At 36.9% G+C, this 103,447-nt stretch carries 97 protein-coding genes and 5 tRNA genes; 58 read left to right on the top strand and 44 right to left on the bottom strand.

Annotated features, from left to right (window positions below; translation table 11 throughout):
• A partial coding sequence (locus Q0874_RS17110) for a beta strand repeat-containing protein (RefSeq protein WP_367275462.1) occupies positions 1-2,306 on the bottom strand: 2,306 nt, incomplete at its 3' end.
• 378 nt (positions 2,307-2,684) lie between these two features.
• On the opposite strand from Q0874_RS17110, the gene Q0874_RS17105 reads away from it, so the two are divergent.
• The 4 genes from Q0874_RS17105 (at position 2,685) to Q0874_RS17090 (ending at position 7,136) form a co-directional block, all read left to right on the top strand.
• Complete coding sequence (locus Q0874_RS17105; protein ID WP_299164768.1) at positions 2,685-3,437, top strand: carboxypeptidase-like regulatory domain-containing protein; 753 nt, start codon at positions 2,685-2,687, stop codon at positions 3,435-3,437.
• A complete protein-coding gene (locus Q0874_RS17100) occupies positions 3,424-4,206 on the top strand; it encodes a carboxypeptidase-like regulatory domain-containing protein (protein WP_299164767.1) in 783 nt (260 codons plus the stop codon). The genes Q0874_RS17105 and Q0874_RS17100 overlap by 14 nt, the downstream gene beginning before the upstream one ends.
• 35 nt (positions 4,207-4,241) lie before the next feature.
• A complete protein-coding gene (locus Q0874_RS17095; RefSeq protein ID WP_299164766.1) occupies positions 4,242-4,763 on the top strand; it encodes a DUF6702 family protein in 522 nt (173 codons plus the stop codon).
• A 63-nt stretch (positions 4,764-4,826) separates the two neighbouring features.
• Entirely contained in the window at positions 4,827-7,136 is a 2,310-nt protein-coding gene (locus tag Q0874_RS17090; RefSeq protein ID WP_299164765.1) for a M1 family metallopeptidase, read from the top strand.
• Between the two features lie 179 nt (positions 7,137-7,315).
• Here Q0874_RS17090 and Q0874_RS17085 read toward each other — a convergent pair whose 3' ends face one another.
• Positions 7,316-8,059, bottom strand: a complete 744-nt coding sequence (locus Q0874_RS17085; protein WP_299164763.1) for a hypothetical protein — start codon at positions 8,057-8,059, stop codon at positions 7,316-7,318.
• A gap of 422 nt (positions 8,060-8,481) precedes the next feature.
• Here Q0874_RS17085 and Q0874_RS17080 point away from each other — a divergent pair, with 422 nt between their 5' ends.
• Together Q0874_RS17080 and Q0874_RS17075 are read left to right on the top strand one after the other, a co-directional pair.
• Positions 8,482-8,763 carry a twin-arginine translocase TatA/TatE family subunit gene (locus Q0874_RS17080; protein ID WP_299164761.1) on the top strand — a complete coding sequence of 94 codons (282 nt, stop codon included), beginning with the start codon at positions 8,482-8,484 and terminating at the stop codon, positions 8,761-8,763.
• 8 nt (positions 8,764-8,771) lie between these two features.
• The gene (locus Q0874_RS17075; protein ID WP_299164760.1) at positions 8,772-9,332 is read left to right on the top strand and encodes a phosphatase PAP2 family protein; all 561 of its coding nucleotides are present in this window, start codon (positions 8,772-8,774) and stop codon (positions 9,330-9,332) included.
• Here Q0874_RS17075 and Q0874_RS17070 read toward each other — a convergent pair.
• Positions 9,310-9,951, bottom strand: a complete 642-nt coding sequence (locus Q0874_RS17070; RefSeq protein ID WP_299164759.1) for an O-methyltransferase — start codon at positions 9,949-9,951, stop codon at positions 9,310-9,312. The two genes, Q0874_RS17075 and Q0874_RS17070, sit on opposite strands and share 23 nt — an antisense overlap.
• Before the next feature lie 20 nt (positions 9,952-9,971).
• Between Q0874_RS17070 and Q0874_RS17065 the strand changes: the two genes are divergently transcribed.
• The 4 genes from Q0874_RS17065 to Q0874_RS17050 are packed head-to-tail and all read left to right on the top strand — an operon-like array spanning position 9,972 to position 13,427.
• A complete protein-coding gene (locus Q0874_RS17065; RefSeq protein ID WP_299164758.1) occupies positions 9,972-10,496 on the top strand; it encodes a GNAT family N-acetyltransferase in 525 nt (174 codons plus the stop codon).
• Positions 10,497-10,550: 54 nt separating this feature from the next.
• Positions 10,551-11,840 carry a kynureninase gene (gene kynU / locus Q0874_RS17060; RefSeq protein ID WP_299164757.1) on the top strand — a complete coding sequence of 430 codons (1,290 nt, stop codon included), beginning with the start codon at positions 10,551-10,553 and terminating at the stop codon, positions 11,838-11,840.
• Entirely contained in the window at positions 11,837-12,241 is a 405-nt protein-coding gene (locus Q0874_RS17055) for a VOC family protein (protein WP_299164756.1), read from the top strand. The genes kynU and Q0874_RS17055 overlap by 4 nt, the downstream gene beginning before the upstream one ends.
• 34 nt (positions 12,242-12,275) lie before the next feature.
• Entirely contained in the window at positions 12,276-13,427 is a 1,152-nt protein-coding gene (locus tag Q0874_RS17050) for an MFS transporter (RefSeq protein ID WP_299164755.1), read from the top strand.
• A gap of 13 nt (positions 13,428-13,440) precedes the next feature.
• On the opposite strand, the gene Q0874_RS17045 is transcribed toward Q0874_RS17050, so the two are convergent.
• The gene (locus Q0874_RS17045; protein WP_299164754.1) at positions 13,441-14,115 is read right to left on the bottom strand and encodes a hypothetical protein; all 675 of its coding nucleotides are present in this window, start codon (positions 14,113-14,115) and stop codon (positions 13,441-13,443) included.
• Between the two features lie 119 nt (positions 14,116-14,234).
• Between Q0874_RS17045 and Q0874_RS17040 the strand changes: the two genes are divergently transcribed.
• Positions 14,235-14,783 (top strand): ClpP family protease, encoded by a 549-nt coding sequence (locus Q0874_RS17040; RefSeq protein WP_299164753.1) that lies wholly within the window; start codon positions 14,235-14,237, stop codon positions 14,781-14,783.
• A gap of 312 nt (positions 14,784-15,095) precedes the next feature.
• Positions 15,096-16,445, top strand: coding sequence for an NAD(P)/FAD-dependent oxidoreductase (locus Q0874_RS17035; RefSeq protein ID WP_299164752.1), 1,350 nt, complete (start codon positions 15,096-15,098; stop codon positions 16,443-16,445).
• 13 nt (positions 16,446-16,458) lie between these two features.
• Here Q0874_RS17035 and Q0874_RS17030 read toward each other — a convergent pair whose 3' ends face one another.
• From Q0874_RS17030 to Q0874_RS17020, 3 genes are all read right to left on the bottom strand, one after another.
• Positions 16,459-16,818: a DUF4174 domain-containing protein gene (locus Q0874_RS17030; protein WP_299164751.1), complete on the bottom strand. Its 360-nt coding sequence runs from the start codon at positions 16,816-16,818 to the stop codon at positions 16,459-16,461.
• 127 nt (positions 16,819-16,945) lie between these two features.
• The gene (locus tag Q0874_RS17025) at positions 16,946-17,725 is read right to left on the bottom strand and encodes a C4-type zinc ribbon domain-containing protein (RefSeq protein WP_299164750.1); all 780 of its coding nucleotides are present in this window, start codon (positions 17,723-17,725) and stop codon (positions 16,946-16,948) included.
• A gap of 2 nt (positions 17,726-17,727) precedes the next feature.
• Positions 17,728-18,822 (bottom strand): Nif3-like dinuclear metal center hexameric protein, encoded by a 1,095-nt coding sequence (locus tag Q0874_RS17020; protein WP_299164749.1) that lies wholly within the window; start codon positions 18,820-18,822, stop codon positions 17,728-17,730.
• A 216-nt stretch (positions 18,823-19,038) separates the two neighbouring features.
• Between Q0874_RS17020 and lpxK the strand changes: the two genes are divergently transcribed.
• The gene (gene lpxK / locus Q0874_RS17015; RefSeq protein WP_299164748.1) at positions 19,039-20,037 is read left to right on the top strand and encodes a tetraacyldisaccharide 4'-kinase; all 999 of its coding nucleotides are present in this window, start codon (positions 19,039-19,041) and stop codon (positions 20,035-20,037) included.
• Here the strand turns inward: lpxK and Q0874_RS17010 are convergent.
• The 8 genes from Q0874_RS17010 to Q0874_RS16975 form a co-directional block, all read right to left on the bottom strand.
• Entirely contained in the window at positions 20,026-22,191 is a 2,166-nt protein-coding gene (locus Q0874_RS17010) for a response regulator (RefSeq protein WP_299164747.1), read from the bottom strand. The two genes, lpxK and Q0874_RS17010, sit on opposite strands and share 12 nt — an antisense overlap.
• Positions 22,192-22,608: 417 nt before the next feature.
• Positions 22,609-23,484, bottom strand: a complete 876-nt coding sequence (gene lipA, locus Q0874_RS17005) for a lipoyl synthase (RefSeq protein WP_299164746.1) — start codon at positions 23,482-23,484, stop codon at positions 22,609-22,611.
• Between the two features lie 93 nt (positions 23,485-23,577).
• Positions 23,578-24,144 (bottom strand): sigma-70 family RNA polymerase sigma factor, encoded by a 567-nt coding sequence (locus Q0874_RS17000; RefSeq protein WP_299164745.1) that lies wholly within the window; start codon positions 24,142-24,144, stop codon positions 23,578-23,580.
• 37 nt (positions 24,145-24,181) lie between these two features.
• Positions 24,182-24,391, bottom strand: a complete 210-nt coding sequence (locus Q0874_RS16995) for a membrane or secreted protein (protein WP_299164744.1) — start codon at positions 24,389-24,391, stop codon at positions 24,182-24,184.
• A gap of 73 nt (positions 24,392-24,464) precedes the next feature.
• On the bottom strand, positions 24,465-25,223 hold the full coding sequence (locus Q0874_RS16990) for an anti-sigma factor (protein ID WP_299164743.1): 759 nt from the start codon (positions 25,221-25,223) through the stop codon (positions 24,465-24,467).
• The gene (locus Q0874_RS16985; RefSeq protein ID WP_299164741.1) at positions 25,220-25,786 is read right to left on the bottom strand and encodes an RNA polymerase sigma factor; all 567 of its coding nucleotides are present in this window, start codon (positions 25,784-25,786) and stop codon (positions 25,220-25,222) included. The genes Q0874_RS16990 and Q0874_RS16985 overlap by 4 nt, the downstream gene beginning before the upstream one ends.
• Before the next feature lie 233 nt (positions 25,787-26,019).
• Positions 26,020-27,036 (bottom strand): UDP-N-acetylmuramate dehydrogenase, encoded by a 1,017-nt coding sequence (murB, locus tag Q0874_RS16980; protein WP_299164740.1) that lies wholly within the window; start codon positions 27,034-27,036, stop codon positions 26,020-26,022.
• Positions 27,033-28,226 (bottom strand): pyridoxal phosphate-dependent aminotransferase, encoded by a 1,194-nt coding sequence (locus Q0874_RS16975; protein ID WP_299164739.1) that lies wholly within the window; start codon positions 28,224-28,226, stop codon positions 27,033-27,035. The genes murB and Q0874_RS16975 overlap by 4 nt, the downstream gene beginning before the upstream one ends.
• Before the next feature lie 179 nt (positions 28,227-28,405).
• Here Q0874_RS16975 and Q0874_RS16970 point away from each other — a divergent pair, with 179 nt between their 5' ends.
• Positions 28,406-29,713 (top strand): aspartyl protease family protein, encoded by a 1,308-nt coding sequence (locus Q0874_RS16970; RefSeq protein ID WP_299164738.1) that lies wholly within the window; start codon positions 28,406-28,408, stop codon positions 29,711-29,713.
• A gap of 54 nt (positions 29,714-29,767) precedes the next feature.
• Here Q0874_RS16970 and Q0874_RS16965 read toward each other — a convergent pair whose 3' ends face one another.
• The gene (locus Q0874_RS16965) at positions 29,768-30,154 is read right to left on the bottom strand and encodes a DUF1573 domain-containing protein (protein WP_299164736.1); all 387 of its coding nucleotides are present in this window, start codon (positions 30,152-30,154) and stop codon (positions 29,768-29,770) included.
• 202 nt (positions 30,155-30,356) lie between these two features.
• On the opposite strand from Q0874_RS16965, the gene Q0874_RS16960 reads away from it, so the two are divergent.
• From Q0874_RS16960 to Q0874_RS16945, 4 genes are all read left to right on the top strand, one after another.
• Positions 30,357-32,987, top strand: a complete 2,631-nt coding sequence (locus tag Q0874_RS16960; RefSeq protein WP_299164734.1) for a valine--tRNA ligase — start codon at positions 30,357-30,359, stop codon at positions 32,985-32,987.
• Between the two features lie 83 nt (positions 32,988-33,070).
• Positions 33,071-33,664, top strand: a complete 594-nt coding sequence (locus Q0874_RS16955; protein WP_299164732.1) for a hypothetical protein — start codon at positions 33,071-33,073, stop codon at positions 33,662-33,664.
• A gap of 94 nt (positions 33,665-33,758) precedes the next feature.
• Positions 33,759-35,033: a sterol desaturase family protein gene (locus Q0874_RS16950; protein WP_299164730.1), complete on the top strand. Its 1,275-nt coding sequence runs from the start codon at positions 33,759-33,761 to the stop codon at positions 35,031-35,033.
• 3 nt (positions 35,034-35,036) lie between these two features.
• Positions 35,037-35,804 carry a creatininase family protein gene (locus tag Q0874_RS16945; protein ID WP_299164728.1) on the top strand — a complete coding sequence of 256 codons (768 nt, stop codon included), beginning with the start codon at positions 35,037-35,039 and terminating at the stop codon, positions 35,802-35,804.
• Positions 35,805-35,810: 6 nt separating this feature from the next.
• On the opposite strand, the gene Q0874_RS16940 is transcribed toward Q0874_RS16945, so the two are convergent.
• Genes Q0874_RS16940 through rsfS form a run of 6 tightly spaced genes read right to left on the bottom strand, consistent with a single transcriptional unit; the run spans position 35,811 to position 40,579 of the window.
• Entirely contained in the window at positions 35,811-36,077 is a 267-nt protein-coding gene (locus Q0874_RS16940) for an acyl-CoA-binding protein (protein ID WP_299164726.1), read from the bottom strand.
• A complete protein-coding gene (locus tag Q0874_RS16935) occupies positions 36,067-36,735 on the bottom strand; it encodes a phosphatidylserine decarboxylase family protein (RefSeq protein ID WP_299164724.1) in 669 nt (222 codons plus the stop codon). Before Q0874_RS16935 ends, Q0874_RS16940 begins: the two co-directional genes overlap by 11 nt.
• Positions 36,725-37,528 (bottom strand): phosphatidate cytidylyltransferase, encoded by an 804-nt coding sequence (locus Q0874_RS16930; protein WP_299164723.1) that lies wholly within the window; start codon positions 37,526-37,528, stop codon positions 36,725-36,727. The genes Q0874_RS16935 and Q0874_RS16930 overlap by 11 nt, the downstream gene beginning before the upstream one ends.
• Before the next feature lies 1 nt (position 37,529).
• Positions 37,530-38,141, bottom strand: coding sequence for an LUD domain-containing protein (locus tag Q0874_RS16925; RefSeq protein ID WP_299164722.1), 612 nt, complete (start codon positions 38,139-38,141; stop codon positions 37,530-37,532).
• Positions 38,142-38,197: 56 nt separating this feature from the next.
• The gene (gene ftsH / locus Q0874_RS16920) at positions 38,198-40,192 is read right to left on the bottom strand and encodes an ATP-dependent zinc metalloprotease FtsH (protein ID WP_299164721.1); all 1,995 of its coding nucleotides are present in this window, start codon (positions 40,190-40,192) and stop codon (positions 38,198-38,200) included.
• Between the two features lie 9 nt (positions 40,193-40,201).
• Positions 40,202-40,579 carry a ribosome silencing factor gene (gene rsfS, locus Q0874_RS16915; RefSeq protein ID WP_299164720.1) on the bottom strand — a complete coding sequence of 126 codons (378 nt, stop codon included), beginning with the start codon at positions 40,577-40,579 and terminating at the stop codon, positions 40,202-40,204.
• Between the two features lie 94 nt (positions 40,580-40,673).
• Here rsfS and Q0874_RS16910 point away from each other — a divergent pair, with 94 nt between their 5' ends.
• Entirely contained in the window at positions 40,674-41,405 is a 732-nt protein-coding gene (locus Q0874_RS16910) for a biotin--[acetyl-CoA-carboxylase] ligase (protein ID WP_299164718.1), read from the top strand.
• A gap of 30 nt (positions 41,406-41,435) precedes the next feature.
• Here the strand turns inward: Q0874_RS16910 and Q0874_RS16905 are convergent, their stop codons facing one another.
• The gene (locus tag Q0874_RS16905) at positions 41,436-41,828 is read right to left on the bottom strand and encodes an SRPBCC family protein (protein ID WP_299164716.1); all 393 of its coding nucleotides are present in this window, start codon (positions 41,826-41,828) and stop codon (positions 41,436-41,438) included.
• 4 nt (positions 41,829-41,832) lie between these two features.
• Positions 41,833-42,474 (bottom strand): orotate phosphoribosyltransferase, encoded by a 642-nt coding sequence (pyrE, locus tag Q0874_RS16900; protein ID WP_299164715.1) that lies wholly within the window; start codon positions 42,472-42,474, stop codon positions 41,833-41,835.
• Positions 42,475-42,481: 7 nt separating this feature from the next.
• Here pyrE and Q0874_RS16895 point away from each other — a divergent pair, with 7 nt between their 5' ends.
• Positions 42,482-43,069: an NUDIX hydrolase gene (locus tag Q0874_RS16895; protein WP_299164714.1), complete on the top strand. Its 588-nt coding sequence runs from the start codon at positions 42,482-42,484 to the stop codon at positions 43,067-43,069.
• A gap of 95 nt (positions 43,070-43,164) precedes the next feature.
• On the opposite strand, the gene Q0874_RS16890 is transcribed toward Q0874_RS16895, so the two are convergent.
• The 5 genes from Q0874_RS16890 to Q0874_RS16870 form a co-directional block, all read right to left on the bottom strand.
• On the bottom strand, positions 43,165-43,452 hold the full coding sequence (locus Q0874_RS16890; RefSeq protein WP_299164713.1) for a hypothetical protein: 288 nt from the start codon (positions 43,450-43,452) through the stop codon (positions 43,165-43,167).
• Positions 43,453-43,468: 16 nt separating this feature from the next.
• Positions 43,469-43,873: a response regulator gene (locus tag Q0874_RS16885; RefSeq protein ID WP_299164712.1), complete on the bottom strand. Its 405-nt coding sequence runs from the start codon at positions 43,871-43,873 to the stop codon at positions 43,469-43,471.
• Positions 43,860-46,514 carry a PAS domain S-box protein gene (locus Q0874_RS16880; RefSeq protein ID WP_299164711.1) on the bottom strand — a complete coding sequence of 885 codons (2,655 nt, stop codon included), beginning with the start codon at positions 46,512-46,514 and terminating at the stop codon, positions 43,860-43,862. Before Q0874_RS16880 ends, Q0874_RS16885 begins: the two co-directional genes overlap by 14 nt.
• Before the next feature lie 193 nt (positions 46,515-46,707).
• The gene (coaD, locus tag Q0874_RS16875) at positions 46,708-47,163 is read right to left on the bottom strand and encodes a pantetheine-phosphate adenylyltransferase (protein WP_299164709.1); all 456 of its coding nucleotides are present in this window, start codon (positions 47,161-47,163) and stop codon (positions 46,708-46,710) included.
• Positions 47,164-47,198: 35 nt separating this feature from the next.
• Positions 47,199-48,173, bottom strand: a complete 975-nt coding sequence (locus tag Q0874_RS16870; protein WP_299164706.1) for a D-alanine--D-alanine ligase — start codon at positions 48,171-48,173, stop codon at positions 47,199-47,201.
• Between the two features lie 108 nt (positions 48,174-48,281).
• On the opposite strand from Q0874_RS16870, the gene Q0874_RS16865 reads away from it, so the two are divergent.
• The 4 genes from Q0874_RS16865 (at position 48,282) to Q0874_RS16850 (ending at position 51,179) form a co-directional block, all read left to right on the top strand.
• Positions 48,282-48,869, top strand: a complete 588-nt coding sequence (locus tag Q0874_RS16865; RefSeq protein WP_299164705.1) for a PASTA domain-containing protein — start codon at positions 48,282-48,284, stop codon at positions 48,867-48,869.
• Positions 48,870-48,872: 3 nt separating this feature from the next.
• Positions 48,873-49,898 (top strand): RluA family pseudouridine synthase, encoded by a 1,026-nt coding sequence (locus Q0874_RS16860; RefSeq protein WP_299164703.1) that lies wholly within the window; start codon positions 48,873-48,875, stop codon positions 49,896-49,898.
• A 96-nt stretch (positions 49,899-49,994) separates the two neighbouring features.
• Positions 49,995-50,756 carry a peroxide stress protein YaaA gene (gene yaaA / locus Q0874_RS16855; protein ID WP_299164702.1) on the top strand — a complete coding sequence of 254 codons (762 nt, stop codon included), beginning with the start codon at positions 49,995-49,997 and terminating at the stop codon, positions 50,754-50,756.
• 57 nt (positions 50,757-50,813) lie between these two features.
• Positions 50,814-51,179, top strand: a complete 366-nt coding sequence (locus tag Q0874_RS16850) for a hypothetical protein (protein ID WP_299164701.1) — start codon at positions 50,814-50,816, stop codon at positions 51,177-51,179.
• On the opposite strand, the gene Q0874_RS16845 is transcribed toward Q0874_RS16850, so the two are convergent.
• Entirely contained in the window at positions 51,176-51,304 is a 129-nt protein-coding gene (locus Q0874_RS16845) for a 30S ribosomal protein THX (RefSeq protein WP_299164771.1), read from the bottom strand. The two genes, Q0874_RS16850 and Q0874_RS16845, sit on opposite strands and share 4 nt — an antisense overlap.
• A gap of 131 nt (positions 51,305-51,435) precedes the next feature.
• Here Q0874_RS16845 and Q0874_RS16840 point away from each other — a divergent pair, with 131 nt between their 5' ends.
• Together Q0874_RS16840 and Q0874_RS16835 are read left to right on the top strand one after the other, a co-directional pair.
• Positions 51,436-52,104: a uracil-DNA glycosylase family protein gene (locus Q0874_RS16840; RefSeq protein ID WP_299164699.1), complete on the top strand. Its 669-nt coding sequence runs from the start codon at positions 51,436-51,438 to the stop codon at positions 52,102-52,104.
• Positions 52,105-52,371: 267 nt separating this feature from the next.
• Positions 52,372-54,918 carry a phosphoenolpyruvate carboxylase gene (locus Q0874_RS16835; protein ID WP_299164698.1) on the top strand — a complete coding sequence of 849 codons (2,547 nt, stop codon included), beginning with the start codon at positions 52,372-52,374 and terminating at the stop codon, positions 54,916-54,918.
• 76 nt (positions 54,919-54,994) lie between these two features.
• Here the strand turns inward: Q0874_RS16835 and Q0874_RS16830 are convergent, their stop codons facing one another.
• From Q0874_RS16830 to Q0874_RS16770, 13 genes are all read right to left on the bottom strand, one after another.
• Positions 54,995-56,488: a M20/M25/M40 family metallo-hydrolase gene (locus tag Q0874_RS16830; protein WP_299164697.1), complete on the bottom strand. Its 1,494-nt coding sequence runs from the start codon at positions 56,486-56,488 to the stop codon at positions 54,995-54,997.
• A gap of 40 nt (positions 56,489-56,528) precedes the next feature.
• On the bottom strand, positions 56,529-56,753 hold the full coding sequence (locus Q0874_RS16825; protein ID WP_299164696.1) for a hypothetical protein: 225 nt from the start codon (positions 56,751-56,753) through the stop codon (positions 56,529-56,531).
• Positions 56,750-57,523 carry a tryptophan synthase subunit alpha gene (gene trpA, locus Q0874_RS16820; RefSeq protein WP_299164694.1) on the bottom strand — a complete coding sequence of 258 codons (774 nt, stop codon included), beginning with the start codon at positions 57,521-57,523 and terminating at the stop codon, positions 56,750-56,752. The genes Q0874_RS16825 and trpA overlap by 4 nt, the downstream gene beginning before the upstream one ends.
• 14 nt (positions 57,524-57,537) lie before the next feature.
• The gene (trpB, locus tag Q0874_RS16815; protein WP_299164693.1) at positions 57,538-58,719 is read right to left on the bottom strand and encodes a tryptophan synthase subunit beta; all 1,182 of its coding nucleotides are present in this window, start codon (positions 58,717-58,719) and stop codon (positions 57,538-57,540) included.
• Between the two features lie 11 nt (positions 58,720-58,730).
• Complete coding sequence (locus tag Q0874_RS16810) at positions 58,731-59,372, bottom strand: phosphoribosylanthranilate isomerase (protein ID WP_299164692.1); 642 nt, start codon at positions 59,370-59,372, stop codon at positions 58,731-58,733.
• A complete protein-coding gene (trpC, locus tag Q0874_RS16805) occupies positions 59,369-60,154 on the bottom strand; it encodes an indole-3-glycerol phosphate synthase TrpC (RefSeq protein WP_299164770.1) in 786 nt (261 codons plus the stop codon). The genes Q0874_RS16810 and trpC overlap by 4 nt, the downstream gene beginning before the upstream one ends.
• Positions 60,154-61,146 carry an anthranilate phosphoribosyltransferase gene (trpD, locus tag Q0874_RS16800; protein WP_299164691.1) on the bottom strand — a complete coding sequence of 331 codons (993 nt, stop codon included), beginning with the start codon at positions 61,144-61,146 and terminating at the stop codon, positions 60,154-60,156. Before trpD ends, trpC begins: the two co-directional genes overlap by 1 nt.
• 37 nt (positions 61,147-61,183) lie before the next feature.
• The gene (locus Q0874_RS16795) at positions 61,184-61,747 is read right to left on the bottom strand and encodes an aminodeoxychorismate/anthranilate synthase component II (RefSeq protein ID WP_299164690.1); all 564 of its coding nucleotides are present in this window, start codon (positions 61,745-61,747) and stop codon (positions 61,184-61,186) included.
• Between the two features lie 20 nt (positions 61,748-61,767).
• Positions 61,768-63,165: an anthranilate synthase component I family protein gene (locus tag Q0874_RS16790; protein ID WP_299164689.1), complete on the bottom strand. Its 1,398-nt coding sequence runs from the start codon at positions 63,163-63,165 to the stop codon at positions 61,768-61,770.
• Between the two features lie 268 nt (positions 63,166-63,433).
• On the bottom strand, positions 63,434-64,975 hold the full coding sequence (locus Q0874_RS16785) for an aryl-sulfate sulfotransferase (RefSeq protein WP_299164688.1): 1,542 nt from the start codon (positions 64,973-64,975) through the stop codon (positions 63,434-63,436).
• A gap of 234 nt (positions 64,976-65,209) precedes the next feature.
• The gene (locus Q0874_RS16780) at positions 65,210-65,788 is read right to left on the bottom strand and encodes a YceI family protein (RefSeq protein ID WP_299164687.1); all 579 of its coding nucleotides are present in this window, start codon (positions 65,786-65,788) and stop codon (positions 65,210-65,212) included.
• 46 nt (positions 65,789-65,834) lie between these two features.
• Entirely contained in the window at positions 65,835-66,467 is a 633-nt protein-coding gene (locus Q0874_RS16775; RefSeq protein ID WP_299164685.1) for an NAD(P)H-dependent oxidoreductase, read from the bottom strand.
• Between the two features lie 7 nt (positions 66,468-66,474).
• Positions 66,475-66,921 carry a MarR family winged helix-turn-helix transcriptional regulator gene (locus tag Q0874_RS16770; RefSeq protein ID WP_299164684.1) on the bottom strand — a complete coding sequence of 149 codons (447 nt, stop codon included), beginning with the start codon at positions 66,919-66,921 and terminating at the stop codon, positions 66,475-66,477.
• Between the two features lie 134 nt (positions 66,922-67,055).
• Between Q0874_RS16770 and Q0874_RS16765 the strand changes: the two genes are divergently transcribed.
• The 27 genes from Q0874_RS16765 to Q0874_RS16635 all read left to right on the top strand — a co-directional run bounded on the left by Q0874_RS16765 (position 67,056) and on the right by Q0874_RS16635 (position 90,278).
• Positions 67,056-67,595, top strand: a complete 540-nt coding sequence (locus Q0874_RS16765; protein WP_299164683.1) for a TlpA disulfide reductase family protein — start codon at positions 67,056-67,058, stop codon at positions 67,593-67,595.
• Positions 67,596-67,605: 10 nt separating this feature from the next.
• Complete coding sequence (locus tag Q0874_RS16760; RefSeq protein ID WP_299164682.1) at positions 67,606-68,220, top strand: thioredoxin family protein; 615 nt, start codon at positions 67,606-67,608, stop codon at positions 68,218-68,220.
• Positions 68,221-68,278: 58 nt separating this feature from the next.
• Positions 68,279-68,587 carry a rhodanese-like domain-containing protein gene (locus tag Q0874_RS16755; protein ID WP_299164681.1) on the top strand — a complete coding sequence of 103 codons (309 nt, stop codon included), beginning with the start codon at positions 68,279-68,281 and terminating at the stop codon, positions 68,585-68,587.
• 59 nt (positions 68,588-68,646) lie between these two features.
• Positions 68,647-69,927: a DUF2851 family protein gene (locus tag Q0874_RS16750; protein WP_299164680.1), complete on the top strand. Its 1,281-nt coding sequence runs from the start codon at positions 68,647-68,649 to the stop codon at positions 69,925-69,927.
• Between the two features lie 12 nt (positions 69,928-69,939).
• Positions 69,940-70,167 carry a PspC domain-containing protein gene (locus Q0874_RS16745; RefSeq protein WP_299164679.1) on the top strand — a complete coding sequence of 76 codons (228 nt, stop codon included), beginning with the start codon at positions 69,940-69,942 and terminating at the stop codon, positions 70,165-70,167.
• A gap of 2 nt (positions 70,168-70,169) precedes the next feature.
• Positions 70,170-71,177: a TrkA family potassium uptake protein gene (locus tag Q0874_RS16740; RefSeq protein WP_299164678.1), complete on the top strand. Its 1,008-nt coding sequence runs from the start codon at positions 70,170-70,172 to the stop codon at positions 71,175-71,177.
• A gap of 89 nt (positions 71,178-71,266) precedes the next feature.
• On the top strand, positions 71,267-72,877 hold the full coding sequence (locus tag Q0874_RS16735; protein ID WP_299164677.1) for a sodium:alanine symporter family protein: 1,611 nt from the start codon (positions 71,267-71,269) through the stop codon (positions 72,875-72,877).
• An 8-nt stretch (positions 72,878-72,885) separates the two neighbouring features.
• Positions 72,886-73,755 (top strand): helix-hairpin-helix domain-containing protein, encoded by an 870-nt coding sequence (locus Q0874_RS16730; RefSeq protein WP_299164676.1) that lies wholly within the window; start codon positions 72,886-72,888, stop codon positions 73,753-73,755.
• A 36-nt stretch (positions 73,756-73,791) separates the two neighbouring features.
• Positions 73,792-74,931, top strand: a complete 1,140-nt coding sequence (locus Q0874_RS16725; RefSeq protein ID WP_299164769.1) for an acyl-CoA dehydrogenase family protein — start codon at positions 73,792-73,794, stop codon at positions 74,929-74,931.
• A gap of 71 nt (positions 74,932-75,002) precedes the next feature.
• Positions 75,003-75,197 carry a 30S ribosomal protein S21 gene (gene rpsU / locus Q0874_RS16720; protein WP_019671394.1) on the top strand — a complete coding sequence of 65 codons (195 nt, stop codon included), beginning with the start codon at positions 75,003-75,005 and terminating at the stop codon, positions 75,195-75,197.
• Between the two features lie 88 nt (positions 75,198-75,285).
• Positions 75,286-76,176: a tyrosine-type recombinase/integrase gene (locus Q0874_RS16715; RefSeq protein WP_299164675.1), complete on the top strand. Its 891-nt coding sequence runs from the start codon at positions 75,286-75,288 to the stop codon at positions 76,174-76,176.
• A 42-nt stretch (positions 76,177-76,218) separates the two neighbouring features.
• Complete coding sequence (raiA, locus tag Q0874_RS16710; RefSeq protein WP_299164674.1) at positions 76,219-76,536, top strand: ribosome-associated translation inhibitor RaiA; 318 nt, start codon at positions 76,219-76,221, stop codon at positions 76,534-76,536.
• 85 nt (positions 76,537-76,621) lie between these two features.
• A tRNA-Thr gene (locus Q0874_RS16705) sits at positions 76,622-76,695 on the top strand.
• A gap of 25 nt (positions 76,696-76,720) precedes the next feature.
• Positions 76,721-76,802, top strand: a tRNA-Tyr gene (locus Q0874_RS16700).
• Positions 76,803-76,939: 137 nt separating this feature from the next.
• Positions 76,940-77,012, top strand: a tRNA-Gly gene (locus Q0874_RS16695).
• 85 nt (positions 77,013-77,097) lie between these two features.
• A tRNA-Thr gene (locus Q0874_RS16690) sits at positions 77,098-77,169 on the top strand.
• A 60-nt stretch (positions 77,170-77,229) separates the two neighbouring features.
• Positions 77,230-78,417: an elongation factor Tu gene (gene tuf, locus Q0874_RS16685; RefSeq protein ID WP_299164673.1), complete on the top strand. Its 1,188-nt coding sequence runs from the start codon at positions 77,230-77,232 to the stop codon at positions 78,415-78,417.
• A gap of 65 nt (positions 78,418-78,482) precedes the next feature.
• A tRNA-Trp gene (locus tag Q0874_RS16680) sits at positions 78,483-78,555 on the top strand.
• Positions 78,556-78,669: 114 nt separating this feature from the next.
• Positions 78,670-78,858 carry a preprotein translocase subunit SecE gene (gene secE, locus Q0874_RS16675; protein ID WP_299164672.1) on the top strand — a complete coding sequence of 63 codons (189 nt, stop codon included), beginning with the start codon at positions 78,670-78,672 and terminating at the stop codon, positions 78,856-78,858.
• Positions 78,859-78,869: 11 nt separating this feature from the next.
• Positions 78,870-79,421 (top strand): transcription termination/antitermination protein NusG, encoded by a 552-nt coding sequence (nusG, locus tag Q0874_RS16670; protein WP_299164671.1) that lies wholly within the window; start codon positions 78,870-78,872, stop codon positions 79,419-79,421.
• 71 nt (positions 79,422-79,492) lie between these two features.
• Positions 79,493-79,930, top strand: a complete 438-nt coding sequence (rplK, locus tag Q0874_RS16665; protein WP_299164669.1) for a 50S ribosomal protein L11 — start codon at positions 79,493-79,495, stop codon at positions 79,928-79,930.
• A 22-nt stretch (positions 79,931-79,952) separates the two neighbouring features.
• The gene (gene rplA, locus Q0874_RS16660) at positions 79,953-80,642 is read left to right on the top strand and encodes a 50S ribosomal protein L1 (RefSeq protein ID WP_299164668.1); all 690 of its coding nucleotides are present in this window, start codon (positions 79,953-79,955) and stop codon (positions 80,640-80,642) included.
• Between the two features lie 19 nt (positions 80,643-80,661).
• Positions 80,662-81,177, top strand: coding sequence for a 50S ribosomal protein L10 (gene rplJ, locus Q0874_RS16655; protein ID WP_299164667.1), 516 nt, complete (start codon positions 80,662-80,664; stop codon positions 81,175-81,177).
• 33 nt (positions 81,178-81,210) lie between these two features.
• Positions 81,211-81,612 carry a 50S ribosomal protein L7/L12 gene (rplL, locus tag Q0874_RS16650; RefSeq protein ID WP_367275463.1) on the top strand — a complete coding sequence of 134 codons (402 nt, stop codon included), beginning with the start codon at positions 81,211-81,213 and terminating at the stop codon, positions 81,610-81,612.
• 132 nt (positions 81,613-81,744) lie between these two features.
• The gene (gene rpoB / locus Q0874_RS16645) at positions 81,745-85,554 is read left to right on the top strand and encodes a DNA-directed RNA polymerase subunit beta (RefSeq protein ID WP_299164665.1); all 3,810 of its coding nucleotides are present in this window, start codon (positions 81,745-81,747) and stop codon (positions 85,552-85,554) included.
• 43 nt (positions 85,555-85,597) lie between these two features.
• Positions 85,598-89,896, top strand: coding sequence for a DNA-directed RNA polymerase subunit beta' (gene rpoC / locus Q0874_RS16640; RefSeq protein WP_299164664.1), 4,299 nt, complete (start codon positions 85,598-85,600; stop codon positions 89,894-89,896).
• A 70-nt stretch (positions 89,897-89,966) separates the two neighbouring features.
• Positions 89,967-90,278 (top strand): DUF3467 domain-containing protein, encoded by a 312-nt coding sequence (locus Q0874_RS16635; RefSeq protein WP_299164663.1) that lies wholly within the window; start codon positions 89,967-89,969, stop codon positions 90,276-90,278.
• 59 nt (positions 90,279-90,337) lie between these two features.
• Here the strand turns inward: Q0874_RS16635 and Q0874_RS16630 are convergent, their stop codons facing one another.
• Entirely contained in the window at positions 90,338-91,927 is a 1,590-nt protein-coding gene (locus Q0874_RS16630; protein ID WP_299164661.1) for a peptide chain release factor 3, read from the bottom strand.
• Positions 91,928-92,338: 411 nt separating this feature from the next.
• Here Q0874_RS16630 and Q0874_RS16625 point away from each other — a divergent pair, with 411 nt between their 5' ends.
• From Q0874_RS16625 to Q0874_RS16605, 5 genes are all read left to right on the top strand, one after another.
• Positions 92,339-96,592, top strand: a complete 4,254-nt coding sequence (locus tag Q0874_RS16625) for a gliding motility-associated C-terminal domain-containing protein (RefSeq protein ID WP_299164659.1) — start codon at positions 92,339-92,341, stop codon at positions 96,590-96,592.
• Between the two features lie 3 nt (positions 96,593-96,595).
• The gene (locus tag Q0874_RS16620) at positions 96,596-97,561 is read left to right on the top strand and encodes a type IX secretion system membrane protein PorP/SprF (RefSeq protein WP_299164658.1); all 966 of its coding nucleotides are present in this window, start codon (positions 96,596-96,598) and stop codon (positions 97,559-97,561) included.
• Between the two features lie 11 nt (positions 97,562-97,572).
• Entirely contained in the window at positions 97,573-99,507 is a 1,935-nt protein-coding gene (locus Q0874_RS16615) for an OmpA family protein (RefSeq protein ID WP_299164657.1), read from the top strand.
• A 258-nt stretch (positions 99,508-99,765) separates the two neighbouring features.
• On the top strand, positions 99,766-101,517 hold the full coding sequence (locus Q0874_RS16610; RefSeq protein WP_299164655.1) for an Ig-like domain-containing protein: 1,752 nt from the start codon (positions 99,766-99,768) through the stop codon (positions 101,515-101,517).
• Between the two features lie 524 nt (positions 101,518-102,041).
• Positions 102,042-103,447: beta strand repeat-containing protein (locus Q0874_RS16605; RefSeq protein ID WP_367275459.1), on the top strand; the 1,406-nt coding region annotated here is incomplete at its 3' end.

Here is a 103,447-nt window from a genome sequence, read left to right as displayed (position 1 = left end):
TGACCGTCTGTGGCAGATGGGTTTATTTTGTTCTCGGTCACGTTAGCATCGGCTATGTCTGCCGTCTGTACTTGTCCGTCCAAAATCTTTGCTGTTGTTACTGCATTGTCAGCGAGATCCAAAGGTGTACCGATTAGTCCATCACCGTCTATTGCCGCAGTGGTTTGTGCCGCTAGGGCTGATGGTGCGGCCCATTGCGCATTGCCTGCTACGGTAGTAAGAACCTGACCGTCTGTGGCTGATGGGTTTATTTTGTTCTCGGTCACGTTAGCATCGGCTATGTCTGCCGTCTGTACTTGTCCGTCCAAAATCTTTGCTGTTGTTACTGCATTGTCAGCGAGATCCAAAGGTGTGCCGATTAGTCCATCACCGTCTATTGCCGCAGTGGTTTGTGCCGCTAGGGCTGATGGTGCGGCCCATTGCGCATTGCCTGCTACGGTAGTAAGAACCTGACCGTCTGTGGCTGATGGGTTTATTTTGTTCTCCGTCACGTTAGCATCGGCTATGTCGTTTGTTCCCACAGTACCGTCTAGAATCTGCACAGTTGTAATTCCACCTAATGGTACTTGCAAGTTTGAACTAAGACCATCACCAACAATAGTTGAATTATCTACAATCACTGTTCCACCTGTACCAGTGGGCAAGTTATCCCAGACTACTAAACCTGTGGCTAAATCAGTTCTAAGATATTGCCCTAAAATTTGGGAAGGTTCAATCTTAAATGGATCGAGATTTGTTCCAAGGCCAGTAATAGTTATCCCATCTGCTTCTTCAACACTACCACCACCAGTTAATACATATGGGCTAGCTGTGGTTCCTATACCTGTAACCCCAATAGTAGAGAGTGTAGCATCAATTATTGTTTCTGAACCATCGGCAACTTGACTGTCAACGTAGCCCCTTGTGGTCGCGGAAGTTGGATCGGCGCTGTCAAGCAGATTAATAATACTATTTGTGCCTGCATCATTTCCTAAGGTTAAGACTTCCGATAGAGTCTGATTTCCTCCGGTAGGAGGTAAAATCGTCCATGCAATATTACCACCTGCATCCGTACTTAAAAATTGTCCACTTGTACCTGGCTCAATTTCAAGTGCTCCTGAAATTGCATTCTGCAATATTCCTGCTCCAACCACATCAGCATTAAGCATTGCAGCGTTAATAGCATCATCAGGAATATCGATCGTTACATTCCCAAACAATGCGTTAACACCACCAGTTACGTTAAGGTTATTTGAGGTAATAGTACCATTGGAAACCTGGCTATCAACATAGACCTTTACAGCATTTTGACTGGGATATAAGTCATTAGAAGTACCTAAATTTATGTCGGTTGACTTATTTGCAAGATCTTCTTTTAATAATAATCCGGCCGCATTAGCATCAATACCAGTCTGCAAGGGGGTAGCGTCAAAGAGAGCCCCACCATCCGTCCCTGTAGTAATAGAATTGGGGAAATCCCCACTAACAATTGTTTGCGTTGAACCTGAAACGGCATTGTCTACATAGATTTTGGTAGCCGCATCTTGTGGATCTGTAGGATTTGTTAGATTAATGATTTTGTCATTTGCAGAATTACCCTCAACTAAAACCTGGTTCAAATTCTGTATTTCATTCCCGGAATCCGTATCCCCATCCGCAGCTATAGCAGCGGCATTGGCCGCGATATCATTTTGCAATGGGGAATCGTCATAAAAGGCACCAGTATTGTCGCTAATGGAATTATTGGGAGCCGGACTTACAATTTGTGCGCCCGTAATAAAACCGGCATCATTGTTAAAAGTATTGAGGGTTACCTGGTTGAGATCTATTTCGGCATCGGTTACCGTATTATCCTGCAATTCTTCGCTCCCCACAGAATCTGGTGCCAGCTTATCTGAAGTGATAGAATTATTCTGTATGTCACTGCCGCTAATGCTGAAATCCACAATGTTTGCACCGGTTATTTGGCCAACTTCAAAATTGCGATTATCCCCGTTTTCGGTAATCACAATGGTGCTGGTAGGATTTACGATGGGGTCCGCTGTAAATGTGAGCCCAAAGGTTTCGCACATATTCAGCCAGGAGGCGCCGTCGTAAAAGTATAAGCATTGTTCGTCGGTGTTATACACTATGGCACCCTGCGAAGGAACGATGCTGTTCATTTGCGAGGTATTAATCCTGGTGATTACCAGTACCCTGTTTGAACTTTCCAATTCCAAAACCGAAGAGGCATCAATATTTTGAGGATTATCACCAATTTTAATCTGACCTGAAAGAAGGTTGCAAACTGAAAAACTTACCAGGGCTATCAGCAATTTCATTTTCATTTTGAGAGGTTTTAGGTTACCTGAAATATTTTGTTCTGACCATTTTATTATACTTTTTAATACAATAAAAGTGTTAAGGCACATTAACTATAAATCTCTTTAATATTCTCGTACATTGGGGACTAACAAAAATAGAATTATATCCACATTTAGCTAACTTTATACCCCAAAATACTTGATTATGGGGTAAAAGGATTAGTTGTATGGTTAAACAACCCAATTTATCTGATATGACTGCATATCTTGTGCATGACAGGCCCGGATTTTTGGCTGCACCTTCAGAAATTAACAAAAGTTTAATGGCGTCAAATTTTTTTATGACAAGAACATACATTTTCTTTATAAATTAGAGCATTCTTTTAATAAGCACAGTTGCCTATGAATACCAAACTACTTTTTGTTTTATCATTATTTTGTATTTCCATAGGTACTTCTCAGGGCGATGAACGGGTTATTATGCGCGGTCAGGTCCTGTACAGAAATTCATTCGTACCCAACGAAAATGTTATCAATAGTACTTCACAAAGAGCGACGATTACCAATGATAAAGGTGAATTTAGTATCAGGGTAAAACTAAATGACGAAATCGTTTTTACCTCTGTAAACTATCAGATTGAAGTGGTTAAAATAACACAGCAGATTTTGGATAATAACCGGCTGGTGGTTGAGGTTAATGAGAAGGTAACTCAACTGGATGAAGTAGTGGTGAGCCCGGAAAATCAAAGTAAATTCCTCGAACTGCAAAATGAAGAATTTAAAAAGTTTGAATACGAGACCGACCAGACTACGGAAATTGTAAATATTGCGGAGGACAAAATAACACGGGGTATAATGAAAGATGGGATTAATTTTGTAAACATTTTTAAGGCCCTTGTGAATACCAAAAAAGATGAATCAGATGAAAATAAAGAGCCTTTAAAGGTTAGCGAAGTCTTGCGACTTGTTTATGATGATGAATTTTTTGTTTTAGATCTAAAGATACCACAGGATCAAATAGACGCTTTTTTAATCTATTGTGATGAAAAAATACCACCTCGCGCCTTATTGAAAAAAGACAATGAATTTGAACTCATTGAATTTTTGGTAACCCAAAGCAATATATTCTTAAAACAGATGAATGCTAAGGAATAAGAAATTTTTCTTGTTTTTTTTTCTGATTGTTACAGGAGCTTCAGCACAATCCGTTTTTTTTTCCAAATTAGAGGGAAAAGTCACCAATTTAAATAAGGGTATTGCAGATGTTCATGTTATGAATACCACTTCTAACAGAGCGACTATTACAGATAAAGATGGGCGGTTTTCAATTGCTACTAAACTTAATGACACTATATTGTTCTCTGCGGTTCAGTATAAACGTATGACACTGGTAGTATCCAGAGCAATGCTGGAAAGCCGATCTATTATAGTACCCCTGGAGGAATTTATTAATGAATTGGATGAAGTGGTCGTGCGGCCCTATGACCTATCCGGAGACCTTAGCAGGGACATGAATAGTTTAAATAAAGAAAAAGTCTATGTAGCAGCCACATTAGGGCTTCCAAATGCATATGTAAAGCCAATCACCCAGGCAGAACGCAAGCTTAATGAAGCAACAACCGGAGGTGGATTGGTACCCTTAAACCCAATTATTAATGCCATTTCGGGCAGGACAAAATACCTTAAAAAAGTATTGGCCTCACAAGAAAAATATGCCCGCACAGTCAGGGTGAGGGAGTATTATGCCGATTCTTTGTTCGTAAAGCATCTAAAAATACCCGAGAATAAAATAGAGGACTTCATGTATTTTTGTGAAGTGGATAACGCTTTCAGTGCTGTGGTAGACAGTCACGATAAACTTAAAATCTGGGAATACCTTAAATTACGAAGTAATGCCTATTTAAAGGAGGCTGATGAAGAGTAATTTTGCCCATAGCACGAATCTTGCAAAACCAAATTATGTATATTTTTAAAAGACTTCTTTTGCGATATAGTTTCATAGTGATACTACTCCCTCTTTTTGCATTTACACTAATGCATAAGTTCTATGTAAGTGTAACCAATATTCAATATTCAGAAGAGGATAACTCTCTTCAAATTACCAGCCGAATATTTATTGATGACCTGGAAAATGTGCTGGAAGAACGCTATGGTGTTATAATGAATCTCGCAACGGAGAAGGAATCTGAAGAGTCAAACTTTTATATTGAAAAATATATGAGGTCTAAGTTGGTTTTAAGGGCAGACGGCAAAGAAAGGGCTTTTGTGTTTTTGGGAAAGAAATACGACAACGACTTAATTATTTGTTATTTGGAAATCGAGGATATTGATCTGCCTCAACGCAAGACTATCGAAGTTGAAAATGATATACTTACGGATATGTTTGAAGAACAACAGAATATAGTCCATTTTAGAATAAACGGTAAAAAGAATAGTTTTGTGTTGGTAAAGGGAAATAATAAAGGAATGTTAAACTTGTAACATTTTGAACAGCAATTAGTTGAAAAAATTTAAATTCGCCAATTCTAATAAGATTTCAACTACATGAAGAAACTAAATTTTCCCCTCACATTTATATTGTGTTTGACTGTTACTTTGGGTTTTGCGCAACAGGAAATTAAAAAAGAAAGAGAATCTGGTCATTCTAATCAAAGTAAATTTAAACAACTCTACGAAGAATTTGCAACTCCAAATACGTACAGATCTGCATCCGGAACTCCGGGTCCCGATTATTATCAGCAGCAGGCAGATTATAAGATAGATATTGAATTAGATGATAAGGAAGCAAAAATTTATGGCGAAGAAACCATTACTTATTTCAACAATTCTCCGGATGATTTAGAATATCTCTGGCTTCAATTAGATCAGAATGTAAGGGCTAAAGATTCAAAATCTCCGCTGAGAGATGAAAGTGAATTATCAATCGCCTACAGTTCGGAGAAATTTGTAGAAACTCTAATGCAAAAACCTTTTGAGGGAGGTTTTAATATTGAATTTATCAAAGATGCCAATGGTAAAAGTTTACCATATACTATAAATCAAACTATGATGAGAATTGACCTTCCACAGGTGCTTAAAAGTGGAAGTCAGGTTTCATTTTCAATAAAGTGGTGGTACAATATTCCTGATCATACCATAGACCGGGCCAGATCTGGGTACGAATATTTTGCCAAAGACGGAAACAGGTCCTATGTGATAGCTCAGTTTTTTCCGAGGATGGCTGTTTATAGCGATGTGGAGGGTTGGCAAAATTATCAGTTCTGGGGTAGGGGAGAGTTTGCCCTTCCTTTTGGAAATTATGAGGTAAATATTACCGTACCGGCAGATCATATCTTAGATGCTACAGGGGAATTGACAAATAGGAAGGAAGTATTTTCAAAGGAAATGATGCAGCGATATGAGCAGGCCAAAAAGTCCTATGACAAGCCGGTTCTTATTGTGACCCAGCAGGAGGCAGCGAATGCCGAAAAGGGATTTTCCGAAGATAAAAAGACCTGGAAATTTAAGGCAGAGAATGTCAGGGATTTTGGATTTGCCACTTCCAGAAAATTTATTTGGGACATGCAAGCCGTTAAAATTGGTAACAAAGATGTAATGGCTGTTTCCTTATACCCCAAGGAAGGTAATCCGCTATGGGAAGAATTATCGACCAGGGCTGTGGCCAGTACCTTAAAATCATATTCAGCACATACTTTTGATTATCCATACCATAAGGCAATTTCTGTACACGCCAAAAATCAGGGAATGGAATACCCAATGATTTGTTGGAACCATGGAAGACCTGCAGAGGATGGAAGCTATTCAGACCGTGTCAAATTCGGGATGATAAGCGTTATTATTCATGAGGTTGGACATAATTTTTTCCCCATGATCGTCAATTCAGATGAGCGTCAGTGGGGTTGGATGGATGAAGGCCTTGATACCTTTATGCAGTATATAGCTGAACAGGAATTTGGTGAAGAATTTCCCCAAGTTATTGCACCAAATAAAGCATATCCTTCGAGAAGGGGAGCTCCTTCAAAGATAGTACCTTATATGAGTGGTGATCAATCTACAATATCACCTATAATGTCGAATCCGGAAAATGTATTTCAGTTGGGGCCAAATGCCTACGGTAAACCTGCTACGGCTTTAAATATTTTGCGTGAAACCATAATGGGTAAAGAATTATTCGATCATGCCTTCAAGACCTATGCACAAAGATGGAAATTTAAACACCCTACTCCCGAGGATTTCTTTAGGACCATGGAAGACGCTTCAGCGGTAGATCTCGACTGGTATTGGAGAAGCTGGTTTTATACGACCGATTATGTGGACATTGGAGTTAAAGGAGTTAAAAAGTACTACGTAAGCGATAAGCCAACAAAAAAAATGAAAGATTATATGGTTTCAAGGGGTCTCACAGAAGCTAATTTTCCGCCATTGGTATACCTTGTGGATGAAGAGAGTGAAGATTTTGAAGAAAGCCTAAAGGGTAAGGCACCTTCAGAAACTTCACAAACCTTAAAGGAATATATGATGGATAATATGACGACTGAAGAACGTTCTCAGGTTGAAGAACCAAAGTACTTTTATGAGATAGTTTTTAATAAACCCGGAGGGATACCAATGCCAATAATAGTTGAATACAAATATGCTGATGGTTCTACCGAGAATGTCACTTATCCACCGCAAATTTGGAGGAAGAATGACCAGGAGTTTAAACGAGTTATTTCTTCTAAAAAAGAACTTGTTGGAATCGTAGTAGACCCAAAATCCGAGACTGCAGATATTGATGCAAGTAACAACTCCTGGCCCAAAAAGGAACAGAGATCTGAATTTGAACAGTTTAAACAAGATATAAAAGGAAAATAACTTCGCTCCTCTCAGGGTAAAAATCCAAGGGAGTATTATAATAAGAACAGATGTCTTGGCTTAAATATTATTTTTAAGTCAAGGCATTTTCTTTTTACCGCAGTTCCATATTATTGTGATAAATAAGGTGTGAATAACGAATTACCCAAGGTGGCATTTATACTTTATTGAAAAATTCGTTAGAGGTCCGTATTGAGGTATTCAATAAGCTTTATAAGGTCTACCTTATTCGTTGATTTAATTTTTTGTTGCTTTACAAAGTCTTTTATGTCCGCGGCCTTTTCCTGGCCAAAAAGTTCGGTTAGTTCCTTTTTAGAATATTTAAAATAGACCGGGAATTCATTTTCCATTGCAAGAAAATAATCATGCTTATCTTCAAATTTTGGCGGATAGCTAGGGTGCATTGAAGTGGCTGCTTTTCTTCCTTCTTTGTAGATTTTAGATTTTTTCTGATATAGGGTATATTTTTGTTGTGGATTCAATCTAATCAGGTATCCCTCCTGTATTACTCCTTTCTGATTGAAGTATTTGGTATATACATATTTTTCATTATCAATATCGCAGCTAAGTGACATGCTTTTATAGACAGATTCCATCTTATTACTTCCGGTTCTTTGAATTTCTATCTCATCGCTGAAAGCATTGTAACGCATTGGATAGTTGCCGTATACTTTGTCTAAATAATACACGTTGCCCGCGATGAAATTTTCATTGTAATACACGGACCCTTCAATACCTGAAAGATCCAGGTTTTGATTGCTTTTTAATGCTTGAGAGTTATTTGCATCATTTAGCCATTTTACAACTCCGTCACGGTCAAGTGGGCTTCCGGAAACACGGATAGTACCAGGAGAGTTTTTTTGACCAAAAAGGCTCATGGTCGAAAGAATGACGCTCAAGGAAAGTATTAGAGTATTTTTCATTGATATAATATTTTATCGCCGTGCAAATTACAAAGAAGCTTTTTGCCATTAAAATATTTAACTTTTTATGAAGGTAAAATTTATCCTAAATCAATAATGCGATTGGTATATAAATTATTTTCAAGAATTTATTCCTTGAGAACATACAATAAAATCTTAATCCAAGGGTTACAATGGTTTATTAAGGATTTTCAAATGCGAACATAATTTCCCTGGAAATACTAGCTATATGGTCTTTTAATAGAATTATAAAGATTTTATTGGATAAGTATCAGACATTTATTTGTTTAGGTCAGCTAAAAAGATTGACTAACTTATCTGTGTTATATTTTAATTAGTCAAAATAAGTTTTTGATGGTTTTTATGAAATAGATAGATTATACTTTTATAAAAAGGACCCAAAACTTAACTATATTTGTGGTATGCAAGCAATGGTTTTTTTATTTATTAGCGGAGCTGAAATATTTTTTATCATGTTTATTGTGGTAATGGTATTTGGGGCAGATAAAATTCCGGGAATTGCCAAAGGACTTGGTAAAGGAATGCGGCAATTAAGAGATGCCACAGATGATATTAAGAAGGAAATTCAAAAAAGCGCCGAAAAACAAGGAATTGACACCAGCTTTACAGACGACATAAAAAATGAAATTGAGAAAGTAAAGAAAAATGTTGACGATGTTACCGGTACAATTAAGCGTAAATAAGTGGGTTTATGCTCAGGCACCTTCTGGAATGGGATAGAAATACTTTTATATATCTAAATAATCTGGGTACAGAAGATTATGATTTGTTTTGGGTGATAGTTACCAATATCACTTCTTGGATTCCACTTTATATTTTACTTTTAGCACTTATCTTTCTTAAATACCCAAAAAAGGAAGCATTATTCATTTCCTGTACAATAGTCCTGCTCTTAATTTGCATTTTGGGTCTTACTGATATAGTTAAGACCTATTTTGAACGGCTCCGGCCTAATAATGATATTGAAATCAATTCCATAATCAGAATTTTAAAAAATCCGGCCGGCTATAGTTTTTTTTCAGGTCATGCCTCCTCTTCCTTCTCATTGACCACCATATCTTTTTTATTTCTCAGGAAAAAGGTTTCAATTATTTGGCTACTTTTTATCTGGCCTTTTTTATTTGCCTATAGCAGAATATATGTAGGGGTCCATTATCCTTTGGATCTTATAACGGGGGCATTAATTGGCATGCTTTTGGGCTTTCTGTTTTACCTGTTTTATCGCAGGTTTATAGAACCCTACATAATGTAAGTCCATCTCTAATGGACAATATAACAGTCTCCACTCTTGAATCGTTTTTTAGCTTTTCATTGTAAGCCAGTAGATTGCGGGTTACCATATCTTTTTTGTCCAGCGGTTCAACTACTTTACCAGACCATAGGACATTGTCGGTTAATATGATACTTCCCGGTCTTGTCTTTTTAATCACAGCTTCGAAGTAGGCATCATACATTTTCTTTTCGGCGTCAATAAAGATGAGATCAAAGACCTGGTCCAATTCAGGAATAATTTTTAATGCATCACCGGTATGTTGTATTATTTTATCCCCAAATCCACTTCGATCAAAAAATTTACGCTGCATTTCCGAAAGTTCTTCATTGATGTCAATAGTGTGCAACAACCCATCATTGCTCAACCCTTCTGCCAGGCAAATTGCTGAATATCCTGTATATGTGCCAATTTCCAAAATACTACTGGGTTGAATCAACTTAGAAAGCATGCTAAGTACCCTACCCTGATAATGCCCTGTAATCATTCGGGGTTGAACTACCTTTAAATGTGTTTCACGGGTTAATTCACGCAAAATGTCGGGCTCATTTTCAGAATGAAGTGTGATATAGTTTTCTAAAGATTCCGGTAGAAAATGCATAAATCCTTTTTAGTAAAAATATGGATTTATATGCTATCTTAGGCTTAAAAATAAGCGTGATAAGTATGGGTGAAATAACCATTAGGACGGCTGCATTATCCGATTTGGAGGTTCTTTTAACTTTTGAACAACAGTTGATAAAGGCAGAAAGGCCATTTGATAAAACCATACGAGAAGCCCCGGTGTGTTACTATGATTTAAAAGGGATGATTTTAGACAATGAAGTGGCTGTTATTGTAGCAGAGATAAATAACACTATAGTTAGCTGCGGTACAGCGGTTGTAAAAAGGGCAAGATCTTACTTAAATCATAAGGAGTATGTCAATTTTGGTTTTATGTATACCCTTCCTGAATATAGGGGAATGCGAATTAATAAAATGATTTTGGATTCACTTAGGATATGGGCACTGTCTAAAGGATATAAAGAAATGCGCCTTACCGTTTACTCTGATAATATTCCTGCTATAAAAGCCTATGAGAAAGCGGGATTTGTAAGTCATATCATTGAAATGAGAATACCAGAGGACCAATCAGGGAATAGATAGTTTAATCAGGACCATCTTTTATCCGGATATTGTATTTTTGGTTAAAAATTAGCCATGCCATTTCAAAATACATTGTCCTACGCCAGGGAATTGGATAACAATGATCCTCTTAAAAAATACAGGGATAAATTTTACTTTCCGCAATTAAATGGCAAAAATGTAATTTATTTTACGGGGAATTCTTTGGGGCTTCAACCTAAAAATTCACAAGAGTTTGTGGATGAGGTAATGGAAGATTGGAAGAATTTAGGGGTAGAAGGTCACTTTCATGCAAAGAAACCCTGGTGGGATTACCACGAAAGACTGGCCAAACCCTTAGCTAAGATAATAGGAGCTAAACCTGAGGAGGTATCTGTTATGAATACCCTTACGGTAAACCTGCATCTTTTAATGGTTTCTTTTTACTCGCCTACTAAAGAGCGTTATAAAATAATATGTGAAGAGAAAGCTTTTCCATCAGATCAGTATATGCTGCAAAGTCAGGTGCGTTTTCACGGTTTTGATCCAAAAGATACTATAGTTGAAGTAAGTAAACGCCCTGGTGAACATCACTGGAATACTGAGGATATTGTTGAAAAAATCAATGAAACAGGAGATCAGTTGGCACTGGTACTGCTTGGAGGTGTAAATTATTACAATGGTCAGGTCTTTGATATGAAAACCATAACCAGTGCCGGTAAATCTGTTGGTGCCAACGTGGGATGGGATCTTGCTCATGCCGCTGGGAATATAGAATTGAAACTACATGATTGGGGCTGTGATTTTGCAGCATGGTGTAGTTATAAATATATGAACAGCGGACCGGGAAATGCCTCAGGAATCTTTATTCACGAAAGGCATCTGGATCAGGAAAAAATTACAAGATTTGAGGGTTGGTGGGGTACCAAAAAGGAAACACGTTTTTTAATGAAACAAAAATTTGAACCTATTGCTACTGCAGATGCATGGCAGTTGAGCAATCCTCCCGTATTGGCACTGGCACCTTACCTCGCTTCTTTAACCCTCTTTGAAGAAGTAGGAATGGACGCTTTGATAGCGAAGCGCAATAAAATAGTCTCATATCTAGAATTTATCCTGCATGAAATTGATAGTGAAGTGGATAGTAGTTTTGAAATTATTACACCTGCTGAAAGAGGATGCCAATTATCCGTATTGCTCCATGGCGAGGGTAGATCTTTGTTTGATTATTTGATGGCAAACGGGGTGATTACAGATTGGCGGGAGCCTAATGTTATACGACTTGCTCCGGCACCATTTTATTGCAGTTTTGAAGATATGTACAATTTTGGACAAATTTTAAGAACCGGGATACTTACAGGGGCCGGAAACCGGGAAACTCGATGAAAATAGATCATGTGGCTATCTGGACAAGTAAACTTGAATTACTAAAGGATTATTATGTCAAATATTTTGGTGGAACAGCCAATGCTAAATATATGAATCCTGCAAAAAGATTTCAGAGCTACTTTATCACTTTTAATACCGGGGCAAGGCTAGAGCTGATGCAGAGACCGGATATACCCGAGAACACCAATGATACGGTTGGTAAACAGCATTTAGGAATTATTCATCTGGCATTTGAAGTTACCAGTATGTCTGAGGTTGATAAAAAAGCCATTGAATTGCAAAAACAGGGTTTCAAAATTCTTAGTGGACCCAGAAAAACAGGTGATGGATACTATGAATTTGAGACACTTGATCCCGATAATAATCGTTTGGAGGTGACTACATTGTTTATTGAATGATTGTATATTTGTTGGCTTTGTTAAAAGGCGGCTTATGAGATCTCTTAGACTAATCCTTTCAAATCCCAGATATTTTGGTCCCGCCTGGGTTTTTGCCAGTCTGAATATTTTATTTGGCACATGGGCTATTTATATCCCATCGGTTAAAGAAGATCTTGGAATAAACAAGGCCACTCTGGGAATTGCCATATTTTTTCTTTCACTGGGTGTATTTACAATTTTTCCGGTCGCATCTAAAATCATTAATAAAATTGGAGTAGGTAGGGCAACATCAGTAGGGATTGTCCTTTGTTGTATTGCTGCTTTGTTTCCTTTAATTGCGCCTGGATTTATTGGCCTGGCTATTGCGCTTTTTGTATTCGGGGCTACCAACGGTTTTACCGATATTTCAATGAACACCCTGGTTACGGAGATTGAAAAAGAAGACAAACAAAAATTTATGTCTGCTTCCCATGGGTTTTTTAGTCTCGGGGGTGTGCTGGCAGGGCTTGGCAGTTTTTTAATACCTGTATTGAACAATAGGGGGTTGCATATGCTTTTGGCGGTCTTATTGGTTCTCCTGGTAAATTTTATTTTCTATAAGAAATATCACAATGTTGTAGCGGCACCTATTGAAAAGGAAGCGTTTAGATTTAAAAATTTCAAGCCTTTAATGCTGCTTGGAGTCGTGTCGTTTGTAGTAATGGGCAGTGAAGGAGCTATAGTGGATTGGAGTGGATTATTTTTAAAGGAGGTTAGTCTTGCGCCTGAAGCTATATGGGGTGCAGGGTTTTTAGGATTCCAGGTATTTATGACCCTTGGGCGTTTTTTAGGGGATTCAATAAGTTCCAGAATAGGGTCTATTAAAATTGTGGCATTAGGATCTTTATTATCCGTTGTTGGATATTTATTGGTGCTTACAACAGATATGTATTTGGCCATTGCCGGATTTGCACTTACCGGTCTTGGATTTTCTGTAATTGTCCCTGAATTATTCAGAATTGGAGGTAATGTAAAAGGAGTAGAATCCTCTCAGGGAGTTGCTTTTATTGCCGGTACAGGATATTCAGGCTTTCTTGTAGGTCCTGTAATTTTGGGTTTTATAGCAGAACAATTCTCGTTAAGTCTGAGTTTTATTACGTTGATGATCTGTTCCGTAGCTGTTTTAGGTGCCACTTTCCTGCTAAAAAGAAAAAAATCGGTTTAGGTCTTGTAAGTAGTTATTTTACCTGAATATTTGTAAAGTACAGTTTAAAATTCCCTTCGGCGTTTTTATGTGTTTTTGACATTATCAGGCCATTAAAGTCTGAATATTCTTCCCAGGTAGTTGCAATTGAGGGCTCTGCCTGATTTCCTTTACGAAATACCCATTCTTTTATTACGAAATCATCCCCAAAGTAAAAATCATAAGCATCCCCCGGGGTATAACCACCTTCACCGGTATAAACAATGGTTAGTTTTTGCATTGGTATCTTAGCTATTGGTGCCTCTGCAGCTTCTGTAACTTCATAGCTGAAGTTACCTTTATCCCAGACCAGGTTAAATGGTGCTAAAAACCAATATTTGTCATTGATAAAACTGGCATCAACTTTTGCTATTGTACTATCTATTTCACTGCGATTATAGGTAACCAAACCTCCTTCAGAGCTACCTGTAACCTCATTTTTCTTAATATTCCATATCCAATCACGTTCAAAATGAGTCGTATCCCGATCAACATTAAAAGTAAATTTTAGTTCTTCTACATTTTTCCATTCCTTCAGACCATGCGCATAGGCTATTTTTTCGGGTACGGTTTGTTCAATATTTTCTGAATCCGCCTCTTTTTTTTGTTCGGTTTTACAGCTAAATATAAGCGCCAAAGAGAGTATCGCAAACAAGTGTGGAATTTTCATAATAATGTTTTTTCAAATATAACAGCTTTTCAATTGTTAATTGATATTAAACCATGACTTTATTGGGGTATGAAATCCCAATAAAATGATTAATTTTGATTTTTAACAAAAAGTAAAAAATGAGTAAAAAAAAGGGAAAAGTACAGGAAGCCATTGATGAAAGATTATTAGAAGATAGAAAAGTATTTCTTTGGGGAATGGTTGATGATGATTCTGCCAAACATGTTATTGATCGTTTATTATATCTTGATATGCAGAACAATAAGGAAATACAACTGATTATAAATAGTCCTGGTGGTTATGTTACTTCGGGTTTTGCGATTTATGATACTATTAAGTCACTGAAGAGTCCGGTCTCAACTGTTTGTAGCGGATTAGCAGCTTCAATGGGTTCGATACTCCTCTCAGTTGGTAAAAAGGGCCGACGTTTTATTCAGCCTCATGCACGGGTGATGATCCATCAACCAAGTGGAGGAGCGAGAGGTCAGGCGTCGAATATTGAGATTCAGGCCAAAGAAATAATTAAGACCAAAGAGATTGGTGCCAAAATATTAGCTGATAACTGCGGACAGCCCTATGAAAAAATCTTAAAAGACTTTAACCGTGATTATTGGATGGATGCCGAAGAGTCCATAGCATATGGAATAGTCGATGGCGTATTAAAATAGGACATAGCAATTTAAAAGAAAAAGACCTTCATATAATAAATATGAAGGTCTTTATAAATATATATGGACGCCTTGGCGGAAAATTATTATTTAGAATATATACGAATATTCCATGCAATCAGATTTTAGAGTGAGGTAAAATATTCTAAAAGTTTATCTTTAGTGCAGATGATGGAGCCATTATTCCTCAGGCATTGGAGAATAGGTAAATGAACTATGATACTTTAACCGGGCTTTCCGGGAAGATAAATGAAAGGAAACTTTATTTTAGTACATTTACTTTCAAAAGTAGCCATTCTCCTGGCTTAAATTATGAGGCAAACTCCAAAAGATATCGCCATTATAGGATCCGGTTTAATAGGATCTTTATTAGCGATCTTCCTCAAAAGATCAGGACATAAAATAACGGTGTTTGACCGACGCCCTGATATTAGGACTATAGAATTTTCCGGACGCTCCATAAACCTAGCCATGAGTGACAGAGGTTGGAAAACTTTGAGCGAAGTTGGCATTGAAAAGGAGATAAAAAAGATTGCCATACCACTTTATAAGCGAGCGATGCATGTAAATGGCAAGCCTGTTTATTTTCAGAATTATGGTAAAGAGGGGGAGGCCATCTGGTCTATTTCCAGAGGTTTACTGAACAGAAAGATGATTGATCTTGCAGAAAATGAAGGTGTCAATTTTAGATTTAATGAAAAAGTTTGGGATATTGACTTGCCCGATGCCAGATTGTATACCGGAGTAACAGAAAAAGGTGAATGGAAAGCTTATAAATATGACATTGTGTTTGGATGTGATGGCGCATTTTCCAGAATTCGCCACAAAATGCAGCGCAGAAGCCGATTTGACTATTCACAGGATTTTATAGATGTCGGATATAAAGAACTGACCATTCCGCCAAATGATGATGGAACACATAAACTGGAGAAAAATTCCTTTCATATCTGGCCTAGAGGCAATTTTATGTTTATTGCCATGCCTAATCTGGATGGTAGTTTTACATGTACATTATTCTTGCCATTTGAAGGTGAAATATCTTTTGAAAATATCAAAACCAAAACCCAGGCTAAAGATTTTTTCAAAACCTATTTTCCTGATGTAATAAACGAAATGGACAATCTTACTGAAGACTTTTTCAAAAACCCAACGAGTGCAATGGTCACGATGAAATGCTACCCCTGGACTTATTGGGATAAGGTAGCTCTGGTAGGTGATTCTGCCCATGCCATTGTTCCTTTTTACGGACAAGGCATGAATGCCGGTTTTGAAGATATTTATATTTTAAATGGATTAATTTCCAAATATGGTGATGATTGGGAACAAATTTTTCAGGAGTTTCAGAAGGAAAGAAAACCCAATGCAGATGCTATTGCGGAATTAAGTTACAGGAACTTTATTGAGATGAGCAGCAAAACAGCCGACCCGCTTTTTTTGCTTCAAAAGAAAATTGAAAAACATTTTGCAAATAAGCATCCGGATAAATGGATCCCGGTTTATTCAAGGGTAACATTCTCTGATCAGCCTTATTCAGATGCCTTGGCCATAGGCGATGAGCAGGAAAGAATTATGCAACAGATTATGCAATTACCAAATATTGAGTTGCTATGGGATAGCAAGGAGGTAGAAGAGAAAATGTTAGAATTGCTTGCTAAAAATTGAACCTCTAGTATATTTATTTGTTTTTCATTTCTGCCCTTCGCATAGGCATTTGGTCAATCAGATCAAAAACCTCATTCGCTTCCACAAGGTACTTCTTCCTGAATTTCACGCCACCATCTTTTCCAATTAAAATAATGCCCTGAAATTCACCATAAGTTAAATTATCGGGATTTATATCGGTTATCATACCATCTCTGTCCAATACTTCCTTGCCGTTGTACACAAAAAGGACTAAATCTCTTTCCTTCATTTCGTTATACCGGGCATTAAACTCACTCAGTTGCAAGTTTCTGGTATTAAGGTCATTCTTCGTATCCATTAAAAGAAGAATTCGTTTTTTCCACTTAAATTCCCTCAAATCCTGTGAAGACATCGTATTTAATTGTAGCATTAGAAGTAAAAGTACTATACATCTGAGATTAAACATATTCATACATATATGGTACTAAAATAAAAAAACCACCTAATTACAGGTGGTTTTAAGTAAATATTTAAATCTATTAAATCTTTGCAAACATTTTGTGCATCTTCTGCTGTTCTTCTTCAGCTAAAACTGGATCAACCAGAATTCTACCGCTATGTTCATCGGTAATAATCTTTTTTCTCGAAGCAATTTCTACCTGTACCTGAGGAGGTATGGTAAAGAAAGAACCCCCAGAGGCGCCTCTTTCAATTGGGACTACTGCCAGGCCGTTTTTAACGTTATTTCGGATTCGCTTATAAGCTTGGACTAATCTATCTTCAATTTGCTTTTCAAATTTTTCAGATTTAGCCAAAAGTGCTTTTTCCTCCTTATCAGTTTCTGCAAGAATCGCATCTAATTCACTTTTCTTATGTTTTAAGTGCGACTCACGCTCGGCAAGTTTTTCTTTAGTCTCGCTAATTACTTCCTTTTTTTGCTCGATTTGAACTTTAAATTCTTTAATGTTCTTTTCAGCCAATTGTATTTCCAATTCCTGAAATTCAACTTCTTTGGCAAGTGAATTGAACTCTCTGCTGTTTCTTACATTTTTTTGCTGATCAGCATATTTTTTTATCAGTACTTTGGCTTCCTCAATTAAATTCTTTTTGGCACCGATTTCATAATTTATGGTTTCCAAATCGGTCTTTAACTTATCCATCCTTGTTTTTAAACCAAGCACGTCGTCTTCAAGATCTTCAACTTCAAGGGGTAATTCCCCACGTACATTTCTAATTTCATCAACTCTGGAATCAATTAATTGCAAATCGTATAATGCTCTTAATTTGTCCTCCACGGATGTTTCTACTTTTGTTGCCATATTTAATAATACTTGATAGGATTTGTAATACTCTCAGATAAAGAGATTGCAAAATTAGGCATTTTTTTTGTAAGATAGTCAACCAATAAATTTTTTGTAAACTGCTCAGTTTCATAGTGCCCTATATCTGCAAGAAGTATTTTGTTTTCAGCTTCGAAAAACTGATGATATTTTATGTCCGAGGTAATAAAAATATCTGCACCAGATTTTTTTGCCGCGCTAATAGCGAAGGCACCACTACCTCCTAAAACGGCGACTTTATGAATTTTTTTACCTAAAAAATCTGAGTGTCTTATACAGGATACATTCATTTTCTTTTTTAGGATATCGAGAAAGTCTTGTTCAGCTTGAGGTAATTCCAATTCACCTATCATTCCCATACCAATTTGCGAATTAACATTGTCTAAGGTGCTTATTTCGTAAGCTACCTCCTCATATAGATGATGTTCAAATAAAGCGGTCAAAACACTTTTCTCTTTGCTTTTAGGAAAAGTAACATTTATCTGAGTTTCTTCTTCTAAATGCAGTTCTCCCTTTTTTCCCTTTACCGGATTTGCATTTCTCCCGGCTTTATAACTACCTGTACCATCTACTGTAAAGCTACATTCACTATAATTTCCTATACTTCCCGCCCCAGCTTTGAAGAGACCTTCCAATAGAACTTTAGAATGCGTTCGCGGTACATAAGTGGTTAATTTTTTTATGGTCCCTTGTTGTGGGATTAAAATCCTTGCGTTTTTTACCTCCAATACTTCGCAGATTTTGGCATTGACCCCTTCAATAGCATTGTCGAGGGCTGTGTGCATGCAATAAATGGAAATATTATTTTGAACGGCCTTTATAATAGCGCGCTCTACATAATTAGATCCGGTAAGGCTCTTAATACCTTTAAATAATATAGGATGAAAACTAATGATCAGATTACATGATTTGCCAATTGCTTCATCAATTACATTTTCGAGTGAATCAAGCGCAACTAGTATATTAGTTACACTCATGTCCAAATCACCTACAAGAAGTCCAACATTGTCAAAATCCTCAGCGTATGCCAGAGGGGCCAATTCTTCAAGTATTTCAGCAACATCTTTAACCTTCATATTTAAAAATTTAGGGCTGTTAAAACAAGCCTTGTCTATTAGTAGTAAGCATGATAAAGCCTAAATAACATTAAGGCAATCTTCTGGTATTTTACAATTAATCCTGTTTAGCGTTAATCTTAAACAAATTTAAATTAATGCAATTGGGCATAATTTAATAGTATGTTTTAAGGCTAAGTGCGTGCATCAAAGATAAAATATTATATTTTCGTTCCTATGCAACTGCTAAGAATTCTAGCCTTCCCATTTTCGTTGATCTATGCCCTCGTGGTATATTTTAGGAATGTTTTATATGATTCAGGTATTTTGCAATCTACAGAATTTAAAACCCCAATTGTAAGCGTCGGAAACTTAAGCACAGGGGGTACTGGCAAGACACCAATGATCGAATGGCTTTTGAGTCATTTGTCGGCTGGTTCAGGACTTGCAGTTTTAAGCAGGGGATACAAAAGAAAAACCAAGGGGTTTGTTTTGGCCCAACCAACTAGTACGGCTGAAGAAATTGGAGATGAACCCTTACAGATATATACTAAGTTTCCTGAGGTTTCATTAGCGGTAGATGAAGATAGAATCAGAGGCATTAAACAGCTCGTTGCCTCAAACCAGCCAAACCTTATACTTTTAGATGACGCATACCAGCATAGAAAAGTAAAGCCACTATTTTCAATTTTATTGACATCCTACGGAAAATTATACACTAAGGATTGGTATTTGCCCACTGGAAATTTAAGAGACAATAAAAGATCATCAAAGCGGGCAGATCTAATTATTGTGACTAAATGCCCCCCAGATCTTGATGATGAAAATCAAAGGAGAATCATAGGGGAGCTGAATCCCGGGAAAGATCAAAAGGTATTATTCTGCACTTTAGAATATGACATTAATTTAAAAGGAAAAAAAGAGGGATTATCCCTAAGCGGTTTACAAAATAAAGAAGTCACCCTGGTAACAGGGATTGCTAACCCCAAACCCTTGATTGATTTTCTAAGAAGTGCGGAGGTTACTTTTGATCATCTTGGGTATAGGGATCATCATTATTTTACCGAGAAAGAGATAGATTTTTTTAACTCCAAACCTTTAATTCTGACAACAGAGAAGGACTATATGCGGTTGAAGGAAAGCGTAGATAATCTTTACTTTATATCTGTCCGGCATCGATTTTTGGGTGAAGGAGAGGTAATTCTTTTAAAAAGTCTTGAAAAATTAGGAGACTGATTTCTTTAATTTATGTTCAAGGATGTTTTCACCAATTTTTTGATAAAACACCTCTGGTTTAAAAGGTTTGGTAACTACGTCATTACAGCCCGCTGCATAGAAACTTTCTAAACTGTCATCTAAGGATATTGCTGTAAGCGCAATAATTGGTGTGTCAGAATCAAATTTTCTAATTTCAATAGTAGCTTCAACCCCACTTATGCCCGGCATATGTATGTCCATCAGTATGCCATCATATTGACTGGCATTAGCCATTTCCACAGCCGTGTTACCGTTTCCGGCTATTTCACAGCTAACACCCCTTTTATCCAACATTTTTTTGGTTATTACCTGATTTATCTTATTGTCTTCAACAACAAGCACATGAAGACCATTTAAATCATAGTCTTTTTGGGTAATCTCAAAAGCAATGTCATCTACTAAACTATCTTTACTTTTAAGGTCTAGTTCAAAGAAAAATGAACTACCCTGGCCCAAAGTACTTTTTAGCTGTATTCTACTGTCAAATAGACCTAACAGACTCTTCACAATAGTAAGACCAAGGCCAGTACCACCATATTCCCTGTTAATTTGAATTGAGCCTTGCTCAAAACTATCGAAGATATTTTGTTGTTGTTCAGTTGAAATGCCTATTCCGTTATCCTTGACTTCAAAATATATTGTGACTTCTTCTTCTACCTTTTTCTGGAGTTTGGCTATTACAATCACTTCGCCATTTTTGGTAAATTTTATAGCATTACCAACCAGGTTCATAAATATCTGGGATAATTTAAGAGGGTCACTCATTAAATGTTTAGGAATTTCCTCGTCGTATTCTAAGATTAGTTTAGTTTTATTTTCTTTAGCACTTTGGTGTAGAGAACTTATTACATCTGCAAGAACTTTCTTTAGATTAAATTCCATATTTAGGGCCTCCAGTTTGTCGGCATCTATTTTATTTATTTGCAGTATGTCATTTATAAAATTCAGTAAATAATCCCCTGAAAACTTCAGGGACTTTAGGTGTTCTTTCTGATCATCACTTGGGTTCTCTTCCAATAACAGGTGGGCTAAACCAGTAACGGCGTATAACGGTGTTCTCAATTCATGACTCACAGTAGACAGAAAGTTCGTTTTGGCTTCCATGGCCTGTACTGCAGCATCTCTTGCAGTTTGTAGCTCCCGGTTTTTAGTTTGCAGAAGATCATTAGTCTTTAACTTAATCTGATTGTTCCGGAATAGTGATACTGCTAATAAAGAAATAATAGTTAAAAACGCTGAGGTTAGGATAGCAGTTATTTCCGATCTGTTCCGGGATTCATTTAATTCCTCTATTTTAGTATCCTGACGTTTAATTTCTTCCGACATAAATTCAAATTGAATCCTGTCTGCGGTTTTGGCTTCGGCCTTAATTTTTTCTATGGTAAAAATAGAATCTTTGAGTTTTAAAAGATTCCTATTATGAACAAGCGAGAGATTGTATTTTTCTCTTTTCTCATAAGCCTGCCCCAATATTTCATTAGCTTCAAATTCCTCTTTGGAGAAATTATTTGCTTCAGCGATTTCTAATGCACTAAGGCCATTTTTAATACTCTCATCATAGTCTTCAGTTTTAAGATATAATCTTGCTAATCCCATATGTGCTCTTGCCGTTAAGGATTCTTTTTCAAACACATCAGTATTTACTACAAGAGAATTAAAATTTAATGCTGCACTATCATATTTTTCTATGGTGAGATATATATTGGCCTCTAATAGTAATATATTGTTGAGAAGATTACGGTCATTACTAAGCTGCTTAGATGCATTTAGCATAAAAATGGCCTGAAAATTATTACCACTGTCATAGAGTAAAATAGATTCAATGTATTTGTGTACAGCTTGCCCATATGGATACGCCAGTTCATTAAGCAGAACTGTCGCACGATCCCAATAAAAAAGTGTAGTTTCTCTTTTATCCAGTTCCATGTAAAGCAACGCAAATTTGTGATAACAATCCACTAGGGCCTTTACATCTTCTGTTTCTTCAGCCAAGGCAGCAGCTTTATCCAGCGATTCCAGGGCAAGATTTATTTTGTTCTGGTTTTTATAAGTTGTGGTTTCATTAAAAAAAGTTTCCAAACCATTTACCTGATTTGTTCGCTCCTGGGCCAGGACAATAGGAAAGTGGGACATGAATATCAATAAGAACAATGCCTTGGGAATTATTGTATGTTGTAATAAGAATTTCAAATGACTTTTTATTTAGCAAAGAAATTAATAAAATACATAATTCTTTTACCGTATTCTGGTTGCTTTTAGATATTTTATAATTTTTATAAATGTTTCACAAACACCGCCTTAGAATCAAACGTCCAGGATAAGCAACTATTGCTTATTTGAACAGAAACTATGGTTTCCTTCCTGTAAAAAGGACTTTTTTTTGTTCTTTTTGGAAAAATCTTATAAATCTATTATTTATTTAAAGAATAATTACGCCTTTTTTAACCTAAAACAGCACGGTAAAACCTATAGTTTATGGGTTGATGTTCGTGCCAAAACCCGTATTTCTCTTCAAGAAATATTTGGAATACAGAATGTATCTAATCTTTTTTAATGAATATGTTTATGTGCTTTATAGGAAGACCTAACCAAAGCTCCACTCTCAACATGCCTGAATCCCATATTAAGCCCTAATTCCTCATACTTGGCAAATTGTTCGGGTAGAATAAATTCTTTCACCGGCAAGTGTCTTTTAGAAGGTTGAAGGTACTGTCCAATAGTAACCACATCAACCTTGGCATTTCTAAGGTCTTGCATGGTTTCTATAACTTCAGATTCAAGTTCTCCCAGACCCAGCATAATTCCAGACTTAGTTCTTTTAACACCATGTTCTTTCAGGTAGCGGAGTACATTAAGGCTGCGCTCATATTTTGCCTGTATCCTAACCTCCCGTGTAAGCCTTTTTACAGTTTCCATATTGTGAGAAACAACTTCAGGAGCAACATCTACAATACGATCCAAATGGATTCCAAGGCCTTGAAAATCAGGGATAAGGGTTTCCAATGTGGTATTCGGATTCATTCTTCTAATAGCCTTTACGGTTTCCGACCATATAATAGACCCCATATCTTTAAGGTCATCCCTGTCTACAGAAGTAATTACTGCATGTTTAATTCCCATAATCTTTATGGAACGTGCTACTTTTTCCGGTTCTTCCCAATCTACAGTCTCAGGCCGGCCAGTTTTCACTCCACAAAACCCACAGGACCTCGTGCAGATATTACCTAAAATCATAAAAGTAGCGGTACCCTCTCCCCAACATTCTCCCATATTCGGACAACTACCTGAAGTACATATGGTATGTAAATCGTATTTATCAACCAGACTTCTTAGTTGGGTATATTTTTTCCCGGTTGGCAATTTAACTCTTAACCATTTTGGTTTGCCTTTAGGCGGGTGTACATGGGTAATAGTTTCAACGCTCATAGAAAATTTTTAAACAAATATACGACCAAATCGAAAAACAAAAGATACTGGATAAGGATTCAACTTTAAAACCAAAACTTCATGAACAAGGAACTATCTTTTGCTTTTGATGATTTCTGCTAATAATTTTTTCGCCCGGAGCAATTTCACTTTAACATTGTTCACCGGTTCCCCTAATTCTTTGGCAATATCTGTATAGGATAGTTCATTAAAATACCGAAGATTAATAACTTTTTGATAGTGCGGTTTTAATTGTTTAATATTTTGAAGGAGCTTAGCAAGATTCTGATCGGTGATTAATTGATCTTCTGCCGTTGGTGCATCATCAAGTACTTTTTTTATAGCCTCATTATTGCGGCTATCAGTGCCATCAAGGACATTCCTTTTTCTTTTTCTTATGAGGTCTACATGCAAATTTTTTGAAATTGTGATTAGCCATGTTTTAAACTCATAAGCGGGGTCATAAGAATCTAATTTGTCGAAAGCCCTGGAAAAGGTTTGTATCGTTATATCCTCAGCATCATTTTCATTTTTAGTCCGAATTAATTGAAAACCATATACATCATTCCAGAATGCATCAAGCAAACTACTAAAAGCAATCTGATTACCTGCTTTAGCCCGTTCAATAGTGCTCTTGAGTGTTTCGTCAGTTTTATCCAAACTCTGCTCTTTAATAAATCTAAAGGTAAGTTAAATGTTATAGTGATTTTGCAGAAGCCTCTTTTCCGCAATCCTGCTCATCGGGAAGTTTACCGCAAAAACCGCAGGCCTCTCCACTGCTATTCAAATAAGGATTTTGACTAGCGCAAGTGCCGGCAAACTTACCATCTTTTTTAGACCATATTTTAATTGCAATACCTGCGAATGCCAGAGCAAGAAGACCTATAGTAAGAAAAATTAACGTCATAAAGAAAATTTTCACAAAGATACAAAAATAAAGCCCCTAAAAGGGGCTGTATAATTTGTAAAATATTTGTTTCTTAATACGAAATATTGGCTACAATATTCTGAACAGTAGGAGTGTCATTTCCGCCTTGAGGCTCTATAGTGATATAACCAACTGCATTTTCTGCATAAGGTAAGGGTCTAAGGCGATCTTTATCATCAACATTCTTAATCACCCCTAAATTCACCATTTTACCATTAACTTCAGCCCACATCTGATAACACTGGTTATCAGGTAAATTAGGTAAACTCCTTACATTAATAAAGGATAGTTTTTTAACAGGATTAATATAGGCCACAGCTTTTAATTCCTTTGCCTTTTTATTCCCATTTACAGTATACTTTTTGGTCTGAGGATTATTTAGAACTATAAACTGGTTTCTCACATCTTCCAGTTGTTCTTTCATATCTTCTTCCAGGGTTTTGATCTTATTATTTACGATGACATTTTCATCTTGTAAATTTTGGTTTTGATTCCAAAAGAAATAAGATGATCCAGCAAAAAGTAATGCCGCTATACTTGCAGCAATAGCATATCTTTGAAACTTTCTTCTCCCTGTATTCTGTGCCTTAATTCTACTTAAAATCCTGTCTTTAAGGCCTTCCGGGGTTTTAAGGGCATATAATTTAGCAAATGTTTCAAGATTTTCTTGTAACTCATCATAGGTCTTTCTAACTTCAGGATACATGGCAATATAGCGCTCTACTTGCATCGATTCCTCCTGAGTGGTCGTTCCCAACAGATACTTTTCAAGTAAATCAGTATCTAAAAATATTCGTATTTTTTCTTTCATGATATTAATATTATTAGGGGCAAAAGTATCATAGAGTTTCCATAAATCTTTTTAAGTTCTCTTAGTCCAATTTTTAACCTGGATTTGATAGTTCCCAACGGAATATTTAATTCATCGCTGGCCTCCTGCTGTGTCATTCCCTGAAAAAACAAGGCATCCAACACCACATGATATTTATGTTCTATCTTCTCCATGTTCTCCTTGACGTCCATGAACTCGGGTCTGATACTGTCTATTCCTAGATTATATACGTCGGAAACATCAATTTGGATTTCCTTATCAGATTTCGTGTTTACACTACGTAACTTGTCAATGGCTGTGTTTCTTGTAATCCTGAAGAGCCAGGTAAATAATTTTGCTTTCGAGGAATCATAAGAGTCAGATTTTTTCCAGATCTTCACAAAACTCTCCTGCAATACATCCTGTGCTAATTCTGAATCTCTGACTACTTTAAAAGCAACCCCGTAAAGGGTGTCACCATAATGTTCATACAGCAATGATATAGCCTTGTCATTGCGCTCATGCAACAATTCTACAATATGTTTTTCAAGTAGTGAACTCATATTAGATTAACGACATCAAATAATTCGGAAAGAAAGCATCCAAAATATTATTCTGACCCGTATATAGTGTAAACGCTAAATTATAAAATTGATTGTTAAGAAAGCGTTTTCTCAATTTTAATTAGATAAATGTACAACTGGTTATTGTACATTTAATTTTTGGTTAGTTTGGTTTGGTATAACCCCCGTGAATCCTTTCACGGGGGTTATTTTATGGCCTTTTACGATTCCTTTTAGCTAATTATATTTACTTCAGGGATAATCTTGATCCCATATCGCGTTAATACGGCGTCCTGAATTTTATGTGCTAATAGTAGTAACTCCTGTCCGCTTGCTCCTCCGTAGTTTACCAGGACCAGGGCTTGGTTCTTATGAACCCCGGCATCGCCAAATCTTTTTCCTTTAAATCCGCATTTCTCAATGAGCCATCCTGCAGGAATTTTATACGAAGTTTCTGAAATTTGGTAAAAGGGCGCATCAGGATTACTATCCAGAAAAGTAATAAATTTTTCTTTTGTGATTACTGGATTTTTAAAGAAACTTCCACTATTACCTAATTTAATTGGGTCTGGGAGTTTCTTTTGGCGAATCGCAATTACAGCGTCGGAAACATCCTTGATAGTTGGATGGTCAATCTTATTTTCTTTTAATTCAGTTTCAATTGCACCATAAGAGGTATTTGGGCTATGTGGCGGCTTATTTAGTTTTAAATTTACCGAGGTGATAATATATTTACCTTTCCCTGCATTCTTAAAAATTGAATCTCTATAGCCAAACTGGCAGTCAGATTTTGAAAAAGTGATAAGTTGCTGAGTAGAAACATCCATTGCTTCACAGCTTTCAAAACTATCCTTAAGTTCAACCCCGTATGCGCCTATATTTTGTATTGGTGAGGTGCCAACATTACCGGGAATTAGTGATAGATTTTCCAGTCCTCCATAGTCTTGATTAATTGTCCAAATTACCAATTCGTGCCAGTTTTCTCCCGCCATAATCTTTAGGACTACGTGATTTTCATCTTCTGAAATTATGGTAATACCTTTGATATTGATATGCATGACCAAGGCATTTAAATCATTGGTAATTAGCATATTGCTTCCGCCGCTTAACACAATTTTTTTCGGGTAATCTTCTAGTTGCAGTGCTTCTTGAAGATTCTGGATTGTGGTTATTTCTACAAAATGACTTGCAAGGGCTTCTATGCCAAAAGTATTATACTTCTTCAAAGATTTATTATGCTGTATCTTCACAAAGCCCGGTAGGTTTTAAGTGCTTCTTTTAGTATTTGCACTGCTTTTTTTAAACGTTCTTTTTTGAGAACATAAGCAATTCGTATCTGATTCTTGCCCATTCCTTCGGTTGCGTAGAATCCTGCAGCCGGTGCAACCATGACGGTCTCACCGTTTAAATCATATTTCTCTAATAACCATTGTGCAAAATGATCTGCATCTGCTATAGGTAATTGTGCTATACAGTAAAATGCACCGTGAGGTCTACCTACAATTACCCCAGCTATTTTATTCAATTCAGTGATAAGCAGATCACGCCTTTCTACATATTCTTCTATAACTTCCTTAAAATACTCCGGAGGTGTTGCCAGTGCAGCTTCACTGGCAATTTGGGCATAGGTAGGAGGAGAAAGCCTGGCTTGGGCAAATTTTAAGGCGGTTTTAATAACCTCTTTATTTTTTGAGACAAGACAACCAATTCTTGCGCCACACATGCTATATCTCTTGGAAACAGAATCTATAACGATGGCATGTTCTTCCAACCCTTTTTCCTGTAATATGGAATAGTGCTCTTTTCCGTCGTAGGTAAACTCTCTGTAGACTTCATCTGCCACCAGAAAAAGATTATATTTTTTCACCAATAAGGCCAGTTTCTGAATTTCAGTTTTAGTGTATAAATACCCTGTGGGATTTCCAGGATTGCAAATGAGGATTGCTCTTGTCTTATTGGTAATGAGCTTTTCGAATTCCTCAATGGGAGGTAACGCAAAATTGTTTTCAATTCTCGAAAGCACGGGAGTCACTTTTATGCCCATAGCGGTCGCAAAACCGTTGTAATTGGCATAAAAAGGTTCAGGAATTATAATTTCATCCTGAGCATCAGCAATACTTCCCATTGCAAAGGAAAGAGCTTCAGATCCCCCGGTTGTCACCAAAATGTCATTGTGTGTGACCTGTATTTGTTGCTTTTCGTAATAGTCACTTAATTTTTTACGATAGGTTTCGGAACCTTCAGTCCTGCTGTAGGCTAAAACTTCAATGGTGTTGTTTTTGACAGCATCTAAAGCCTGCTTAGGGGTTTTTATATCCGGCTGGCCAATATTTAGATGAATTACGTCAATACCCCGAAGTTTGGCATCTTCCGCATAGGGAACCAATTTCCGGATTGGGGATTCTGGCATTAATTGACCCTTCCTTGAGATGGCTGGCATAACATTCTAAATTTTAGCAAAAATGGGAAATCATTATGGACAAAACAACTTAAAGTTAAATATATTCAGTTCATCTAATGGAATGTTAAAGTATTATAAACTTTGATTATTATTTGATATCTTTAAAAGACATTGAACTAATTATTAGCAAGTTGCGTACAATTTTTAAATTTCTTTTGATGCTAACATTGTGTATTCCATTTTATGGTTTAACACAAGGTTTTGAATTGCCAAATGGGAAAAAATTTGAAAAGGTAAATTTTAAATTAATCAATAATCTCATAATTATACCTATTGAAGTCAACGGGGCGAAGTTGTCCTTTATCCTGGATTCAGGTGTAAGTAAACCTATTCTTTTTAATGTCTCCGGCCAGGACTCCATTCAATTAAGGAATGTGTCAGAAATTACTATAAGCGGTCTTGGTGGTGGAGAACCGATTAAAGGGTTAAGTTCAAAAGAAAATTTTTTCAAATTAGAGGAAATTAGGAATTTCAAACAGTTATTATACGTTGTACTGGACAAGGAAATGAATTTCTCCCCAAGTCTGGGAATACCTATTCATGGAATCATTGGTTATGACCTCTTTCGAGATTTTGTTGTCGAAATTAATTATAGTTCGGAATATATTAAATTTCACGATCCTGAATTTTATTCAGAGAAAGAAAATACTAAATCACAGACTTTACCTTTATCTATCAGACGAAATAAGGCTTATGTTGAAGGGAGTGTTGGTTTAAATACGGCAAACGATGTGCCCGTAAACCTTTTAATTGATACGGGTAGTAGTGATGCTGTTTGGCTCTTTAAGGATGAAGGAAAAGGACTTGGTATTCCTAAACAAAACTATCAGGATTTTTTGGGTCAGGGATTGAATGGAAGCATTTTTGGTAAACGTACCAAGGTAAATAGAATTAGCTTAGGGGATTTTGCATTAAAGGATGCAAAAGCTGCATTTCCAGATATGGAGACCTTTAGTACCTCTGCGATTATAGGGAATAGAAACGGTAGTATTGGCGGGGCCATTCTAAAACGCTTTAATATTGTTTTTAACTATCCTGCAAAAGAAATTACCCTAAAAAAGAATAGACATTTTAGTGCTCCTTTCCAGTACAATATGTGTGGCTTGCAATTGCAGCATAACGGTGTTCGATATATTGCAGATCGGATTGCAAATAGCAGCGGGGTTGTTATGAATAGTGAAAAAACATTTGGAAATGTGCAGATTCTTATGGGAAATCAGACCCGACTTAGTTTGGTGCCCGAGATTATTGTTTCAGGTATCAGGGCAGGAAGCCCTGCAGAAGAAGCCGGTCTAAAAGAGGGAGATATAATTTTAGCAGTGAATGGCAAGCGTATTCATAGTTATAAACTTCAGGAAGTCATGAAAATGCTCAATGAAAAAGAAGGAAAGCGGATAAAGGTTCTTATTGAAAGATACAACAAGGATTTATTATTTTCATTTGTCCTCAAAAAAGCATTTAAATAAAAAAACCGGAATGAAAATTCCGGTTTTTATTTATCTATCTTAATGCAGATTGTGCTATTTTCCGTCTACACCAGTCACTTCGCCTTTAATTTTTAACACCTTGGTAGGCGTATCAGCGTTAGATATTACGGTTATAGCTTTTCTAATTGGTCCAACCCGCTTAGTGTCATATTTAACTTGTATTTCTCCTGTTTTACCTGGTAAAATTGCTTCTTCAGGTTTTTTGGGGATGGTACAACCACAACTGGAACTTACTTTACTTATAATTAAAGGAGCTGTTCCTGTGTTTGTAAATTCAAATACCCTAACGCCATCACTACCTTTTTCGATTACGCCATAATCCACGGTTTCTGCTTTAAATTCAATCTTAGCCGTTTTATCCTGGGCGTTTACACTTAATGTAAGTAGGCCTACAAATAATATTAATACTATTTTTTTCATTACTTTTTGGTTTTGGGTGAATCTCAAATGTAAATGTTTTAGCATGAACATCCAAAATTCTTTTGTTATCTTCTAACGTTACTTATTTTTGTTTCGTATTTCCAATCTGGTAAAAATTAAAATGATTATCGCAAGTTTAACATTTTTAGTGATAATCATTTTTTGATACCGGTATTGATATAACAAAAACTGTACCGAAATTATGGATATTCCCTCAAAATATGAGCCTCAGATAATAGAAGACCATTGGTATAACTATTGGATGGCCAATAATTATTTTCATTCAACACCCGATAGTCGTAAGCCCTATACCATTGTTATACCGCCACCTAATGTCACTGGGATTCTCCATATGGGGCATATGTTGAATAATACTATTCAGGATGTGCTTATAAGAAGAGCGCGCCTACTTGGTCTGAATGCATGCTGGGTTCCCGGAACAGACCACGCGTCTATAGCAACAGAGGCAAAAGTGGTAGCTAAACTAAAGGAGCAGGGAATAGATAAAAAAGATATTTCAAGGGAAGAATTCTTGGTTCATGCCTGGGAATGGACTCACGAATATGGAGGTGTAATTCTAGAACAGCTTAAAAAATTGGGTTGTTCATGTGATTGGGATCGCACAAAATTTACAATGGATGAAGACATGTCTGCATCTGTAATTAAAGTTTTTATTGAATTATTTAATAAAGGTTTGATCTATCGCGGATATCGCATGGTGAATTGGGATCCTGAAGCAAAAACCACACTATCAGATGAGGAAGTAATTTATGAAGAGCGAAATGGCGAATTATATTACCTCGCATATTCCATTGAAGGTTCTGATGATAAAGTTACCATAGCCACCACGCGTCCTGAAACCATTCTCGGCGATACTGCTATTTGTATCAATCCAAACGATGAACGTTATAGCAATTTGAGAGGTAAAAAGGCAATTGTTCCCATATGCAATAGGGCTATTCCAATAATTGAAGATGAATATGTTACAATGGAGTTTGGAACTGGTTGTCTAAAAGTTACACCTGCACATGACGAAAATGACAAGCTTCTCGGTGAAAAGCATCAACTTGAAACTATAGATATTTTTAATGAAGATGCATCATTAAATTCTTTCGGAATGCATTTCGAAGGTATGGACAGGTTTATAGCACGTAAAGCCATTGTTAAGGAATTAAAAGAAAAAGGTGTTTTAACAAAGGTGGAACCTTATGTAAATAAAGTTGGTACTTCAGAACGTACAAAAGTAGTTATAGAACCAAGACTTTCAGATCAGTGGTTTCTTAGAATGGAAAATTTAGCAAAGCCGGCTTTAACTGCTGTACTGGAAACCAGGGAAGTGAAATTTTTTCCAAGAAAGTTTGAAAACACATATCGCCATTGGATGGAGAATATTCGCGATTGGAATATTTCCAGGCAACTTTGGTGGGGACAACGTATACCCGCTTATTACTATGGCGATGGCGAAAATGATTTTGTTGTTGCAGAATCAAGGGAGGATGCTCTGGTAAAAGCACGGGATAAATCTGGAAATATTGGGCTGACTGAAGGAGATTTGAAACAAGATGAAGATGTATTGGATACCTGGTTTTCTTCCTGGCTCTGGCCAATTAGTGTTTTTGGTGGAATTTTGGAACCAGATAACAAAGAAGTTAATTATTATTATCCTACAAGTGATTTGGTTACCGCACCCGATATTTTGTTTTTTTGGGTGGCCAGAATGATTATTGCTGGTTATGAATTTAGAGGAGAAAAACCATTTGATAATGTTTATCTAACCGGTTTGGTTCGCGACAAAGAAAGGCGTAAAATGTCTAAATCTCTTGGAAATTCACCTGATGCACTTAAATTAATTTCAGAATTCGGGGCAGATGCTGTACGAGTTGGCTTATTACTAAGTTCTGCAGCCGGGAACGATCTTTTATTTGATGAAGCTTTGTGCCAGCAGGGAAAAAACTTCGCCAATAAAATATGGAATGCCTTTCGTCTTGTTCAAGGATGGGAAATTGCCGAACTACCACAACCTGAGTACTCGTTAAAAGGAATAGAATGGTATACCGCCAGATTTAATCAGGTGCTTGTGGAGATAGAGGACCATTTTGCTAAATACCGTATATCAGAAGCATTAATGACAATTTACAAATTGGTTTGGGATGATTTTTGCTCATGGCTGCTGGAAATTGTAAAACCGGCCTATCAGCAACCAATTGATAGGAAAAGTTACACTGCGATCATATCTATTTTTGAGAATAATTTAAAACTTCTACACCCATTTATGCCATTTCTATCTGAAGAAATATGGCAGCGTATCTCAGAACGTAAACCATCTGAGGCCCTTGTTATTGCTACCTGGCCGGAAATGGAAAGTTATGATCCTGAACAAATTAAGGCATTTGATTTAGCCGCGGAGGTAATATCTGGTATTCGCAATATTCGCAAAGAGAAGAATATCCCTTTAAAAGAAACTCTGGAACTTTCGGTTCTAAATAAAGAAGGAATATCCGAAGATTGGGATGTGGTCATCAAAAAACTGGCTAATGTGGAGAAAATCAAAACTGTGCTCACAGCTGTAGATGGTGCATTGTCATTTAGGGTTAGAAGTAATGAATATTTTATACCTGTTACAGGCACACTTGATATAGATGCCGAAATAAAGAAGATCCGGGAAGAACTGTCGTATACCAAAGGCTTTTTACAATCAGTTAATAAAAAACTGGCTAATGATCGGTTTGTTAATAATGCCCCGGAAAAAGTGGTGGCCATGGAAAAAAAGAAGGCAAAGGACGCGGAGGCTAAAATTGAAACCTTGGAAAAAAGCTTGAGTAGTTTGGAGTAATGATGATAATTTATTTGAAGTATATAATGTCATTATTTGAGGATTAACCAGATGATGTTTATCTTTAAACAAAGTACATTCAAATGAGACCAATACTAATAGCATTTTTCTTTCTATATATTATTTCCCTGGGGGCTCAAGAGGGCCAATTAGAAATATTGCCAGCAGAAATTCAAATAACTACCGCGGTCCTACCTGCTCCGGAAGAGGACAGGATGGGTGCCATGGTATATGGCTATGACAAACAAGGCAAATTGGTTGTATTACGCGAAGGCAGCAACAACCTGGTGTGCCTTTGTGATGATCCCGCAAAAGAAGGTATAAGTGTCAGCTGTTATTCTAAGAAACTCGAACCTTTTATGGCCAGGGGGCGAGAACTGACTGCTCAGGGTAAAAACTTTAAGGAAAAACGGGAGATTAGAGGTGAAGAAATAGCTTCAGGGAAAATAAAAATGCCAGAAGAACCTAGCATGATGTACATATTTTATGGAACTGATGAAAATTATGATAAATCTACAGGCGATCTAAAAGACGGAAAGTTTCGATATGTTATTTACACCCCTTTTGCTACAACAGAATCCACAGGGCTTCCCAGTAAACCCCATGCACCCGGAATGCCATGGCTTATGGATCCCGGAACTCACAGGGCCCATATCATGGTTGGTCCTTTCAACTAGTATAGGCACTAATCAGTTTTACTAAGGAACTTTGATTTACACATTACCTCTAATTGATGAATTTTTCTATCTTTGATTGAAGCATATTTTTTAAATGGAATCTTACGCAACTGCTCTCCTTTATGCCATTCCTTTTTTTATTTTTTTATTGGGTATAGAAATACTCTACGGATACTTTGTTAAAAATCAAAAACACAAGGTTCTGGATACTGTAAGTAGTATTAGTTCCGGCCTTACTAATATTTTGAAGGATTCCCTTGGTTTGGGGATCATAATTGTAAGTTATCCTTATTTATTGGAGCACCTTGCATTAACAGAAATCAAAGCCAGCTGGTTAGTATGGGGTGTTGCCTTTATTGTTATCGATTTTGCGGGCTATTGGAATCACCGCCTAAGCCATCACATTAACTTTTTTTGGAATCAACATGTTATTCACCACAGCAGTGAAGAATTTAATTTAGCATGCGCCTTGCGACAGTCAGTTTCTAATTTGATAGGCTATTTCCCTCTATTTTTGATTCCTGCGGCAATTCTTGGGGTTCCAACAAAGGTTATTGCAATTCTGGCACCCATCCATCTTTTTGCTCAATTTTGGTATCACACACAACACATAAGGAAAATGGGCTGGTTAGAATATATAATTGTTACACCGTCTCAACATCGGGTTCATCATGCAATTAATCCGGAATATATTGATAAAAACCTGGGTCAGGTATTATGCATTTGGGACCGTTTGTTTGGTACATTTCAGGAAGAACTGGCAGAGGTACCTCCCCAATATGGAGTTTTGAAACCAGCTCGTACCTGGAATCCGCTACTTATTAATTTTCAGCATATTTGGCGCTTAATTAAAGATGCCTGGCGTACGGAGAACTATTGGGATAAAGTAAGAATTTGGTTTATGCCTACAGGGTGGCGGCCGGCTGATGTTAAAGAGAATTATCCGATAAGTATTATTCAAGATGTATATCATTTTAAACGGTATCAGACAAAGGCTTCTTTTGCTTTTAAAGGGTATGTAATTTTTCAAATGTTAGCTACTTTAATATTGTTACTCTTTATGTTTTATAACTATTCGGAAATTGGCTTTAATGGCCTGCTTTTATTTGGAGCCTTTGTGTTTATGGGAATATATGGCTATACTACGCTTATGGATAGAAGTAAAATTGCTGTTTGGATAGAACTATGTCGAGGAGTACTTGGACTTTTTCTCGTTTTCAGAACAGGAGATTGGTTTGGTATTAATGCCCAGATAACAGGAGGAGGTTATCTTGTTGCGATGTATTTTGTTATTACAATTATTGGAGGTATTTATTTTACCTATATGGAAAAAGAATCATTAACTGCCAAAGCGGTTTTAAAAAAATAAATTATGGGTATAAGGCCATACATACTTGCTGAATCTAACTGGGAAACCATCAAGGATGCCGATTTTGAACTGGCTATACTGCCTTGGGGAGCTACAGAAGCACATAACTATCATTTACCATATGCCACAGATATTTATGAGGCTGATTATATTGCCGCTGCTGCTGCAAAAATTGCATGGGAAAAGGGTGCAAAGCCCATTGTTTTGCCAACAATTCCGTTTGGTGTAAATACAGGGCAATCTGATATATATCTTGATATAAACCTTAATCCCACGACTCAACTGGCCATCTTAAAGGATATAATAGAGACCCTTAATCGTCAGGGGATATACAAACTTCTGATCTTTAATAGCCATGGTGGAAATAATTTTAAGCCCTTGGTTAGAGAATTAGGATTAAAATATCCGGATATGTTTATTTGCTTCTCCAATTGGTTTCAGACCATGAAGAGGTCAGATTATTTTGAAAATGAAGGTGATCATGCAGAAGAAATGGAGACAAGTCTTATGTTATATCTTAAACCTGAACTTGTATTGCCAAAAAATAAATGGGGCACTGGTAAATCTAAAAGTTTTAAGATCAAAGCATTTACAGAGGGTTGGGTATGGGCAGAGCGAAAATGGTCAGAAATAAGTGAGGATACCGGAGTTGGGAATCCGGAACTTGCAACCCAGGAAAAAGGCAGGCGATTCTTTGAAGATATATCTTTAAAAATAGGAAATCTAATTTATGATTTATGCAAAGCCGATTGCAAAGATCTATATGAATAATAGTCCTTATTTTTTGTTAACGATCTCCTTTTGAACCAAATTTACATATAGGTCCATAGCTTCTTTACGATCAATATTCTGTGCCTGAATCAAGGCATTGGCCTTAAATGCATTTATTAATGGGGTCTTACTTCCAGGATTATTATAGTTTTTATTAGCAATTTTGTAATAAGCATACAGCTTTAATAATAAGTCTGCAGGTAAAGGCTTCTTATAGTCATTTACCAGCTGCACAGCTTCTAAAAATTCGCTATATAATTTATCACTCTTCATCCTTATGCGGAGTTGTGGCAATGCAGGTTTGGGCACCGACAACTTTCTGGTTTAATTTTACGGTGATTGCACTATTTAATGGTAATAATAAATCTACCCTGGACCCGAATTTAATAAAGCCCGAATCTTCACCCTGTTGAACGTTTTCTCCTACCTCTGCATAATTTACAATACGTCTTGCCATTGCTCCTGCTATTTGTCTGTAGAGAATATCACCAAATTTTGGAGTATGAATTACTACTGTTGTTCGTTCATTTTCTTCACTTGATTTTGGATGCCAGGCAACAAGATATTTACCAGGGTGATATTTGGAGTATTTAATAACCCCACTAGATGGATACCGCGTTATATGCACATTGGTAGGTGACATAAATATGGAAACTTGTATGCGTTTATCCTTAAAATATTCTTCCTCTTCTACTTCCTCTATAGCAACTACTTTACCATCAACAGGGGCAAGTATATCATTAAAATTTTTATTAATAACTCTCTTTGGATTTCTAAAAAACTGGAGAATGAGAATTAATATGATTAAAGCTAAAATTTGAACTGTATACTGTAACCAGGGTTCAACTATATAAAAGTGAGCCAATACAATAGCAATACCAACGCTAAAAAAAGTTATTAATATAATTTTTTGGCCTTCTCTATGAAACATACGAAAACAACATTAAAGTTAAATAAGCAAATGGGGCAGCAAATATTAGACTATCCAAGCGATCTAACATACCGCCATGTCCCGGTAAAATGGCGCCACTATCTTTAACCCCCGCCTGTCTTTTTAGTTTAGATTCAATAAGGTCTCCCAAACTCCCCGTTACAACAATCACTCCGGCTAGAATAACCCATTGAGCCGGGTTTACAATATCTTCATATTTTGCCATAACATAGGCGGCTCCCAAAGTGAAAACCAACCCTCCCAAGCTACCTTCAATAGTTTTTTTTGGTGATACCGCAGGATATAGCTTTGTGCGCCCCAATGTCTTGCCTACAACATAGGCAAATGAATCATTTACCCAAATTAATATAAAAATCCCCATAATAAGGTATTTAGCAAATTCATTGTCCTTATATGGGATCATAGTCAAAAAAATACATCCGCCACCCACATAGAAAAGACCTGCAATAAATTTTTCGTAATTATAATAGATTTTTTTCTTTTTAGAAAATAGGTAGTAAAGCAAACTAAAGTTCACAATGATAGTCAGAAACATGAGCATATTGATCAAAATTTTATCATCTATAAGATAAATATAAGCCCACCACAGCCCTAGATAGGCTATAAAGATATAGTACCCCCTGAGGGCTACCAATCTTTTATATTCATACAAACAAGCCAGACCAAAAACCATAAAAAGAAAGTCAAATGCATCTGAACTAAGAAAAACGGCGGAAAGAAGTAGAATTACATAAACAGCTCCGGTCAATAATCGCCTAAGAAGTTCTTTCATACTAAAGGTCTTCCATAAGTAATAAGTACAAGTGCTTTGTACTGCTACCGTAGGTTAGAAAATCATTGGCATTTTCTTCAGTACTTTGAAAATGTTTAATAGTAGTAATATTTGCCGGAATACCTTGTCTGTATTTTTTTTTGATTGTTTTTAAACCCTCTCCAATAGTTTCTACTAACTGACTGGTTGTGGCGAAAACAATAACATTGTCTGGCACTTCGTTAAGTTTCTTTTCTTTAAGCTGGTTTGAGCAAACTAAAATAGATCCGTTTTGGGCAACCAAATGTTCGCAAGTAGTAAAGAAAATTTCACTATCGTTTGCTTTATTTGTAAACCTTAAATTGGCTTTAGAAAATTTTTCTTCTAAGCGGGGATTCATTACAAAGAAAGGAAGTTCCTCCCAATGATTTTCCTCAATTATATTTTTTAAAGCTTCTGAAACTTCATCAAAAGAATCGCAATAAATAAATTTGCCACCATTCTTTTTAAAATGAATAGTAAACTTCTCATCAACAGGGATATTTAGGTCGGGCATATGCATACCTCTCGTTTCCACTGTTTCTTTGGAAACTTTCTTTTTACCACCACCAAATAGCTTGTCAAATAGACCCATCGATATATTTAATCTTCAAATAAAGCTCGAATCACTTAAAAAAGCAACACCTAGAATTACTTATTATTTTCTTCAGCAGATTCTTCAGGAGTAAGAGTATCAGCAGAAACTATTTCCTGACCTTTTTTATCAAAAACTTTTTCAAAAGGGCGACTGCCAAAAATTTTAAGTAAATCCTCTTTAAAGATAACTTCTTTTTCCAATAAGCGTTCAGCCAAGGTTGTAAGTTTATCTTTATTTTTTTTCAGTACGTCAACAGCTCGTCTATACTGCTCTTCAATTAACTTAGAAATTTCCTGATCAATTACCTGGGCAGTTTCTTCGCTGTATGGCTTGGTAAATCCGTATTCGTTCTGACCAGATGAGTCGTAGTAGGTAAGATTTCCTATTTGGTCATTAAGTCCATAAATAGTTACCATTGCACGGGCCTGTTTGGTTACTTTTTCCAAATCACTCAGAGCACCGGTAGATATTTTATCAAACATCACTTTTTCAGCGGCCCTGCCTCCCAAAGTAGCGCACATTTCATCTTTCATTTGATCAGGACGAACTATAAGGCGTTCTTCGGGCAAATACCATGCTGAACCCAGAGATTGACCTCTTGGTACTATTGTAACTTTCACCAATGGCGCAGCATGTTCCAGCATCCAGCTTACAGTTGCATGGCCAGCCTCATGATAGGCAATAGTCCTTTTCTCTTCCGGGGTAATAATTTTATTCTTTTTTTCAAGTCCACCGACAATTCTGTCTACCGCATCAAGGAAGTCTTGTTTGCCAACTGCCTTTTTTTCTTTACGGGCTGCAATAAGTGCAGCTTCATTACAGACGTTGGCTATATCTGCTCCCGAAAATCCCGGAGTTTGTCTGGCCAGAAAATCGAGATCAAGTGTCTCAGAAGTTTTTATTGGTCTAAGATGTACTTCAAATATTTCCTTTCTTTCCCGAATATCAGGAAGATCTACATAAATCTGCCTGTCAAATCTACCGGCACGCATCAACGCTTTATCCAATACATCAGCTCTGTTGGTAGCAGCCAATACAATTACATTGGTATTTGTGCCAAAACCATCCATTTCCGTTAATAACTGGTTCAAGGTATTTTCGCGTTCATCATTAGATCCGGTGAAATTGTTTTTACCTCTTGCCCGTCCTATTGCATCAATTTCATCGATAAAAATAATTGCGGGTGATTTGTCCTTCGCCTGCTTAAATAGATCCCTAACCCTTGATGCACCTACACCAACAAACATTTCAACAAAATCTGAACCGGATAATGAGAAGAAAGGAACTTTTGCTTCTCCTGCAACTGCTTTTGCAAGTAATGTTTTCCCAGTACCGGGAGGTCCAACCAAAAGCGCTCCTTTAGGAATTTTACCACCCAAGGAAGTATACTTGTCAGGGAACTTTAAGAATTCCACTATTTCTTCGACTTCTTCTTTAGCCCCTTCCAAACCCGCAACATCCCTGAAGGAAGTTCTGGTATCGGTTTTTTCATCAAATAATTTTGCCTTGGATTTTCCGATATTAAATATCTGACCACCGGCACCTCCACCGGCACCTCCGGACATTCTGCGCATAAGATAAATCCATATACCAATAATCAGTACAAATGGCAGAATAGATAACAACAACTCCATAAAGACATTAGACTCTTTATCAAATTCTACTATGGTATCTAAGTTACTCTCCTTTTTTATTTCAGTTATTTCATTCTGAAAAATTTGCAAATCCCCATAATCCAATACATATTGGGGTATAGAGCCCGTTGAAGGAAACAAAGGCTTTTCAGACACATCCTTATGAACATCCTTGGAAAGTGCTTCATCAGACAGGAAAACTTTAGCCTGATTGGTGTTGGTAATAATCAATATCTTGGTGATATCTCCATTTCTAAGGTATTCCTGTAGCTCAGAAGTAGTTGTTTTCTTTGTTGAGGCCAGATTGTCGCTGCTAAAGAATTGGAAACCAATTAAGAATATTGCAATCAAGCCATAAATCCACCAAGAGCTGAATCTCGGTTTCTTTTGCGGGGTATTATTGTCTTTTGCCATTGTCTTTTTTTACTGATTAAAACTACTTTCTACCATTGTGACTTTTGCGTCTCCCCAAAGCCCCTCCACGTCATAAAATTCTCGTATATGCTTTTGAAATACATGAACAACTACGTTTACATAGTCTAACAATACCCATTCCGCATTTTCAGATCCTTCAACATGCCATGGTTTGTCTTTTAATGCCTTACTTACTGTTTTTTGGATTGAATTTACTATCGCATTAACATGCGTATTAGAAGTGCCATTACAAATTATAAAGTAGTCACAAACAGTATTCTCTATTTCCCTTAGGTCAAGTACATTTATCTCGAGTCCTTTAACTTCTTCTATTCCATCTAAGATTAAGGTAATTAACTCATCTGCACTCGCTTTCCTTTTCTGCATTCAATAATTTTAATTTGTACAAAGTTATTGTTTTTTTGTTTTCTTAGCTATTGTTTTTAACATAACATTGTAGATCAAAAACGAACACGCCTATATGAAAAGGATCAAACTTGATGCCACGGATTCGACAAACACCTACCTGAAAAAGTTAATGCATTCAGAGAAGCTGGAAGATTTTACAATTGTTAGTGCAAATCAGCAGTTGAATGGTCGCGGGCAAATGGGGACTCAATGGGAATCCGAAGCAGGTAAAAACCTAACTTTTAGCGTTTTAAAGTATTTTAAAAACTACCAGATTCAAGAACAATTTTTATTAAATATAATTACTTCATTAGCAGTTTACAATACACTTAAAAACTTATTTATACCAAATTTACGAGTTAAATGGCCTAACGACATTCTGTCAGGTAATTTTAAGATATGTGGTATTCTAATAGAAAATAATTTAAAGAATAATATAATTCAGTCTTCTATAATTGGATTTGGATTGAATGTCAATCAACTAGAATTCGGAAATTTAAAAAAAGCATCATCGTTAAAAAAAATTAAGGGTAAGACGTTTAATCTTGATGAAGTGCTCACATCTTTAGTACTCAATCTCAATATACTTTTTAATGATTTTGAATCTGGAAAAGTTCCTGCTATGCGTAAGCAGTATGAAAAGTTACTCTTCAGGATGGACAAACCGTCTACTTTCAAGGACCGGGATTCCAAGTTTTTTACAGGCTATATACGTGGAATCTCTAAAGGAGGTAATTTAGTAGTGGAATTGGAAGATTCTATTTTAAAGGAATATGCATTTAAGGAATTGGAACTGTTGCACTAAAACGCCTTGGTTGGACTCTGTAAATGAGTTCTAAATTTTACTCAAATTATCTGATAAGGCATTCATAAAATTAGTAATAGGGGTTTTTATCATCATAGCCATCATTGAATTAAACTCTCCTTCAAAATGTAACCCTACTTCTGTTTCACTATCGTTATTAGAATCGATATCGACGGTAAGTGTAAAAGGTAACTTTTCACTGGCAGCTCCTAATACCAGTTGGTTAAAAGGTTGTTGATTTTTTCTTTTGAGTACTATTTGCGGCATCCCTTTAAGAGCAAATAAGAAAGTGTCTTTGTCTAAAACTTCAAATTTATCAATGCTATCGGGCATTAATTGCTCAAAATTTTTAAGATCTATAACAAATTCATATACATCCTTTATGTTTTTTGAGACGGCTTTCTTTTCAGTTTGTATTTCCATGATTTCATGATTTCCAGGTTGAAGGATTATTTCTCCATTCAATTAGTGTTTTTAATTGGTCCTCCTTAATATGTTTGCTGGAAGAAGCTTGCTCTATAAGGTATTCATAATTGCTAAGCGTATGAAGTTCTATCTCTTTAGCTTTAAAATTCTCTTCGGAGATACTAAAACCGTATGTAAAAATTGCTAACATACCTTTTACGACGGCCCCATTTTGTTTTAAAGCTTCTACTGCATTTAGGCTACTTTTACCAGTGCTTATGAGATCTTCAATAACTACAACAGTCTGATTAGCTGACAACTGCCCTTCAATTTGATTTTGTCTGCCATGTGACTTGGCTTCCGGCCTCACATAAATAAAAGGCAACCCCAGATAGTCTGCAACAAGCATCCCAATGCCAATTGCACCAGTAGCCACACCGGCAATTATATCTGGCTTCCCATATAAGTCGACAAGTTGTTTTGCAATTTGTTCTCTTATGTAATTTCTGATGTCAGGAAAAGACAGGATTATCCTATTGTCACAATAAATTGGAGATTTCCATCCGGAGGCCCATGTAAAAGGATTTTCTGGTTTCAACTTAATTGCATTAATTTGCAGTAGGAGCTCGGCTGTTTTTGCCGCAGTGTTCTTATCTAAAACCATTTCACAAATGTATAAAGTTTTTGTTAAAGATGCCCCTTTGATTTTAACAAACAAACTATCTGATACCGTAAATGGTCAATATTTTATGCTAAATGGGGAAGCCATTAATGACGCCATAGATGCTTTGGCAAAAAAAAAGATGGACAGAGCATTTATCTATCATCCCAACCACGAGGAAATTTTAAAAAAGTTTACAAAAAAAATTCCAATGGAAATTGCCGGAGGTGGTGTGGTGACCAATAAAAAGGGTAAAGTTCTTTTTATATACAGGAATGACAAATGGGACCTGCCCAAAGGAAAACTTGAAAAAGGGGAATCTATTGAAGAATGTGCACTCAGAGAAGTTGAGGAAGAAACCGGGGTTAAAGGTTTAAAGATTGAAAACTTTCTGCGGACTACGTACCATATTTTTAAAAAAAACGGCATCTACAAACTCAAGGAAGTGCATTGGTATGCTATGAAAACGGCTTACAAGGGAAAGTTAGTTGGTCAAAAAAATGAGGGTATAGAAAAAGTAAAATGGAAAGGACCACAGAAAATTCATAAGGCCCTGGAAAATTCTTATACCAATATAAGATCACTATTTGCAGATTAGTTTTGTTTTACCGTATTAAATGTATCCTTAGGGATGCGATATACAGGATATCGTAAATGGGATGCTTCATAATATTTTGAGCGTGTATATATCCATTACAATTGATCATATGAATTTTGCCTAAATGCTTCATCCGTCTCTTTTTTAAATTCAAAACTTTCGCGTAGACGATCATTATTTTTTATTATTTCTATAGCAAGATTTTCGAATACATAGGGAGAGAATCCTTCTTTTTGCTGGAAAATAGGATCAAAAAAAACTCCAAATAAAAAGGAATCTACAACGGTAAGTCCGATAGTTTCTAAAATAAAAGAAGTACCAAGAGGCGTCTCATGAAGTTTGGAAATATAAATTCTGATAAATCCCGTATCACAATTAAACAAAATTCCGGCTTATAATTTAAGCCGCCTTCGTAATCTCTTCAATTTCCTTCTTTTGTATGGGTTTGTTTTTGTAATCTATGATGTGGTGCGTCCTGGTCATATAGAATTTCCAGTTTTCCCTATCGGCGGGATCTATAGACGAAGTTAAAATGTTGATTCTTATTTTATGTGTAATGGGCAATGTTATGAATTCCTCAAGAAATTGCCATCCATCCATAATTGGCATATTGATATCCAAAAATATAACCTCAGGGACTTCTTCGTTATTTTTAAAAATACTTTTAAAATCATCAATGGCCTCTTTCCCATTGACATAACTATTAATGTTCTCGCTTACATTTAAGGCACTAAGTATCCTTTTTATGCCGAATACGGTTATTGGATCATCATCTATAATAGCTATTGATTTAAGCTTTGTCATTAAAATATATGTTAAACGTCGTTCCCTTACCCACTTCACTGCAAGCCATAATCTTCCCATTCATGGCCTCAACTTGATTTTTGGTAATATATAACCCAATGCCCCGAGCATCTGAATTATCATGGAAAGTTTTATACATTCCAAATAATTTTTCGCCATATTTATTCAAATCAATACCAAGTCCGTTATCTTCTATACTTAAAATAGTATATTTTTCATTTTCAGATACCGTTAATTTAATGACCGGATCACGGCTATCGTCCTTATACTTTACAGCATTGGTTATAAAGTTCATAATTATACTGTCAATATAAGCGGGTATTACTTTTATATAAGTTTCATCGGGTATTTTATTGATGATTTTTGCATTGTTCTTTTTAAGAAATGCTGCTAAATTTTTCTCCGCAGCTGCAATTTTCTTATTTAAATTAACCGGTTTTTTATCTAGATTTACGTTGGTGCTAATGGCCACAACTTCATTTAGATTGTCCAGGGTTTCCAATAAGTTATCGGACGCCTCAGTAAGCATTTTTATTATATTCTCTTGTTCATTCGCATCTTCTTCATCAACCAGAAACTCCAGTAACATAGAAAAATTTGCTGTATGGGACCTTAAATTATGCGATACAATATGAGCAAAATTGATTAATTGTTTGTTTTGAATAGAAGTAACATTTATGAGGTCTCTAAGTTCCTGCTCCTTCTGTTTAAGATCAGAAATATCCATGCTTATACCTATCAGACCGCTGGCTGCACCATCAGGGCCAATAAGTGGAATTTTTGAAGTCATAAATTTAGTTATACTTCCATCCTTCTTCACACTTATAGTTTCTTTTCCCAAAATTGGAATCAAACTATTGATGACTCTTTGATCTTCTTCTCTGGAAATTAAGGCAGATTTTTTATCGTAAAACTCATAATCACTTTTGCCTAAAACTTCTGATTCTTCCTTAAACCCACAATAAATTAATTCTGATTTATTAACTAAAATTTTCCTGGATTCCAGATCTTTTATATAGACATTAAGCGGTAAATTATCTATTAATGTCTTTAAAAGCTTTTGTTCTTCCCTTATTTGTTTTTCTTTTTTCTTTACTTCGGAGATGTCCTGCGCAGTAGACCAAAGTAATTTTCTCCCCTTTTTATTTCCTACTAATGATCCACTTATTAAAACAGGATAACTCGTTCCATCCTTTTTGGCAAACATATGTTCAAAAGGGCCATAGGTACCTATTGAATCAACTTCCTTTAAGAAATTAGTCAATTTATACTTGGACGAATCTGGTATAATATCCGTGTACCTTAAACTAGTCATGTCTTCTTTACTATAGCCTGTTGCCGTTTCAAAGGAACTGTTAAAATCCAGTATCTCTCCGGTTTCAAAATCGCTAAGTATGTAGGCAATTGGAGACAATTCATATAAGGACCTAAATTTCTGTTCACTTATTTTCAACTTCTGTCGGGCCTCAACCATTTCTTTAATCATACGCCCCTCGGCCAAAAGAGATACTACTTTATCATTTTCGTTGTAAATGGGTTTTAAACTGAAATCTACAGGAATAGGTTGTTTGTTTTTATCCAGAACTACTATCTCACTCCGCATAAACTCTCCCTGGGCTGCAGCTGCTATCACCTGCTTTAACCCTTCTTTTACCATATCCGGAATTGGCCACCAGTACGCGTCCCAAAACTTTTTATTAATTATATCCTCCTGCCTGAGGCCAGAAAATTGTAAAGCAGTGTCGTTGACCTCCAGAAAAGTTCCTTCGGTATCTAAAATACCCGTAAACTGATATGAAGAATTAAAAATACTACTGAAAATACGCTCTTGTTCTTCTGTTTTTACCTTTTTCAATACTTCATCCGTAATATCTTTGAACGTACCTATAACACCCAAAAACTTATCATCTTTAAAAACAGGTTTGCCAGCCGCTATAACAGAGATTTCTTTTCCTTTTGCCGTGATCAATTGTAAGGTTTCATTCCAGGCAATCCCTTTTGTCATCGCTCTATCAACTGCCATGGCTATTGTATTCCTGCTATAACCTTCCTTATAAAATTTTATACCACTTTCAATATCCGGCACAAAATCTTCAGATACTTCATGAATTCTTTTGGTTATATTACACCAGGATAGTTTGTCCTGGACTGCATCATACTCCCAACTTCCAATTTTTGAAATTTCGGATTTATCCCTAAGTAAAATTTCAAGCTTTTCCAGTTTAATATCATCAAAAATTGTATCAGAAATATCTTTTGTCTGGATAATGGCGCCAATAATGTTTTCCTTCTCATCATACCAGGGAACATTTACATACTCAAACCATTTTTCGTTTTTTTGAGCATCATAAAAATTTTCTACGCCAGAAAGCATGGCTTTGCCTTTAATTACATTATTGAGATCTTTTTTCCAGGATTTGCTGATATCCTCAAAGAGTTCAAATAGCGATAAACCAATTACATCCCTGTTTGTAAAATCAAAGTAAGTAATCCATTTATCTGAAGTATGTATTATTTTGAATTTTTTATTCACAAATACCGTTGAAACTGGTAACTGTTTTATAAGGTAATCATTAGAAGATGTTTGGGTTTCATGCAACATACTACCGTAATTTCTTACTAAAGTAATCCGATTTTCCATCAATTGTCAATGATTGTTGTGAACTAGTCCAAACTCGTTGTGTGACTTCAATTTTACATAGAGTACACGATAAAATAACATTAAAAGTAAGTAATATCCTACTAAATTAGAATATTTTAGAAAATTAGACGCATTAATTAAAAAAAAAGAAAAAGCCCGCAGCAAAATAAACAGAGGCGCTAATCGATGAAAATCATGATAATTTAACTGTACTGGGCACTAAAACACTATAATCTCCTCCATTTCTAATTACATCTCTTACAATAGATGAACTGATAAAGGATTTGCCGGAAGCGGTAAGCAAAAAAACTGTCTCAATGTCTGAAAGCTTTCTATTAGTATGAGCTATTGCCTTTTCAAACTCAAAATCTGCAGGGTTACGAAGACCGCGAAGAATATATGCTGCATTTACTTTCTTGCAAAAATCTATTGTCAGGCCTTCATAGGTCATAATTTTGATCTTTGGTTCATCTTTAAAAGCTTCTGAAATAAAGGTCATTCGTTCTTCCAGAGAGAACATATATTTTTTTTCAGCATTTATTCCAATCGCTATTATTAGTTCATCGAATAGGCATATTCCCCTTTCAATAATATCAGAATGACCCAGGGTAATCGGGTCAAAAGAACCTGGAAAAATAGCACGCTTCATTAGGTTTCTTGGTTTACAAGTTAAATGTACTCAATTTACTTCAATGCTTCATTTATCGCGTTTTCAAAAAGTTCCGGTAAACTTATACCTGCTATTTGAGCCTGTTGCGGTAAGATACTCTCTTCTGTTAAGCCCGGAGTTGTATTCATCTCTAACATGTAAGGCTCATTGCCTATAAAGATAAATTCGCTTCTGGAAAAACCTTTGATTTTTAAAACTTCATACGCTTTTTTGGCCTGATTTCTTATATTTTCTTCCTGAGTTTTTGTTAAACGGGCAGGGGTGATTTCCTCTGATTTTCCTTCGTATTTTGCTTCATAATCAAAAAAATCATTATCTGTTATAATTTCAGTCAAAGGCAGAACCATAGTTTTACCTTTAAATGTTAAGACACCAACAGATACTTCGGTACCGTTGAGAAAAGATTCAATAATAATCTCATCATCCTCAAGAAATGCCTTGTCAATTGCTGCTGGTAAATCTTCTTTCTTATATACTTTGGAGATTCCAAAACTACTTCCTGCTTTATTTGCCTTTACAAAACAGGGAAGGCCAACTTTCTCTACAATGGCGAAATGATCAATGGCGTCACCCAAATTCAGATAATAAGAAGTTGCTGCCTTAATACCGTAAGGTTTAAGTGTACTTAGTAAATCTCTTTTATTAAATGTCAGCGCTGCCTGATAATGACTACATGAAGTTTGAGGAATTCCTAAAAGGGCAAAATAGGCCTGCATTAATCCATCTTCGCCCGGAGTACCATGAATTGCATTAAATACGCAATCAAAAACAACAAGTTGATCCTGAATTTTCACAGAAAAATCATGCCTGTTTACTATTGTTTCATTTTCGTTTTCATCCAGGTAAACCCATTTTTCTTTGGAAATTAAGATACGATAGGCATTAAATTTCTGCTTGTCTAAATATTTAAAAACCACATTACCACTCTTAATTGAGATCTTATACTCACTGGAATAGCCCCCCATAATAATGGCAATATTCTTTTTCATTTAATGTTTTATATATAAACTCCTAAGCTGTTTAGACAAATATCACGATTTTAACGTAAATAAAAAATGATAGGGTTTCCTATATTTGTATCACATATAAAAAAAGCGATGAAGAATTTTTGGAATTTTCTTAGAAGTAAAGTTTTTCTGTTCAATATAGGACTTGCTTTTATAGTAATAGTTGTTTTATGTCTATTTGCCTTGCAATGGTTAAAAAAGTCAACTAACCACGGAGAATTTGTTGAGGTTCCGGATTTATCAAAGTTATCTGTTATGGAAATGAGAGATATAATTGAAGATGTGAATTTACGATATGAAGTATTGGATTCAGCCAATTTTAATCCCGAATATCCCAGGTTTTCTATAATTGAACAGGATCCTCCTGCCGGGAATAAGGTAAAAGAAAATAGAAAAATATATATTACTGTTAATCCTTCCGGTTATAAAAAAGTAACGGTACCAAATATTATTCAGGTTACTCAGCGTAATGCAGGGTCAATGCTCCGGGCTGTTGGATTAGATGTTGAGCGTGTCACTTATATTGATGAGTTGGGAAAGGATATGGTATACTATATTAGGTATAAGGGTAAGACTATCAATCCTGGTGACAAAATACAAAAAACTTCAAAAATTGAACTGGTCTGCGGAAACGGAACTATAACCGGCCAGGCGAAAGTCAAAGCCGATTCGGAATAGGAAATGGCACTTAACAACACTTCAGATCCTGAAGAGGATGAGCTTTACGAGCATTATAATTTTGTTGCTTCCAAAGGGCAGGAACCCTTACGGGTAGATAAGTTTTTAATGAATTTTATAGAAAATGCAACTCGGAATAAAATTCAATTAGCTGCAAAGGAAGGCCATATATGGGTTAATGAATCTGTTGTAAAACAAAACTACAAAGTAAAAGCAGGGGATGAGGTTAAAGTGTTTTTTGAACACCCGCCTTATGAGCTTTTATTAACTCCTGAAGATATCCCATTGAATATTGTCTATGAAGATGAAAGTCTTCTGGTTGTAAACAAACCTGCAGGAATGGTGGTGCATCCCGGGCATGGTAATTATTCCGGCACCTTAATTAATGCCTTATTACATCACATAAAAAGTTTGCCTGTCAATTCTGACGAAAGACCGGGTCTGGTTCATCGTATTGATAAAGATACTTCCGGATTATTGGTAATTGCCAAAACAGATATGGCCATGACTCATTTGGCAAAACAATTTTTTGATAAAACCAGCGAGAGAGAATATATCGCACTGGTTTGGGGCAATGTAGAAGCAGATGAAGGCACCATCAAAGGACATATTGACCGTAATCCAAAAAACCGACTTCAAATGCAAGTTTTTCCTGAGGGTGATAAAGGAAAAGATGCAATCACACATTTTAAAGTTTTAGAACGTCTGGGATATGTAACTCTTGTTTCATGTAAACTGGAGACTGGAAGGACACACCAGATTCGGGTACACATGAAATATATAGGCCATACTATTTTTAATGATGAACGCTATGGGGGGAATAAAATATTAAAGGGAACTACCTTTACCAAATACAAACAGTTTGTTGAAAATGCTTTTAAAATCCTGCCAAGACAGGCTTTGCATGCCAAGACCCTTGGATTTGTACATCCGGTAAGTGGAAAAATGATGCGTTTTGATAGTGAATTGCCTGATGACATGGCCAATTGCATTGAGAAGTGGAGGCAATATTCACGGCATTCTCAATAGCAATAAATTTCGTTGATAGGGGTATTGATAAGTCCTTTCATACTTTTTAAGGAATTCCCAAAAATCCTCTTTACTTTTATCTTAAAATTTTGAAATATGAAGATTGTGCTTTCTCCCGCCAAGTCGCTTGATTTTGAACGTCCAATACCCACGGTAAAATATACACAACCAGCGTTTCTGGAGCAGTCGGAAAAATTAATAAAGGTATTGGCCAAGAAAAACCCCAAGTCCCTTTCCAAATTAATGAGTATTTCAAATGACCTGGCTGAATTAAACTGGGAGCGCAACCAAAAGTTTTCACTGCCTTTCACCCCGGAAAATGCCCGCCCTGCCATATATGCTTTCAATGGGGATGTTTATCAGGGATTAGATGCATACAGTATTTCTGAGAATAACTTGGAAAAGTTGCAGGACACACTTCGAATCCTTTCGGGTTTATATGGCGTTTTAAAACCTCTTGATCTTATTCAGCCCTATCGTTTAGAGATGGGAACACAATTAAAAATTGGTCGAAAAAAGAATCTTTATGACTTCTGGAAACAGAGTGTGACGGACTTTTTAAACGATGAATTGGAAGAAGGAGAGCTTTTTATTAATCTTGCCAGTAATGAGTATTTTGGCGCTGTGGATGAAAAAAAATTAAAAACCAAAGTAATTACTCCTGTATTTAAGGATTGGAAAAACGATAAGCTCAAAGTAATTAGTTTCTTCGCTAAAAAAGCCCGAGGTTCCATGGTGCGTTATATACTGGACACGGATGCAAAAACTCTTGAAGACATAAGGGGATTTAATCTGGACGAATATATCTACAGTAAAGAACACACTCTAAAAGAAAACCAACCTGTTTTTATTCGATAGAATAATTTTCTGAAGCAAACGTTTATAATATTAAGTTTTATTGATAAACAGCTTGCAATGAAAAATTTTGGTTTTGTTCTACTCGCCTTTTTAGTGTTTACATTTAGCTGCACAGACAGGGATGATAATGTAGATACGGTTAATATCCGCATCAAGAATGATAGTAATATCAATTTTGATGAAGTACAGGTAGGTACTAATGAGGAAATATATACAAATGTGGCCCCCGGCGATTATTCAAATTATTTGGTATATGAGTTGGCTTATCAATACGCCTTTGTAGAAATCAAATCCGGAGAGGACATCTATGTACTACAGCCAATTGATTTTGTTGGTGAAACGGAACTTCCCATAGGTTTTTATACCTATAAATTAAGTATAAATGAAGAAGGAGAAGTTGGTCTGCAATTTGTTGTGGACTAGGTTTTGCCTTTAGTCTTTTTTTTCTTTACAACCACCACTTTTGCCTTTGACTTTTTCGGTCTTCGGGCTCCGTATGATTTATTGGAAATCTTTCCTCTTTTGGTTTTTATATCCCCTTTACCCATAAGTATTTTATATTTCACTTAAAGTACAAAAATTAGCACTATAAAACAATCTACCGTTTTCCCTTTTTGCAAAATACTATCTTTATAACTTTGGAAGATTATATGGAAATCAGCGATAATTAAAATTCAAATTGTTTTTACATACCCATCCTTATCAACCTTTTTTATTTGATGATACCACAAAACTCATTGTGGGGACCCTGCCACCGCCAAGATTTACGACTGGGGATTTGAGGGAAGGAGATGTCGATTTTTGTTATGGGAGCAGGGATGGTCAGTTATGGCCTATTTTGAATCAAATTTTTGGATTGAATTTAAAATACGAAACGACCAGTGAAGCTGTAAAACAACGTAAGAATTTTTTAATAGAACAAAAAATAGGAATCTGCGATATTGTTCAAAGCGCAGAACGAACAAAAGTAGATGCCTCCGACTTGGGTATGAAGAATGTTACCCTTAGGAACCTTATTGCCTATTTACATAAATACAACAAGGTAGAATGGTTATTGTTTACCGGAGGAAATAGCAAAAATGGACCGGAATATTTTTTTAGAAAGCATATTAAGGCGTATGGTTTGAGATTGGAGCCAATTTCTGAAGAGATTCCGCGGGTACATAAGTTTACACTTCCTGGAAATTTAAAAAGAACCATCAGAACGGTATCCTTAACAGCTCCTTCCGGTTCTGCAAATAGGGCTGTTGGCAGTTTTGTTTCTTATAAAAAGATAAAGGCGTTGAATCCTGAATATACAACATTGCATTTCAGAGCAGATCAATACCGTGCTTTTTTTAAAAAGTAAAATCTAGTCGGGCAGATAAGCTGAATAATCTAAGATATCTGGGAAATAAAATTACTTTTATAGGGCTATGATATAAAGCTGATACGATAGTTTTTCAAATCGTGAGTTGTATTGAGAGATATGTTGGTTTTTTTATAAAGACAAATTATTTTGTGATTTGCCACTTTTCCGTTTTAAAGATTATATTATTATGCGGATATTTAGAGACTTAAACCAATATTTAGGTGCGACAATAAAGAAGATTCAATTGAATAGTTAAGAAAATTTATGCATAAGACGGAAAGATTAGAGGAATTTAAAAAATTGGTTAAAAATAAGTTCTACGTTTATAACAGCTTGTTTTTAAATTTGCCTTATCAGGGTATCGAAAATGTGGGGATGCTCATTCCCCTTTTGTTTGACCAATGTGAAAAAGGACTGAAATCTGGCAAAAATCCACAACAAATTTTGGATTTATTTTTCCAGAACTACGCTAATATAGATACCGAGCAGGAAAGAATTGATTTTATGTTCAGTGTCATTCAATATGTTGAACGACAAGTGGTATTGTATGATAGTGTGGAAGATGCCGCATTTCCGAAGTTACATGAACATTCAAGCTCTTTATCAATAAAAGATTACTTTCAGTTAGTGGATAAAAATAAGAGCTGGGAAAAGATTGCAAAGAAATTATCAACCTTTAGTGCGCGTATTGTTTTAACGGCTCATCCGACTCAGTTCTATACCCCGGCTGTACTTGATATCATTGAAGAATTAAAATCGTTAATTCTTGAAAATAAAATTAATGATATTGATGTTGTTCTTCAACAGTTGGGGCTCACTTCTTTGATAAACACAAAGAAACCTACACCATTAGATGAAGCAAAAAACATTATCTATATTCTTAGAAATGTATACTATGCTGCTGTCGGGGATTTATTCACATATATTAAAAGCAATATAGAGAATGATGATTTTGACAATTACAATATTATTAAACTCGGATTTTGGCCTGGTGGTGACAGAGACGGGAATCCATTTGTAACAGCAGATATCACCAGGGATGTGGCAGATGAACTCCGTATTAATCTAATGAAATGTTACTATAACGACCTCAAAATTCTTCGCAAGAAACTTACTTTTAAAGACCTTCGCCCTGACTTGAATACTTTGAGGGACAGACTTTACGTAGCTATGTTCGACCCCAATAGAGTAGTAAGCTATGATGATATTATCGGGCCATTACTTACTGTAAGAGAAATTTTGATAGATAAGTACAATTCGCTCTACCTGAAACAACTGGATGATCTTATTGACAAGGTAAAAATTTTTAAGACACATTTTGCTACTCTGGATATTCGTCAGGACCACAGTAAGCACAAACAGGTAATTGAAACGGTGCTTAAGGCTAATGGTTATATTAATGAAAGCCTTGATGAACTTGCTGAAGATAAATTAACACACATACTTCTCAATGAAAATTTGAAATTGGACTCTAAGGATTTCAATGATGAAATTGTAAAAGATACTATTGTAAATATTTCGCACTTAAAGGATATTCAGAATAAAAATGGTGAAGAAGGTTGTAACCGATATATTATAAGTAACTCAGAGGATATTTACTCTGTTCTTTTTGTTTACGGGCTATTCAGATGGTGCGGTTGGGAGAAGGACAAAATTACTTTTGATATCGTTCCGCTTTTTGAAACAATGAACGGAATGGATACTGCCGAAGCCACAATGCAATACTTATTTGATTTGCCCGACTACCGCTCGCATCTCGAACAGCGCGGCAGAAGGCAGACCATGATGCTCGGATTCTCGGATGGAACAAAAGATGGCGGTTATTTAAAAGCCAATTGGTCTATTTTAAAAACCAAGGAAGTTTTGTCAAAAGTTTGTTCAAAGAATGGAATTGATGCAATATTTTTTGACGGCAGGGGTGGACCACCGGCCCGGGGGGGAGGAAAAACACATCGCTTTTATGCCGCACAAACTAAGGATATAGCCAATAATGAAATACAATTAACCATACAGGGCCAGACCATAACAAGCACATATGGTACTAAGGAGCAGTTCATGCATAATTCAGAACAGTTATTAACCGCAGGATTATCAAATAACCTCTTTGGAAAAGAAAATGTGATCTCCAGGGAATCACGAAAGTTGATGGAAGAACTCTCTGATCTTAGCTTTGAGAAATACGATGCCCTTAAGCAACATGAAATGTTTATTTCATATCTCGAAAACAGGAGTACGCTAAAGTATTATACCAAGGCTAATATTGGAAGCAGACCCGGAAAGAGGGGTCAAAAGGCAAAATTGGAACTTACAGATTTAAGGGCAATATCTTTTGTGGGTTCATGGAGCCAACTTAAACAAAATGTACCCGGGTATTTTGGTATAGGTACGGCTATTAAAAAACTGAAAGATGCAGGTAAACTCAGAGAATTAAAAAAATTATTCAAAGAGGTGCCCTTTTTTGAAACTTTAATGCTTAACAGTATGATGTCTTTGTCTAAGTGTTATTTTGAGCTCACGAGTTATATGAAGGACGATAAGGAATACGGGGATTTCTGGAATATCCTGCACGATGAATATCTGTTGTCAAAACAGATGTTATTGCTGATAAGCAATTCGGAAATACTTATGGAAAACGAAGCTGTTTCAAGAGAATCAATTAAGATCAGAGAAAATATTGTCCTGCCGTTATTAGTAATTCAGCAATATGCCCTGCATCAAATCAGCGAGAATTCGGATAATAAAGCGCTTTATGAAAAAATAGTCACCCGTTCCTTATACGGAAATATTAATGCAAGTAGAAATTCAGCATAGCCATTGTTTGGAACTGCTTTCTAATAAAAGTTAGAGCACTATGAAGATTATTAACTTGTAAAGACGGTTAATCTTTTTATTCCATTTTATTGCTCATAATTCCGTAAAATACCTGAATACCATAAGCAATTTGCCCAATTTTTAAATTTTCGTTAGGGCTGTGTTGATTGTTATCCGGATTCACAAGGGGAACAAGAAAAGCTGGAATCTTAAGTTCGTTAATAAAAGGTGCAATTGGAACCGTACCTCCCATGATCCTTATTTGTACTACATCCTCTGAGAATGTATTTTTAAAGGTATCTACCAGGAAATTACCATAAGGATTGTCCAAATCTGTTCTGAATGCATCTGTGACTGTGCCCTCTGTAATAGTGATGATTTTCTCGTGCTTCATTCTTTGGCTCTTATCCGGGACTTCGGTCATAATATAATACCCTTGATTTTCTACATGTTTCTTTACCAGACTCTTCAAACGATCTCCGTCAGATTCTGGTACAAGACGAATGTCTATTTCAGCAGTAGCACTTTCAGGTACTATAGTTCGGGCTTTTTCACCAACCCATCCTGAAGATAACCCCCGAATATTTAATGACGGATATTGCATGGCTTCCTGATAAAATGCGCCCACCTTTTCAGCTTGTTTGATGGCAAGATGGGTGTTTATAGTTTTAGCATCATCCGGTACACTTTGGAGTATATTCATTGTCGATTCATCAATATCAATACCGTCATAGTAACCTTCAATTAATACTCTTCCATCGGTATCTTTCATACTGGCCAATACCTGGGCCAATTGGAACCCCGGATTTGGGGCATAATTACCATAATGACCACTGTGTTGCGGCATTATTGGACCGTAGGTAGTTAGCGTCAATGTTGTTATGCCTCTGGTGCCATAAGCAATTGTTGGTTTACCCGAAGAATGGACAGGACCATCTGAAATGATCAGAAAATCTGCTTCTAACAGCTCACTATATTCTTTAACGGCCTTTGGCAAGGGGGCACTACTTTTTTCTTCTTCTCCGTCTAATATTACTTTTACATTAAATGGAATTTGCACATTGTTTTTTTTCAATAGATCAATGGTATTTAAGAACATAACAATTGGGCCCTTGTCGTCTGAAGTTGAACGACCAAATAGGCGCCAATCATAATTCACATCCTCTTTTAAATCATCAAACGAAAGTGTTTTCCAAACATCATTATCCTTTGTTTTAAGCTCTACTTTATAAGGATCTGGCTGATCCCACTTGGAAGGTTCCACGGACTGCCCATCGAAATGCATATAAAAAAGTATTGTCGGCTTGTCATCTTCCATGGGGAGGGCCGCAAAAAAAAGCGACTCCCCTTCTGTAGGAAGTACGGATGAATTAAAACCCCTTTCATTGAATTTTTTGGTGAGCCATGAAAGGTTTCTGTTAATATCTGAATGATCCAAGGCATCGTTCGGGATTGCCACGAATTCTCGTAGTTCATCTATGGTATGTCGGACTTGTGCTTTTAGTTCAAGGTCTTGTGCATTGTTAATCCATAAGATAAGAAGAGAAAAACAGGTCAATAAATTTTTCATATGGTAGTGTAAATTGATTATGATTTAAAATTAGGTAATTCTATGGGTTGATCAAATGCTTTAATCTTAAAACAAGTAATCGAATTAAAAGAACAAAAGGAAATCCATGAAAAAAGAGGTCAAACCAATCCATGGGTTTCATACCAATACTTCCTCCGAAAACCCATTTCAATTTACCCCATAAATGAGGCTCAGGGAAAAAGGGGGCCATTCCCAGGGTTAAACATAATAAGAATACAATTTTCCAATTATTAATTACATTCATGGATATGGTTTAAGATGTTTAATAAATTCTGAAATCCCAGCCGTACCTTCCTGTGATAACATTTTAATAAATGCGGAACCAATGATAGCACCCTTGGCTGTCTTAGTAGCTTGCTCAAATGTACGGGCATTACTTATGCCAAAACCTACAATTTGCGGGTTTTTAAGATTCATTGCTGCAATTCGCTCAAAGTAAGCTTCCTGTTCTTCTCCTAATCCCTGCTTAGCCCCCGTGGTACTGGCAGAACTTACCATATAAATGAATCCCTCTGAAGCGTCGTCTATTTGTGCAATTCGTGATTCACTGGTTTGCGGAGTAATTAGAAAAATGTTGATTAAATTATATTTTTTAAAAATAGTCTCATATTCTTCCAGGTATACGTCCAGAGGTAAATCTGGAAGGATAAGACCATCAATACCTATTTCCTGACATTTTTTGCAGAAGTTCTCTACCCCGTACTGTAAAACAGGATTAAAATACCCCATAATGATCAGGGGAATCGAAACAGTTTTTCTTATTTCTTTTAATTGATTAAACAGTAGATCTGTTCCCATGCCATTCTTTAAAGCTATTGTGGAACTTTTCTGAATGGTAGGCCCGTCTGCTAAAGGATCACTGAATGGAAGGCCTATTTCTATCATATCAACACCGTTTTTTTCCAAATCCTGAATAATAGAAACCGTATCATTCAGATTGGGATAACCGGCAGAGAAGTATATGGAAAGTAGTTTTTTGTCTTCACCCAGCTTTTTTTGTATTCTGTTCTTCATTTTATAGAAACCAATTATAATTTGAAATAATCTATATAGGTCTGTAAATCTTTATCACCTCTTCCAGAAAGGTTGATAACAACAATATCGTCTTTTTCAAACTTTCTGTGGTCAAATATGGCGAAAGCATGTGATGTCTCTATTGCTGGTATAATGCCTTCTAATTGAGATATCATTAAACCTGCTGTCATTGCTTCATCATCGGTAATAGAAATAAACTCACCCCGCCCGGAGGTGTACAGATGGGCATGCATAGGCCCTACGCCCGGATAATCCAGGCCGGCAGAAATAGAATATGGTTCAGTGATCTGACCGTCTTGAGTTTGCATAAGTAGTGTTTTACTACCGTGAATAATACCAATTTTCCCCAGAGCAGAAGTTGCGGCACTTTCCCCGGAATGAATACCCTTTCCGGCGGCCTCGACAGCAATGATACCAACATCTTCATTATCCAGATAATGGTAATAGGCACCAGCGGCATTACTTCCACCACCGACACAAGCCACAACAAAATCAGGGTTCGGAGTGCCTTCTTTTTCCAGCAGCTGAGACTGTATTTCCTCTGAAATTACTGATTGAAATCTGGCCACCATATCGGGGTAGGGATGCGGACCAACAACTGAACCTATTATATAATGGGTGTTTACCGGATTATTAATCCAGTCGCGAATTGCCTCATTCGTGGCATCCTTGAGCGTTCTGCTACCCGATAGTGCCGGCCTTACTTCTGCTCCCAGCATTTTCATTCTAGCCACATTAGGTGCTTGACGAGCAATATCTATTTCACCCATATAAACCACACACTCAATTCCCATGAGTGCGCAAACTGTAGCAGTGGCCACCCCATGCTGTCCGGCACCTGTTTCTGCGATGATTCGTGTCTTGCCTAACCTTTTGGCCATTAAAATTTGCCCAATGGTATTATTGACTTTATGGGCACCGGTATGACATAAATCTTCCCTTTTCAGATAAATTTTTGTTTTATACTTATCCGAAAGGCGTTGGGCAAAATATAGAGGTGTGGGCCTTCCTACATAATCTTGTAATAGTCTATGGAATTCTTCAATAAAAGATGGTTCCTCCATAATCTGAAGATAGTTTTGTCTAAGTTCTTCAGTATTAGGGTATAGCATTTCCGGTATAAATGCCCCACCAAACTGTCCGTAATAGCCTTTTTCATCAGCATGATAAGTCATATTCGTATTTTTTATGAGTTGGTTTCAAACAACCGATTCTTAAATTCTTTTAATTTATCTATATCCTTTAGGCCCGGTGATATTTCAAATTTACTATTGACATCAATAGCATGGCAATATTTAGATTCTTCCTTTTGAAGAAATTCTAAAACATTATCAACTTCCTCGAGACCAATACCCCCGCTTAGGAAATAGGGTTTTTTTGATGGATACCCCTTTAGGACTTCCCAGTTAAATTGATATCCATTGCCACCGGGCAACTTACCCTTTGTGTCGAATAAAAAGAAATCGGATAATTTCTCATAAGGGCCAAGTTGTTGGAAATCAAAGCTGTCTTTTATGCTAAATACCTTAAGAATGTCGATCTTGATATTTTGGTATTCAAATTGCTCTTTTAGCTTAGCACAGAATTCGGGGGATTCATTTCCATGCAATTGTATGGCATTTAAATCGAATGTATTGGTCCGATTTAAGATTTCATCAATATTGGCATCAACAAAAACTCCAACTTTTCTAGTTGTCTTAGGCAATTTAGGTATGGACCCATCAAAAAAACGCATTGAAGGCTTCCAAAAGATAAATCCGAGGTAATCTGGATGCAATTCTGCAACCTCCTCAATATTATGCTTCATGCCACAGATCTTTAGTTTCATCTTGCCATTTGGTTTATAAATTCCCTGGCACTCTCCCCTGGGTTTGCTGTCTTCATAAAGTTTTCACCAACTAAGAAACCCTGGTAACCCAATTCTCTTAGCATTTTAATCGCCGAAACAGAGCTAATACCACTTTCTGATACTTTTATAAATTCATCGGGGATCTTTTGGGATAGAGAGGCACTGGTTTCTAAGCTTACTTCAAAGGTTTTTAAGTTGCGATTATTTACTCCCAACATATCTAAACCGGGCATCATTGATTTAACTAACTCTTCTTCATTATGAACTTCCAGTAAAACATCCAAACCTAAACTTTTTGCTAATTCTGATAAAACCTTTATTTGTTTCCTTGTCAAAATAGCGGCAATAAGTAAAATTGTATCAGCCCCATGTGCACGGGCTTCTACGATTTGGTATTCATCTATGATAAATTCCTTTCTTAACAGTGGAAAATCAACAGCAGCTCTGGCTATTATTAAATCATCAAGAGACCCTCCAAAATATTTGGCATCTGTTAAAACAGACATGCCACAAGCCCCTGCATTCATGTATCCCATGGCGATATCCTGTACACTTGAATTTTGATTGATCACTGATTTAGAAGGGGATCTTCTTTTGTGCTCTGCAATAATCCCTGTTTTACTGTTCCGCAATGCATTGGCCAGGGACACGGGTTCCCTTTGGAAGAGTAATGAAGTCTCTAATTGCATAAGGGGGATTACAGTTTTTTTAAGGTGCAATTCCCTTTTCTTATCCACTACTATTTTATCCAATATATCCATCATGCACTTAATTGCTGTAATTTTCTTAAGGCATTCAGGCCATTTCCGTTGAGGAGGGATTCTTTTGCTTTTTCAAAACCTTGTTTTGGACTAATATCCAGAACTGTGCCGATAGCTATCCCGGCATTTGCACAGACTACATTGTTTTGCGCTTCCGTGCCTCTGCCCTGTAATATATTCATAAATATTTGGGCAGATTTGTCAATACTATCACCTCCCGTTATTTCGTTTTCCTTTACAACAGCCACTCCAAAATCTGAAGGATTTAAAATAGCCTCCGTATTATTTGAAATAGTTTTGGTACTCCCTGTCAATGAAATCTCATCATATCCATCAAGAGCATGGAGAACTGTGTATTTTTTATCGGTATTCTGATAGAGATACCCATACATTCGTGCTAATTCTAAATTAAAAACCCCAACTATTTGATTTTTAGGAAAGGCAGGATTTACCATTGGCCCAAGCATATTAAAAAATGTTTTGACGGCAAGTTCACGTCTTATAGGTGCTACATTTTTCATAGCGGGATGGAATAGGGGGGCATGCAGTACACAGATCCCGGCTTCGTCTATTGATTTTCTAAGAAAGTCAGGATCATTACTGAATTTTACACCTAAAAACTCCATAACATTGCTGCTCCCACAGGTAGAAGAAACCCCATAATTACCATGTTTGGTTACCTTAATGCCAGCTCCAGCTGTAACAAAGGAAGCCAGAGTTGAAATATTAAAGGTATCCTTGCCATCACCTCCTGTTCCGCAAAGATCAATTGGATTGTATTCAGATAGATCAATGGCCAGACATAGTTCCAACAACGCATCTCGAAATCCCTCTAATTCTTCAATTGTAATACTACGCATCATATACACTGTAAGAAATGCAGCGATTTGGCTATTGTTATAAGTTCCTTTGGCAATATTAACCAATACCTGCTTTGCATCTTCCTTGGAGAGGATGTCATGATTGATCAATTTATTTAGAATCGTTTTCATTTGTTTTAATTTTAATAAGGAATCACCAACCGATTCATTAATCTCTGAGCCAATTTTTAAGAATTTCCTTGCCCTGAGGCGTAAGAACAGATTCTGGATGAAACTGAACAGCACATACATCATATGTTTTGTGCCTTATTGACATCAGCTGCCCATTCTCATCAAAAGAAGTAGCCTCGAGAACATCCGGAAGTTGAGGATCTACAACCCACGAATGATATCGGCCCACTACAATTTCCCTTGGTAAGCCTTCAAATAAAGGCTCCCCTTTTTCAAGGATTATTTTTGTGGCGATCCCATGATAAACTTCGTCTAAATTTATCAACTTACCACCAAAAACTTCTCCTATAGCCTGCTGGCCCAGACAAACCCCCAAAATGCTTTTAGTTGGGGCATATTTAGCAATTATTTCTTTAAGAAGTCCGGCTTCATCAGGGATTCCAGGGCCCGGCGAAAGCACTATTTTCTCAAAATCATCAACTTCTTCCAATTTTAGCTGGTCATTGCGTTTAACAACTACTTCGCAACCCAAATCCACCAAATAATGCACCAGGTTATAAGTAAAGCTATCGTAATTATCTATTACCAGTATTTTATTCATGGCTTATTTATTGTGCTTGTTTAGATAGTTTCTGCAATTTCCAGAGCTTTATTAAGAGCTCCCAATTTATTGTAAGTTTCCTGTAGCTCTTTTTCCGGTTCAGAGACCGCTACTAAACCTGCTCCTGCCTGGTAATGAAGTTGGTGATTCTTACTTAAGAAGGTCCGGATCATAATGGCATGATTAAAATCTCCGTCAAAATCCATAAATCCGATGGCCCCGCCGTAGTAATCTCTGTTGGTGGTCTCATACTTTTCAATGAGCTGCATAGCCATATGTTTGGGTGCCCCGCTCAGGGTACCTGCCGGAAAAGTGTCTGCTACAACTTTCATAGTTGGTGTTTCTTTTTTTTTCTGCCCTGTAACTTTGGAAACAAGATGAATAACATGAGAAAAGAATTGAACTTCCCTATAGTTTTCAACATTTACCAAATTCCCATGCCGGCTTAGGTCGTTACGCGCAAGGTCTACAAGCATAACATGCTCACTATTTTCCTTTGCATCTTCGGTTAGTTTTTTAGCTAATAAGGCATCTTCTTCATCATTACCGGTTCTTTTAAAAGTTCCCGCAATTGGATGTATTTCAGCCTTTCCGTTTTTAACAATTAATTGTGCTTCCGGTGAACTACCAAAAATTTTAAAATCTCCATAGTCAAAATAAAACAGATATGGAGAAGGATTAATAGAACGAAGGGCCCGATAAACATTGAATTCATCTCCTTTAAAGCCTTGTGAAAACCTTCGCGAAAGAACTAATTGAAAAACGTCACCTCTTTTACAATGCTTTTTAGCCAGAGATACTTGTTGTATATATTCTTCATCCTTTAGGTTTGATGAGGCTTTACCTTCCCTTCTGAAATTATAAGATGCGAAATTTCTGATATTTAGAACTTGTTCAATTTCAGAAATATTGTTAACAGAGTCATAGCAATGTGCAAATAAGTATGCCTCATTCTTAAAATGATTTATGGCTATTATATTTTGGTAAACAGCATAATAAATATCAGGAATATCCAGGGCACCTTCTTTTTTTGTGATAGAGATATCTTCAAAGTACCTAACTGCATCATAAGACATATAGCCAAACAATCCATTATTTATAAATTTAAAACTATTAGATTCGGTTTTAAACTTTTGGCTGAAGTCATGTATAATTTCCACAACATCAGTTTCGCTGTTTATTGTAATCTCACTAGTGGATTTGTCCGGAAATAGCTGAGTAATTTGCTCATCCTTTACCGTGATAGAAGCTATAGGATTACAACAGATATAAGAAAAGGTATTATCATTTGCTCTGTAATCACTACTCTCCAAAAGAATACTATTGGGAAACTTGTCACGAATTTTCAGATATACGCTAACCGGTGTTATGGTATCTGCGAGTATCTTTTTATAGTATGTTTTAAGTTCATATGCCATAATCTGCAAAAATTTAGATTTTGATATTAACTAATTCTGAAAAATCAAAAAGGCTTGTCGTGATAGACAAGCCTTTTCGTATAGTTATACTACAATGGTGCTTAGCTCACGACGTTATACGTAAGTTATTCCACCACCAAGTATTTACTATTCTAAATTTCATTGAGTCAAATATAGAAAGGAATTTCATAATTACAAATCAATTTAAAGGAAATATAGATCCAAATTCCAATATTGCATTAAGTGCTTATAATAACAGTACTGACACCTAATACTTCAATTCTAATCGTTCAGATCTATATAAAATATCAGTTTGGCCCCAAGAACCACTTTTGTTACCATGTTCACTTTTAAAATCTAGTGTTGCTTCAAAAACCTCTTTACGCGTTTCATAGTCTACTTCAACCAGTTTAGCAGATAGTTTAGTTCCTTGTTTTAGATAGCCGGAAGTAACCAGAATATTATTTGAATTGGCCAGATAATCTGCATCACTAACAATGGTAGAGAAAAATTCCGGCCCTCTTTCTTTGCCATATTGCCAAATCTGCTCTGTAGTTTTATCTTCTTCATTTATTTTATAAATCACTGCGCGGGAATAATGGACGTTATTTTCAAAATATCTAAAGGCACCGTTATCAAATACCAAAAGATTACCATCGGGCATTATAGATGGGGAATGCATTCCCCAGGGAAAGTCAAATTCCTCTGAACTTTCGTTTCCATCCTGAACAGCTCTGTCATAAGGTTTTCCTTCAGAATCAACAGCGGTTAATAAATAAGGTTTTGTTTCGAAACCTTTTCCTTCTTTCCCAGATTTACCCCAGTTCCTTTTTGGTGCCATAATCCATTTTAGACGATCATCCCAAGAAATTTTTATCAATCCCTGGTTTTTTCCAGATACAATTATTGAATTATCACTCGGATTATAAGCAAGGCCATTCATGTGGAGCCAATCACGAGGTCTAAAAAAATTCAAATCATTTCTACTAACATCCAAATGTTTGGTTAAATCCCATTCTCTGACAATTTTTGATTTTTTTCTGTCAAATTCTATGATATGATCACTGTCTGAGGCAACAAACTTATTATCTAATTTTATAAAATTATTTCTTTTACCAACACATATCAGTAAGTTGCCATCCGGTAATTCTTGTACGTCATGGTGCATACCGTAATTTGTACCTATATTGGTTTCTTTTAATGGTTTACCCAACATATCAAATTCATAAATAACATGCCTGCTAACCATTAAAATCGTTCCGTCCTTAAGTCGTTGAAACGGACTAACCATTTTACCGGCAAAACTTAAATCTAAATACCACCGCACTTGGCCTTGGTCGTCAAAAATTATAGGCCCGGAATTGAATTTTCCATTGTTGGCAAAATGAATATCACAAGCATGCATGCCTGGCTCCATTTCATTTCGATTTAGCTTGTTTATGGTTATCTGGGGAAAATGGCTTGGGGTATTCCCTGTTTTTATCTTAATACTGTCTATTACTTGTCCACCATCGTAGTCTAAAGTAACAATGACATTATTTAAAGTATTAGGGTATAAACCTACTACCGGGACCTCCAAGTTGGTGGCGTTAAGATTAAATGTTTGTTCCACCGGAATCTTACCCAGAACCTTAATGGTAACGTTGCAGGGTGTTTCCGTCTCAATTTTTAACTGAGCGGTTAACGGTGATATATTATAAGGATTTAAGGTCGATTTTATGGAATAATTAAAACCGGAACCGCAACTATTGAAAAGAAGTAGTACAAAAACTAATAAACCAGCTAAGCGAGATAATGCTTTTAATCCCATTTTATATTTTTATTCAAAAATAAAGTTTTAGGACTAATTCTACTGAAATTATTTTTTTGGTCTTTAACTGGCTCAATTGTAGATTACACTACATTCCTGAATCAAATGGTATCCGGGAATCTCCCGAAATTAGATTAAAAGACTATCAGTTATGCCGTATTTAACCTTTGATGTCATCAAATAAAAAATCCTGAATATGATCATATTCAGGATTTTTTAAAGGATTAATATTTCTTAGAATTCCAGATCTACCACCAGATCAAATTCATCATAGATGGTTTTATCACCTAAGTCATCAAAGAAACTTCCTGAGCCATACTTAACATCGTACTGAGCTCTGTCTACTTTTAAAGTAGCTGTTGCTTTGCTGCCATAAACAGAAACATCAAAAGTTACAGGTTTGGTTATCCCTTTAATAGTAAGGTCTCCCTGTACTTCGTAAGAATTTTTACCGGAAGCTTTAACTTTTGTAAAAACCAGGGTAGAATTTGGATGGTTTTCAACTCCAAAGAAATCATCAGACTTAAGGTGACCTTCTAATTTACCTTTATATTCCCCTTCAAGATCAGTTGATATCAAAGAAGTCATGTCTACTTCAAATTCTCCTCCCGTCAGTTTTCCTTCATCAAACATAAGGGCTCCTGATTTAAGGTTTACAGTACCTGTATGAGAGCCAGTAACTTTATAAGCTTTCCAGGTAACCTTGCTTTCATCAACTTTAACTTCTTTCTTTTCTCCATTTATAGGAGCGTTAGCAACGGCTGTTGCTCCAAAAACTATGGCTAATGCCAGACTTAATACATTCTTTTTCATGTTTTCTAAATTTACTTTGTTTTAATGATTGTTTTAAATTAACGTGTTATATATGAGTGAATAATAATTCTTTTGATTGTCTGACTTTTTTATAATGTTGGGTATCATCTTCTTCAGACCTATAGCCTATGGCGGCTACAACGGAGGTGTTTAATCCTTTATCCTTTAGACCTAAAAGTTCATTGTAGGTTTCTGGTTCAAAACCTTCCATCGGGCAGGTATCAATTTTTAAATCTGCCGCCGCTGAAAGTAAGTTGCCTAAGGCCAAATAAGTTTGCCTTGCCGACCAGCTTTCTTTTATGTTATCAGGGAGATCTATTAATTTAGATTTCATAAAATCTCCATAAGGTTGTAAATTGTTTAGTTCAATGTCTCTTGTTTCACTAACGTTAGCTAAATAGTTGTCAATAAGATCAGTGTCAAAACTGGTGTTGTTGGCAAAGACTATTAAATGGGATGCATCTGTGATTTGCGATTGACCCCATGAGGCTGCTTTTAATTTTTCCCTTAAATCCATATCCTGGATTATAAAGATATGATAGGGTTGGAGCCCATATGAAGAGGGACTTAAACGAATAGCTTCTAATAAAGTATTCAACTCTTCTTCAGGTATTTGTTTTTGGCTATCAAATTTTTTGGTTGCATATCGCCAATTGAGGCTATCAAGGTACTTGTTCATGTGTGTATTAAAATTTATTGAATAAAAGATTTAATTGTTCAAGTTCTAAATCGGAGAAATTGATTAAAATTTCTTTTTCTGTTTTTTCCAGCACATCATCCATATCAGATAGTGCTTTTAATCCTTCTTTAGTTATAGTAATCTCAACTTTGCGCCGGTTAGACATGCATAAAACTCTGTCTACAAAACCCTTCTTCATTAATTTATCCACCAACCGGGTGGTATTACTCATTTTGCTTACCATTCTCTCGTTTATAGTCGATAAATTGGCGGGTTTATTCTGCTGACCTCTAAGTATACGCAGGACATTAAATTGTTGCGTCGAAATTCCAAAAGGTTTAAGGGCTTGTGAGAAACTTTCAGCGACCTTATTGTGTATTAATATTAAATGAATAATAGTTCTACTTCTTAAGGGAATTTTCTTATCAGTCTTTATGACAGCTTCGACATTCATGTACTTACAATATTTGTATATACAAATGTAAATATTAAATAATTATCACCAACATATGTGCAGATAAAGTTTTGTTAAATTTTAATAGGTCTAAATGGTGTTATATAATTTTATGGGCATAAGAAACAATCATTATGATTCGTCTGATCCTAAGTTTAAGTATCCTGCTATTCTCAGGATGCGGAGTTAAAGAAAGTAAGAACACAAAATTTGAGAATTCAGAATTAGTCAAAAATGAATTTATCCCTGTGGATAGTTTGGGTATCCCTATATACAATTATGATGAACTGGAACCTCTCTTGAATAGGAAGGATGACAAAACATATATTGTCAACTTTTGGGCAACCTGGTGCGCACCGTGTATAAAGGAATTGCCTTTTTTTGAAAAAATAAACCAGGAAGGGAAGAACAACAATCTGGAAGTAATATTGGTAAGTCTGGATATGCCTTCCATGTGGAAATCTAAGCTCCTTCCTTTTATAAAAACTAAGAATATAAAATCGAAGGTGGTAGTTTTAAATGACCCAGATCAAAATAGCTGGATCCCAAAAATCGATAAGAACTGGTCCGGGGCAATTCCCGCAACCTTGATCTACAATCGTAAAAAAAGAAAGTTCTATGAACAGTCCTTTACCTATGAAATGCTAAATAAAGAAATTCAAGAATTCAAATAAATACGTAAACATGAAATATCTATTGGCAAATTTTGTTTTAATCATATTTTTTTTAAACAACCCTTTTACTTTTAAAGAAATTGATAAAGGTTATGATATTGGAGATTATGCAACAGACTTCAGCCTTCCGGATATAAACGGTAAAAGGGTCTCTTTAGCAGACTATAAAGATGCCAGAGGTTTTTTAGTGATTTTTACCTGTAACACCTGCCCATATGCAGTCGCCTACGAAGATAGAATTATTGAGCTCGATAAAAAATACAAGATAAAAGGAGTACCGGTAATTGCAATAAACCCTAATGACCCTGATTTACAACCTGCAGATGGGGTGGAATACATGAAAAAAAGAGCAATGGAAAAAGGCTTCACTTTTCCATATTTGATTGATAAAGGACAGAAAATATTTCCTCAATATGGAGCAACTAAAACTCCACATGTGTATTTACTCGAAAAAAGTAAACAGGGAAATGTCGTGCGTTATATTGGAACAATTGACGACAACTATTCCAATGCGTCTGCAGTTAAAACGAAATATGTTGAAAATGCTGTAGATGCCATGTTAAAAGGGGAGGAAATACCAATTACCATTACCCGGGCTATTGGTTGTTCCATAAAGTCGCGATAGTAATAATTGTTTGTGAAAAGTACAGGAGTTTGTACCTTTGTCAGGAAATAAAAATTAAATGGCAGATTTATTACAAGAGGAATGGGTTAATAGACTGGAGAAGGATGATAACGCTTTTATTCTAGATGTGAGGACCCCGGAAGAAGCAGATCAGGGACAGATTCCTGAGTCGACCACTCTAAATATTTATTTAGGGCAAGAATTTTTGGCGGAGCTGGAGAAATTGGATAAATCTAAGAATTATTATGTATACTGCAGATCTGGCCAGCGAAGCCGGCAGGCCTGTGCTATTATGAATAGCATTGGTATTCCAAATGCATACAACCTCATGGGAGGCATACTTGAGTGGAAAGGTGATTTAATCTAAGTGATCGTAAACCTTTAATGCTGCATCCCACTTTCAGTGGGATCTTTTATTTTAGGTGAATGCGTGAAGATCTCATACACTACATTTGGAAAAATGGAAAAATTCCGTTTGCAAATCTATACACCTCCAGGCGGAAAGTACTGCAGATAATATCCCTGGGAATTCATAATTATGATTCAGGACCTGATTTTTTTCATGCTCAATTGGAAATTGATGGACAACTTTGGGTGGGAAATGTAGAAATCCATGTAAAATCTTCTGACTGGTATGCACATCAGCACAATTTGGATCCTAATTATGACAATGTAATTTTACATGTGGTTTGGGAAGAAGATAAAGTGGTCTATCGGAAAAACAGAGAAGAAATACCTGCTCTGGAGCTTAAAAATTTTATACCAGGCTCTATACTCACAAATTATTATAAACTATTTGAGTCATCCAAAGCTAATTTTATCAATTGCGAAAATGACTTAAATACTATTGATAACTTTAAATTTTCGTCCTGGTTGGAGCGGCTATATTTTGAGAGGCTGGAAGAGAAATCTAATGAAATTAACAGCTTGCTGATAGAAGCGAAAAACGATTGGGAAAAAGTACTTTTCATTCTATTATTGAAAAACTTTGGACTAAAGTTAAACAGCGAGGCTTTTTTAAGTCTTGGAAGAGCGCTGGAATTTGGGATTGTCCGGAAGTTAATGCATAATGTTTTTCAGTTGGAAAGTGTTCTTTTTGGATTATCAGGGCTGCTGGATAATGTATCTTCCAGGGATAAGGTTTTAAACCAAATGAGGTTGGAATATTTTTACTTGAGGGATAAATTCGGTATTAGAGGGAAGGGTGTTCAGAGTCCGTCTTTTTTTAGATTACGCCCGGCCAACTTTCCGACTATCCGTTTATCACAACTTGCAAATTTATATGTCAAACGCCCGCAATTATTTGGCGCTATTATGACTATAAAAGAGATCTCCCAGGCTTATGAAATATTCGCTATATCCACAAGCAATTACTGGAAAAACCACTATGTCTTTGGAAAGTTATCAACTAAAAGGGAAAATAGACTTACCAGGACTTTTATTAATTTATTGCTTATAAATACTATACTCCCGATGATTTTCTGTTTTTCCAAATGGCAAGGGATAGATGTAAGTTCAAGAATAATTTCCATTATAAACACACTAAAAAGTGAGGATAATAAAATTATTAGAAAATTTAATAATCTTGGGGTTAATTGCAGCAATGCTATGGACAGTCAGGCCATACTACAACTTTACAATACATATTGTACAAAAAATAGATGTCTGGAATGTGTTGTAGGCGATAGTTTATTAAAAGGAAAATAGTATTTTTAAAAAATGAATATTTTCTATCACCTTTTATATTATTTTCAAAAACGCGGCTTTGAAGTATGCAGAAGAATCGCGGAGAGTCTTGGTATTAGGGCACGTGTTGTAAGAACCACATTTATCTACCTAACGTTTGTAACTTTGGGGTTTGGTTTTGCATTATACCTGTTTTTAGCATTTTGGCTGGGAATAAAGGATTTGATCTATACCAAAAGGAATTCGGTTTTTGATCTTTAGATATGATAAGACTTTTTCGCTCTAAAATTTACATCGCAATAGCATTGATGCTATCGGTATTGCTGGTTGGGAGCTTGGGCTATCATTTTATAGCCAAATTATCCTGGTTGAATGCCTTCTATATGACCATAATAACGGTTACAACCGTTGGATTTAATGAAGTTGGTCCTTTGGGAACAGAAGGTAAAATATTTACGGTTTTTTTAATAATATCCAGTGTCTTTATATTTGCTTATGCCATTTCTGTGATTACGGAGTATTTATTCAGCAAAAATCAGTTACAGTTACTAAAAACAAAAAAGGTAAAAAAAATGATCAACCGTTTATCCAATCATGTTATTGTCTGTGGTTATGGACGTAATGGAATGCAAGCAGTGGAACGACTTAAGGCATATAAAAAACCTTTTGTTGTTATTGAAAAGGATAAAGATATTATACAAAAGTACGAGGAGGATGTTTTGTTTGTTGAGGGTGATGCCAATGAGGATGAAATCTTAATAACAGCAGGCATTAATGCTGCACAATATCTTATTGCTACGCTGCCGGATGATGCCGCTAATTTGTTTGTTGTGTTGTCAGCACGTCAACTAAATCAAAAATTATATATTATTAGCAGGGCTTCTCAGGTTACTTCTCAAAAAAAATTGAAATTGGCGGGAGCAGATAGTGTTATCATGCCCGATAAAATTGGAGGTGATCATATGGCATCCTTGGTCGTAATACCAGATTTGATAACATTTATGGACAAATTATCTACCGAAGGGGAAAACACTACCAACCTGGAAGAAGTTGCCATTGAAGATTTTGCTGATCAAATGGAATGTAATTCCTTAAGGGACCTTGATCTCCGAAGAAAAACAGGATGTACCATTATTGGTTATATAGAACCCGATGGAAATTATATAATTAATCCTGAAGCCGATTTACCCTTAGAGCCTAATAGTAAAGTAATCGTATTAGGAAGGCCAGAGCAAATTAAAAAGCTAAATGAAATGTTTCATATAAACTAAAACCCGATCAAATAATTATATTTTTTAGTATTACTATTTTTTAGGATATTGCCACTATAACAGACCAAATAAAACCAAAAACAACTCTTATGAAGTACAGACTTCTTTCAATTTTAACCCTATTACTACCAATTTTAACATTTGCTCAGGAAAAAGGACTTGATGAAAAGGTAAATGATGCATTTATGCCAGTTGCTGTTTGGTGGGAAGGTTTTATTCTTACCTCAATTCCCATTGCGGGCTATAATATGCCCTTAGTTCTAATTTTATTAATATTTGGAGCCACTTTTTTTACAGTTTATTTTAAGTTTCCAAATATCACAAAATTTGGATTGGCAATAAATACGGTACGTGGTAAGTATGATGAATTAGACCATCATAGCGTAGAAAAGGCCGAACTAAATATTGTTGATGGAGATTTGGTCGATACGATTGCCGATGAAAGCAAAGAGGGAGAGGTAAGTCATTTTCAGGCATTGGCTACTGCCGTTTCCGGAACAGTAGGTCTTGGTAATATAGCGGGAGTAGCTGTAGCTATTGCTCTTGGAGGACCAGGAGCAACTTTTTGGATGATAATTTGTGGTTTAATTGGGATGTCTACAAAATTTGTAGAATGTACCCTTGGGGTAAAGTACAGGGATGTAGGTGAAGATGGCACAGTATACGGTGGCCCTATGTATTATTTGTCCAGAGGATTAAAGGAAAAGGGGTTCACTGGTTTGGGCAAAGTTTTAGCTGCTCTATTTGCTATTTTATGTGTGGGAGCTTCTTTTGGTGGCGGTAACGCGTTTCAATCTAATCAGGCGGCTGTACAACTGTCTACAATGTTAAATTTGCAGGGCGGAGCTACCGGAGTTATTATTGGCGTAATCCTTGCAATTCTTGTAGGGATTGTAATCATTGGAGGAATAAAAAAGATTGCCAGTGTGACGGAAAAAATAGTTCCGTTTATGGCTGGTATATACGTTTTGGCTTCATTGGTTATAATTTTTGCAAATATTAAATATTTGGGCGAAGCACTAGGGATGATATTTAATGGAGCTTTTACACCCATGGCTGGTTTAGGCGGTGTTATAGGGGTTATTATAGTGGGCTTCCAAAGGGCTGCCTTTTCGAATGAAGCCGGTGCCGGATCTGCTGCAATTGCGCATTCTGCGGTTAAAACAAAGTACCCGGCAAGTGAGGGCGTTGTAGCTCTCTTGGAACCATTTATAGACACGGTGGTAATATGTACAATGACAGCCCTGGTTATTATTTTCTTCAATATGGATGCAGGGGCCTTTGAATATGGTAATGCTGTTAATAGTACTGTTTTAATAACTGAAACGGGTAATTATATAGGAGGAGTCGATTTAACCTCTATGGCTTATGACTCTGTTATTCCTGGATTTAGATATATCCTTACGATTGCAATTATTCTTTTTGCATTTTCTACAATGATTTCTTGGTCCTATTATGGGCTTCAATCCTGGAAATACCTTTTTGGTCGAGGTAGAAAAGCAGACGTCGTCTACAAAATTTTGTTTTTATTATTTGTAGTTATTGGAGCCGCAGCTACTTTAGATGCGGTAATTAAGTTTTCTGACGCCATGATTCTGGCATTGGTATTTCCCAATATGGTAGGGTTACTGTTTTTATTTCCCAGGGTAAAAGAAGAGCTGAATAAGTACATAGTAGATATAAAAGGTGTAAGTAAATAAGAATACTCTTGAAAAGTTTTAAGTCCCACTTTCAGTTCAATAAACAGGAACGAAGTGGGATTTTCTTTTTGCTGTTAATCATTTTTAGCTTGCAATTGACCTACATGCTTTTAAGAAATGAAAATATTTATAATACCGAGGAAAGCTTTGTATTGGATGTGAAAATTCAACGACAACTCGATTCAATACGAGAGAAGGCTAAAATAGAAGATTCACCAAAGGTTTATTCTTTTAACCCAAACTTTATTTCAGATTACAAAGGTTATACCCTGGGGATGTCTAATGAGGAAATAGACAGATTGCTTTTATTCAGATCTGAAAACAAATGGGTCTATTCCGCAAAAGAATTTCAACAGGTTACGCTCATTTCTGATTCCTTACTACAAATAATAGCTCCATTATTCAAATTTCCTGAATGGGCAGATCGACCAAAAAGCAAAATTAAAAAAAGGCAGAAAAAACTGGTAGTAGCTGGGGTTGAACTTAAAGACTTAAACCTGGCTACTACTGAAGAGCTAAAGGCCATTTACGGAATTGGCGTTAAATTATCGGCCAGGATTGTTAAGTTCAGAGACAGACTGGGGGGCTTTATGGTAAACGAACAATTATATGATGTATATGGTCTGGAGGAAGAAGTTGTTTTAAGAATATTGGAAGAATTCCAGGTTAAAGAGCAACCCGACATTGAAAGAATCAACATTAATACGGCAACAAGAAGAGAGATGGAACAATTGATTTATATTAATCAAGACCTTGCTTTTCAAATAGTTACTTACAGGGATAGCGTTGGAATTATCCGATCATTTAATGAATTAACACAAATTGAAGATTTCCCGGTAAACAAGATTGATAGAATTAAATTATATTTGTCGCTCTAAAAAATTGCAATAATGGCTACAGACACTATGTCTATTATTAGTTTTGATTATTCTGAGACCCAACACCATGTTGCCGAGTCTGCCAAGAAATTTGCAGAACAATACATAAGGCCTCACATTATGGAGTGGGATGAATCTCAGTTTTTCCCGGCAGATCTTCTTAAAAAAGCAGGAGAATATGGCTTTATGGGTGTATTGGTACCTCATGAATTGGGTGGAGCCGGTTTAGGTTATCATGAGTATATTGCCATCATTGAAGAGATATCAAAAGTAGATCCATCAATTGGCCTGTCTATAGCCGCTCATAATTCATTATGTACTAATCATATATTATCTTTTGCGAATCATGAGCAAAAACAAAGATGGATTCCCAAACTTGCTAGTGGAGAGTGGATTGGTGCCTGGGGATTAACAGAGCATAATACCGGTTCCGATGCCGGTGGAATGAGTACAACCGCAATTAAAGATGGAGATGATTGGGTTCTGAACGGAGCAAAAAATTTTATCACCCATGGTATAAGTGGAGATATTGCCGTTGTAATAGTAAGAACAGGGGAGAAAGGAGATAGTCATGGGATGACTGCTTTTGTTATTGAAAAAGGGACATCAGGTTTTAGCAGTGGTAAGAAAGAGAATAAATTAGGAATGCGTGCCAGTGAAACGGCAGAATTAATTTTTAATAATTGCAGGATTCCAGATTGCCAGAGACTCGGCGAAATAGGCGATGGCTTTATTCAGTCTATGAAGGTTTTAGATGGTGGACGCATATCGATAGGAGCTCTATCTCTTGGAATAGCAAAAGGTGCCTATGAAGCTTCGTTAAAGTATTCCAAGGAACGTGTTCAATTTGGCAAGCCTATTAGTTCGTTTCAGGGAATTTCATTTAAACTGGCAGATATGGCTACAGAAATAGAGGCTTCTGAATTATTACTACACAAGGCAGCTTTTCTGAAAAATGAGGGTCGTAAAATGACCAAAATAAGTGCAATGGCAAAAATGTATGCATCCGAAGTCTGCGTAAAGATTGCGAACGAAGCGGTCCAGATTCATGGGGGTTATGGTTACACCAAAGATTTTCCGGTAGAAAAATTTTACAGGGACGCAAAGCTTTGCACCATTGGAGAAGGTACCACGGAAATCCAAAAAATAGTTATAGCAAAGAATATTTTAAAATAATTAGCTAACATTTAATTTATTCATTCTATATTTGCACTCGGAAAATCATTAAAGAAAGGAGGTTGTAGCCTATGTTGATAATACCAGTAAAAGAAGGAGAAAATATAGACAGAGCTTTAAAACGTTTTAAACGGAAGTTCGATCGTACAGGTACAATGCGTCAGTTGAGAAAACGCCAGCAGTTTACCAAGCCTTCAGTAGAAAGAAGACAACAAATTCAGAAAGCGCAGTATATTCAAGGTCTCAGGGACCAGGAAGAAATATAATAAATAGCTTTTAACTTTTTAAACTCCCGTTGCGATAACAATCGAGACGGGATTTTTTTATGCAAATAACTAAAGGTAACTTTGTGATATGTCTTTAGCTGCTTTTATATCCTATCTTACCTATGAAAAGAACTATTCACCTAATACCGTGAAGGCATACGAAAAGGATATTCGGGGATTTGCGGATTTTTGCTGCAGGGAATACGATTTGAAGCAAATAGATAAGGCAGAGTACAATTTGATAAGAGGATGGGTAGTTCAAATGGTAACTGAGGGAATGTCCAACAGATCTGTCAACCGGAAAATAGCCTCACTTAAGGCTTATTACAAGTTTTTATTGAAGACCGAAAATATTCAGGTTAATCCACTGGCTAAACATAAAGCTCTAAAGACTCCTACGAAAATTGAAGTCCCTTTTTCTGAAGCAGAAATGGAAATGCTTTTACAACAGGTCCATTTTGAACAGGGATTTGAAGGCAGCAGGGATAGGTTGATCATAGAATTACTATACACCACAGGAATAAGGCGGGCAGAACTCATCAATCTTAAATTAAAGGATATTGAGTTGTCTCAAAAAACAATGAAAGTATTGGGTAAAAGGAATAAGGAACGTATTGTTCCGCTCTTGGACTCAACCATAAATTTGTTTGAGATATATTTGGATGAAAGAATGAAATTAGATTCCATAAGGGAAAATGACTATATTTTTCTTTCCAAATCCGGGATTAAAATTTATGAAACACTTGTTTATAGAATTATTAATGGGTATTTTAGTAAGGTCTCTTCCAAAGTTAAAAAGAGTCCGCATATACTTAGGCATACCTTCGCCACACACCTGCTTAACAAAGGAGCAGATTTAAATTCGGTGAAGGAATTATTAGGTCATTCTAGTTTGGCATCTACTCAAGTTTACACGCACAATAGTATTGCCGAATTAAAAAAAGTACATGCCGCTGCTCATCCAAGGAGCAAGAAATAGTATAACGTTCTTTTCTATTGTTTAACCTAAAATATTCAACTTATGAAGGTAAATACACAAGCTGTGAATTTTAATGCAGATTTAAAACTTCTAAATTTTATTCAATCGCGTTTAGACAAACTGGAACTTTTTTATGATAAGATTGTCAGTTCTGATGTGTATTTAAAGGTTGAAAATACAAGTGAAAAAGAAAATAAAATTGTTGAGATTAAGCTGCATATTCCAAAAGATATGTTTGTGGTAAAAAAACAATGTAAATCTTTTGAGGAGGCAATTGATTCTGCATGTAGTTCATTAGAGAGAAAATTGGTTAAAAAGAAGAAAAAACCAAGGTTTCAACCCTCTTTAAAATTTTTATAAAATAGTTTTGATTAAAAAAATAATTATCTACATTTGCAGTCCGTTAGAAATAGCGGACTTTTTTATGCTTTAAAAGGCTTAAAAAGCCGATGTAGCTCAGCTGGCTAGAGCAGCTGATTTGTAATCAGCAGGTCGTGGGTTCGAGTCCCTCCATCGGCTCGTAAGAACATAAAATAGCAAGGAGGGGGAGATACTCAAGCGGCCAACGAGGACAGACTGTAAATCTGTTGGTTTTACCTTCGCAGGTTCGAATCCTGCTCTCCCCACAACTGGTTTTTGAGAGTGGTGTTGTGAATAAGGCTAATGTTTATCTAAAACCAGATAAATTTAGAATCGGGTTTTATACTCAGTTCGGTACTGGAAAAATTTCAGTGGAATTGTTGAAATATTGTAAAATAAAATTGCGGGAGTAGCTCAGTTGGTAGAGCGTCAGCCTTCCAAGCTGAATGTCGCCGGTTCGAACCCGGTCTCCCGCTCAAAGAAATTGAGTTAACGTTTGCTATTTTGATTAAGGTTGACATTAGACCTGATTATCAAAATATACAACCTGGAGACCCATAAGCCGACGTAGCTCAGGGGTAGAGCGTTTCCTTGGTAAGGAAGAGGTCACGGGTTCAATTCCCGTCGTTGGCTCAAATAAATTAGGCATTAATTATTATACACTAATATAAACTAAGATTAAATTCATTCAAAATGGCAAAGGAAACTTTTGATCGTTCCAAACCGCACTTAAATATTGGTACTATTGGACACGTAGATCACGGTAAAACTACATTAACTGCTGCTATTACATCTGTTTTGGCAAACGCAGGATTATCTGAATTGAGAAGTTTCGATTCTATCGATAACGCTCCGGAAGAAAAGGAACGAGGTATTACAATTAATACATCGCACGTTGAATACTCAACAGCGAATCGTCATTACGCACACGTAGATTGTCCAGGTCACGCGGATTATGTAAAGAACATGGTAACCGGTGCTGCACAAATGGACGGGGCAATCCTAGTGGTTGCTGCTACAGATGGTCCAATGCCTCAAACCAGAGAGCATATCCTTTTAGGACGTCAGGTAGGTATTCCAAGAATCGTTGTTTTCTTGAATAAAGTAGACATGGTTGATGATGATGAATTATTAGAACTTGTTGAAATGGAAGTCAGAGAGCTTCTGTCTTTTTACGAGTATGATGGTGATAATGGACCAGTTATTTCCGGATCAGCCTTAGGCGCCTTAAATGGAGAGCAAAAATGGGTAGATACGGTTATGGAATTAATGACTGCTGTTGATGAATGGATTGAGTTGCCAAAAAGAGATGTTGAAAAAGATTTCTTAATGCCTGTTGAAGATGTGTTTACAATTACTGGTCGTGGTACTGTTGCAACCGGTCGTATAGAAACTGGAATAGCCAATACTGGTGATCCTGTTGATATAATTGGTATGGGAGCTGAAAAATTAACCTCTACTATTACTGGGGTTGAGATGTTCCGTAAAATTTTGGATAGAGGAGAAGCTGGTGATAACGTAGGTATTTTATTAAGAGGTATTGAAAAATCACAAATTAGCAGGGGAATGGTTATTTGTAAGCCAGGTTCTGTAAAACCGCATGCTAAATTTGAAGCAGAGGTTTATATCCTTAAAAAAGAAGAAGGTGGTCGTCACACACCATTTCACAATAACTACCGTCCACAGTTTTATGTTAGAACAACGGATGTTACAGGAACAATAAATCTTCCTAGTGGTGTTGAAATGGTAATGCCTGGTGATAACCTGACTATTACTGTAGACCTTATCCAGCCTATCGCATTAAGCGAAGGGCTTCGATTTGCTATCCGTGAAGGAGGTAGAACCGTAGGTGCCGGTCAGGTAACTAAGATTTTAGATTAGTCGCTATATAATTTTTACACTAAGGGTGTCCCGCTTAGGCAGGATACCTTTCAGTGTAATTATAAACGGGTGTAGCTCAGTTGGTAGAGCACTGGTCTCCAAAACCAGGTGTCGGGAGTTCGAGCCTCTCCTCCCGTGCAGAACAGAAATAGGAGTGTGCAGAGAAAGACATAAAGTAATGGTGTTGTTTTGTGACTGATTAATAGAAATTTAAAGCTGCATTCTTAATAAGGAATAAAATAATCGATCGGTATGTTAACTTATATAAAGGAGTCCATAGAAGAATTAAGACATAACGTTACGTTGCCATCAAAGGCCGAATCTTCTAACCTTATGGTTATAGTTGCTGTGTTTTCTATATTGTTTGCTTTGGCAACCTGGGGTGTAGATACCGTATTCAGCAAACTGATACAACTTTACTTTAACACCTTAATAAATTAAGTTTGAGACCTATGTCTGAAGTATTAGAAAAGAAATGGTATGTAGTAAGAGCGGTCAGTGGTCAGGAGAATAAGATCAAGGGCTATATAGAAAGCGAAGTGGAACGTCATGGATTTGCTGATTATCTGGAAGAAGTATTGGTTCCTACGGAGAAAGTTGTGCAGATAAGAAATGGAAAAAAAATAAACAAAGAGAGGGTTTATTTTCCAGGGTATATAATGATCAAAGCTAATTTGGGTGGAGAAATGATTCATATAATCCGCTCCATAACAAATGTAATTGGCTTTTTGGGTGAGACAAAAGGTGGTGATCCGGTTCCGTTGAGAAAGGCTGAAGTAAACCGAATGTTAGGTAAAGTAGACGAATTAGCAATAAATACAGACAGCGTTGCTATACCGTTTATTCTTGGAGAGACCGTTAAGGTTATAGATGGACCTTTTAATGGATTTAATGGGACGGTTGAAAGAATTAATGAGGAGAAAAGGAAATTGGAAGTAATGGTGAAAATTTTCGGCAGAAAAACACCATTGGAATTGAGTTACATGCAAGTAGAAAAAGTATAGAATATTGTTACATATATATAAAAGTTGTGTTGCTTCCAAATTATGACACGCTTTAAATTTAATTTAAAACAATGGCAAAAGAAGTAAGTAAAGTAGTTAAACTACAAGTTAGGGGAGGTGTTGCGAATCCGTCGCCACCGGTTGGACCCGCTTTAGGTGCTGCCGGCGTTAACATCATGGAGTTCTGTAAGCAGTTTAATGCTCGTACACAGGACAAACAGGGCAAAATTCTGCCTGTTGTTATCACCGTATATAAGGACAAGTCATTTGACTTTGTTGTTAAAACACCACCGGCGGCAGTACAACTTTTGGAAGCGGCTAAGATTAAAAAAGGATCTGGCGAACCTAACCGAGTAAAATCAGGGAATGTTTCATGGGATCAGGTGAAAAGCATTGCAGAGGACAAAATGATAGACCTTAATGCTTTTACTGTAGAATCCGCAATGTCTATGGTAGCAGGTACTGCAAGATCTATGGGATTGAAAGTTTCAGGGAAAAGACCTTTTTAAAATCTTAAAAGCAATTTTTAACATGGCAAAATTAACTAGAAAGCAAAAAGAAGCACACGCTAAAATAGAGAAAGATAAACTCTATTCGGTTGAAGAAGCTTCTGCGCTTGTAAAAGAGATAACCAATGCAAAGTTTGATGCGAGTATCGACCTTGCAATTAGGTTAGGAGTAGATCCACGTAAAGCCAATCAAATGGTACGTGGTGTTGTGACATTGCCTCATGGTACCGGTAAAGATGTAAAAGTCCTTGCTTTGGTAACCCCGGATAAGGAAGCCGAAGCTAAGGAAGCTGGTGCAGACTTTGTTGGTTTGGATGAGTATCTAGATAAAATAAAAGGAGGTTGGACAGATGTAGATGTAATAATCACAATGCCAAGTGTTATGGGTAAATTGGGACCCTTAGGACGAGTTTTAGGTCCAAGAGGATTAATGCCCAATCCAAAGACAGGTACAGTAACAATGGATGTGGCTAAGGCAGTATCTGATGTAAAAGCAGGGAAAATAGATTTTAAAGTAGACAAGTCCGGTATTGTACATGCGGCTATAGGAAAGGCATCCTTTTCTCCAGATAAAATAGCTGGTAATGCCCAGGAATTACTGGATACTTTAAATAAGTTAAAACCGGCTGCGGCAAAAGGTATATATATGAAAAGTATATATATGTCAAGTACCATGAGTCCTAGTATCCAATTAGATCCTAAAGCAGTTTAACTGTAAACGTTTTAAAATCATGACAAGAGAAGAAAAAGCAACCGTTATAGAAGATTTGACGGCTCAGTTAGCTGATAATTCAACGATTTATTTGGCAGATATTTCCGGATTGGATGCAGTAGCAACCTCAGCATTAAGAAGAGCTTGCTTTAAAGCAAACATAAAATTGGCAGTAGTAAAAAACACACTACTGGCAAAGGCGATGGAAGCCTCTGAAAAGGAATTCGGTGAATTACCTGAAATATTAAAGGGAAATACTTCTTTAATGTTTTCAGAAACCAGTAATGGCCCCGCTAAGCTTATTAAAAGTTTCCGAAAAAAATCAGAAAAACCTTTATTAAAAGGCGCTTTTGTAGAAGAGGCAATTTATGTGGGTGATGAGAATTTGGATACTTTGGTAAATATTAAATCCAAAGAGGAGATGATAGGCGAAATTATTGGTCTATTGCAGTCACCAGCCAAAAATGTTATTTCTGGATTAAAATCCGGGGGTGGAAAACTGGCAGGAATCCTCAAAACATTATCAGAAAAATAACGAATACGCACTAAAAACTAAAATAATTTAAGAATTTTATTAAACGATAGAAAAATGGCAGATTTAAAAGATTTCGCAGAACAATTGGTTAACTTAACTGTAAAAGAAGTAAACGAGTTAGCTGATATATTAAAAGAAGAGTATGGCATAGAGCCGGCTGCTGCAGCTGTTGCAGTTGCTGCAGGGGGTGCCGGTGGAGGTGAGGCTGAAGCCGTTGAGGAAAAATCAGAATTTGATGTTGTTTTAACAGCAGCTGGAGGTTCTAAATTGGCTGTAGTTAAATTGGTTAAAGAATTAACTGGCCTTGGATTAAAAGATGCCAAGGATATCGTTGATAGCGCACCTAAAGCTGTAAAAGAAGGTGTGTCTAAAGACGAAGCTGAAGGAATCAAAAAATCATTGGAAGAAGCTGGAGCAGAAGTTGAGCTTAAATAATAGCAACAACCATACGGTTTTGGTTTAGGTCTTTTCACCTGTTTGGTGGCTAGACCTAAACCCTTTTGTATATAGTATATGATGTAATATACGACCCATTTTAGGTATTCACGTTCAAAATTTTGTCCATAGATGTTCACAAAACAGACTGAAAGAGTAAACTTCGCATCCGCTAAGAACATTCCGGACTATCCGGATTTCTTGGACATTCAGATTAAATCATTTCAAGATTTTTTTCAACTTGAAACAAAATCTGACGAAAGGGGCAATGAGGGTTTGTACAACACCTTCATGGAAAACTTTCCAATAACTGACACAAGAAATCAATTTGTACTAGAGTTTCTTGATTACTTTATAGATCCGCCTAGATATTCCATCCAGGAATGTATAGAAAGAGGTCTGACTTATAGCGTACCTCTAAAAGCGCGTTTAAAACTTTATTGTACCGATCCGGAGCATGAAGATTTTGAAACTATTGTTCAGGATGTTTATTTGGGTACTATACCCTATATGACACCTAGTGGGACATTCGTTATTAACGGTGCGGAACGTGTAGTTGTTTCTCAGTTACACCGTTCTCCGGGTGTATTCTTTGGTCAGTCTTTTCACGCAAATGGCACCAAACTGTATTCTGCCCGAGTAATTCCTTTTAAAGGATCCTGGATAGAATTTGCTACTGATATCAATAGCGTAATGTATGCTTACATTGATAGAAAGAAAAAATTACCGGTTACAACTTTATTTAGAGCAATAGGTTTTGAAAGAGATAAAGATATTCTGGAGATCTTTGACCTGTCTGAAGAAGTAAAGGTTTCAAAAACCGGATTGAAAAAGTTCTTGGGACGCAAACTTGCTGCCAGGGTTCTTAATACCTGGCATGAAGATTTTGTTGATGAAGACACAGGTGAAGTTGTTTCTATAGAAAGAAACGAAATCGTCCTGGATCGTGATACTGTTCTCGAAAAGGAACATATAGATGAAATTATTGATGCAGATGTTAAAACCATTCTGCTTCATAAAGAGAATAATGCCCAAAGTGATTATGCAATTATTCATAACACTTTGCAAAAAGATCCCACAAATTCTGAAAAAGAAGCTGTTGAACATATTTATCGTCAGCTGCGAAATGCAGAACCGCCTGATGAGGAAACAGCACGTGGAATAATTGATAAATTGTTTTTCTCTGATCAACGATATAATCTGGGTGAAGTTGGTCGATATAGAATGAATAAAAAGCTTGGTTTGGATATTGGTATGGACAAACAGGTACTTACCAAGGAAGATATCATAACTATAATCAAGTATTTAATTGAACTTATCAATTCCAAAGCAGAAATTGATGATATAGACCACCTTTCCAACAGGCGTGTTAGAACCGTTGGGGAACAATTATCATCGCAATTTGGTGTTGGTTTGGCACGTATGGCAAGGACCATTCGTGAACGAATGAATGTGAGAGATAATGAGGTGTTTACTCCGATTGATCTGATAAATGCCAAAACTCTGTCCTCTGTGATTAATTCATTTTTTGGTACTAACCAATTATCGCAGTTCATGGATCAGACGAATCCTCTTGCAGAAATAACGCATAAGAGAAGGTTATCAGCCCTAGGGCCAGGTGGCCTTTCAAGAGAACGTGCAGGATTTGAAGTTCGTGACGTTCACTATACACATTACGGTAGATTATGTCCGATTGAAACTCCTGAAGGACCAAATATTGGACTTATTTCATCTCTGGCGGTTTTTGCTAAAGTAAACCCTATGGGATTCTTGGAGACCCCATATCGAAAGGTTGATAATGGAAAAGTAGATACTAAAGATTTTGTATACCTGAGCGCGGAAGAGGAGGAAGGTATGAAAATATCTCAGGCCAATATTCCATTGAAGGATAATGGAACTATAGATCAGGAGAAAGTTATCGCCAGGGAAGAAGGAGATTTTCCGGTAGTGGATCCTATAGAGGTCAATTATACCGATGTTGCTCCTAACCAGATTGCATCTATTTCAGCATCTTTGATTCCGTTTCTCGAACACGATGATGCGAACAGGGCTTTGATGGGCTCTAACATGATGCGTCAGGCTGTTCCTTTATTAAAACCACAATCTCCTATTGTTGGAACAGGATTGGAAAGGCAAGTTGCATCAGACTCTAGAGTATTAATCAATGCTGAGGGTGATGGCGTAATTGAATATGTGGATTCTCAAAAGGTCACAATTAATTACAACCGTAGCGAGAATGAAAAATTGGTAAGTTTTGAGGAGGATTCCAAAACCTATCAATTGGTTAAATTCAGAAAAACCAACCAGGGTACCAGTATTAATCTTAAACCAATCGTCAAAAAGGGGGATAAGGTTAAAAAAGGACAGGTACTTTGCGAAGGATATGCTACGGAAGGCGGGGAATTAGCTTTAGGTAGAAACCTAAAAGTAGCCTTTATGCCTTGGAAAGGATATAACTTTGAGGATGCTATTGTAATCTCCGAAAAAGTTGTCCGCGAAGATATTTTTACTTCAATACATATAGATGAATATTCTCTTGAAGTTAGAGATACCAAATTGGGGGCAGAAGAATTAACTAATGATATTCCTAATGTTTCTGAAGAGGCAACAAAAGACTTGGATGAATATGGAATGATACGAATTGGTGCGGAAGTAAAACCTGGGGATATTCTTATTGGTAAGATTACGCCAAAAGGTGAATCGGATCCTACTCCGGAAGAAAAACTGCTTCGTGCTATTTTTGGAGATAAAGCAGGGGATGTTAAGGATGCTTCATTAAAAGCTTCACCATCATTACGTGGAGTAGTTATTGATAAAAAGTTATTCTCTCGTTCTATTAAGGATAAGCGCAAACGTTCAGAAGACAAGGAAGCAATTTCTAGTCTGGAACTGGAATATGAAGTAAAATTTCAGGAACTTAAGGATGTTTTGGTAGATAAATTGTTTAAACTTATCAACGGGAAGACTTCTCAGGGAGTATTAAATGATCTTGGTGAAGAGGTTTTACCTAAAGGCAAAAAATATACCATGAAGATGCTTAATTCAGTGGATGATTTTGCCCACCTTATAGGAGGTAGTTGGACCACGGATAAAGACACAAATATTTTGGTGGCCGACCTGCTTCACAACTATAAGATTAAGTTGAACGATCTTCAGGGGAATCTTAGAAGAGATAAGTTCACTATATCTGTTGGAGATGAATTGCCTGCAGGCATAATGAAGCTTGCAAAAGTTTATATTGCTAAAAAACGTAAACTTAAAGTAGGTGATAAAATGGCCGGACGCCATGGTAACAAAGGTATTGTTGCCCGTATCGTCAGACATGAAGATATGCCGTTCTTGGAAGACGGAACACCGGTAGACATTGTATTAAACCCTTTAGGTGTGCCATCTCGTATGAATATTGGCCAGATTTATGAAACGGTCCTTGGATGGGCGGGTCAAAAACTCGGAAGGAAATTCGCGACTCCAATTTTTGATGGTGCTACACTTGATGAGATTAATGAATTTACGGATGAAGCCGGGATTCCAAGATTTGGTCATACCTATCTCTATGATGGAGGAACTGGGCAACGATTCGATCAGGCCGCGACTGTTGGGGTAATCTATATGTTAAAATTAGGACATATGGTGGATGATAAAATGCATGCACGTTCCATTGGACCATATTCATTGATTACACAGCAACCTTTAGGAGGTAAAGCACAATTTGGTGGACAGCGTTTTGGAGAAATGGAAGTTTGGGCCTTAGAAGCATATGGCGCATCTGCTACCCTTCGTGAGATTTTGACTGTAAAATCTGATGACGTCATTGGACGTGCCAAAACCTATGAATCAATTGTAAAAGGCGAAACCATGCCTGAACCTGGCTTGCCAGAATCTTTCAATGTATTAATGCATGAACTTAAGGGATTAGGTTTGGATATTAGACTTGAAGAATAATAGTTTTTTTTACATATTTTAAATTTACTATCACCATATTATAATGGCTAGAATAAAAGATAATACCGCAATAAAAAGGTTTGATAAAATTTCAATCGGATTGGCTTCTCCTGAAGCAATTTTAGGAGAATCCCGAGGTGAGGTTTTAAAGCCTGAAACTATCAATTATAGAACTCATAAACCAGAGCGCGATGGATTGTTCTGTGAACGTATTTTTGGTCCTGTAAAGGATTATGAATGCGCATGCGGAAAGTACAAGCGTATTCGCTATAGAGGAATTGTTTGTGACAGATGTGGCGTTGAAGTAACTGAAAAGAAGGTTCGTCGTGACAGGGTGGGACATATAAATTTAGTAGTACCGGTTGCTCATATATGGTACTTCCGCTCCTTGCCAAACAAAATTGGCTACCTCTTGGGATTGCCTTCCAAGAAACTGGATATGATAATTTATTATGAGCGTTATGTGGTAATTCAGCCGGGTATTGCTCAAGGACCTGAGGGAGAGGAGATTAATAAGTTAGATTTTCTAACTGAAGAAGAGTATTTAAATATTCTTGAAACTATCCCTCCGGAAAATCAATATTTGGAAGATTCAGATCCCAACAAATTTATTGCCAAGATGGGAGCAGAGTGCCTTATCGATTTATTGGCACGAATTGATCTGAAACAACTATCTTATGATTTAAGGCATAAAGCCAATACAGAGACCTCAAAACAACGTAAAACGGAAGCCTTAAAAAGACTTCAGGTTGTTGAAGCTTTGAGAGAATCTCAGGATAACAGGGATAACAGACCAGAATGGATGATCATGAAGGTAATTCCGGTTATTCCACCGGAGTTGCGGCCACTTGTTCCTCTGGACGGAGGCCGATTTGCGACTTCTGATTTAAATGATCTTTACAGGCGAGTAATTATCAGGAATAATCGTCTAAAGCGATTAATGGAAATTAAAGCTCCTGAAGTTATCTTAAGAAATGAGAAGCGAATGCTTCAGGAATCAGTGGATTCTCTTTTTGATAATACGCGTAAGGCATCAGCAGTGAAAACTGAATCGAACAGGCCTTTGAAATCTCTTTCGGATTCCTTAAAAGGAAAACAAGGACGTTTTCGTCAGAACTTATTGGGTAAAAGGGTGGATTATTCTGCACGTTCAGTTATTGTTGTAGGACCTGAGATGAGCCTTTATGAATGTGGTCTTCCAAAAGATATGGCTGCTGAACTATACAAGCCTTTTGTGATCAGAAAATTGATCGAAAGGGGTATTGTTAAGACTGTTAAGTCAGCCAAAAAGATAATAGATAAAAAAGAACCGGTAGTTTGGGACATTTTAGAAAATGTTTTAAAAGGACACCCTGTCATGCTCAACCGGGCCCCTACGCTACACAGATTGGGGATACAGGCATTTCAACCCAAATTGATAGAAGGTAAGGCAATTCGTTTGCACCCTCTTGTTTGTACGGCTTTTAATGCGGATTTTGATGGTGATCAAATGGCGGTGCATTTGCCTTTGGGACCGGAAGCTATATTGGAATGCCAACTTTTGATGTTGGCTTCTCACAATATATTAAATCCGGCTAATGGATCTCCTATTACCGTACCTTCTCAGGATATGGTTCTTGGGTTATATTATATGACCAAGGAACGTAAATCTACTAAAGAAGTTCCTGTAAGGGGTGAAGGCTTAACTTTCTACTCCTACGAAGAGGTAGTAATCGCATTTAATGAAGGGAAAGTTGAACTGAATGCCGGGATTAAGGTGAGAGCTAAAGACTTTAATGAGGAAGGGGAATTAGTAAATCAGATTATTCCTACCACTGTTGGTAGAGTACTTTTTAATAAGGTTGTGCCGGAAGAAGCCGGATATATAAATGAAGTCTTGAACAAGAAGTCTTTACGTGATATTATCGGAAGGATCCTTGCTGTTACAGATGTACCTACAACTGCAGCCTTTCTGGATTTAATTAAAACCATGGGTTATGATTTTGCTTTTAAAGGAGGACTGTCCTTTAGTCTTGGGGATATTATTATTCCACAGGAAAAGCATACCATGATTGCTGATGCCAATGAACAGGTAGATGGAATTATGATGAATTATAATATGGGTCTTATCACTAACAATGAACGATATAATCAGGTGATTGATGTCTGGACTTCAACTAATGCCATGCTAACTGAATTGGCAATGAAGCGTATCCGGGAAGATCAACAAGGGTTTAACTCGGTGTATATGATGTTAGATTCAGGCGCCAGGGGTTCAAAGGAGCAGATAAGACAGTTAACAGGTATGCGTGGTTTAATGGCTAAGCCTAAGAAATCTACTGCAGGTGGTGGTGAGATTATAGAGAACCCAATTCTTTCTAACTTTAAAGAAGGATTATCTATTTTGGAATACTTCATTTCTACTCACGGTGCTCGTAAAGGACTTGCAGATACCGCACTTAAAACTGCCGATGCAGGATATCTTACAAGAAGATTAGTGGATGTTTCTCAGGACGTTATCGTTAATATAGATGATTGCGGCACTCTTAGAGGTATACAAGTTGAATCTTTAAAGAAAAACGAAGAAGTAGTTGAAACCTTAGGGGAGCGTATATTAGGAAGAGTCTCTTTACACGATGTCTATAACCCATTAACCGAGGAACTGCTATTAACTGCAGGACAACAGATATTGGAAGCTGATGTTAAGAAAATAGAGGCTTCCCCTATTGAAAAAGTAGAAGTTCGCTCTGCACTTACTTGTGAGGCTGCAAAAGGAATATGTGCCAAGTGTTATGGTAGAAACCTTTCCACCAATAAAATGGTACAGCGCGGCGAAGCGGTTGGTGTTGTGGCTGCACAGTCTATTGGTGAGCCCGGAACACAGTTAACATTGCGTACTTTCCACGTTGGAGGTATTGCAGGAAACATTTCGGAGGATAGCAAACTTGAAGCTAAATTTGATGGTGTCGCGGAAATTGAAGACTTACGAACCGTGAAAGGGGAGAATGCCGAAGGCAAAGCTGCGGATATTGTAATTTCAAGAACTTCAGAGATCAAAGTTGTTGATAGCAAAACTGGAATTACACTCAGCACAAACAATATCCCTTATGGTTCTCAAATCTTTGTTAAGAATGGCAGTAAGGTAACTAAGGCAGATATAATTTGTCAGTGGGATCCATACAATGGGGTTATAGTTTCAGAATTCCCGGGTAAAATTGCTTATGAGAATATTGAGCAGGGAATAACCTATCAGGTGGAGATTGATGAACAAACAGGATTTCAGGAGAAGGTGATCTCCGAATCCAGAAATAAGAAGTTGATTCCTACCTTATTGATTATGAATACTAAGGATGAAGTCTTACGTTCCTATAACCTTCCAGTTGGTTCTCATTTAATGGTAGATGATGGCGATAAAATCAAAGAAGGTAAGATTTTGGTTAAAATTCCTCGTAAATCGGCCAAAGCAGGGGATATTACGGGTGGTTTACCAAGAGTAACCGAACTTTTTGAAGCTCGGAATCCATCCAATCCTGCAGTTGTTTCTGAGATAGACGGAGTTGTTTCATTTGGAAAGATAAAAAGAGGTAATAGAGAGATTATTATTGAATCTAAACTTGGTGAGGTAAAGAAATATTTAGTAAAACTTTCAAACCAGATTTTGGTACAGGAAAATGATTATGTTAGAGCTGGTATGGCTTTATCTGACGGTTCTATTACTCCTGAAGATATCCTTGCAATTAAGGGGCCTTCAGCGGTACAACAGTATCTTGTAAATGAAGTGCAGGAAGTTTATCGCCTCCAGGGTGTAAAAATTAATGATAAACACTTTGAAGTAGTTGTGCGCCAGATGATGCGAAAGGTTCGTATTCAGGACTCTGGAGATACTACATTCCTTGAAAATCAGTTGGTACACAAAGACGACTTTATCAAAGAAAACGATGAGATCTTTGGTATGAAAGTAGTGGAAGATTCAGGCGAATCAGAAAACCTTAAGGCAGGCCAGATTATTACAGCGCGAGAATTGAGAGATGAGAATTCAATTTTGAAACGTGCAGATAAGAATTTGGTTACTGCACGGGATGCTGTTTCAGCAACGGCTACACCAATTCTACAGGGTATTACAAGGGCCTCGTTACAAACCAAATCGTTTATTTCTGCGGCATCGTTCCAGGAAACAACAAAGGTCTTGAATGAAGCGGCTGTTAGTGGTAAAATTGATTACCTGGAAGGATTGAAAGAGAATGTTATTGTAGGTCATAAAATTCCTGCCGGTACCGGTATGAGGGATTATGAAAATATAATCGTAGGTTCAAAAGAGGAATACGATGAAATTATGGCTCGCAAAGAAGAATTAAAGTTTTAAAATCATTAACCCTCAATTTTCTAATTGAGGGTTTTTGTTTTTTACCTTGGATTATTTTTTGAAGTGAACAATGGAAGAAAAAAATAAGAAACAACAACAGATAAATATTGAGCTGGACGAAAAAATAGCTGAAGGAATTTATTCCAATTTGGCCATTATCAATCATTCTGTTTCAGAGTTTGTTGTCGACTTTATAAGCATGATGCCGGGAGCACCAAAAGCGAAGGTGAAAAGTAGAATTGTCCTTACTCCTCAACATGCGAAGAAATTTTTAAAAGCACTTAATGATAATGTAAGTCGTTTTGAAAAGGCTCACGGGACTATTAAAGATTACGAGCAACCTCCAATTCCGTTAAATTTCGGTCCTACCGGAGAGGCTTAATTTAAAAAACCCATGAATCATTCATGGGTTTTTAATTTTTGGTTCATACTGTGACCTAATTATTCAAATTCTGAAGTAAAATGCAATTTGACAGTGGGATATTTCTGTTGAGTCATTTGTAATGAAAATTGAGAATCTGCCAAAAACACTAATTGTCCTCGTTTATCCTTAGCCAGGAATTTCTGTTTTACTCTGATAAATTCTTTAAACTCTTCATTATTAGGATCTTCTGGATCAACCCAGCAGGCTTTGTAAACAGGAAAATTCTCATAGGTACATTTTGCACCGTACTCATGTTCTAATCTGTATTGAATTACTTCGTATTGCAAGGCACCTACAGTACCTATAACTTTTCTGCCATTAAGTTCTAAAGTAAATAACTGTGCAACACCTTCATCCATTAACTGGTCAATTCCCTTATTTAATTGCTTGGATTTCATCGGATCTGCATTGTTGATATATCTGAAATGTTCCGGAGAAAAGTTGGGGATACCTTTATAATGTAAAATTTCACCCTCTGTTAATGTATCACCAATTTTAAAATTACCGGTGTCATGCAATCCCACAATATCGCCGGGATAGGATATATCTACGATTTCCTTTTTTTCTGCAAAAAATGCATTGGGACTTGAAAATTTTAATTTCTTATTGAGTCTTACATGCAAGTAAGGCTTGTTACGCTCAAATGTTCCTGATACAATTTTCACAAATGCCAAGCGATCTCTGTGTTTCGGATCCATATTGGCGTGGATTTTAAATACAAAACCGGAAAGCTCAGTTTCATTGGCTTGAACCATGCGTTCTTCGGCCATCTTCGATCTGGGATATGGAGCTATTTCAATAAAACAATCCAAAAGTTCTTTTACTCCAAAATTATTTAACGCAGAACCGAAAAATACCGGCTGAAGCGAACCTTCCAGATACTTTTGTTTGTCAAAAGGAGGGTAGACCCCGCTTACCAACTCCATATTATCTCTTAAAGTTTCAGCTGCCCCGGTGCCAATAATGTTCTCTAATTCAGGACTCGTTATATCATCAAATGCAATGATGTCTGAGATGTTTTTTTTGCTATCTCCACTGAAAAGATTAATATTTTTCTCATAAATATTATAAATTCCCTTAAAATCGTAGCCCATCCCAATTGGAAAACTTAAAGGGGTAACAGTTAATCCCAATTCCTGTTCTACTTCATCCAAAAGGTCAAAAGCGTCCTTTCCTTCTCTATCGAGTTTGTTTATGAATACGATCATGGGAATGCTTCTCATCCTGCAGACCTCTACCAATTTTTTAGTCTGTTCTTCTACACCTTTAGCAACATCTATAACAACAATTACACTATCTACTGCTGTTAGGGTTCTAAAAGTATCCTCCGCAAAGTCCTTATGGCCTGGTGTATCAAGAATATTTATCTTCTTATCCTTATACAAGAATGCAAGGACAGAGGTAGCTACCGAAATTCCGCGCTGACGCTCAATTTCCATGAAATCGCTCGTTGCTGCTTTTTTGATCTTATTATTTTTTACAGCTCCGGCCTCTTGTATTGCGCCTCCAAATAAGAGCAGCTTTTCGGTAAGTGTAGTTTTTCCGGCATCAGGATGGGAAATAATACCAAATGTTCTTCTTCTTTCTATTTCTTTTAAAAAATTCACAGCAAAAATTTGAGCAAAAATAAGGCAAATAATATAGCTCTGAGAGAATAGAAAGACTTTTTTAAAATGATTCTCGTCGCACTTAATAGTCCATATTCTATGAATTTGAGATTATTAATTTATTTGATTTTAGGGTTATTATCGATTAACGGCTAGTAATCTTCGATTTTTGAAATTTTGAGAATTATTAAAAGCTTTTTACAACGGACTTTATCTTCTTATAGTATCAAGTTTTTTGACGTTTAACGAGTTTTGAGGTCTTTTAAAGATATTTGATAACTTAAGTTTTTAAATGGATTTGATGCTATGTAATTTAACTATATCTTGCAATGATATTTTAGAGAAACCCAATCTCTTACTTAGTTTTTTCCTACAAGCCATGGAGATATGTTTAATTGAAAACTATCATTTATGGAAAAAAATACCCCAACCAAAATACGAGATAAAGCGGCTTTAGGCTTTACCTTGGTAACTGCCATTCTAGTTTTAGTTTTTTCTTCTTCTTTTGACACAATTCCCGCAGAATATGGTTTTATGACTACCTATGCGGAGACGGACACGGATAATGATGGTATAAAGGATCTTATAGATATTGATGATGACAATGATGGTATTATAGATTCAATAGAAGATAAAAACCCAGACGGGGATAATAATCCATTAACAAATCCATCTGACTTTGATAATGATGGCGTCCCTAATCACCTGGATGTGGATTCCGATAATGATGGAATTATTGACAATGTGGAGGCACAAACTACTAGTGGGTATATCGCACCAAGTGGAATTGATTCAGATGGTAACGGGCTAGATGATAATTATGAAGAAACACCCGGTAGTTGCGGGGGACTGGTGCCCATAGATTCCGATTTGGATAGTTATCCTGATTATTTAGATATCGATAGCGATAATGATGGGATTTTAGACAATTTAGAAGCTCAAACTACCTCAGATTTTCAGGCACCCTGTGGTATGGATTCAGATGGCAACGGCCTGGACGACCATTATGAGGAATCTCCAGGAAGTTGCGGAGGATTACTACCTGTTAATACAGATGGTGACTCCCAACCTGATTATAGGGATATCGACTCAGATAATGATGGTATTCTGGATAATGTGGAAGCTCAGGAAGCTGCCAGTTTTCAACCACCCTGTGGTATGGATAGTGATGGCAATGGTCTTGATGATCATTACGAAAACACACCGGGCTCTGGAGAAGGACTCCATCCGATTAATTCCGATAATGACCCCAATCCTAATTTCAGGGATATCGATTCAGATAATGATGGTATCCCGGATAATGTGGAGGCACAAACTACTAGTGGGTATATCGCACCATCAGGATACGATGCCGATAAAGATGGCCTCGATGATATATATGAAGGTTCTGGTGATCAGGGCCTTACCCCTGTAAATACAGATAGTACAGATGAGCAGGATTACCTGGATGCTGATACGGACAATGATTTGATTGCTGACAATAATGAAGGGAACGACTTTAATTTTGACGGGATCCCTGATCAGACTTTTACCGGTACAGATACGGATAGTGATGGATTGGATAATGGATATGAAGGCAGTGATGTAAATGATGGGTTTGATGTAAATGATGAAATAGACGATCCGGCCAATGATCTTCCGGATACCGATGGTAAAGACGATGTAAACTATAGAGATATTGATGATGATGGTGACGGGATGGATACGCCTGATGAAGATTCAGATGACGATGGTGATCCTACCAATGATGATGCCGATGGGGATGACACACCTGATTATTTGGATCCGGATACCTCAGATGATGATTCGGATGCCGATGGGGATGGTGTTCTTGATGTTGACGAATTATCTGACGGTACTGATCCATCAGATCCGTGCGATTATATGCCCTCTAACCAGGCGGGAACTCTAACTACTGATTGGAACAATCTGGATTGCGATGGTGACGGAGTAACGAATGGTGATGAAGTTTCGGATTCAACAGATCCATTAAATTCCTGTGATCTTATATTGGCAAGCCAAACGGTAACTCCAACCACGGATTGGGACAATCTGGATTGCGATGGTGACGGGGTAACTAATGGCGATGAAGTTTCGGATTCAACAGATCCCTTAGATCCTTGCGACTTTAACCAGGACAGTGTAACACTTACGCCAAGTGGCGATTATTTAGTGGCAGATTGCGATGGTGACGGGGTAACAAATGGTGATGAGGCTACAGACGGAACAGATCCATTAGATTCTTGCGATCTTATATTAGCAAATCAAACAGTTACTCCAACCATTGATTGGGGTAATTTGGATTGTGATGGCGACGGCGTAACCAATGGCGATGAAGTTTCGGATTCAACAGATCCTTTAGACTCTTGTGATCTTATACTGGCAAGTCAAACGGTAACCCCAACAAATGATTGGATCAGTCTTGATTGTGACGGTGATGGGGTAACTAATGGCGATGAAGTTTCGGATTCAACAGATCCCTTAGATCCTTGCGACTTTAACCAGGACAGTGTAACACTTACACCAAGTGGTGATTATTTAGTGGCAGATTGCGATGGTGACGGGGTAACAAATGGTGATGAGGCTACAGACGGAACAGATCCATTAGATTCCTGTGATCTTATATTGGCAAGCCAAACAGTGACTCCAACCCTTGATTGGAGCAATTTGGATTGTGACGGTGACGGCGTAACTAATGGCGATGAAGTTGCTGATGCGACCGATCCATTAGACTCTTGTGATCTTATACTGGCAAGTCAAACAGTAACCCCAACCACAGATTGGATCAGTCTTGATTGTGATGGTGACGGCGTAACCAATGGCGATGAAGTTTCGGATGCAACAGATCCTTTAGACTCTTGTGATTTTATTCTGGCAAGTCAAACGGTAACTCCAGCCACGGATTGGATCAGTCTTGATTGTGACGGTGACGGAGTAACTAATGGCGATGAAGTTTCGGATTCAACAGATCCCTTAGATCCTTGCGACTTTAACCAAGACAGTGTAACACTTACGCCAAGTGGTGATTATTTGGCAGCAGATTGCGATGGTGACGGGGTAACAAATGGTGATGAGGCTACAGACGGAACAGATCCATTAGATTCTTGTGATCTTATACTGGCGAGCCAAACGGTGACTCCAACAGTTGAGTGGAATAACTTGGATTGTGATGGCGACGGGGTAACTAATGGTGATGAAGTTGCAGACGCAACAGATCCTTTAGACTCTTGTGATTTTATACTGGCAAGTCAAACAATAACTCCAACCGATGATTGGGATAACCTAGATTGCGACGGTGATGGTGTAACCAATGGGGATGAAGTTATTGATTCAACAGATCCATTAGATCCATGTGATCTTCTACTGGCAAGTCAAACAGTGACTCCCTCGGAGGAATGGAATCTCCTGGATTGCGATAACGATGGAAATTCTAACGGAACGGACCCTAATCCCCTAATTGCAACAGCAGTGGATGATTCCGGAACGACCCTTCCTTTAACAGAGGTAGTAATTAATATCTTAGCGAACGATGATTACCTTCCTAATAATGATCCTAATAATCTGGGAACTACATCTATAACAAGAATTGGGGGAGACGCAACCGGAATTGTTTCTTTTGATCCGGAAACAGGAGAATTATCCTATACTCCATCTGTATCAGAAAACAATATAAATATTACCATTATCTATGAAGTATGTAATACGGATCCTGATCCGGATGTATGTGCTTCGGCTACAGTTACCATTTTTGTATCAGATAATCCAATAGATGCCGTTGATGACGATTTTAGTGAATTGTTAGCAGATGGCACAACCGGAGGCGTTATAGAAGGAGGTGATATTTTTGATAATGATACTTTGAACGGTACGGCCCTTGATCCGGCTGATGTAACCTTAACATCCACGCCAACAGGACCGTTAACAATAAATGCTGATGGTACCGTTAGTGTAGCTCCTGAAACGGCCCCGGGCACTTATACCATAGATTATACGATATGTGAGATTGCAAATCCAATAAACTGTGATACTGCAACCGTAACGGTAGAGGTCATTAATGTTACCATAGATGCAGTGGATGATGACTACAGCGATATTTTTATAGATGGCGAAGATGGAGGTGTCTTACCCGATAGCAACGTTTTGGACAATGATACTTTGAATGGACTGTCAGTTGATCCTGACGATGTAACAATTACGTCAACACCAACAGGTCAGTTAACAGTAAATACAGATGGCACCATAAGTGTTGCTCCGGATACTCCAACAGCATCGTATAGTATTGAATATACAATATGTGAGAATGAAAATCCAACTAATTGTGACACCGCTACTGTTGTGGTATTGGTTTCAGAAACAATTTCAAGTGCCATTGAAGTCAATCAATTAGTAACGCCAAATAATGATGGCAGAAATGATTTCTTATTTATTAACGGAGTAGAAAATGCATTGAATAATTCTCTGAAGATATTTAATAGATGGGGTGTTGCTGTTTATGAAGGCAGAAACTATAACAACCAAAATAACGTTTTTGATGGCAGATCAAGAGGGAGATCAACGATTAGTGCAGAAGATTATCTGCCTTCTGGAGTATATTTCTATATCTTTGAGTATCAAAAAGACCAGGAAAATATTTCCAAAAGTGGTTATCTCTACATAAGTAAATAATAGATGGTAAAGTATATGATATTTAGCAAGCACAACTTTGTTTTTCTAATACTGATTTTTACCACAATAGGAGGTTTATTGGCACAGCAAGATGCCCAGTACACGCAATATATGTATAACACAATGAGCGTTAATCCTGCCTATGCCGGTTCAAGAGGGCAATTAAGTATTGCCGGTTTGTACAGATCTCAGTGGGTTGGCCTTGCAGGAGCTCCGGAAACATTTACGTTGAATCTTCATTCGCCTATAAGGAATAGCAAATTAGGCTATGGAGTATCTATAATTAATGATAATATAGGTGATGGCGTTGTTCAGGAGACCTATTTGGATGGGGTATTGTCTTATACCATTGACGTGTCCTACGAAGGGAAATTGTCTTTTGGTCTGAACGCAGGCGGTAGTATGCTGAACCTGGATTTTAACGGGTTGAATAATTTTGACAATGAACCTATTACAGGGGATAATATAGATAATAAATTCACACCTAATTTTGGTTTGGGAGTGTATTATCATACCAATAAATTTTACTTAGGAGTATCAGCCCCCAGGCTGATTGCCTCAGATTATTTTGATAATTCTCAACGGGATTCGAATAGTGTGCAATTTCTATCCAGGGAGAAAATCAACTTCTACTTAATCACCGGAGTTGTACTTGATTTAAATAGTCAGCTAAAGTTTAAACCAGCTTTACTGACTAAATTAGTAGGAGGTGCTCCTTTACAAGTAGATCTTTCAGCAAGTTTTTTATTGAATGAGAAATTCTCCTTTGGCCTGGCATACAGATGGGATGCGGCTTTTAGCGCATTAATTGGATTTCAATTATCAGATCAGCTAATGCTTGGTCTGGCTTATGATAAGGAAACTTCAGAATTAGGAAGCACTCAATTTAATGATGGGTCATTTGAAGTATTCCTAAGATTCGAATTGGTCAAATCATTTCAGCGTTTAGTATCACCTCGATTCTTTTAAAATTTAATTAAATGACAAAAAAAATACTCTTAACTTCAATCCTGACAGTATTTCTGCTGGCCATGACATTTGCACAGGAAAGACGAGTAGTCAAGGGTAATAAGAAGTATGCAGAATATTCATTTAGTCCCGCTATTGATATATATAAGAAAGTATTGGATAAGGGATATGTGAGCAGTGATTTATTGGAAAAATTAGGGAATTCATATTATTTTAATGCAAATTATGAAGAGGCCGAAAAGATTTATAAACAACTTATTGAAACCTATGGTTCAGAAATAGGTCCGGAATATTTTTTTAGGTTTGGCCAAACACTTAAAACGCTGGGCGATTATACGAATTCAGATTCTATCTTGGCCCGTTTTGCGGAAATGACGTCGAATGATTTGCGTTCAAAAATAATTAAAACGGCAAAGGATTATAAGGAAGAAATTGCCAGAAATTCCGGCCGATATGATATTGAACTCTTTGACTACAATTCCAAATATTCAGATTTTGCACCTGCATTTTATAAAGAAGGTTTGATCTTTTCTTCAGACCGTGACACAGGAAATCTTGCCAGATACCGACATACATGGAATTCCAAAGATTTTCTGGATATTTATAAAGTAAATGCAGACAGTAGTTCCAGTGACAAGGTAGTAAAGATGAATATGATTAATTCCAGACTTCATGAATCTACTTCCGTAGCTACAAAAGATGGGAATACTATTTATTTTACCAGGAATAACTTTGTTGATGGCAAATATAAAAAAGACGAGTCAGGAGTAATTAGATTAAAGATTTTTAGGATTAATTGGAAGGATGGCGAATGGTCAGGCCTGGAAGAGTTACCTTTTAACAGCGATAGCTATTCAGTTGCCCACCCGGCTTTAAGCCCTGATGAAAAAACGCTTTATTTTGCTGCAGATATGCCAGATTCAAAGGGAGAATCCGATATTTATAAGGTTTCTATAAAAGAGGATAGCACCTTTGGTGTACCAATTAATTTGGGTACCCCGATAAACACTGAATCCAGGGAAACATTCCCATTTGTTAGCAGTGAAAATATCCTTTATTTCTCTTCAGATGGTCACCCAGGTCTTGGTGGCCTGGATATTTTTGCGACTAAAATTGACTATGATGATTATTCAAAATCTGTATTAAATGTAGGGGAGCCTGTGAATAGTAAAAAGGATGATTTTTCCTATATAATTAATGAGGAGACTAAAAAAGGGTATTTTGCATCTAACCGTTCCGAAGGAATGGGGGCCGATGATATTTATGGTTTCTTAGAGACCCGACCTTTAAATTTTGAATGTCTCCAACCAATAACCGGTACAGTTCGAGATAAAATTTCCAATGAGGTACTTGTAGGTGCCACAGTTAAAGTAATTAATGAGGATAATGAAGAAGTTCTATCCACAATAACTGATAACAATGGAGATTACATCCTAAGTTGTGATTGTAATCAGGGAAATTTTGTCAGAGCACAAACCCAGGGTTATATGCCGGCTGAGGAATATTTACCCATATCTGATGGTAAGCCCATGATAATTGACTTTTATTTGGAACGTGAAATAATCGAAGCAGGTTTTGGGGATGATTTAGCTAAACTGTTGCAATTGAGTACCATATATTTTGATTTTGGAAAATATAATATCAGACCCGATGCGGAAATTGAAATTCAAAAGGTGATCGCTGCAATGGAAAAATATCCCAGCCTGAAAATAAAGGCGAATTCTCACACAGATAGCAGAGGTGCTGATTCCTTTAACCTATGGTTATCCCAAAAAAGGGCCGAGTCTACGGTTAATTATATGATATCACAGGGTATTGGCGCTGAACGTCTTGAAGCTGAAGGATATGGAGAAACGCGCCTGGTAAATGAATGTGATGATGGTGTAAAATGCTCAGAAGAAAAGCACCAGTTGAATCGCAGGTCGGAGTTTATAATTTTGGAGTAAATTCATTTGGAAAAGTATTATTTTGAAGCAGCTACTTTTAGTAGCTGCTTTATTTTTTTTATAGGCTTAAAAATCATTAATGGTAAGGCTTCATCGTTAAATTACACCCCGAATATTCCCGGAATTTGCTTAAAAAAATAATGCTATACTTCGATAACCCGGCTTTTCACCAGCCATATTCGCACTTATACAACAAATATTTAATAGAAACGAATATCAAAGGTATTTTTGATGCTTATAGCTATACCCAATTTAAAGATGAAGCATAACTCTTTGCTATTTGCCTTAATTCTACTGGCCCTTTTAGGTTCACCGGCTATGGTTCTTTCTCAAGTTGGAGTAGGAGCTAATTTTGGAGTAGAAGCAGAGGCCTATTCCGGAGATGTAATCTCAGGCGTAAATACGGATGATTGGTTTTACAACACCGTTTCAGGAGCAGGAGTTATTGATGAGGCCGCTGCGGCTTCGATGGGTTATGCCGCACAGCTTGCCGCCGGCAATAATATTTCCTTTGATTTGAGGCAGAGTATCCCCAATTATGCTTCCAATAACGGTTATATATGGTATAGTACCAGATATGCTCGTGATTATGTAAGTCTAATTTCCGATGATCAGACATTAATTATAACCGGAAAAAACGGAGATAATCCTCAGACTTCATGGGGTTTAGGGTCCGGTACTATTCCCAGCAAAACAGACATTGTTGATGCCGCAGTACATATGCGCCGTGATGGGGTCAATGTTACGGACGATCTATGGGTCAACTTGATGATTTCTACCCTCTCCTCTTCCGGAAACCACTTTATTGATTTTGAGCTCTTTGTTTCTGAAATTCAGGCTTCTGGTTCTGGTTTTATTAATTCAGGTACTCAGGAGGGACATACAGCCTGGGAGTTTGATGGCAGTGGAAACGTAACCCAAATCGGGGATATGGTAATTGGCTTTTCCTACAGTGGGGGCGGCGTGTCTGGAGTTGAGGTCCGCCTATGGGTGGATAGATCCATTTTTAATCCCGGATCTTCTCCTGGAGGGACTGCTGCATTTACCTGGGGAGTTAATATAGATGGGGGAAGTACTTATGGGTATGGTCAGATTGTCGTGCCACCGGGAAGCCTCTTGAGCAATGTAAACCCCATTCTTGCTCAGGGTCCACCATGGGGTACTACAAATACCTCAGGATATTCAGCAAACTTCAATAACGACTATTTTGCAGAGGTAGCCCTGAACTTTACGCGGCTTGGTTTTGATCCACTGGCCTTGTTTGGAGCAGGAGCTGCCTGTGATTCGCCGTTTAGTGCTTTGATGGCGAAATCCCGGACCTCCTCCGCCTTTACCTCATCCTTAAAGGATTTTGCCGGTCCTCTTGATTTTCTGGGAAGCGCAGAGGACACCCAGGTAAATACAGCCCTTGTAGAACCGGTCTCCTTTGACTCCTGTATAGGAGGAGAAACACGTGTTCTCCAGGCCGAATTCTCTTCTGCCAGTGCTGAATATACCTGGTATTCCCTTACTCCAGGTGTTGTGTTCCCTTCCAATGGTCTGGATACGATTTCCGGCTTAGCATTAGATTCAGTGGTCATAGATACTCCTGGAGAATATCAGCTGGGTATTGCGCCGCTTTTGGGTTGCGACCCCTATACAAACGATTCCAATATCATTGGCGTGTGGAGTATTCCTTGTCCACAAGCCGATGCCTACACTCTTGTTAAGAATAATACAATGAATACTACTGCACCAGGTGTTTTGAATAATGACACGGATAATGACCCCGCCGATGTACTTACAGTTACCACAACCCCTGAAATATATCCATCAAACGGTACGCTCACACTTTTTGCCGATGGCAGTTTTGATTATGTCCCCAATCCCGGTTATGTAGGTACTGATCAATTTTCTTATGAGGTCTGTGATTCCCATGGTTTGTGCGACACTGAATTGGTGAACCTCACCATCGTATCAGCTAGTGTAATTACAAACCGCAGGATCACTTACAGAGTGAAGCAAAACTAATCTTGGCAACGGCTATCAAAAAGTTGTTAAAATTAAGGGTATTTCCTACAAAGTTCTTTCGGTAAACCCTGTGATTGTTGGGATGATCGACCAATGAATTTTCCAAGAAAAAAGGAAAATTTTCGATGAACACCTCAACTATTTAACCCCTGACGTCGAATAATACCACTTACACAACAATTATTTTCCTGGCGCATCCATAGGGTTAATTTTGTAAGGTGTAATTAAACCATTTGAATAATAAATAATTGATTTAATGGTTTATTCAACCCCAGATTATGAATAACTTGACCAACTTAATGAAGTTTAATCAGGCTTGGGTTCGCTTAGTTCCCTGGAGAAATTTCCTCCGGCCTGAAGTAATCTCTTTTTTGTTCGGAAAAAGATATTCCCATAGTCAATTTAGTATTGGTTAATCTCTTATAAAAATGTAATCTACATTACATAATAGGAGACAGCCAAATAAGGTTTGTTACACAGATAGAACTATTTAGTTGAAAAAAATATTAGGTAAAAATAAAGTCATGAAACTAAGACTCTTATTATTAGTATTTCTGGTATCCGGATTTGCTTTTGCACAAACCACGGTTACACTGCAGGATCAGTGTAATTGTGAAGTCCTAAGTGGGACTGCTGTAATTGCAGCAGGGGCAATTAATCCATCAGGGGCAGATACAGGAGATATTTATGTAAATACAAACACGGGGACCATTTATTTTTGGGATAGTGATAGCTGGGAGTTAACATCAACCGATGATCAGCAGCTTCAGAATTTTAATTTCAATGGTGCTACCAATACACTGACTTTAAATATTGAAGATGGTAATTCTGTTTCAGTAGATTTATCTTCATTAAGCAATAGCGGTACGGATGATCAGACACTTAGTTTGGCTGGGAATATCCTTACTTTAGAAGATGGTGGTACCGTAAATATTGCACCCTATTTAGATAATACAGATGATCAAACCATAACTGCATTTAGTATAGATACAGCCAATATTCTTACGATTACCTTAGAGAGTGGTAATACAAGGACCGTTGATCTGTCTGCCCTGATAGGTACAGATGATCAAACCGCGGCAGAAGTTAATTATGACAACACGACCTCTCTTTTAACAGCTACCAATGTCCAGGATGCGATTGATGAGATCAATGCAGCTGCCGGAACGGTGGCTTTGGTAGATAATGGTGATGGCACGTATGACTTTACCGATGCAGCAGGAACAACCACTACGATAACGGATACCTCCATTTCTACTTTGGTGGATAATACGGACGGTACCTATACCTATACCGATGAGACCGGGGCAACACAAACCATTGATACCAACGGTATGGTGATCAGCAATGTCATTGCCGGTAACCTGATCGCTACGGTAACGGATGCATCGGGATCGAGTACCGATATCGATGAGAGCATCACCACCCTTAATGACAACGGGGATGGCAGTTTTACCTATACCTCAGAAGATGGAACCATTACCACCTTTACGGAAACCCTGACCGGGTTGGTAGACAACGGCAACGGCACCTTTACCTATACGGATGAGGACGGTACAGCCACGACTTTTGATGCAAAGATCGCCACGGTTTTAGACAATGCTGACGGTACCTATACCATTACAGATGATTTTGGCACTTCGGTGACCATCGATACGAACAATGTAATCACCACCCTTAATGATAACGGGGATGGCAGTTTTACCTATACCTCAGAAGATGGAACCATTACCACCTTTACCGAAACCCTGACCGGGTTGGTAGACAACGGCAACGGTACTTTTACCTATACGGATGAGGACGGTACAGCCACGACTTTTGATGCAAAGATCGCCACGGTTTTAGACAATGCAGACGGTACCTATACCATTACAGATGATTTTGGCACTTCGGTGACCATCGATACGAACAATGTAATCACCACCCTTAA

The sequence above is a fragment of the uncultured Eudoraea sp. genome (assembly GCF_947490415.1).
GTDB lineage: Bacteria > Bacteroidota > Bacteroidia > Flavobacteriales > Flavobacteriaceae > Eudoraea.
This window is presented reverse-complemented; position numbering and strand designations above follow the sequence as displayed.

Excerpts from the sequence above, each read along its gene's own strand:
- Q0874_RS17105 (WP_299164768.1), top strand. The coding sequence starts at position 2,685 with ATGAATACCAAACTACTTTTTGTTTTATCATTATTTTGTATTTCCATA.
- Q0874_RS17100 (WP_299164767.1), top strand. The coding sequence starts at position 3,424 with ATGCTAAGGAATAAGAAATTTTTCTTGTTTTTTTTTCTGATTGTTACA.
- Q0874_RS17095 (WP_299164766.1), top strand. The coding sequence starts at position 4,242 with ATGTATATTTTTAAAAGACTTCTTTTGCGATATAGTTTCATAGTGATA.
- Q0874_RS17090 (WP_299164765.1), top strand. The coding sequence starts at position 4,827 with ATGAAGAAACTAAATTTTCCCCTCACATTTATATTGTGTTTGACTGTT.
- Q0874_RS17085 (WP_299164763.1), bottom strand. The coding sequence starts at position 8,059 with ATGAAAAATACTCTAATACTTTCCTTGAGCGTCATTCTTTCGACCATG.
- Q0874_RS17080 (WP_299164761.1), top strand. The coding sequence starts at position 8,482 with ATGCAAGCAATGGTTTTTTTATTTATTAGCGGAGCTGAAATATTTTTT.
- Q0874_RS17075 (WP_299164760.1), top strand. The coding sequence starts at position 8,772 with ATGCTCAGGCACCTTCTGGAATGGGATAGAAATACTTTTATATATCTA.
- Q0874_RS17070 (WP_299164759.1), bottom strand. The coding sequence starts at position 9,951 with ATGCATTTTCTACCGGAATCTTTAGAAAACTATATCACACTTCATTCT.
- Q0874_RS17065 (WP_299164758.1), top strand. The coding sequence starts at position 9,972 with ATGGATTTATATGCTATCTTAGGCTTAAAAATAAGCGTGATAAGTATG.
- kynU (WP_299164757.1), top strand. The coding sequence starts at position 10,551 with ATGCCATTTCAAAATACATTGTCCTACGCCAGGGAATTGGATAACAAT.
- Q0874_RS17055 (WP_299164756.1), top strand. The coding sequence starts at position 11,837 with ATGAAAATAGATCATGTGGCTATCTGGACAAGTAAACTTGAATTACTA.
- Q0874_RS17050 (WP_299164755.1), top strand. The coding sequence starts at position 12,276 with ATGAGATCTCTTAGACTAATCCTTTCAAATCCCAGATATTTTGGTCCC.
- Q0874_RS17045 (WP_299164754.1), bottom strand. The coding sequence starts at position 14,115 with ATGAAAATTCCACACTTGTTTGCGATACTCTCTTTGGCGCTTATATTT.
- Q0874_RS17040 (WP_299164753.1), top strand. The coding sequence starts at position 14,235 with ATGAGTAAAAAAAAGGGAAAAGTACAGGAAGCCATTGATGAAAGATTA.
- Q0874_RS17035 (WP_299164752.1), top strand. The coding sequence starts at position 15,096 with ATGAGGCAAACTCCAAAAGATATCGCCATTATAGGATCCGGTTTAATA.
- Q0874_RS17030 (WP_299164751.1), bottom strand. The coding sequence starts at position 16,818 with ATGTCTTCACAGGATTTGAGGGAATTTAAGTGGAAAAAACGAATTCTT.
- Q0874_RS17025 (WP_299164750.1), bottom strand. The coding sequence starts at position 17,725 with ATGGCAACAAAAGTAGAAACATCCGTGGAGGACAAATTAAGAGCATTA.
- Q0874_RS17020 (WP_299164749.1), bottom strand. The coding sequence starts at position 18,822 with ATGAAGGTTAAAGATGTTGCTGAAATACTTGAAGAATTGGCCCCTCTG.
- lpxK (WP_299164748.1), top strand. The coding sequence starts at position 19,039 with ATGCAACTGCTAAGAATTCTAGCCTTCCCATTTTCGTTGATCTATGCC.
- Q0874_RS17010 (WP_299164747.1), bottom strand. The coding sequence starts at position 22,191 with ATGTCCCACTTTCCTATTGTCCTGGCCCAGGAGCGAACAAATCAGGTA.
- lipA (WP_299164746.1), bottom strand. The coding sequence starts at position 23,484 with ATGAGCGTTGAAACTATTACCCATGTACACCCGCCTAAAGGCAAACCA.
- Q0874_RS16995 (WP_299164744.1), bottom strand. The coding sequence starts at position 24,391 with ATGACGTTAATTTTTCTTACTATAGGTCTTCTTGCTCTGGCATTCGCA.
- Q0874_RS16990 (WP_299164743.1), bottom strand. The coding sequence starts at position 25,223 with ATGAAAGAAAAAATACGAATATTTTTAGATACTGATTTACTTGAAAAG.
- Q0874_RS16985 (WP_299164741.1), bottom strand. The coding sequence starts at position 25,786 with ATGAGTTCACTACTTGAAAAACATATTGTAGAATTGTTGCATGAGCGC.
- Q0874_RS16975 (WP_299164739.1), bottom strand. The coding sequence starts at position 28,226 with ATGCCAGCCATCTCAAGGAAGGGTCAATTAATGCCAGAATCCCCAATC.
- Q0874_RS16970 (WP_299164738.1), top strand. The coding sequence starts at position 28,406 with ATGCTAACATTGTGTATTCCATTTTATGGTTTAACACAAGGTTTTGAA.
- Q0874_RS16965 (WP_299164736.1), bottom strand. The coding sequence starts at position 30,154 with ATGAAAAAAATAGTATTAATATTATTTGTAGGCCTACTTACATTAAGT.
- Q0874_RS16960 (WP_299164734.1), top strand. The coding sequence starts at position 30,357 with ATGGATATTCCCTCAAAATATGAGCCTCAGATAATAGAAGACCATTGG.
- Q0874_RS16955 (WP_299164732.1), top strand. The coding sequence starts at position 33,071 with ATGAGACCAATACTAATAGCATTTTTCTTTCTATATATTATTTCCCTG.
- Q0874_RS16950 (WP_299164730.1), top strand. The coding sequence starts at position 33,759 with ATGGAATCTTACGCAACTGCTCTCCTTTATGCCATTCCTTTTTTTATT.
- Q0874_RS16945 (WP_299164728.1), top strand. The coding sequence starts at position 35,037 with ATGGGTATAAGGCCATACATACTTGCTGAATCTAACTGGGAAACCATC.
- Q0874_RS16940 (WP_299164726.1), bottom strand. The coding sequence starts at position 36,077 with ATGAAGAGTGATAAATTATATAGCGAATTTTTAGAAGCTGTGCAGCTG.
- Q0874_RS16935 (WP_299164724.1), bottom strand. The coding sequence starts at position 36,735 with ATGTTTCATAGAGAAGGCCAAAAAATTATATTAATAACTTTTTTTAGC.
- Q0874_RS16930 (WP_299164723.1), bottom strand. The coding sequence starts at position 37,528 with ATGAAAGAACTTCTTAGGCGATTATTGACCGGAGCTGTTTATGTAATT.
- Q0874_RS16925 (WP_299164722.1), bottom strand. The coding sequence starts at position 38,141 with ATGGGTCTATTTGACAAGCTATTTGGTGGTGGTAAAAAGAAAGTTTCC.
- ftsH (WP_299164721.1), bottom strand. The coding sequence starts at position 40,192 with ATGGCAAAAGACAATAATACCCCGCAAAAGAAACCGAGATTCAGCTCT.
- rsfS (WP_299164720.1), bottom strand. The coding sequence starts at position 40,579 with ATGCAGAAAAGGAAAGCGAGTGCAGATGAGTTAATTACCTTAATCTTA.
- Q0874_RS16910 (WP_299164718.1), top strand. The coding sequence starts at position 40,674 with ATGAAAAGGATCAAACTTGATGCCACGGATTCGACAAACACCTACCTG.
- Q0874_RS16905 (WP_299164716.1), bottom strand. The coding sequence starts at position 41,828 with ATGGAAATACAAACTGAAAAGAAAGCCGTCTCAAAAAACATAAAGGAT.
- pyrE (WP_299164715.1), bottom strand. The coding sequence starts at position 42,474 with ATGGTTTTAGATAAGAACACTGCGGCAAAAACAGCCGAGCTCCTACTG.
- Q0874_RS16895 (WP_299164714.1), top strand. The coding sequence starts at position 42,482 with ATGTATAAAGTTTTTGTTAAAGATGCCCCTTTGATTTTAACAAACAAA.
- Q0874_RS16885 (WP_299164712.1), bottom strand. The coding sequence starts at position 43,873 with ATGACAAAGCTTAAATCAATAGCTATTATAGATGATGATCCAATAACC.
- Q0874_RS16880 (WP_299164711.1), bottom strand. The coding sequence starts at position 46,514 with ATGGAAAATCGGATTACTTTAGTAAGAAATTACGGTAGTATGTTGCAT.
- coaD (WP_299164709.1), bottom strand. The coding sequence starts at position 47,163 with ATGAAGCGTGCTATTTTTCCAGGTTCTTTTGACCCGATTACCCTGGGT.
- Q0874_RS16870 (WP_299164706.1), bottom strand. The coding sequence starts at position 48,173 with ATGAAAAAGAATATTGCCATTATTATGGGGGGCTATTCCAGTGAGTAT.
- Q0874_RS16865 (WP_299164705.1), top strand. The coding sequence starts at position 48,282 with ATGAAGAATTTTTGGAATTTTCTTAGAAGTAAAGTTTTTCTGTTCAAT.
- Q0874_RS16860 (WP_299164703.1), top strand. The coding sequence starts at position 48,873 with ATGGCACTTAACAACACTTCAGATCCTGAAGAGGATGAGCTTTACGAG.
- yaaA (WP_299164702.1), top strand. The coding sequence starts at position 49,995 with ATGAAGATTGTGCTTTCTCCCGCCAAGTCGCTTGATTTTGAACGTCCA.
- Q0874_RS16850 (WP_299164701.1), top strand. The coding sequence starts at position 50,814 with ATGAAAAATTTTGGTTTTGTTCTACTCGCCTTTTTAGTGTTTACATTT.
- Q0874_RS16845 (WP_299164771.1), bottom strand. The coding sequence starts at position 51,304 with ATGGGTAAAGGGGATATAAAAACCAAAAGAGGAAAGATTTCCAATAAA.
- Q0874_RS16835 (WP_299164698.1), top strand. The coding sequence starts at position 52,372 with ATGCATAAGACGGAAAGATTAGAGGAATTTAAAAAATTGGTTAAAAAT.
- Q0874_RS16830 (WP_299164697.1), bottom strand. The coding sequence starts at position 56,488 with ATGAAAAATTTATTGACCTGTTTTTCTCTTCTTATCTTATGGATTAAC.
- Q0874_RS16825 (WP_299164696.1), bottom strand. The coding sequence starts at position 56,753 with ATGAATGTAATTAATAATTGGAAAATTGTATTCTTATTATGTTTAACC.
- trpA (WP_299164694.1), bottom strand. The coding sequence starts at position 57,523 with ATGAAGAACAGAATACAAAAAAAGCTGGGTGAAGACAAAAAACTACTT.
- trpB (WP_299164693.1), bottom strand. The coding sequence starts at position 58,719 with ATGACTTATCATGCTGATGAAAAAGGCTATTACGGACAGTTTGGTGGG.
- Q0874_RS16810 (WP_299164692.1), bottom strand. The coding sequence starts at position 59,372 with ATGAAACTAAAGATCTGTGGCATGAAGCATAATATTGAGGAGGTTGCA.
- trpC (WP_299164770.1), bottom strand. The coding sequence starts at position 60,154 with ATGGATATATTGGATAAAATAGTAGTGGATAAGAAAAGGGAATTGCAC.
- trpD (WP_299164691.1), bottom strand. The coding sequence starts at position 61,146 with ATGAAAACGATTCTAAATAAATTGATCAATCATGACATCCTCTCCAAG.
- Q0874_RS16795 (WP_299164690.1), bottom strand. The coding sequence starts at position 61,747 with ATGAATAAAATACTGGTAATAGATAATTACGATAGCTTTACTTATAAC.
- Q0874_RS16790 (WP_299164689.1), bottom strand. The coding sequence starts at position 63,165 with ATGGCATATGAACTTAAAACATACTATAAAAAGATACTCGCAGATACC.
- Q0874_RS16785 (WP_299164688.1), bottom strand. The coding sequence starts at position 64,975 with ATGGGATTAAAAGCATTATCTCGCTTAGCTGGTTTATTAGTTTTTGTA.
- Q0874_RS16780 (WP_299164687.1), bottom strand. The coding sequence starts at position 65,788 with ATGAAAAAGAATGTATTAAGTCTGGCATTAGCCATAGTTTTTGGAGCA.
- Q0874_RS16775 (WP_299164685.1), bottom strand. The coding sequence starts at position 66,467 with ATGAACAAGTACCTTGATAGCCTCAATTGGCGATATGCAACCAAAAAA.
- Q0874_RS16770 (WP_299164684.1), bottom strand. The coding sequence starts at position 66,921 with ATGAATGTCGAAGCTGTCATAAAGACTGATAAGAAAATTCCCTTAAGA.
- Q0874_RS16765 (WP_299164683.1), top strand. The coding sequence starts at position 67,056 with ATGATTCGTCTGATCCTAAGTTTAAGTATCCTGCTATTCTCAGGATGC.
- Q0874_RS16760 (WP_299164682.1), top strand. The coding sequence starts at position 67,606 with ATGAAATATCTATTGGCAAATTTTGTTTTAATCATATTTTTTTTAAAC.
- Q0874_RS16755 (WP_299164681.1), top strand. The coding sequence starts at position 68,279 with ATGGCAGATTTATTACAAGAGGAATGGGTTAATAGACTGGAGAAGGAT.
- Q0874_RS16750 (WP_299164680.1), top strand. The coding sequence starts at position 68,647 with ATGCGTGAAGATCTCATACACTACATTTGGAAAAATGGAAAAATTCCG.
- Q0874_RS16745 (WP_299164679.1), top strand. The coding sequence starts at position 69,940 with ATGAATATTTTCTATCACCTTTTATATTATTTTCAAAAACGCGGCTTT.
- Q0874_RS16740 (WP_299164678.1), top strand. The coding sequence starts at position 70,170 with ATGATAAGACTTTTTCGCTCTAAAATTTACATCGCAATAGCATTGATG.
- Q0874_RS16735 (WP_299164677.1), top strand. The coding sequence starts at position 71,267 with ATGAAGTACAGACTTCTTTCAATTTTAACCCTATTACTACCAATTTTA.
- rpsU (WP_019671394.1), top strand. The coding sequence starts at position 75,003 with ATGTTGATAATACCAGTAAAAGAAGGAGAAAATATAGACAGAGCTTTA.
- Q0874_RS16715 (WP_299164675.1), top strand. The coding sequence starts at position 75,286 with ATGTCTTTAGCTGCTTTTATATCCTATCTTACCTATGAAAAGAACTAT.
- raiA (WP_299164674.1), top strand. The coding sequence starts at position 76,219 with ATGAAGGTAAATACACAAGCTGTGAATTTTAATGCAGATTTAAAACTT.
- tuf (WP_299164673.1), top strand. The coding sequence starts at position 77,230 with ATGGCAAAGGAAACTTTTGATCGTTCCAAACCGCACTTAAATATTGGT.
- secE (WP_299164672.1), top strand. The coding sequence starts at position 78,670 with ATGTTAACTTATATAAAGGAGTCCATAGAAGAATTAAGACATAACGTT.
- nusG (WP_299164671.1), top strand. The coding sequence starts at position 78,870 with ATGTCTGAAGTATTAGAAAAGAAATGGTATGTAGTAAGAGCGGTCAGT.
- rplK (WP_299164669.1), top strand. The coding sequence starts at position 79,493 with ATGGCAAAAGAAGTAAGTAAAGTAGTTAAACTACAAGTTAGGGGAGGT.
- rplA (WP_299164668.1), top strand. The coding sequence starts at position 79,953 with ATGGCAAAATTAACTAGAAAGCAAAAAGAAGCACACGCTAAAATAGAG.
- rplJ (WP_299164667.1), top strand. The coding sequence starts at position 80,662 with ATGACAAGAGAAGAAAAAGCAACCGTTATAGAAGATTTGACGGCTCAG.
- rpoB (WP_299164665.1), top strand. The coding sequence starts at position 81,745 with ATGTTCACAAAACAGACTGAAAGAGTAAACTTCGCATCCGCTAAGAAC.
- rpoC (WP_299164664.1), top strand. The coding sequence starts at position 85,598 with ATGGCTAGAATAAAAGATAATACCGCAATAAAAAGGTTTGATAAAATT.
- Q0874_RS16635 (WP_299164663.1), top strand. The coding sequence starts at position 89,967 with ATGGAAGAAAAAAATAAGAAACAACAACAGATAAATATTGAGCTGGAC.
- Q0874_RS16625 (WP_299164659.1), top strand. The coding sequence starts at position 92,339 with ATGGAAAAAAATACCCCAACCAAAATACGAGATAAAGCGGCTTTAGGC.
- Q0874_RS16620 (WP_299164658.1), top strand. The coding sequence starts at position 96,596 with ATGGTAAAGTATATGATATTTAGCAAGCACAACTTTGTTTTTCTAATA.
- Q0874_RS16615 (WP_299164657.1), top strand. The coding sequence starts at position 97,573 with ATGACAAAAAAAATACTCTTAACTTCAATCCTGACAGTATTTCTGCTG.
- Q0874_RS16610 (WP_299164655.1), top strand. The coding sequence starts at position 99,766 with ATGAAGCATAACTCTTTGCTATTTGCCTTAATTCTACTGGCCCTTTTA.